Annotated in this window: 98 protein-coding genes, 7 pseudogenes and 1 riboswitch (1 of these 106 running past the window's edge); of the genes and pseudogenes, 43 read left to right on the top strand and 62 right to left on the bottom strand. The window is 59.0% G+C overall.

Annotation, left to right across the window (positions count from 1 at the left end; translation table 11 throughout):
* Window positions 1-216 (bottom strand): annotated as a pseudogene (locus ATY80_RS00540) (Ku protein) (its annotated part extends 342 nt beyond the left edge of the window); the annotation flags it as partial.
* A 211-nt stretch (window positions 217-427) separates the two neighbouring features.
* Here ATY80_RS00540 and ATY80_RS00535 point away from each other — a divergent pair.
* Both ATY80_RS00535 and ATY80_RS00530 read left to right on the top strand, forming a co-directional pair.
* Window positions 428-610: a hypothetical protein gene (locus tag ATY80_RS00535; RefSeq protein ID WP_088690570.1), complete on the top strand. Its 183-nt coding sequence runs from the start codon at window positions 428-430 to the stop codon at window positions 608-610.
* Between the two features lie 9 nt (window positions 611-619).
* Window positions 620-826: a hypothetical protein gene (locus ATY80_RS00530; protein WP_088690569.1), complete on the top strand. Its 207-nt coding sequence runs from the start codon at window positions 620-622 to the stop codon at window positions 824-826.
* 204 nt (window positions 827-1,030) lie between these two features.
* Here ATY80_RS00530 and ATY80_RS00525 read toward each other — a convergent pair whose 3' ends face one another.
* Window positions 1,031-1,543, bottom strand: coding sequence for a DUF6428 family protein (locus tag ATY80_RS00525; protein WP_088690568.1), 513 nt, complete (start codon window positions 1,541-1,543; stop codon window positions 1,031-1,033).
* 42 nt (window positions 1,544-1,585) lie between these two features.
* Between ATY80_RS00525 and ATY80_RS00520 the strand changes: the two genes are divergently transcribed.
* Both ATY80_RS00520 and arsK read left to right on the top strand, forming a co-directional pair.
* Entirely contained in the window at window positions 1,586-1,948 is a 363-nt protein-coding gene (locus tag ATY80_RS00520; RefSeq protein ID WP_088690567.1) for a metalloregulator ArsR/SmtB family transcription factor, read from the top strand.
* Window positions 1,941-3,152, top strand: coding sequence for an arsenite efflux MFS transporter ArsK (arsK, locus tag ATY80_RS00515; RefSeq protein WP_088690566.1), 1,212 nt, complete (start codon window positions 1,941-1,943; stop codon window positions 3,150-3,152). The genes ATY80_RS00520 and arsK overlap by 8 nt, the downstream gene beginning before the upstream one ends.
* On the opposite strand, the pseudogene arsH reads toward arsK, so the two are convergent.
* From arsH to ATY80_RS00495, 4 genes and pseudogenes are all read right to left on the bottom strand, one after another.
* Window positions 3,153-3,666, bottom strand: a pseudogene (arsH, locus tag ATY80_RS00510) (arsenical resistance protein ArsH); the annotation flags it as partial.
* Window positions 3,638-4,093, bottom strand: a complete 456-nt coding sequence (locus ATY80_RS00505) for a YeeE/YedE family protein (RefSeq protein WP_088690565.1) — start codon at window positions 4,091-4,093, stop codon at window positions 3,638-3,640. The pseudogene arsH and the gene ATY80_RS00505, both read right to left, overlap by 29 nt.
* Complete coding sequence (locus ATY80_RS00500) at window positions 4,090-4,521, bottom strand: YeeE/YedE thiosulfate transporter family protein (RefSeq protein ID WP_088690564.1); 432 nt, start codon at window positions 4,519-4,521, stop codon at window positions 4,090-4,092. The genes ATY80_RS00505 and ATY80_RS00500 overlap by 4 nt, the downstream gene beginning before the upstream one ends.
* Before the next feature lie 6 nt (window positions 4,522-4,527).
* Window positions 4,528-4,998: pseudogene (locus tag ATY80_RS00495) on the bottom strand (MBL fold metallo-hydrolase); the annotation flags it as partial.
* A gap of 302 nt (window positions 4,999-5,300) precedes the next feature.
* Between ATY80_RS00495 and ATY80_RS00490 the strand changes: the two are divergent.
* Window positions 5,301-7,166, top strand: coding sequence for a heavy metal translocating P-type ATPase (locus ATY80_RS00490; RefSeq protein WP_088690562.1), 1,866 nt, complete (start codon window positions 5,301-5,303; stop codon window positions 7,164-7,166).
* On the opposite strand, the gene ATY80_RS00485 is transcribed toward ATY80_RS00490, so the two are convergent.
* From ATY80_RS00485 to ATY80_RS00475, 3 genes are all read right to left on the bottom strand, one after another.
* On the bottom strand, window positions 7,163-7,975 hold the full coding sequence (locus ATY80_RS00485) for a universal stress protein (RefSeq protein WP_088691433.1): 813 nt from the start codon (window positions 7,973-7,975) through the stop codon (window positions 7,163-7,165). The two genes, ATY80_RS00490 and ATY80_RS00485, sit on opposite strands and share 4 nt — an antisense overlap.
* A gap of 81 nt (window positions 7,976-8,056) precedes the next feature.
* Complete coding sequence (locus ATY80_RS00480; protein ID WP_088691432.1) at window positions 8,057-8,890, bottom strand: universal stress protein; 834 nt, start codon at window positions 8,888-8,890, stop codon at window positions 8,057-8,059.
* Window positions 8,891-9,240: 350 nt separating this feature from the next.
* Entirely contained in the window at window positions 9,241-9,552 is a 312-nt protein-coding gene (locus ATY80_RS00475) for a hypothetical protein (protein WP_088690561.1), read from the bottom strand.
* A gap of 148 nt (window positions 9,553-9,700) precedes the next feature.
* Between ATY80_RS00475 and ATY80_RS00470 the strand changes: the two genes are divergently transcribed.
* Together ATY80_RS00470 and ATY80_RS00465 are read left to right on the top strand one after the other, a co-directional pair.
* Window positions 9,701-10,684 (top strand): zinc-dependent alcohol dehydrogenase family protein, encoded by a 984-nt coding sequence (locus tag ATY80_RS00470; RefSeq protein WP_088690560.1) that lies wholly within the window; start codon window positions 9,701-9,703, stop codon window positions 10,682-10,684.
* A gap of 213 nt (window positions 10,685-10,897) precedes the next feature.
* Window positions 10,898-11,098: pseudogene (locus tag ATY80_RS00465) on the top strand (hypothetical protein); the annotation flags it as partial.
* 123 nt (window positions 11,099-11,221) lie between these two features.
* On the opposite strand, the gene ATY80_RS00460 reads toward ATY80_RS00465, so the two are convergent.
* Window positions 11,222-12,121, bottom strand: coding sequence for a LysR family transcriptional regulator (locus ATY80_RS00460; RefSeq protein WP_088690558.1), 900 nt, complete (start codon window positions 12,119-12,121; stop codon window positions 11,222-11,224).
* Between the two features lie 127 nt (window positions 12,122-12,248).
* On the opposite strand from ATY80_RS00460, the gene ATY80_RS00455 reads away from it, so the two are divergent.
* The 4 genes from ATY80_RS00455 (at window position 12,249) to ATY80_RS00440 (ending at window position 15,109) form a co-directional block, all read left to right on the top strand.
* On the top strand, window positions 12,249-12,728 hold the full coding sequence (locus ATY80_RS00455) for a carboxymuconolactone decarboxylase family protein (protein WP_088690557.1): 480 nt from the start codon (window positions 12,249-12,251) through the stop codon (window positions 12,726-12,728).
* 59 nt (window positions 12,729-12,787) lie between these two features.
* Window positions 12,788-13,540: an SDR family oxidoreductase gene (locus tag ATY80_RS00450; protein WP_088690556.1), complete on the top strand. Its 753-nt coding sequence runs from the start codon at window positions 12,788-12,790 to the stop codon at window positions 13,538-13,540.
* A gap of 61 nt (window positions 13,541-13,601) precedes the next feature.
* Window positions 13,602-14,021: a cupin domain-containing protein gene (locus ATY80_RS00445; protein WP_088690555.1), complete on the top strand. Its 420-nt coding sequence runs from the start codon at window positions 13,602-13,604 to the stop codon at window positions 14,019-14,021.
* Between the two features lie 77 nt (window positions 14,022-14,098).
* Entirely contained in the window at window positions 14,099-15,109 is a 1,011-nt protein-coding gene (locus ATY80_RS00440; RefSeq protein WP_088690554.1) for a mechanosensitive ion channel family protein, read from the top strand.
* On the opposite strand, the gene ATY80_RS00435 is transcribed toward ATY80_RS00440, so the two are convergent.
* The 10 genes from ATY80_RS00435 to ATY80_RS00385 form a co-directional block, all read right to left on the bottom strand.
* A complete protein-coding gene (locus ATY80_RS00435) occupies window positions 15,092-15,580 on the bottom strand; it encodes an Rrf2 family transcriptional regulator (RefSeq protein WP_088690553.1) in 489 nt (162 codons plus the stop codon). The genes ATY80_RS00440 and ATY80_RS00435 overlap by 18 nt on opposite strands.
* Window positions 15,581-15,943: 363 nt before the next feature.
* Window positions 15,944-17,563, bottom strand: coding sequence for an FGGY-family carbohydrate kinase (locus ATY80_RS00430; protein WP_088690552.1), 1,620 nt, complete (start codon window positions 17,561-17,563; stop codon window positions 15,944-15,946).
* A gap of 2 nt (window positions 17,564-17,565) precedes the next feature.
* Window positions 17,566-18,294: an SDR family oxidoreductase gene (locus ATY80_RS00425; RefSeq protein ID WP_088690551.1), complete on the bottom strand. Its 729-nt coding sequence runs from the start codon at window positions 18,292-18,294 to the stop codon at window positions 17,566-17,568.
* Between the two features lie 26 nt (window positions 18,295-18,320).
* A complete protein-coding gene (locus tag ATY80_RS00420) occupies window positions 18,321-19,580 on the bottom strand; it encodes an ABC transporter permease (protein WP_088690550.1) in 1,260 nt (419 codons plus the stop codon).
* Window positions 19,577-20,398, bottom strand: a complete 822-nt coding sequence (locus ATY80_RS00415; protein WP_088690549.1) for an ATP-binding cassette domain-containing protein — start codon at window positions 20,396-20,398, stop codon at window positions 19,577-19,579. The genes ATY80_RS00420 and ATY80_RS00415 overlap by 4 nt, the downstream gene beginning before the upstream one ends.
* Window positions 20,399-20,483: 85 nt before the next feature.
* Entirely contained in the window at window positions 20,484-21,569 is a 1,086-nt protein-coding gene (locus ATY80_RS00410; protein WP_088690548.1) for a sugar ABC transporter substrate-binding protein, read from the bottom strand.
* Between the two features lie 223 nt (window positions 21,570-21,792).
* Window positions 21,793-22,689, bottom strand: coding sequence for a helix-turn-helix domain-containing protein (locus ATY80_RS00405; RefSeq protein ID WP_088690547.1), 897 nt, complete (start codon window positions 22,687-22,689; stop codon window positions 21,793-21,795).
* Between the two features lie 422 nt (window positions 22,690-23,111).
* Window positions 23,112-24,347 carry an L-2-hydroxyglutarate oxidase gene (lhgO, locus tag ATY80_RS00395; RefSeq protein ID WP_088690545.1) on the bottom strand — a complete coding sequence of 412 codons (1,236 nt, stop codon included), beginning with the start codon at window positions 24,345-24,347 and terminating at the stop codon, window positions 23,112-23,114.
* A gap of 120 nt (window positions 24,348-24,467) precedes the next feature.
* Window positions 24,468-24,920: an Lrp/AsnC family transcriptional regulator gene (locus tag ATY80_RS00390; protein ID WP_088690544.1), complete on the bottom strand. Its 453-nt coding sequence runs from the start codon at window positions 24,918-24,920 to the stop codon at window positions 24,468-24,470.
* 33 nt (window positions 24,921-24,953) lie between these two features.
* A complete protein-coding gene (locus ATY80_RS00385) occupies window positions 24,954-27,812 on the bottom strand; it encodes an FAD-binding and (Fe-S)-binding domain-containing protein (RefSeq protein WP_088691431.1) in 2,859 nt (952 codons plus the stop codon).
* A gap of 72 nt (window positions 27,813-27,884) precedes the next feature.
* On the opposite strand from ATY80_RS00385, the gene ATY80_RS00380 reads away from it, so the two are divergent.
* From ATY80_RS00380 to ATY80_RS00365, 4 genes are all read left to right on the top strand, one after another.
* The gene (locus ATY80_RS00380; protein WP_088690543.1) at window positions 27,885-28,784 is read left to right on the top strand and encodes a LysR family transcriptional regulator; all 900 of its coding nucleotides are present in this window, start codon (window positions 27,885-27,887) and stop codon (window positions 28,782-28,784) included.
* Window positions 28,785-29,193: 409 nt separating this feature from the next.
* Entirely contained in the window at window positions 29,194-30,432 is a 1,239-nt protein-coding gene (locus tag ATY80_RS00375) for a hypothetical protein (RefSeq protein WP_141105528.1), read from the top strand.
* Between the two features lie 135 nt (window positions 30,433-30,567).
* Window positions 30,568-32,298 (top strand): type I secretion system permease/ATPase, encoded by a 1,731-nt coding sequence (locus ATY80_RS00370; protein WP_088690541.1) that lies wholly within the window; start codon window positions 30,568-30,570, stop codon window positions 32,296-32,298.
* Window positions 32,295-33,641, top strand: coding sequence for an HlyD family type I secretion periplasmic adaptor subunit (locus tag ATY80_RS00365; RefSeq protein WP_088690540.1), 1,347 nt, complete (start codon window positions 32,295-32,297; stop codon window positions 33,639-33,641). Before ATY80_RS00370 ends, ATY80_RS00365 begins: the two co-directional genes overlap by 4 nt.
* Window positions 33,642-33,680: 39 nt before the next feature.
* Here ATY80_RS00365 and ATY80_RS29270 read toward each other — a convergent pair.
* Window positions 33,681-33,864, bottom strand: a pseudogene (locus tag ATY80_RS29270) (integrase); the annotation flags it as partial.
* 375 nt (window positions 33,865-34,239) lie between these two features.
* Between ATY80_RS29270 and ATY80_RS00360 the strand changes: the two are divergent.
* The 5 genes from ATY80_RS00360 (at window position 34,240) to ATY80_RS00340 (ending at window position 39,696) form a co-directional block, all read left to right on the top strand.
* Window positions 34,240-35,100, top strand: a complete 861-nt coding sequence (locus ATY80_RS00360; RefSeq protein ID WP_088690539.1) for a DMT family transporter — start codon at window positions 34,240-34,242, stop codon at window positions 35,098-35,100.
* Between the two features lie 174 nt (window positions 35,101-35,274).
* Window positions 35,275-36,189 (top strand): ABC transporter permease, encoded by a 915-nt coding sequence (locus ATY80_RS00355; RefSeq protein ID WP_088690538.1) that lies wholly within the window; start codon window positions 35,275-35,277, stop codon window positions 36,187-36,189.
* 3 nt (window positions 36,190-36,192) lie between these two features.
* Entirely contained in the window at window positions 36,193-37,125 is a 933-nt protein-coding gene (locus ATY80_RS00350) for an ABC transporter permease (protein WP_189637056.1), read from the top strand.
* On the top strand, window positions 37,118-38,752 hold the full coding sequence (locus tag ATY80_RS00345) for an ABC transporter ATP-binding protein (protein WP_088690536.1): 1,635 nt from the start codon (window positions 37,118-37,120) through the stop codon (window positions 38,750-38,752). Before ATY80_RS00350 ends, ATY80_RS00345 begins: the two co-directional genes overlap by 8 nt.
* Window positions 38,749-39,696, top strand: a complete 948-nt coding sequence (locus ATY80_RS00340; protein WP_088690535.1) for a 2-hydroxyacid dehydrogenase — start codon at window positions 38,749-38,751, stop codon at window positions 39,694-39,696. The genes ATY80_RS00345 and ATY80_RS00340 overlap by 4 nt, the downstream gene beginning before the upstream one ends.
* A 6-nt stretch (window positions 39,697-39,702) precedes the next feature.
* Here the strand turns inward: ATY80_RS00340 and ATY80_RS00335 are convergent, their stop codons facing one another.
* Window positions 39,703-40,413: a GntR family transcriptional regulator gene (locus tag ATY80_RS00335; protein ID WP_088690534.1), complete on the bottom strand. Its 711-nt coding sequence runs from the start codon at window positions 40,411-40,413 to the stop codon at window positions 39,703-39,705.
* A gap of 155 nt (window positions 40,414-40,568) precedes the next feature.
* Between ATY80_RS00335 and ATY80_RS00330 the strand changes: the two are divergent.
* The 5 genes and pseudogenes from ATY80_RS00330 to ATY80_RS00310 all read left to right on the top strand — a co-directional run.
* Window positions 40,569-40,871 (top strand): annotated as a pseudogene (locus ATY80_RS00330) (aldehyde dehydrogenase (NADP(+))); the annotation flags it as partial.
* A gap of 13 nt (window positions 40,872-40,884) precedes the next feature.
* On the top strand, window positions 40,885-41,790 hold the full coding sequence (locus tag ATY80_RS00325) for a 5-dehydro-4-deoxyglucarate dehydratase (protein WP_088690533.1): 906 nt from the start codon (window positions 40,885-40,887) through the stop codon (window positions 41,788-41,790).
* Window positions 41,791-42,123: 333 nt separating this feature from the next.
* Window positions 42,124-43,644, top strand: coding sequence for an ABC transporter substrate-binding protein (locus ATY80_RS00320; RefSeq protein WP_088691430.1), 1,521 nt, complete (start codon window positions 42,124-42,126; stop codon window positions 43,642-43,644).
* A gap of 64 nt (window positions 43,645-43,708) precedes the next feature.
* The gene (locus ATY80_RS00315) at window positions 43,709-44,767 is read left to right on the top strand and encodes an Ldh family oxidoreductase (RefSeq protein WP_088690532.1); all 1,059 of its coding nucleotides are present in this window, start codon (window positions 43,709-43,711) and stop codon (window positions 44,765-44,767) included.
* 43 nt (window positions 44,768-44,810) lie between these two features.
* Window positions 44,811-45,551 carry an SDR family NAD(P)-dependent oxidoreductase gene (locus ATY80_RS00310; RefSeq protein ID WP_245306720.1) on the top strand — a complete coding sequence of 247 codons (741 nt, stop codon included), beginning with the start codon at window positions 44,811-44,813 and terminating at the stop codon, window positions 45,549-45,551.
* Between the two features lie 57 nt (window positions 45,552-45,608).
* Here the strand turns inward: ATY80_RS00310 and ATY80_RS00305 are convergent, their stop codons facing one another.
* The 5 genes from ATY80_RS00305 to ATY80_RS00285 form a co-directional block, all read right to left on the bottom strand.
* Window positions 45,609-46,334, bottom strand: coding sequence for a ribonuclease activity regulator RraA (locus ATY80_RS00305; RefSeq protein WP_088690531.1), 726 nt, complete (start codon window positions 46,332-46,334; stop codon window positions 45,609-45,611).
* Between the two features lie 7 nt (window positions 46,335-46,341).
* Window positions 46,342-48,075, bottom strand: coding sequence for an L-arabinonate dehydratase (gene araD, locus ATY80_RS00300; RefSeq protein ID WP_088691428.1), 1,734 nt, complete (start codon window positions 48,073-48,075; stop codon window positions 46,342-46,344).
* A gap of 94 nt (window positions 48,076-48,169) precedes the next feature.
* Window positions 48,170-49,042, bottom strand: a complete 873-nt coding sequence (locus ATY80_RS00295; RefSeq protein WP_088690530.1) for an ABC transporter permease — start codon at window positions 49,040-49,042, stop codon at window positions 48,170-48,172.
* A gap of 4 nt (window positions 49,043-49,046) precedes the next feature.
* Window positions 49,047-49,862, bottom strand: a complete 816-nt coding sequence (locus ATY80_RS00290; protein WP_088690529.1) for an ABC transporter ATP-binding protein — start codon at window positions 49,860-49,862, stop codon at window positions 49,047-49,049.
* Window positions 49,863-49,938: 76 nt separating this feature from the next.
* Window positions 49,939-50,946, bottom strand: a complete 1,008-nt coding sequence (locus tag ATY80_RS00285) for an ABC transporter substrate-binding protein (RefSeq protein WP_088690528.1) — start codon at window positions 50,944-50,946, stop codon at window positions 49,939-49,941.
* Window positions 50,947-51,077: 131 nt separating this feature from the next.
* Between ATY80_RS00285 and ATY80_RS00280 the strand changes: the two genes are divergently transcribed.
* Entirely contained in the window at window positions 51,078-51,809 is a 732-nt protein-coding gene (locus ATY80_RS00280) for a GntR family transcriptional regulator (RefSeq protein ID WP_088690527.1), read from the top strand.
* A gap of 131 nt (window positions 51,810-51,940) precedes the next feature.
* On the opposite strand, the gene ATY80_RS28475 is transcribed toward ATY80_RS00280, so the two are convergent.
* The 8 genes from ATY80_RS28475 to ATY80_RS00235 form a co-directional block, all read right to left on the bottom strand.
* The gene (locus ATY80_RS28475; protein ID WP_141105536.1) at window positions 51,941-52,069 is read right to left on the bottom strand and encodes a formylglycine-generating enzyme family protein; all 129 of its coding nucleotides are present in this window, start codon (window positions 52,067-52,069) and stop codon (window positions 51,941-51,943) included.
* A 279-nt stretch (window positions 52,070-52,348) separates the two neighbouring features.
* Entirely contained in the window at window positions 52,349-53,857 is a 1,509-nt protein-coding gene (locus ATY80_RS00270; RefSeq protein WP_088690525.1) for an arylsulfatase, read from the bottom strand.
* A gap of 470 nt (window positions 53,858-54,327) precedes the next feature.
* Entirely contained in the window at window positions 54,328-56,037 is a 1,710-nt protein-coding gene (locus tag ATY80_RS00260; protein ID WP_088690523.1) for a glycoside hydrolase family 32 protein, read from the bottom strand.
* Between the two features lie 257 nt (window positions 56,038-56,294).
* Complete coding sequence (locus ATY80_RS00255) at window positions 56,295-57,662, bottom strand: NosD domain-containing protein (RefSeq protein ID WP_189637088.1); 1,368 nt, start codon at window positions 57,660-57,662, stop codon at window positions 56,295-56,297.
* A 67-nt stretch (window positions 57,663-57,729) separates the two neighbouring features.
* A complete protein-coding gene (gene ugpC, locus ATY80_RS00250) occupies window positions 57,730-58,872 on the bottom strand; it encodes a sn-glycerol-3-phosphate ABC transporter ATP-binding protein UgpC (protein ID WP_088690521.1) in 1,143 nt (380 codons plus the stop codon).
* Window positions 58,873-58,885: 13 nt separating this feature from the next.
* Complete coding sequence (locus tag ATY80_RS00245) at window positions 58,886-59,722, bottom strand: carbohydrate ABC transporter permease (protein ID WP_088690520.1); 837 nt, start codon at window positions 59,720-59,722, stop codon at window positions 58,886-58,888.
* A complete protein-coding gene (locus ATY80_RS00240; protein WP_088690519.1) occupies window positions 59,715-60,596 on the bottom strand; it encodes a sugar ABC transporter permease in 882 nt (293 codons plus the stop codon). The genes ATY80_RS00245 and ATY80_RS00240 overlap by 8 nt, the downstream gene beginning before the upstream one ends.
* Before the next feature lie 68 nt (window positions 60,597-60,664).
* Window positions 60,665-61,924 (bottom strand): sugar ABC transporter substrate-binding protein, encoded by a 1,260-nt coding sequence (locus ATY80_RS00235; protein ID WP_088691427.1) that lies wholly within the window; start codon window positions 61,922-61,924, stop codon window positions 60,665-60,667.
* A gap of 172 nt (window positions 61,925-62,096) precedes the next feature.
* Here ATY80_RS00235 and ATY80_RS00230 point away from each other — a divergent pair, with 172 nt between their 5' ends.
* Window positions 62,097-63,116, top strand: coding sequence for a LacI family DNA-binding transcriptional regulator (locus ATY80_RS00230; RefSeq protein ID WP_088690518.1), 1,020 nt, complete (start codon window positions 62,097-62,099; stop codon window positions 63,114-63,116).
* A gap of 379 nt (window positions 63,117-63,495) precedes the next feature.
* Here the strand turns inward: ATY80_RS00230 and ATY80_RS00220 are convergent, their stop codons facing one another.
* Entirely contained in the window at window positions 63,496-64,818 is a 1,323-nt protein-coding gene (locus ATY80_RS00220; protein WP_088690517.1) for a mechanosensitive ion channel domain-containing protein, read from the bottom strand.
* Window positions 64,819-65,371: 553 nt separating this feature from the next.
* On the opposite strand from ATY80_RS00220, the gene ATY80_RS00215 reads away from it, so the two are divergent.
* A complete protein-coding gene (locus tag ATY80_RS00215; protein WP_088690516.1) occupies window positions 65,372-66,625 on the top strand; it encodes a D-amino acid dehydrogenase in 1,254 nt (417 codons plus the stop codon).
* Window positions 66,626-66,705: 80 nt separating this feature from the next.
* On the opposite strand, the gene ATY80_RS00210 is transcribed toward ATY80_RS00215, so the two are convergent.
* The 3 genes from ATY80_RS00210 to ATY80_RS00200 are packed head-to-tail and all read right to left on the bottom strand — an operon-like array spanning window position 66,706 to window position 69,699.
* Complete coding sequence (locus ATY80_RS00210; protein WP_088690515.1) at window positions 66,706-67,347, bottom strand: ThuA domain-containing protein; 642 nt, start codon at window positions 67,345-67,347, stop codon at window positions 66,706-66,708.
* A gap of 17 nt (window positions 67,348-67,364) precedes the next feature.
* Window positions 67,365-68,465: a Gfo/Idh/MocA family oxidoreductase gene (locus tag ATY80_RS00205; protein WP_088690514.1), complete on the bottom strand. Its 1,101-nt coding sequence runs from the start codon at window positions 68,463-68,465 to the stop codon at window positions 67,365-67,367.
* Between the two features lie 34 nt (window positions 68,466-68,499).
* On the bottom strand, window positions 68,500-69,699 hold the full coding sequence (locus ATY80_RS00200; protein WP_088690513.1) for an ROK family transcriptional regulator: 1,200 nt from the start codon (window positions 69,697-69,699) through the stop codon (window positions 68,500-68,502).
* 214 nt (window positions 69,700-69,913) lie between these two features.
* Between ATY80_RS00200 and ATY80_RS00195 the strand changes: the two genes are divergently transcribed.
* The 3 genes from ATY80_RS00195 (at window position 69,914) to ATY80_RS00185 (ending at window position 73,071) form a co-directional block, all read left to right on the top strand.
* Window positions 69,914-71,221: an extracellular solute-binding protein gene (locus ATY80_RS00195; protein WP_088690512.1), complete on the top strand. Its 1,308-nt coding sequence runs from the start codon at window positions 69,914-69,916 to the stop codon at window positions 71,219-71,221.
* A gap of 70 nt (window positions 71,222-71,291) precedes the next feature.
* Window positions 71,292-72,230, top strand: a complete 939-nt coding sequence (locus ATY80_RS00190; protein WP_088690511.1) for a sugar ABC transporter permease — start codon at window positions 71,292-71,294, stop codon at window positions 72,228-72,230.
* Window positions 72,223-73,071: a carbohydrate ABC transporter permease gene (locus tag ATY80_RS00185; protein WP_088690510.1), complete on the top strand. Its 849-nt coding sequence runs from the start codon at window positions 72,223-72,225 to the stop codon at window positions 73,069-73,071. Before ATY80_RS00190 ends, ATY80_RS00185 begins: the two co-directional genes overlap by 8 nt.
* 87 nt (window positions 73,072-73,158) lie before the next feature.
* Here ATY80_RS00185 and ATY80_RS00180 read toward each other — a convergent pair whose 3' ends face one another.
* Window positions 73,159-74,031, bottom strand: a complete 873-nt coding sequence (locus ATY80_RS00180; protein WP_088690509.1) for an MBL fold metallo-hydrolase — start codon at window positions 74,029-74,031, stop codon at window positions 73,159-73,161.
* 366 nt (window positions 74,032-74,397) lie between these two features.
* A complete protein-coding gene (locus ATY80_RS00175; RefSeq protein WP_141105527.1) occupies window positions 74,398-74,655 on the bottom strand; it encodes a hypothetical protein in 258 nt (85 codons plus the stop codon).
* A gap of 571 nt (window positions 74,656-75,226) precedes the next feature.
* On the opposite strand from ATY80_RS00175, the gene ATY80_RS00170 reads away from it, so the two are divergent.
* Both ATY80_RS00170 and ATY80_RS00165 read left to right on the top strand, forming a co-directional pair.
* Window positions 75,227-75,892 carry a response regulator gene (locus ATY80_RS00170; RefSeq protein ID WP_088690507.1) on the top strand — a complete coding sequence of 222 codons (666 nt, stop codon included), beginning with the start codon at window positions 75,227-75,229 and terminating at the stop codon, window positions 75,890-75,892.
* 1 nt (window position 75,893) lies between these two features.
* A complete protein-coding gene (locus ATY80_RS00165; RefSeq protein WP_088690506.1) occupies window positions 75,894-77,300 on the top strand; it encodes a sensor histidine kinase in 1,407 nt (468 codons plus the stop codon).
* Window positions 77,301-77,349: 49 nt separating this feature from the next.
* Here the strand turns inward: ATY80_RS00165 and ATY80_RS00160 are convergent, their stop codons facing one another.
* The 6 genes from ATY80_RS00160 to thiM all read right to left on the bottom strand — a co-directional run bounded on the left by ATY80_RS00160 (window position 77,350) and on the right by thiM (window position 82,702).
* Window positions 77,350-78,228, bottom strand: a complete 879-nt coding sequence (locus ATY80_RS00160; protein ID WP_088690505.1) for an ABC transporter permease — start codon at window positions 78,226-78,228, stop codon at window positions 77,350-77,352.
* 14 nt (window positions 78,229-78,242) lie between these two features.
* A complete protein-coding gene (locus ATY80_RS00155) occupies window positions 78,243-79,061 on the bottom strand; it encodes an ABC transporter ATP-binding protein (RefSeq protein ID WP_088690504.1) in 819 nt (272 codons plus the stop codon).
* Window positions 79,062-79,153: 92 nt separating this feature from the next.
* A complete protein-coding gene (locus tag ATY80_RS00150; protein ID WP_245306756.1) occupies window positions 79,154-80,134 on the bottom strand; it encodes an ABC transporter substrate-binding protein in 981 nt (326 codons plus the stop codon).
* 305 nt (window positions 80,135-80,439) lie between these two features.
* On the bottom strand, window positions 80,440-81,270 hold the full coding sequence (thiD, locus tag ATY80_RS00145) for a bifunctional hydroxymethylpyrimidine kinase/phosphomethylpyrimidine kinase (RefSeq protein WP_088690502.1): 831 nt from the start codon (window positions 81,268-81,270) through the stop codon (window positions 80,440-80,442).
* Window positions 81,267-81,902 (bottom strand): thiamine phosphate synthase, encoded by a 636-nt coding sequence (gene thiE, locus ATY80_RS00140; protein WP_088690501.1) that lies wholly within the window; start codon window positions 81,900-81,902, stop codon window positions 81,267-81,269. Before thiE ends, thiD begins: the two co-directional genes overlap by 4 nt.
* Window positions 81,899-82,702, bottom strand: coding sequence for a hydroxyethylthiazole kinase (thiM, locus tag ATY80_RS00135; RefSeq protein ID WP_088690500.1), 804 nt, complete (start codon window positions 82,700-82,702; stop codon window positions 81,899-81,901). The genes thiE and thiM overlap by 4 nt, the downstream gene beginning before the upstream one ends.
* Window positions 82,703-82,753: 51 nt before the next feature.
* Window positions 82,754-82,850, bottom strand: a riboswitch (TPP riboswitch).
* Between the two features lie 1,465 nt (window positions 82,851-84,315).
* On the opposite strand from thiM, the gene ATY80_RS00130 reads away from it, so the two are divergent.
* Window positions 84,316-85,071 (top strand): transporter substrate-binding domain-containing protein, encoded by a 756-nt coding sequence (locus tag ATY80_RS00130; protein ID WP_088690499.1) that lies wholly within the window; start codon window positions 84,316-84,318, stop codon window positions 85,069-85,071.
* A gap of 9 nt (window positions 85,072-85,080) precedes the next feature.
* Window positions 85,081-86,436 (top strand): GGDEF domain-containing protein, encoded by a 1,356-nt coding sequence (locus tag ATY80_RS00125; RefSeq protein ID WP_245306719.1) that lies wholly within the window; start codon window positions 85,081-85,083, stop codon window positions 86,434-86,436.
* Window positions 86,437-86,533: 97 nt separating this feature from the next.
* Here the strand turns inward: ATY80_RS00125 and ATY80_RS00120 are convergent, their stop codons facing one another.
* From ATY80_RS00120 to ATY80_RS00085, 8 genes are all read right to left on the bottom strand, one after another.
* Complete coding sequence (locus ATY80_RS00120) at window positions 86,534-86,779, bottom strand: DUF982 domain-containing protein (RefSeq protein WP_280950651.1); 246 nt, start codon at window positions 86,777-86,779, stop codon at window positions 86,534-86,536.
* A gap of 288 nt (window positions 86,780-87,067) precedes the next feature.
* Window positions 87,068-88,048, bottom strand: coding sequence for a PfkB family carbohydrate kinase (locus ATY80_RS00115; protein ID WP_088690497.1), 981 nt, complete (start codon window positions 88,046-88,048; stop codon window positions 87,068-87,070).
* The gene (locus ATY80_RS00110; RefSeq protein ID WP_088690496.1) at window positions 88,045-88,860 is read right to left on the bottom strand and encodes a carbohydrate ABC transporter permease; all 816 of its coding nucleotides are present in this window, start codon (window positions 88,858-88,860) and stop codon (window positions 88,045-88,047) included. The genes ATY80_RS00115 and ATY80_RS00110 overlap by 4 nt, the downstream gene beginning before the upstream one ends.
* Window positions 88,860-89,795, bottom strand: a complete 936-nt coding sequence (locus ATY80_RS00105; RefSeq protein ID WP_088690495.1) for a sugar ABC transporter permease — start codon at window positions 89,793-89,795, stop codon at window positions 88,860-88,862. Before ATY80_RS00105 ends, ATY80_RS00110 begins: the two co-directional genes overlap by 1 nt.
* Window positions 89,795-91,126, bottom strand: a complete 1,332-nt coding sequence (locus tag ATY80_RS00100) for a sugar ABC transporter substrate-binding protein (protein WP_088690494.1) — start codon at window positions 91,124-91,126, stop codon at window positions 89,795-89,797. Before ATY80_RS00100 ends, ATY80_RS00105 begins: the two co-directional genes overlap by 1 nt.
* Before the next feature lie 51 nt (window positions 91,127-91,177).
* Window positions 91,178-91,855 carry a GntR family transcriptional regulator gene (locus tag ATY80_RS00095; protein ID WP_189637054.1) on the bottom strand — a complete coding sequence of 226 codons (678 nt, stop codon included), beginning with the start codon at window positions 91,853-91,855 and terminating at the stop codon, window positions 91,178-91,180.
* A gap of 5 nt (window positions 91,856-91,860) precedes the next feature.
* The gene (locus ATY80_RS00090) at window positions 91,861-92,745 is read right to left on the bottom strand and encodes a dihydrodipicolinate synthase family protein (RefSeq protein ID WP_088690492.1); all 885 of its coding nucleotides are present in this window, start codon (window positions 92,743-92,745) and stop codon (window positions 91,861-91,863) included.
* A 126-nt stretch (window positions 92,746-92,871) separates the two neighbouring features.
* Window positions 92,872-93,342, bottom strand: coding sequence for an Lrp/AsnC ligand binding domain-containing protein (locus ATY80_RS00085; protein ID WP_245306718.1), 471 nt, complete (start codon window positions 93,340-93,342; stop codon window positions 92,872-92,874).
* Between the two features lie 121 nt (window positions 93,343-93,463).
* Here ATY80_RS00085 and putA point away from each other — a divergent pair, with 121 nt between their 5' ends.
* Window positions 93,464-97,174 (top strand): trifunctional transcriptional regulator/proline dehydrogenase/L-glutamate gamma-semialdehyde dehydrogenase, encoded by a 3,711-nt coding sequence (putA, locus tag ATY80_RS00080; RefSeq protein WP_280950650.1) that lies wholly within the window; start codon window positions 93,464-93,466, stop codon window positions 97,172-97,174.
* Window positions 97,175-97,410: 236 nt separating this feature from the next.
* Here putA and ATY80_RS00075 read toward each other — a convergent pair whose 3' ends face one another.
* The 3 genes from ATY80_RS00075 to ATY80_RS00065 all read right to left on the bottom strand — a co-directional run bounded on the left by ATY80_RS00075 (window position 97,411) and on the right by ATY80_RS00065 (window position 101,665).
* Window positions 97,411-99,114: a Na/Pi symporter gene (locus tag ATY80_RS00075; protein WP_088690490.1), complete on the bottom strand. Its 1,704-nt coding sequence runs from the start codon at window positions 99,112-99,114 to the stop codon at window positions 97,411-97,413.
* Between the two features lie 266 nt (window positions 99,115-99,380).
* Window positions 99,381-100,733 carry a ferric reductase-like transmembrane domain-containing protein gene (locus ATY80_RS00070; protein WP_088690489.1) on the bottom strand — a complete coding sequence of 451 codons (1,353 nt, stop codon included), beginning with the start codon at window positions 100,731-100,733 and terminating at the stop codon, window positions 99,381-99,383.
* Between the two features lie 491 nt (window positions 100,734-101,224).
* Window positions 101,225-101,665 carry a hypothetical protein gene (locus ATY80_RS00065; RefSeq protein ID WP_088690488.1) on the bottom strand — a complete coding sequence of 147 codons (441 nt, stop codon included), beginning with the start codon at window positions 101,663-101,665 and terminating at the stop codon, window positions 101,225-101,227.
* Window positions 101,666-102,415: 750 nt separating this feature from the next.
* Between ATY80_RS00065 and ATY80_RS00060 the strand changes: the two genes are divergently transcribed.
* Window positions 102,416-104,173, top strand: coding sequence for an adenylate/guanylate cyclase domain-containing protein (locus ATY80_RS00060; protein ID WP_088690487.1), 1,758 nt, complete (start codon window positions 102,416-102,418; stop codon window positions 104,171-104,173).
* A gap of 1,163 nt (window positions 104,174-105,336) precedes the next feature.
* Here the strand turns inward: ATY80_RS00060 and ATY80_RS00055 are convergent.
* On the bottom strand, window positions 105,337-106,446 hold the full coding sequence (locus ATY80_RS00055) for a helix-turn-helix domain-containing protein (protein ID WP_245306717.1): 1,110 nt from the start codon (window positions 106,444-106,446) through the stop codon (window positions 105,337-105,339).
* A gap of 749 nt (window positions 106,447-107,195) precedes the next feature.
* Between ATY80_RS00055 and ATY80_RS00050 the strand changes: the two genes are divergently transcribed.
* Complete coding sequence (locus ATY80_RS00050; RefSeq protein WP_088690486.1) at window positions 107,196-107,657, top strand: DUF2231 domain-containing protein; 462 nt, start codon at window positions 107,196-107,198, stop codon at window positions 107,655-107,657.
* Window positions 107,658-107,987: 330 nt separating this feature from the next.
* On the opposite strand, the gene ATY80_RS00045 is transcribed toward ATY80_RS00050, so the two are convergent.
* Window positions 107,988-108,875 carry a sugar phosphate isomerase/epimerase gene (locus ATY80_RS00045; protein ID WP_245306771.1) on the bottom strand — a complete coding sequence of 296 codons (888 nt, stop codon included), beginning with the start codon at window positions 108,873-108,875 and terminating at the stop codon, window positions 107,988-107,990.
* 558 nt (window positions 108,876-109,433) lie between these two features.
* On the opposite strand from ATY80_RS00045, the gene ATY80_RS00040 reads away from it, so the two are divergent.
* The 4 genes from ATY80_RS00040 to ATY80_RS00025 all read left to right on the top strand — a co-directional run bounded on the left by ATY80_RS00040 (window position 109,434) and on the right by ATY80_RS00025 (window position 112,983).
* Window positions 109,434-109,781 (top strand): helix-turn-helix transcriptional regulator, encoded by a 348-nt coding sequence (locus ATY80_RS00040; protein WP_088690485.1) that lies wholly within the window; start codon window positions 109,434-109,436, stop codon window positions 109,779-109,781.
* On the top strand, window positions 109,781-111,070 hold the full coding sequence (locus ATY80_RS00035; RefSeq protein ID WP_088690484.1) for a type II toxin-antitoxin system HipA family toxin: 1,290 nt from the start codon (window positions 109,781-109,783) through the stop codon (window positions 111,068-111,070). Before ATY80_RS00040 ends, ATY80_RS00035 begins: the two co-directional genes overlap by 1 nt.
* 78 nt (window positions 111,071-111,148) lie before the next feature.
* Window positions 111,149-111,490, top strand: a complete 342-nt coding sequence (locus ATY80_RS00030) for a hypothetical protein (RefSeq protein WP_189637053.1) — start codon at window positions 111,149-111,151, stop codon at window positions 111,488-111,490.
* Between the two features lie 329 nt (window positions 111,491-111,819).
* Window positions 111,820-112,983 carry a hypothetical protein gene (locus ATY80_RS00025; protein WP_245306716.1) on the top strand — a complete coding sequence of 388 codons (1,164 nt, stop codon included), beginning with the start codon at window positions 111,820-111,822 and terminating at the stop codon, window positions 112,981-112,983.
* A 359-nt stretch (window positions 112,984-113,342) separates the two neighbouring features.
* Here ATY80_RS00025 and ATY80_RS00015 read toward each other — a convergent pair whose 3' ends face one another.
* Window positions 113,343-114,029: a hypothetical protein gene (locus ATY80_RS00015; RefSeq protein ID WP_088690483.1), complete on the bottom strand. Its 687-nt coding sequence runs from the start codon at window positions 114,027-114,029 to the stop codon at window positions 113,343-113,345.
* A 200-nt stretch (window positions 114,030-114,229) separates the two neighbouring features.
* Here ATY80_RS00015 and ATY80_RS29260 point away from each other — a divergent pair.
* Window positions 114,230-114,476: pseudogene (locus ATY80_RS29260) on the top strand (hypothetical protein); the annotation flags it as partial.
* 281 nt (window positions 114,477-114,757) lie between these two features.
* Here ATY80_RS29260 and ATY80_RS00005 read toward each other — a convergent pair.
* A complete protein-coding gene (locus ATY80_RS00005) occupies window positions 114,758-115,204 on the bottom strand; it encodes a substrate-binding domain-containing protein (RefSeq protein WP_245306715.1) in 447 nt (148 codons plus the stop codon).
* Window positions 115,205-115,343: the final 139 nt, after the last annotated feature.

Raw genomic sequence — 115,343 nt, 5'->3', positions numbered from 1 at the left:
CGTCGTCGATCTCGAAGCCCTTGGTCTGCTTCTCCTTCGGGACAGGATCTTCGGTCTCGCTGTCGATAAAGACGTTGACCCGATTGCCGGATGTCTTGTTGATCGTGTTGAAGGTTATGCGCTCGCTGGTTGAAGTGCCGTGTAAAGAGCGACGCCGCAGCTCACCTCACCAAACTTCAGATAGCACTTCCATTGGGCGCGATGTCCCGTTGCCATGACGCTTACTCCGAATCACTGAGTGCGACTCAAAGACGTGCGAGAGTGATTCGTTCCGACTCGAAACGAATCGTTTTTCAATGACTTAGGCAAGCTTGTTCGGAATCCGATTCCGGCATGCTGCGGCACAGCCGCCGCACCCCGGGGACGGAGAACGCATCTTTTTGGAATCTCATGCGTTCTCCATTCGAGACGATCAGAGGAAAGAGACATGTCCAAGCGAGAGCTCATCGATACCGGTACCGACAAGCGCTATGTCCGTCGGGATGAAAAGGGGCAGTTCGAGGAGAGCGCTGACGTTGGCCGCTCCCTATCCGCCGACAAGCGCCGAAAGGCCAAGCATGACGCGAAGCCCGGTGACGGCGACCGGGGCGATCACCACCCGAAGCACTGAGGGCAAACCGTGTCAGAGGATGTCTCCGGTGAAATCCGGCTTCTGCTCGAACAACTGGTCGATCGCTTCGTCGTGAAGGGAGGAAAGGCCCCCGATGTCATCGAAATCATGCAGCGGGAGCTTGAGGAGATGAAGGTGGCCTACGAGCAGGATCCCGATCCGGCGGATGATTCCGCCGCCATCGAAGAGCCGGCGAACGACTGGCCTGGCGCATAGGCTTCTGCCGACATGTTGCGGACACATTCGTCAGATAGAACCGTCCCATCGGCATTGCTGATGAGCGCTGAGACGATTTCGCCGCTCGCGATGCCGCATCGTCCATAGCTTTTGACCACGGATGTACTGGCACTGGTGATAGGACGATGATCAGGAAGGTCGGTGCGATTTCGCCCCGGCCTTTTTTGTTGTCTTGAAACTAGGTCAGGAACAGCAACTGCTGCTCGAGGATGGCGCACAGCAAGAGCTCTTCGCCTTCTCCTCAGCAAGCCAGCGGTCACGAGGCTTGCAGCTCGATGGCCGGGCGTTCAGCGCCACCTGGAACGATCCGTCCTGCAGTTGCGGGGATCCGGCGCAATAGAGGGCCATGGGCCTCTCCCCATCGCTCACTTCAAAGGTGAGCTTCGCGGACGGCTCAAGCTGCACGTGGTCGCTGACCTTCCGGATGATGGCCGAGAACTTTCCTGCGGGCATGTGCGTCCGCCCACCCTCGTCGATGTCCCAGAGCTGCACGAAGATTTCCGACCACGATTCAGGATTGGCCCCGCAGTCCAGAGCCGAAAACTGTCCGGCCTTCACCTCGGTCACGTGATAGCCCGCCTTCACCGGGCGGCCATCGTAGTGAAAGATCAGGGAGGCGTCAGGCGCGGTCGTCAGGATGTCGAGAAGATGGCCGAGCGTGATATCGGTCGAGAGGGTCTTGTCGATCGCGTCCATGTGCGCTACTCCTTGTTTCGATGATTCAATGAGTATTGAAATATGGATGAACGTCAAGCCCTCATGTCATTCGCGGCACTGTCGCAGGAAACCCGGCTAGCGGTGGTGCGCACCTTGGTCGTCGCAGGCCCGGAGGGGATGGCTGCCGGAGCTATCGCTGAGAAGATGAACGTCTCGCCGTCCAACATCTCCTTCCATCTCAAGGAGCTCGAACGCGCAGGACTGATCGCGCAGCGACGTGAGTCACGCTCGATCCTCTACAGCGCCAACTATCATGCGCTCTCCGGTCTGGTGACGTTCCTCATGCATGACTGCTGCATGGGACATCCACGAGTCCTTGGGACACCCGAGAGCAAGGGTGACTGCTGCTCCACCGAGACACTGGACGCGAACCCGCATGCGTGATGCAAGGAACGCGATTTCGCTCGCAACGATCTCCGCGCTCGGCCTGACACAGATCATCGGCTACGGAACGCTCTACTACTCGTTCTCCATCCTCGCGCCTGGCATGGCGAAGGATCTCGGCATCACGCTCGAGCAAGTCTTTGGTGTCTTCTCGGTCTCGCTCTTTGTCGGCGGCCTCTCGGCTCCGGTGATCGGCGGACAGATGGACAGGGCAGGGGCGGCGACCGTCCTGACCGTTGGTTCGGTCCTCTCCGCAATAACGCTCGCGCTTTGTGCATGGTCGCCATCGGTGGCGGTCTTCGCGCTCGCGATCGTCCTGATGGAGATATCCTCGGGGATGGTTCAATACCAGGCCGCATTCGCGGCGCTCGTCGAGAGCGATCCCAAGACGGCATCCCGGAGCATCACCTACCTGACGCTCGTCGGCGGCTTCGCCTCCACTATCTTCTGGCCGATATCCTCCGCGCTGATGGAATACCTGTCGTGGCGGGAAATCTACCTGGCGTTCGCCGCCCTTAATCTGCTCGTCTGCATGCCCCTGCATTTCTGGATGATGCGGAAGGGAAAGGCTGCAAACGGCAGCGGAACAACCCGCGAGCGTGAACGGGTGATTGGTGCGATCCCGCCGGAAGCGCGGCGCGGCGCGATGATCGTCGTGTCGGGCGCCTTCGCCATCCTCGGGTTCACCCTAACGTCCATCCTCGCGCACATGGTTCCGATGCTCGGGAATCTTGGTCTCGGGACAGCGGCGGTGGTCATCGGGTCGCTGTTCGGACCGGCGCAGGTTCTGAGCCGCCTGATCAACATGCTCTTCGGCACGCGCTTGTCGCCGCCTGTGCTTGCGGTCATCTCGGCGGCGCTCATGGTGGCTGGCATCGTGATCCTCGGCCTGAGCGGAAGCTGGCTGCCTGGCGCTGTCGCGTTCGCGATCTGCCTCGGCCTGGGATCCGGGATCAACTCGATCGCACAGGGCAGCCTGCCGCTCTTTCTGTTCGGGAGCGACGGCTACGGCGCGATCACGGGCAAGATGGCGGCTGCGCGGCTTGCCATGGGAGCGGCCGCGCCTTTCGTCTTCGCCATGGCGATGGAGCAATTCGGCATTGGCCTGTCCCTGTTCGGCACGGCGGCCCTCGGAATGGTCGGCATGGCCGCGTTCGTCAGCGTGTCGATGGCGACGAGGCAAAATCCCGTCACCGTCGGCTGATCAGATCGAGCTCAGCTTCACACGCTGTTCGAGCTTGGTGGCGTCTTCCTTGCGTTCGCTGTATCGGTCAGTGAGGTAGGAAGAGGCATCCCGCGTCAGCAGCGTGAATTTCACCAGCTCCTCGCACACGTCGACGACGCGGTCGTAGAAGGAAGATGGCTTCATGCGTCCATCGGCATCGAACTCCTGAAAGGCCTTGGCAACGCTGCTCTGGTTCGGGATTGTGATCATCCGCATCCAGCGACCGAGGATCCGGAGCTGGCCGACGGCGTTGAAGGACTGCGAACCGCCGGACACCTGCATCACCGCGAGCGTCTTTCCCTGCGTAGGCCTCACCGAACCGACGGCCAGCGGAATCCAGTCGATCTGGGACTTCATGACCCCGGTCATTGCGCCATGCCGCTCGGGGCTGACCCACCTGTCCCTCGGACCATTCGGAAAGCTCCCGGAGTTCCTGCACCTTGGGATGGCTGACAGGGGCTTCGTCAGGCAGGGGGAGACCCTTGGGATCGAAGCGGCGCTCTTTGCCTGGACTTTGCGATGCGGTAGGTAAAAATGCCTAAAATCATGGCCACAGTGAACAGAACGGTTTCCCAACGGCCAGTGACGAGTGATGCGATTGCAGGGCCGGGGCAAAGGCCGACAAAGCCCCACCCGAGGCCGAAGAGAACCGCGCCGAAGACGAGCCTGGCGTCGATGGAGCGGCTGGTCGGAACATGAAATTCCGTATCGAAGACAGGGCGTGAGCGATATTGCTTGATCACATAGGCTGCCGACGACGGGATCAAGGCGCCGCCCATTACGAAGGCGAGAGATGGATCCCAGTCGCCAGCGACGTCGAGGAAAGCGAGCACCCGAGCCGGGTTGACCATGTCCGAAACGACCAGCCCAACGCCGAAGAGAAATCCGCAGAGGATCGAAGCAAGGAAACGGTTGGTCATGATAGGCCTCCGAGCAGATGACGCGTCACGTAGACAGTGGCTGCAGCGACAGCCATGAAAGTCGCCGTGGCAACGAGCGAACGCGGCGACAATCTCGCCAGGCCACAGACGCCGTGACCGCTGGTGCAGCCCGAGCCCAGTTGTGTGCCGAAGCCGACGAGCAAGCCGCCGGCAATCAGAAGCATCGGCTGCGATATGATCGTCAACTCGGCGTGCCTGACATAGCTGAACGCGATTGCTGCGCCACCTGCGATCCCGCCAATGAAGCCGATGCCCAGAAGACTGACGCCTGCACCCGCCCATCCGAAGGCGGAGGCAGTCAGGCCGGAGATGCCTGCGATGCGGCCGTCGAGTAGCAGATAAAGTGCTGCTGATAGGCCGATCAGAAATCCGCCGGCAAGCGGCCAAATGTAGTTCAGGTGAGCCATGTGTACCTACAGTGCGTTGATGGGGATCTTCAGGTAGTGAATGCCATTGACCTCGGCGGGCGGCAGCTTGCCCGCGCGCATGTTCACCTGCACCGAGGGGAGGATAAGCCTTGGCATCGCCAGAGTGGCGTCGCGATCGTTGCGCATCTTGACGAACGCATCTTCGCTGACCCCCTCATACCGATAGGGTGTGCGCGCGTCACCACCCAGAAAGTCGCAGCGCGCCGTGCCGTAATCGGACATGAAGAGCGTGTCGCCGGGAAAGACGGCGTCGCCGATGACGTAGGCCAGGAGGGCGTGTGTATGGCCCGGAACGTGAAGAACCGTTGCATCCAGCTTGCCGAGCTTGAAGCGGTCGCCGTCTTGGAAAAGCTGGTCGAACTGGCTGCCGTCCTTCTGAAATTCCGTGCCGGCATTGAAGATCTTGCCGAAGTCCGCCTGGACGCGAACGATCTCACGCCCGATCGCCAGCTGACCACGCCCGGCCAGATCAGTAGCGCTGATGCAACGCCAGTTCCGGCTGACGTCGAACATGGCCGCCCAGTCCTTTTCGTCGAGGTCGGCGCCACGCTGCAGACAAGGGCGAAAGCCGCAAGCTCGTTATCTCGCCGCAATTGGCCGACGACATAGTCGTGTTGCATGGTGTCCTCCCGATACGGGGAAATCGAACGCTATTTGTCCCGCCGATGACATCCCTGTTCATTGTCATAGATCAATGACGACGACTTGGCTTATGCGACGTTTTCGACCAGCGCTGCTTTCAAGGAAGGAGGAGCGGCATGCAATCACTGGAAGCGGCGCCGACCTACAAGGGGGCTGCGTCCACAGTCCGGGCGAAGTTCCTTGTCGAGCGCTATTGGCCGCTTGTGCTCTTTTGCGCTGCTCTCGCATTCTTGACGAGCGGCCTTATCCTTAAACAGCTGGACGTTCGCTTTGTCGCAAACAGTCTCCTTGTTTCAAGCAATGTCATCGTTCTCTGCAGCCTGCTGTTTGAAATCGTTTCGAAGCTTCGACGTCGAGAGTTTGGACTTGATCTGATCGCTGCCCTGGCCATGGCCACAGCACTGTGGTTCGGCCAATACCTCGCTGGCGCCATCGTTTCGGTCATGTATGCCGGTGGCCATTTTCTCGAATTCTACGCGCATCGGCGCGCTGAAGGTGGTATGACTGACCTTCTTTCCCGAGTGCCCCGCAGCGCGCTTAGGATCAACGATGGTGAGTTCACAGAGGTGCCGATCGATGCGATCGCGCCCGGTGACCGCCTCCTCGTTCGGCGTGGCGATGTCGTGCCCGTTGACGGGACCGTGGATGGACGCACAGCCGTTCTCGACCAGTCCGCACTGACGGGAGAGCCGCTGCCCGTCCGCTTTTTCCAGGGAAAGGTCGTCTCTAGTGGCGCATCCAACGCCGGCGACGCATTCGATCTGATCGCCTCGAAGACCGCCAAGGACAGCACTTATGCGCATGTTCTGCGGCTGGTCGAGCAGGCCAAGCAATCCAAGGCGCCAATTTACAGGCTCGCGGACCGGATGGGGCTTTGGTTTTTAGGGCTCACCCTCCTCGTCGCGGCTGCTGCGGCAGCTTTGTCGGGAGACAGCGTCAGGTTCCTGGCGGTCCTGGTCGTGGCGACGCCCTGTCCCCTCATCCTGGCCGTTCCTGTGGCGCTGGTAGCGGGAATATCGAAGGCGGCCCGCAAAGGAATTCTGATCAAGGGCGCGGGTGTGCTCGAGGCCCTGTCGACGATCGACATAATCGTGTTCGACAAAACGGGAACCTTGACGATCGGGCAGCCGACGGTTTCTGCCGTTCTCGGCACGGACGAACCGGACGCACTGTTGCGGCTGGCCGCATCGGCAGAGCTGGCATCGGCTCACCCCTTGGGCCGGGCGATCGTCAAGGAAGCGCAAGGTCGGCACCTTTCGCTCAGCAGGCCAGAGCAGGCGGCCGAGGTGGCGGGAGAGGGTGTCGAGGCGATGATCGAAGGGCGTCGTGTTCTCGTCGGAGGGCCGGCCTTCGTCAGGTCAAAGGGCATAGAAGTGCAAATGTCGGCCGCCGACGCCTGCGCCAGTACGCTTGTCTGCGTGGATGAACAGGTTTTTGGGACAATATGTTTCGAAGACCCACTGAGAGGGGATGCGGCTCATGCGATCGACGATCTGCGCAAGCTGGGCATAAAGCATATTTCGCTCGCAAGTGGCGATCGGCTCGAGGTCGCAAAGGTCATCGCGGACCGTCTTGGAATGGACGCCGTCGAGGCAGATCTCAGTGCTGCAGACAAGGTCGAAATAGTTGGAAGGACGAAGGAGCTCGGAAGCGTGATGATGGTGGGCGACGGTGTCAATGACGCCCCGGCACTTGCAGCGGCAAATGTCGGGCTGGCGATCGCCCGCGGCAATTTGGCCGCGGCCGCTGAGGCCGCGGATGTCGTACTTTTGCAAAGCGGATTGAACGGTGTCGTGGCCGCGTTGGAAGTCGCCCGTCGCTCAAAGCTGATAGCACTCCAGAGCGTGGCAGTTGGCATTGGCCTTTCTGCCGTCGCGATGGTGTTCGCCGCAGCAGGGCATTTGCCTCCGGTTCAAGGCGCTCTGATACAGGAGGCGATCGATGTCGCTGTCGTCTTGAACGCGCTTCGAGCTCTCACCTAGTGGGATAGCAGGATCGGAATTCGGAGATTGTCGAGTAGACCGCGTGTCACTCCGCCAAAAAGGGTTTCCCGGAGTTTGGCGTGCCCATAGGCACCAGCGACAAGAAGATCTGCATGGTCCTCGATGGCGGCGTCCTGGATGACGCTCGTAACGTCTTCCCCGTCGCTGTGCACAGCCGCCAACGCAACTTCTAGCCCCGAATGCTTCAGCGCCTCTACGTAGCGATCAAGCAGATTGTCGCTGCGCGGTGCCGCATCACGTGCACATATCACCGTCGCTTTCGCAGCCGATTGGATCATCGGATATGCGTTCGACGCGGCGCGAGCGGCCGTTGCACTCCCGTCCCATGCGATTGCGATCTTGTCGATGCGACCGTAGAAGTCCCCAGACGGCAGCAGGAGCAAGGGGCGGCCACTGTCAAAGAAGAGACCCTCGATGAGCGGCCTCGCAAGCTCGGTGTTTTCCAGGATTGTAACATCGTAGGCGCGCGCAAGCTCCGCTGGTCTGAGTGTGGCCGACATCGCCTCGGCGTCGGCCGCGACAAGCCTTACATCAAGACAGACCCGTTCGGCGCGCTCGCGCAAATGTCTTACAAGCTGGGCGGCGATGTCCCGGTCAAAGCGCTCCGCCTGAAACGCGTCGTCGTCTGAATAGGTCTCGCCCGCTTCGTGATCATGGCGCCGCGCGGCATAGAGGTTGGCCACAAGATCGGCACCCTGATGCAACGAAAACTGGATCGCGTTCTCGATTATCGCGAACGAACTTGCTTCCGGATGCGTGGTCAATGGCAGATGGAACTGTGGCTTCATGACGTCCTTCGAAGGCACAAACGCGACACGGTCGTGCTTCCAACGGTCAAGCCGAACGGCGGTGCCGCTGGAAGAATGCATTTACCGCGACAGGAAGAGCGGAACCTGGCTGTCCTTCAGCATCGAACGAGTGACGCCCCCGAACAGGCGTTGCTGTATGCGCGGGTGGTTGTAGGCACCCATGACGACCATGTCGGCTGCCACGTCCGTCGCATGCTGACGCAATGTTTCGTCGACGCGGCGTCCGCCGCTGGCCACCCGATCGACCTCGACCTTCACGCCGTGCCGGGTGAGGAACATGGCGATGTCGGATCCGGGCTCTTCGCCGTTCTCCCAACTTCTGGCGACAGGGTCCACAATCGTGACATGCACGCAATCGCAGCCCTTCAGGAATTCTATCGACTGTCGGGTGGCCCGCGCTGCCTCGTCACTCGAATCCCAGGCGAGCAGGATAGATTTTGGAAACGGGCTGACGGTCTGCGTTTGCGGGTTGATCAGGATCGGCGTCGGAGATTGGAACAGCGCGCCATCGACGATACGTCGCTGAAGATCCTCGTTGCCAGCGGCTTGCGCTCCTACAAGGACGATATCGGCGTAGAGCGCATGCTGAGCGATGTCTTCCTCGGCCCATGCGAACTCGGTATAGATCTCCTGGACGTCGAAGGAGAGCTCCGTCCTTTCCAGGATCTCTTGTACTGCCTTCGTCGCCTCGGCAAGGCGGTCGATTTCCCTTTGTTGGCCTTCGAGCCAGGTGGTGGAAATCGCTTCGTAGGTGGCGATGGCTGGAACCGCCCCCATACAGATCACGAGCGCGGTCATATGGGCGCCCTTTGTTTGGCAAAACTCTATTGCCGACTTGACGTCCTGGTCCCAGCGCTCGACGTCAAAGACGCACATGACCGTTTTGATGCTCATCGCACTGCCCTCCTTGGTGATGGCTGCGATCGTATCCGCGTTCATGAAAGGTCTCTTTGATGTTCGTCAAAGTCGGACCCGATCATTCGAATTGATCAGTGCCCGCACGGCGTTCCCAAACAGGCGCTAGAACCCGCGGCTTGAGGCAGCAAGCAGCATCGCGTGAAGGACTATCGTATCCTGCAGCGAGGCAGTGCACTATCTCGAATGGTTGCGGATGTGTGCAGACTGTCCGACGAGGGCGATCAGCAAGCGCCGACCCCGGGTGGGCATGGGATGCACGAACTCGGACGGCCGAACCTGCCGCAGCTCTTGGTGAAGTACCGAGCATGCCCGAGCGCGGTCAGGCGCTAAAAGACGTCCATCCCGCCAAGACCGGCGAACTCCGTCCTGAACCCCTGGGCGCGAGCCTGCTTTAACAGCCGGTCGGCGCTCATGATGTCGAGCCGCATGCTTCCGGCGAAGCAGGAACGAAGCGGACAGCAGAGCTCTCTTGTTGCCCAGTCGAGAGCCCGCGGCGACATCATCGTGACGACCCAATGGTCGTTATCCACGCGTTCGAGAAGAACGTCGCTTTCGTTCCTGCCGGCGGGAGGAAAGAATGCGCATGTTGCGAACGGCGATCCGTTCTTGTCCTTGGCGCTGGTGACTATATGGCTCATCCTGCTACCCTCCTCGTTATTGCGGCCATCATGGCGTGGGAACCGAGCTGAGCTTATCCGACGAGGTGGTCAAGGTTGTTGATCTAGGTCAAGGCGGCAGGCTTTGTCTTGCGGATTGATCGGGCGATCCGGGTGTCTGGAGGTGGGCATGAAGGCGATGGTCCTGGAAAGGGTTGGCGCCCCACTGCGTCTTGTGGAGAGCCCTGACCCGTGCCCTTTCGCGGGGCGTGTCTTGATAGAGGTGGAAGCCTGCGGCGTCTGCCGCACGGACCTTCACGTGTTCGATGGCGAGCTTCCAAATCCAAAGCTGCCTCTGGTACTCGGACACGAGGTCGTCGGTCGCGTGGTTGCCGTCGGCCCCGGCGTCTCCAAAAGTCTTAAAGGCTGGAGGGTGGGCGTGCCATGGCTTGGCCACACGTGCGGGTGCTGCTCGTTTTGTCTGGCCGGAAGCGAGAACCTTTGCGACGCTCCCGGCTTCACTGGATATACGCTCGACGGTGGATTTGCCACGCACGTCGTGGCGGACGCCAATTATGCCTTCACTTTGCCACAGGATTTGGACCCGGTCGCAGCCGCGCCTCTTCTTTGCGCCGGTCTAATTGGGTGGCGCTCGCTAAAGGCGGCGGGAGAGGGAAAGACGATCGGTCTTTATGGCTTTGGCGCAGCGGCGCACATTCTCGCGCAGGTATGCGGGTGGCGAAAGCAGGATGTTTATGCATTTGTCCGTCCGGGGGATGAAGCGGCAAAAGATTTCGCACGGGAATTGGGTGCCAGCTGGGCCGGATTTTCAGACGAACCTCCCCCTGTGCAACTGGATGCGGCCATCATCTTTGCACCGGCAGGAGAGCTTGTCCCCAAAGCTCTGGCCGCAGTCCGCAAAGGTGGCACCGTCGTTTGCGGGGGCATCCACATGAGCGATATACCCAAGATGCCCTATCGACTCCTGTGGGGAGAGCGCCGCATCGTATCGGTCGCCAATCTGACACGCGAGGATGCTCGGGAATTCTTCCAATTCGTGGAGCAGGCGAGCATTCGAACAGTCACCACCGCGTATCCATTGCAGCGTGCCAACGACGCCTTGGCCGACTTGCGCGCAGGCCGGATCAATGGGGCAGCCGTCCTGGTGCCGTGATCACTCGTGCCTTGAGGGCTGCCCCGCGAGCCAGCAGCAGATCGCGTGGACCCGGGTATGTTCAGGTTCGCGCCTGATGGGTCACATCTCTACCCGACACGGATAGCGAGCTTGCGCCATCTCTGACTGCTTTGTGTCGGTGATCGGATCGCCCGCCAGAATCCAGTTGCCATTTGAGCAGGGTCGATGTGGGCGCCGACGATGGGGTCGGATATGATGAAGCCGGGAATGATGGGGGACGGCATGCGAGGACAGATGATGAAGATCATGTTCGCTATCGCCGATACCGATGGAGATTGTGCGCTGTCTTTCGAGGAAGTAACGACCATCCATAGGCGGATCTTCGACCGCGTCGATGCAAACAAGGACTCCAAGGTCGCGCTCGAGGAGATGCAGGCCTTCCGGGAGCGGTAAAGTCATAGACGATTATCGGTGCCGCCATAGGTCCGGGACGACGAAAGGCGCAGGAGAGGATGTTAAGAACACTCTTCGATCTGGTCTTGAGGCCTCAACCGAGGCGCCCAGGTGAGTCTTGCTCTAGGACGCCATCAACGGGTCGTCCCTGACCGTCTCGGCCAGGAAATCGAGGACCGTGCGAACCCGCAATGGCAGGTTCTTGCGCGAGGGGTAAACGACATTGATCGGCAGGCGCGCGGGGGGGAATTCCGGCATCAGCTTGACGAGCCTGCCAGCCTCGATGTCGGCGCAGGCAAGGAGATGCGAGAGCACCGCAAGACCGACGCCGGAAAGGACCGCGCGGTGGACCGCCACTGCATTGTTGGCGATCAGGCGCGGTGCGATGCGCACGGAAATCTCATCGGAGCCATTGGAAAACGACCATGTCCGGCCATCTCCGGCGCGGCTATAGCAGACGCATTCATGACTGGTGATTTCATCCGGCGTCTTGGGGCCACCATGTTGTTCCAGATAGCGGGGCGCTGCGACGAGGAAAGCCGTTGTCCAGCCAATCCGCCGGCACATCAAGCTACTGTCTGACACTGGACCGAGCCGCACTTCGAGATCGATGCCCTCGCCAATCAGATCGGACGGCTCCTCGCGAAAGATCAGTTCGATCGACAGTCTCGAATGGTGCTCAAGCAGTCCCGCAAGACGATCGCTGAGATAGAGGCCCAGAGGTGCCGGAAGAGCAAGCCGCACCCGCCCGGATCCCATGGCTGTCTCGCCGCAGGAAGCTTCGGCAAGCGCGTCCACTGCCTCTACCACCCGCAGCGCCATGGCGATCATATGTTCGCCTTCCACGGTCAGGGCAAGTGCATTCGTGGTACGATGTAGCAGGCGCGTGTTGAGGTGGTCTTCAAGTGCCGAAACCTGCCTGGAGACGGCTGGCTGGGTGAGATCGAGGTCGATCGCCGCTGCAGAAAACGAGCCTGTCTCTGCCACTCGCAGAAAGGCTCTGAGCGCGGATACGATGTCCATGCTGTCCCCCATACATTTCGACATAGGCCTTATGTCGTCACCTTAGGCCGAAAGGACTTTACTGTCCAGATATTACGGATATCTTGTATCCATAAGGATATCAAATATCCGCAATAAGGAGAAAGAGATGACGCAGCGCATCAACTACGCACAGCAATCACCCGAGTTCTTCAAGAAGCTGTCAGAGCTGAGCATGGGCCTGAAGGACAGCGTCATCGAACAGAAGATCCGTGACCTCGTGAATATCCGTGCGTCACAGATCAATGGCTGCGGCTTCTGCCTTGACATGCATGTCAAGGAAGCCAAGATCCATGGGGAAAGCGAACTGCGGCTCTATCATGTCGCGATCTGGCGTGAATCGAACCTCTTTGTACCGCGCGAGCGGGCAGCCCTTGCGTGGACCGAGGCAGTCACGAAGCTTTCCGAAGGCGGAATTCCCGACGAACTCTACGAGCGCGTACGCGGCCAGCTCTCAGAAAAAGAAGTCTCCGATCTGACCTTTTCGATCATGGTGATCAATGCCTGGAACCGCGCCAGCATCGCCTTTAGAGCAGTCCCGGGTTCTGCAGACAAGCTCTACGGCCTCGACAAAGCGGGTCTCAACTAAGCCTACGACCTCAAGCCATCAACACCGCGACCCCTGGCCGCCCTGAAGGGAGAAGTCCTATGAAGATCGTCATTATCGGCGGGACCGGTCTTATCGGCTCCAAGACAGTCGACCGCTTGCGCAAGCAAGGACATGAGGTGATTGCAGCCTCTCCGAACACCGGCGTCAACACGATCACGGGGGAGGGGCTGGCTGCGGCACTTAACGGTGCTTCGGTTGTCGTCGATCTCGCCAACTCGCCCTCCTTCGAAGACAAGGCAGTGCTGGAATTCTTCGAGACCTCAGGCCGCAATCTTTTTGCTGCTGAAAAAGCTGCTGGTGTCAAACACCATATAGCGCTTTCGGTCGTCGGCACCGAGCGACTGCTCGAAAGCGGCTACTTTCGCGGCAAGCTCGCCCAGGAAAAGCTCGTCAAGGCCTCCGGCGTTCCCTACACGATCGTCCATTCCACCCAGTTCATGGAGTTTGTGGCGGCCATTGCGCAATCCGGCACCGTCGGCGACGAAGTTCATTTGTCACCGGCCTATGTGCAGCCGATTGCCTCCGATGATGTCGCTGACGTCATGGCAGATGTGAGCCTTGCTGACCCGGTCAATGCAACGATCGAAATTGCTGGCCCCGAGCGCTTCCGGCTCAATGAACTCGTTGCCCGCTACCTCGAGGCGACGGGTGATGCCCGCAAGGTCGAAACGGATCCCGACGCGCGCTATTTCGGCGTTCGGCTAAAGGATGGTTCGCTGGTCTCGGACAACAACCCGCGCCTGGGGCGGATCACGTTCGAGCAATGGTTCACGGTATCCGCACGCAAATGACAGGCTGCCCGGTGGCCCCAGCTCCTGGGCTAAGCGCCCAACTCATGAAAGGAATCCTGATATGATGAAGTCGATTTTTGTCGCAGCTGCCCTTGTGGCGATGTCGTTTACCCCAGCCCTGGCTGCCGACGCCGGCGGCAAGGCCGCCAAGGTAACGCTCGTTTACGAGCATGAATTGCCAAACGTTCCTGGCAAGAGCATTAAGGGCGTCCTGGTCGAGTATGGTCCAGGGGGCTCTTCTGAGGGCCACACCCATCCGAACTCCGCCTTCATCTATGCAACGGTCCTCGAGGGCTCCATCCGCAGCCAGGTCAATGACGGGCCGGAGAAAACCTACAAAGCCGGAGAGAGCTTTTCGGAGATGCCCGGCGACCGTCATGGTGTCAGCGCAAACGGCAGCAAGACAAAGCCCGCAAAGCTGCTCGCGGTCTTCGTCGTTGACACCAATCAAAAGGAACTGACTTTTCCTCTGAAGAAGTAAGTGAGCGGCGGGGCCGGGTGCTGACGCACAGGGTCCCGCCTACCGCACATAGTCGCAACATCGCGCTGGATCCCGCCATGTCGAATGACCAACTCTCGTTGCCGCTTGCGTTGATCAATCTTCTGGGTGTTGCCGGGATAATCGTATGGCATCTCCAGGGTCGCAATCGCCCGACTGCTCGCCTGATCGTTCAGATCCTGTTTTTCTCAAGCATGACCGCCGTCCTAATCCTTGCAGGCATCCTGCCCCATCGCGCAGACGAGACATCCTTTTCGGGCTTCATGGACGTTCTGTCGATCTCAGCGCGAGTGCTGTGGTGGACACATCTGGCATGGACCCTGATCGGCTTCGTTCGCATCTACATTGTTCTGGAGCGAAGGCCGCGCGAGGCGCGTTTGCTGCAGGATCTGATCGTTGCCGTTGTCTATCTCGGAGTGGCCCTGTCCATCCTGGGTTTCGTCTTCAAAGCGCCGATAGGCACATTGGTCGCAACCTCCGGCGTCGTCGCCATCATCTTCGGCCTTGCGCTGCAAAATACGCTCGGCGACGTATTTTCGGGCATCGCACTGACATTGGGTCGGCCCTTCGCCATCGGCGATTGGCTCGTGTTGAGCGACGGAACCGAGGGACGTGTCATCGAGAACAACTGGCGCTCCACGTTTTTGCTCACCGGAGCGCACAACGTCGTCGTTCTGCCCAATAGCGTTCTGGCCAAGGTCGGGATCACGAATCTCAGCCGCCCCGATGAAACGCACCAGATCACACTGCCGGTCCGGATCGACGCAAGCCATCGCCCACAGCAGGTCGAAGAGGCGATGCGGACCGCCTTGCGAGGCAGCACGCTGATCGTCCAGGACCCATCACCGATCGTCGCCATGCAAGGGATCGATGCCATCGCCATCGAGATCGAATTGCAATTTCGCGTGACCAATGCAGCAAACAGGACGCAAGCAAGGAACGACGTCATCAATCTTGTCCACACCCACTGCCGGAAAAGCGGCCTTTCCCTTGCTATGCCGCCGCAGAGCTACCTCTACGCGCTGCCTGAAACAGACAAAGTCAAGCTGCGTTCATCCGGCGCGCTCTAGGACCCATTCGAAACTGCTCTTCCAAAGCTCCGCCGGGACATCCCTGGACAGCGCCTCGATCAGGTCGGACAGCCTGACACTGCGCAGCTTGTCGCGCCACGCTTCGTCGGCTTCCCACATGATGCGCGCCACCGCGCATGGATCGTTTTCGCAGTAGCCTTTCGGCCGGCAAGGATTGTTGCCCCTGATATTGTTGCAGACAAAGGTCCGCGCCTTGCCTTCGACCGCCTCGACGATATCCAAGAATGTCAATTCGGCAGGCGCCTTTGCCAATCGATAGCCGCCTGCCGGGCCGAGCGTCGTATGAACAAGACCGGCTTGCGAAAGGCTCTGCAAGGCCTTTGAAAGATACTCCTTTGGAAGTCCGTGGAACTCGGCCAGCGCCTTGGTGGACAGATAACGGCCTGCGGGCAGACCGGCGAGTATGGCACAACAATGTAGCGCCCATTCGACTTGGCTTTTCAGGATCATCAATTCAGTCCGGATCGATGCTGAATCGCATCTATTAAGGACATAAGGTATCCCTATTTCCCCATCATGTAAACGGAAGCCAACGCGGCGGCTATGTCGAGAAAATCCCCAGCTTTTCACAAGATTGAGGACCCGAGGCTGGATCCGGTGGTTTGCCTGGCCTTCCGCCATACTCATAGCCCGAGTTCGGCCAGCATTTCGCCAATCGATCTCGCCAGTTCGAAAGACCCGCGCTCGCCCTTAAAGCTATGGCTGATCTCGACGACGGTTTTTTGGTGGCCGATCAGTCATCAGACCTCTAAAAGCCGGTCAGCTTGCGATCAATATCTGGCAATCCCAGCGGAAAGCTGGGCATTGCCTTTGTCAGATCACGTCGCGTAGCTTTCGGCCGGTCTGCTGAAGCAGCTGGAAGGCCTGATAGTGCCGATCGTGTCTTTCGCGCGCAGCACCTAATGCAGGGCAATAAACTTTTTCAATCTGCGACATAACGGTCATCGCTTTTGCGATGTCGGGGTAAAAGCCAGCAGCGACCGCTCCGAGCATGGCAGCCCCAAGGAGCACCGGCTCGGGGCTAGTTACGCTGGCAACCGCGGTCGACGTCGTATCGGCGATCATCTGCAAAACGAGGGGGCTGTTTGCCGCACCGCCACTTGCCATGATCAGGTCGACATCGATCGCCTTGTCGGCCAAAGCGTCAAGCAGTTGTCGCAACCCGTAGCCGAGCCCGGCAAGGCCAGCGACATAAAGCGCAACCAGCGATGTCTCGTCGTCATCAAGCGTTAGCCCCGCGATCAATGCGCGCGCATCTGGATCGGCAAAAGGCGCGCGGTTGCCGAGGAATTCGGGCACGACGATAATGCTCCCGGCCAGATCGGCAGCATTATCACCAGCGCGAGCGGCTGCCCGCTCCAGATAGCCAACGAGCGAAAGACCCTCGGCATTGGCGCGCGCCTTAATTTCAGCGGCTGCCGGATGCATGGTGACCAGGTGGTCGATTGCGGCTCCTGCCGCCGACTGTCCACCCTCGTTCAGCCATAGGCCGGGCACCATCGCTGAAAAATACGGACCCCAGACGCCGTCGACAAAGGTCGGTTGCTCTGTGGTCGCCATCGAGCATGCCGACGTGCCGAAGATATAGGCCAGGCGGCGGCCGATGGAGATTGCGTCGGACGCTCCGTCTTCGACCGCGCCAAGGGTCCCGATGCCGCCGGCGTGAGCATCAATGAGGGCTGCGCCAACCGGTGTGCCAACCAGCAGACCGAAATCGGCTGCCGCCTGGCTGCTAAGACCCGTGCCAAGTGCCGCGCCCGGGATGACAATATCGGTCCCAATCCGCTTCAAACCACCGGCAACCAGATCCTCAAGGCCAATGGAGCGAAAATAGTCAACGTCCCAGCGCCCCTGATGTGCCAGATAGGTCCATTTGCATGTCACCGTGCAGACCGATCGCGAAAGACTGCCGGTCGCACGCCAGGTCAAAAAGTCGGACAGGTCGAAGAAGTGGGTCGCTGCATGGTATTGCTCCGGAAGGTGCCGCTTCAGCCACAGGAGCTTCGGCGTTTGCATTTCCGGCGAGATGCGGCCGCCGACATAGTTGAGCACGCCGTGCCCGCCGGCATTGATCTCGTCGGCTTCCGCAACGGCCCTGTGGTCCATCCAGACAATGACGTTCCTGCTGGCGTTTCCAGACGTGCTGACACTGACCGGACGTGCGTCCTCCAAGACGGCAACCAGCGAGCAGGTAGCGGTACAGCCGATTCCGGCGATGGAGGCTGGATCAATGCCCGCATCCTTGACTGCCTGGCGAACGCTTCGCGATACTGCCTGCCAAATATCCTCACTGGACTGCTCGACGACGCCGCCGGCCTCATGCCAGATCGCGATCGGGTGCTTCGCCGATGACAGCAAATCACCGGTCTCGCTGAACACTCCGGTCCTCGCGCTGCCGGTGCCGACGTCTATTCCGAGAAAGTGGCGTGCCATGATTAGAGATCCGTGCTGTGTGGCAGAATGACGAGGTCGCGGATTGTCACATTACGTGGCCGCGACAACATGAATATCACGGCCTCTGCCACTTCACTCGCCTCCATGAGGCCTCCCGCAGCGATTGTCTCTTCAAGCTTTGCCTTCGGCCAGTCGCTGATCAGGGCAGTCACGACCGGCCCCGGCGCAACAGCGCCCACGCGAATGCCATGTTTCATTACCTGTCGGCGAACCGTGTGCACAAATGCCTGTACCGCGAATTTGGAGGCAGTGTAGATCGGCTCCCAGGCGACCGGAACCAGACCGGCAATCGAACTCGTCATGATGATGTCGCCGCTCTGACGCTCGACCATATGCGGCAACACGGCGTGAACCGAACGGAAGGCAGCATTGACATTGAGGTTCAGCATGCGGTCCCACGCATCGGGATCTCCCTCGACCACGTCTCCGCCGATATAGGCGCCCGCATTGGCGTGAAAGATGTCGAGCTTGCCGAACGTTTTGAGGATCTGCGGCATCATCGTCGCAACACTTTCAGTGTTGGTGAGGTCGACAACCAGCGGGAATGCCTGGGGTCCCAGTTCCGCACAGATCCGCGTCAATGAATCTGCTGCCCGGTCGATGAGGGCGACCTCGGCGCCTTCACTGATCAATGCTCTTGCGCATTCAAGGCCAATTCCCGAGGCCGCACCAGTGATTGCAGCGACCTTTCCAGCAAGTTCCTGTTTCATAGCATTCCTAACCTTTTGCCTGGGTTTTAGGCGCGCCCGTGGGACACGCGAGAACGGCGTGCGAGGGAATCAACGATGACGGCGATGGCAAGAACGGCCCCGGTGATCATGTAGCGAAGCGACGAGGATAGATCGAGCAGCGTCAGGCCGTTGGCGATCGATTGAATGACGATGATGCCGAGCAGTGCCGAATAGGCGCTGCCGCGACCACCGAAAAGGCTGGTTCCGCCAATGACGGCAGCTGCGATGGCATTAAGGTTGACATCGCCTGTTCCAGCCTGCTGGCTTGCCGATGCAAGGCGCGCGGCAGACAATACGCCGCCCAAGGCAGCCAGCACCGAGCAGAGCATGAAGGCGCTTGTATAGATCATGCGAACATTGATGCCGGCCCGGCGCGCGGCCTCGCGATTGCCACCGATCGCTGTCATCGAGCGGCCCCATTTGGTGCGGGTCAACGCATAGCTCATCGCAACGACCAGGCCGACAAATAGACCAAACATCCATGGAATGCCGCGGTCCTGGTTGAGATAAAAGACGATCGCCTCCAGCACCGCGGTAATTAAAATCGCGCGGAAAATGAGACCGCCAAGCGACTGCGAGGACAGGTTGGCCTTTCGGCGGCGCAAGACAGTCCGGTAACCGGTCACGAACAGCACGATCCCGGGAATGGCAGCAAGACCATAGGAAACCGGATCCGGCATGACGAGCAGCTGCCCGAAGTTCACGAGCGCCGAACCGTATGGCAGGTTGATCGAACCGGTCGCGCCGAGCAGGTAGAGTTGCATGCCGAGGACCGCGAGAAGGCCAGCCAGTGTCGAAACGAAACTTGGCATCCCCAGGCGGTTAAAGAGCAGCGCATAGAGTGCGCCGATGGTCCCACCGGCGACAAGTGCAGCGACGATCGCCAGCGCCACCGGCCACCCTTCATTGACCCACAGCATCCCGACCAGCGCCGAAGCAAAGCCGCTGATCGAGCCGACGGACAGGTCGATCTCACCAACCATCAGGATGCAGACGATGCCAAGCGAAATGACGCCCACAGTCGATGCATCGAAAAGCAGATTGACGAGATTGTTGGCCGAGAGGAACACCGGATTGAGCGACGCAAACACCGTCCAGATAAGAACCAGACCGACGACGACTGGCAGGGACCCGAGATCGCCTGATTTCACCCGATCTGCAAAGGCCCGGATAGCGCCGGTAGCACCTGTTTCGTGCTTGACGCGGACATCGTTTCTATCCAGCAACGGTGCTGATTGGGCATTCTGATTGGCGTTACCGCTCATGGGTTCTTTTCCTCTGTGATCGCGCGCGGCCCCTGGCGTCGGCTTGCCCTTCGCGAAACGGAGTTGTCGGCAGCCCCGGTGATGGCGCTGACCAGTTCCTGGTTGGTCGCGTCGGGATAAAATATTCCGTTGTTGCGGCCGAGACGCAGCACCACGATGCGGTCTGCCACCGCCCGGACGTCTTCCATATTGTGGCTTATCATGATTACTCCGAGACCGCGGTCGCGGACCCGTTCGATAAGGTTCAAGACCTCCGCCGTTTGCGCCACGCCGAGGGCGGCCGTCGGCTCGTCAAGCATGATGAGCTTCGGCTCCAACAACAGTGATCTCGCAATCGCCACTGTCTGACGCTGACCGCCGGAAAGCGAGGCAATCGCAATGCGGACGCTGGGGATGCGTGCCGACAGCTCGTTCAGGAGCTTCCAGGAGCGTACTTCCATCGATACTTCGTCGAGCTTCAAGGGACTGGTTTCCCGGCCGAGGAAGATGTTGGCCACCACGTCGAGATTTTCACAAAGCGCAAGGTCTTGAAAAACCGTCGCGATGCCGAGATTAAGGGCGCTACTGGGATCAGCAAGGGTGACCGTTTTTCCGGCGAACATGATCGTACCCGACGTTGGCTGATGGACGCCGGCAAGGATCTTGACGAGCGTCGACTTGCCCGCGCCGTTGTCGCCGACCAAGGCCACGACTTCGCCCGCATGGACGTCGAGATCGATATCCGTCAGGGCCGATACGGCGCCGAAATTCTTGGAGACACCACGCAGGCTGAGCACCAGCTCGCCGATTGGGGCCGCATCCTGTTGTTTGTCCGTCATCGAGGCAGGCCTTTCCGCATTGACTTATTGCGACTTGCAATGAGCCCCCCGACGACACGCGCCGGAGGGCCCTCGGGAGGAGTTCTTAGCTGCCGATGCCGAGCTTCTTGCAACCTTCGGCGTAGCGATCCCCGCACAGCTGCTCAGGCGTCTGGATCGGCTTGCCGTTGACACTCTTGTCGATAATCTCGGCCTTGAGATTGTCCGCCGTCACCAGAGCCGGCTTGAAGAGCTGGGTCGGGGTGTCGAAGAGCTTCGTGTCCGCTTTCGGTGTCTCGCCGGAAAGCAGCTGGATTGCGACGTTGGCAGCCGCGGCAGCAACGATCTCGCTCGGCTTGGAAATCGTGTTGTACTGATCGCCAGCAATGATCAGCTGCAGGCCGGCAATGGTCGCATCATTGCCCGTCACCGGCGGGACCGGGTCTACGCCGGCAGCCTTGAAGGCTGCGATGGCACCGCCACCGGTACCGTCATTGGCCGCCACGACACCAATGATCTTCTTGCCGAACCTCGTGATCTGCCCACTTGCCCACTGCTGCGCTTTCGGCGGCGCCCATTCCGGTGTGTCGTATTCGGCCAGCACCTGATAGCCTCCTTCCGCGATGCCGGCATGGATACCCTTCTTGATCAGGCCAGCGGCCGCATCGGTCGGCGAGCCGTTGATCTCGAGCAAACCACCATCCCCTGGCTTGACGTTGTTCTTCTTCAGATGTTCGACAAGTGATGCGGCAATCATCTTGGCGATCTCCTCGTTGTTGAAGGAGACATAATAGTCGGCTGCTGCGGACGGAATTGGGCGATCATAGGCGATGATCTTGACACCTTGGCTTTGGGCCATCTTGACCAGCGAGGCCGCAGCAGTCGAGTCGACGGGATCGAGAATGATTGCCTTGGCACCCTGCGAAATCGCCGAGTTGAATTGCTGCTGTTGACGTGATGCGTCCCCATTGGCGTTCTGATAGATGACCTTGCAGCCGGCGCACAGTTTTGCCATTTCGGCCTGGAAGCCTGGGAAGTCATGCTCTTCGTAACGCGTCGAGCTCTGGTCAGGCATGAGGAAAGCGACGGTTGCATCCGTCACTTTGGCCGACTGTGCAAAAACGCAGCTTGCGCTGAGAAGGCCAAGGGCCAGGATTGCAGGGCCTGCGAATTTCATTGAAAGTTGCGTCATTTCGGTTTCTCCATTGAAGAGATCGATTGTTGCGGTTACCGTCTCATGTGTGGCGAGCCTGAGTTAACGCGCACAAAGCCGTCACCGAACCCGGTCCAAGACCATCGCCGGTCGTGCTGCTGGCGCACCTGAATTTGAAGACAAGCGTTCCCCTCCGAAGGCCGCCACGGTCTCCGTTCGAAGGCGTCATCAATGTGTGTTTTCTCCTCCCTGTCCTCCCTGGTTAGGCGGCCTCCACCGCTTTTTCGTTTTCTGCCCGCAAGGCTCTGAACCTTGAGGGCGGCATCCCTTTTTGCGCAAGAAAGTGTCTGTTGAAATTCGAAAGGTTGTTGAACCCGGATGCGTAGCAGATATCGATCACTGGCATGTCCTCGCTGCTCATCAACAGCTGGCAGGCGAGATTGATGCGCAAGCGGTTCACATATTGAACCACCGAGAAGCCGGTATGTTTCCTGAACGACCTCGAGAACGCACTCGGCGTCTGACCGGCGATCGCTGCCAGGTCGGTTTCGCAAAACGGCTCCGTCAGTCGTTCGCGGATGAATGCCAATGCCTTGTTGGTGCCGATCGACATGTAACCGGACGGATCAGGCTGGTAATCGGACGTCGTCAGCGCGACACGATCGTTCACAGATGTCAGACGTTCGACGAGCTGCATGAAAAGCGCGATCCGGTGCGCACCGGTCGCATCCATCATCTCCTGCATGATAGGTCTTGCGAGTGCGGCAGTCTCAACAGAAAAGAGGACGCCGCGACGGCTGTCGGCCAACACCGAGCGAAACCCTTTGAGTTCCGGCAGGATGGCAAGCAGGCCATCGATGAATTGCTCGGAAAACTGCAAGACAAGACAGCGTTGCTCGATGCGTCTGTTATCTGGAACCTCGCTCACCCAATTGTGTGGCAGGTTCGGCCCGGTCATGACAAAGTTCCCCGGCTGGAAATCACCGATGAAATCGCCCACGAAATAGCAGCCGGAAGTTTCGGTGATGAGGTGGATTTCATACTCGGGGTGAAAGTGCCACCGCACCGTATGATAGGGATAGCCGTGCGACCACATCTTGAAGGACTCGCCCGAACGTATCTGGACGACTTCCAGATCGGGCTCGGATGCATCTTTCATGACGACGACCCTCCCAGGTCTTACGCGCTTATCAGGTCCAGGCGGGTGAAGCTCTTCCGGTTTCATCCCGCGACCCTAAAAGAAGTTTAGCCGGACATGACAGACCGCTCCACCACATTTGCTCCTGCATACCGATACTTTTTTGTCTTCCGATTCATTGTTGCTTGATGCTCGGCCCATGCATTTCCATCTAATCTGCCCCCAAGGACGTCAATGTTGGGGTTCAAGACAGCCATGGGCTTGCGGGGGAAGCGATTTGCGTCAGCGGCGCGGGCCGCAAGGGGGTTGGAGACGTTTTCAATCATCCAGGCAAAGCAAACGCTGCGGATCCGACCCACGATCGGAAAAGTCTCGAGGTCGCAAGCTAAGGTCGCGTGGATCACCTCACCGGTTGACCTCACCTGGCCATACGACCCTAAAGCCTAAGGTCGGGCCTCCTTGCTGGCGGGGGAGGCCCTGATCGTCGCGGTGCTGCCTTCGAGGAGCCGATCGACGATCATGCGGCCGATCGGGATGGCCGAGGTCGCTGCGGGCGAGGGGGCGTTGCACACATGCAGCATGCGTTCGGTTTCACTGAAGAGGAAGTCGTGCACCAAGCTTCCGTCGGCCATCACCGCCTGCGCGCGTATGCCAGCCTGTGGCTTTTGCAGGTCGTCGATCGTCAGCGAAGGGCAATATTTCCGGCATTCCTCCAGATAACGAGCCCGTGATGCGGAGTTGGCAAATTCGGACATCGCCGAACGCCAGTTCTTCCGCGCCATTTTCCAGAAGCCGGGAAACGATGCCATGCCGGCGACGTCCTTGAGTACAAAACTGCCTTTGCCGTAGCCTTCGCGCGCAAAGCCAAGTACGGCGTTCGGTCCAACTGTCATGCCGCCATCGATCGTTCGCGTCAGGTGGATGCCAAGGAACGGCAGGTCCGGGTCGGGAATCGGATAGATCAGGCGCTGCGTCACCTTCGCTTTGGAAGCCGGCAATGTGTAATATTCGCCGCGGAACGGCACGATCCGATGCTCGATCTTCACGCCGGCCATCAAGGCAATGCGGTCGGACTGGAGACCGGCGCAGGCAACCAGTCTGTGCGCTTCCACCGTTCCGGAGGCGCTTTCGATGCGCACGTTTTTTTCTCGCTCGTCAATCGTCCTGACAGCCACACCGCGCCTGATTTCACCGCCTCCTTCCTCGAATTTTCGCGCCATGGCGCGGCAGACAACCGCATAGTCGACAATGCCCGTGGAGTGAACGAGGAGGGCGCCGAGACCGGCGATATTGGGCTCGTCGGCTCGCAGCTTTGCCGTCGACAATCTGGTATGGTCGATGGCATTGTTGCGCGCTCTTTCCTCGAGCGTCTCCATCCGCTGCGTTTGCCTGTCGTCGGTCGCAACCAACAATTTCCCGCAGGTTTCAAAGGGAATGCGATTTTCGCTGCAGAAGCGCTTGGTCGCTTCCGCCCCCTCGCGGCAGAGTTTCGCCTTCAGTGAGCCCGGTGCATAATAGATGCCGGCATGGATGACGCCACTGTTGTGACCCGTCTGGTGTCTTGCAAGTTCCGTCTCTTTTTCGAGGACGACGATCCTGGCGCCAGGTATTTTTTGCTGAAGCGCCATGGCAACCGCCAAGCCGACGATGCCACCTCCAATGATGCAATAGTCATACATGCTTTTACCCAAATCCGACTGACCCGTTGCCAGGCTAGCATTGACGCGCCGCGCCGTCTTGCGATCCTTATGGCGTAAGGTGCGACGACAGCCCAAATCGCCGCCTCGGAGCTCAACTATCTACTTTTGACGCGCCGACAGTACATTGCGGATGGAGAAACTGGAATTGATGCGCAGTACACCGGGCAGGACCGAAAGGATCTCCTTGTGGATCCTTTCAAAAGCGCCGGCACTTTCGACGTCGATGCGCAAGAGGTAGTCCGAGCCGCCCGTCATCAGGAAGCACTCGCGTATTTCCGGGTATTTGCGGACGGCCGCTTCAAAGCGGTTCAGATATTCTTCTGTCTGACGCTCCAGCGTGATTTGGATGATCACGGCAATGGCTTCCTCACCAAGCACATCAATAAGCGTTGTATATCCCTTTATAATTCCAGCTTTTTCCATGAGCGCAATCCGGCGCAGGCAAGCCGAGGCGGACAGGCCGACCTCCTTGCCGAGATCGACATTGGATATACGGGAGTTCAACCGCAACTGCCGGATGATTTTGCGGTCGAGGGCATCAATCTCATACATTATCGCCTCATCTATTCGCGCCGCAGGCTGGCGTCACTCGGCACAGATCGCATCGGCCATCCATCGCATAGGATGTGCCCCCCGAATAGAAGAGAATCGCTTCGTCTGGCAACGGCATGAGAAGCCGGAAATCATTGCCTCCTCTTCGCCCTGCAGCTGTCCTTTCCAGGAAAGGTCGAACGTGGCTCTGCTGAGGGCTTGGTGCCGCTCTTGATGGCCGAACAACCCGGCCATACCGCAGCATCCGGTAGCGGCAATTTCAACCGGTGCGCCGAATGCGGCAAAGACCGACTTCCAGGCCGTCGCTCCGGCGTCGGCATTTTCGCTGCAGTGAAGGAACAGTTTGCGCGGCAGCCGTGCCGTGGCCAGTTTCGGCAGGGCGCGCCCCCGTGCGATTTCCTTGTCCAGGAACTCCTGAATCAACATCACCGGCTGGCCCGTCAGGCCGGCCTTTGGACATTCCTGCCGGATCATCATGACGAAGGCCGGATCGACGCCCACCATCGGTCGTCCGGATGCTCCAACCGTGTCGATTGCCAATCGAAGCTTCCGCGCCTGCCTGACGAAGCGGGCTCTGTCGCCAAGAACATGGGCTGCCTTGCCGCCCGGGCGCATGGCCACGAAGGCCGGGCGATAGCCGAAGCCACGAAGCCCGTCTGCGAGTGCCAATGCGGCCTTGGTGTCAAAAAGGCTCGTAAACGGATCCTGCCAGATAAAGACCGTGTTCTCATGCCATTGACGTTTGGCGATCGCCTTGGCGCCAAACGTCCGATACCCACCCTTGCCCACGTCATCAAAGGCCAGGTGGGGCAGGTCGCGCAGTCCGGCGAATTTTTCCATCAACGGGTTGACGAGCCTTGCAAATGCCGCCGCGGACTTTCGCAAACGGACGACGATGGGGGAGTATTCCTCCAGCAGCAGCGCTGCCTTGTCGGCAAGCGCACGCCGGCGCTTGAAATGGAGCCGATCGAGGAAATGCGATTTCATCTCCGGTATGTCGACCTGTACCGGACAGCTTGTGGCGCAGGCCTTGCAGCCAAGGCATCCGTCGAGCGCGGACAGGACATCGCCCTCCAGCTCTTCGGTCACGCAAGCTTGCCGATGCGCCTGATGCCAGTGCCTGAGAGCGTCGGCACGGCCCTTTGGAGAGTGGCGCAGATCCCGTGTCACCTTGAACGACGGGCACATGACGTTGCTGCGCTGGTAGCTCAGGCACTGAGCATTGCCGTTGCACTTGAAGGCAAGGCTGAGAGGATCGTTCTCCTCGGTATTGACGCTGCGAAACGGAGTTGTCTCGATGCCCAGAAGAGACCCCGGATCACCGACGAGCTTGCCGGGATTGAAACGATGTTGTGGGTCGAATGCCCGTTTGACACGGCAAAACGCATCATATGCGACAGCGCCGACGAACTCCGCCAGATAGGCGCCACGCACGCCCTTGCCGTGCTCTCCCCAGAAAATACCGCCGTGCCGGCGCGTCAATTCGAAGACGCCGTCCGAAATCGACTTCATGATTGCCCGGTCTTCCTCGCGATCGATATTGAGCGCGGGTCGGATATGCAGACAGCCGACGTCGACGTGCCCGTACATGCCATAGGTCAGGCCATTGCCGCTCAACAGCGCCGTGAAGTCCTTTACGAAGGGTGCAAGGTGTTCGACAGGCACGACGCAGTCCTCGACAAAAGCGATCGGTCGGCGAGTGCCACTGATCTTGCCGAGCAAGCCAACGCTTGCCGCCCTGACCTGCCAGAGTGCTGCCATTTCGATATCGTCAATGGCGACGTGGCTTGCGATTGCACCGGCAAGCGTCAGTGCGCTCTTTCGCAGCGCTTCGACCCGCCGCATCAGCTCTGCCTCGTCGTCTGCGACGAACTCGACGAAATTGTAGGCGATCGGCTGGCCATCACGAGCACGCAGGCTGGCAGGCAGAGCTTGCAGAATTCCGGCCTTGTCGGCAAGGGCCTGTACCCATTCGTCCATGACCTCGATTGCCAGGGGATCATGCGCGAGGAGGGCGCTTCCGGCATCCAGCGCCGCGGCGAATGTCTGAAAGCCAATGACGACCAGTCGCTTGAATTTCGGCTTGCGCAACAGGCGCAGACGCACCCGCGTGACCAGTCCGAGCGTGCCCTCCGCACCGATCGGCAGGCGCCACCATTGGAGATCGCGTTCCGGTTGTTTTGCGCGCTCAAGGTCATATCCGGTAAACCTTCGCGAAAGCGCCGGGACCCGGTCGAGCAGGGCATCACGGCCAGACGTGCAAGCCTCTTCGATCTCAGACAGCATGGCCGTCGCCCAATCAGGTGCCGGCGTCGTACTATCCAGTGTTCGGCCGCCATCAAGGACGATCTCCATTCCAAGCACGTTGTCGCCGGTCTTGCCGTAGTGCCTCGATCCTTTTCCGGATGCATCCGTGCTGACCATGCCGCCGATCGTACAGCGGCTTGCCGTCGAGGTCGTCGGCGCGAAGAACAGGCCGGTCGCCGCCAGTTGCGCGTTCAACTCGTCAAGAACGATGCCGGGCTCAACCTCCACCCATTGCTCCTCGACGTTCACGTTCAGGAGACGGTTCATGTGCTTTTGAAAATCGACGATGATGCCGGTGTTCAGGCTCTGGCCATTCGTACCCGTGCCGCCGCCGCGCGCTGTCACGGGAACGCCCCGCAGATCCTCCGCATCGAGGACGCGCATCAGCCGTCGAACGTCGTCGCCGTCACGTGGAGCAACAACGATATCCGGCATGATGGTGTAAATGCTGTTGTCCGTCGACATGGCCGCCTTCAGTGCGGCATCGGCTGCGATGTCGCCTCGAAATCCCGCGTCTGTCAGCAGGGGGCGAAGCCGTTCAAGAGCAACATGATAGGATTTTGTGTTGACAGTTTGGTGTAGCATCGCGGTCGATCCGGATAAATGTGGAAAGCCGGTATTGAACCACAATTGGAGAGTTCATATAATTAGAAACATATGAAAGTGTTTTCAGAAAATACGAACATAGGCCTCCGCCATCTTCGCGCGGCGCTCACTGTCATGGAGGAAGGATCCTTCAGCCGGGCGGCGCGGCGGCTTGGCGTCGTGCCGTCTGCCCTGACCGAGACGATCCGGATACTCGAAGTCGAGTGCCAAACAGCGCTCTTCGATCGAAAGACGCGTCCGGTAACCGCGACAGAAGCCGGCGAAGCGTTCCTCGAGGGGGCTCGCGACCTTCTCGATCGTTTCGAGCTTTCGCTGACAAACCTTAGACAAGTCGGCGGCCTCAAACGCGGCCGCGTGGCGATTGGTGCAGCGCCCTCAGCCGTCCTGACCCCGCTCTCGGAGGCGATTGCGAAGTTTCGCGCCGAGCACCCGGGAATTGACATTGTCGTCCATGATGACGTGGCCGAGCGCTTGGCCGGCATGGTGATCAACAAAACGCTCGATTTCGCCCTTGCCGGGCCAGGCTTTGAATCGGGCGAATTGGAGGGACGAAAGATCAGCGAGGATCCGTTTGGCCTCGTTTGCCATCGGGATCATCATCTTGCGCGGTCATCACGTCGGATTGTCCTGGCCGATATCAATCCACAGGATGTGATCGCGCTCGATCGACAGGCCGGCATTGCAAGGATGCTTGCCGATTGCCCTGGATTGCCATCGAGCCTCACGGTCGGTCGCATACAGACTTTCAGCACCATCGCGCAACTGACCTTGATCAGTCGCAATGCCGGTGTCGCATTGCTGCCCCTGCACGCAGCAAAAGTCATCCAAAGCGACGATATCGTCTTTCGCCCAATTGCCGATTTCAGCCTCGTGCGCTCCCTCTACCTGCTGACGCGCAGCCGCTCAACTCTTCCTCCGGCTGCGGAACGTTTCATCAGCTATCTCTCATGAAGACTTACTCACAAGCTCGCATCTATGCTCTCTCGCATCGATGTAACGATGTGGTCTGCCATCGCAGCGCCAGAAGCCACCCCGTGGATGAGGAACGATCGGATCTTGCGGCAGGTTATGCATCGCGTACGAGCATTATCCGCCACGTGGCCGCGTAACAATGTTCAACCATAAAACGCTCGCAATGGTCAGAACCGTTCCGGACCCTGGAGCCCGAAGGTCGACCTCGGGCATTTTGGTGGTGCTTTGTAGAATATAGTCGTGTCCGAGGGTTTCTTGATGCGATCCTGTATAATTAAGTATGCCCAAATAAAGCTGTTGACGGTAAAGTTCTGAAAAATATAGTTGCCGGGTGATTAACGTGGTCGCGCGAAGATATTGGGGAGCGTGGCCCATCTGGGGGCAGTAAATGGATTTTTTTACTACAGATTTTGCACATAACGGGTACAACGCTAATAATACTGCGTCGTTCCAGGGGCAACTCTCATCGAGCTATGAGGCCGCTCTGTCAGCCGAAGTGAAGGCGCTGGCGGACTACGTGGGCTTCATCTATTCAAAACAGCCTGGCGTCTCCCTTGACGCAGCAAAGGCCGTCGTCGACGCGATCTCTTCGGGCAATTTCCAACTCGCCGACCTGCAAGGCTCTGCGCAGAGCAAGACGGGTGCCGTTCTTGGCAGTGCGATCAAAGACCCCGACCCGACGGTCCTCGTCAATGGCGTATCCATTTCGATCAAGGACATGCTCGGCGGTCTCGACACCGAAACCTGGAAGGATTCTGGGAAAAACGGACAGTACCATACGCGGGAGTTCTACACCTCGACGCACGCGCCTGAAGATTACCACGCCGACTGGGCGAACCCGCCCAAGCCGAACGAGGCACCGACCGTTTCCGAAATCCATGTGACGGCGACTGAGACGCAGTCGACCTACGACGCGGGCCATGTCCTCAGCAACGGCACCGTCGAAGACCACAAGGTCGTAAATCTGCTGGAAGGCGCATCCGATCCTGACGGAGACACGCTGACGACGGGCAGCTATCATTTCTTCGACAAGGATCACATCGAAATCACCCAGCCGAGCTACATCTCGATCGTCGACGGCAATCTCGTCATCGATCAGAACCACCGTGATCTGGACGGGCTGAAGGCAGGCGACCATCTGGGACTGTCTGTCACCTACGATATCAATGACGGCAACGGTCATACGGTCTCCAATACCGCCTACATCGACATCGAGGGCACTGCCGACATTTATCAGGCCAGCGGGACGGGCCATGTCGAGCAGACTTATCTTCGGTCGGATTCGACGGCCGGTGGCGGTAACCTCAACGGCAACGTCCTGACCCCGACCTTCGCCGAACAGCAAGACGGATTCGATTTCACCATCACTTCGGCCAAACTGACCGCGACGGAAAGCGGGTTGACGGGGAATGAGAAGGTCACCGTCTCCGACGGCAACACGGTGGAATTTGTGGGTGGCGCTGTCAATCTCGACGAAACCGCCACCACGGAGAGCCGCACTTTGCTCGACGGTGCCCTGAACGACAACAAGGTTGACTACAACATCGGCTTCAACGGTCAGACTGAGCCCACCGATGGCGTGAAGGTTGCCCTCGATTACAATTACGACTACTGGCACTGGGCCTGATCATCACATCGAACAGGCGGAGGACGCCAACGCGCCCTCCGCTCCCCGAGGGCAACGTGTCATCAAGCAATGACACGGCCCCTTTCTGTATGTGGCCGATCTTCAAAAGGAGCATCGGCTCGAGCGTTGCGGGCGATGATGATCAGGAATCCGGAATTAAGGGCGATCGCCCACCAGTTGCGACGGTACTACCACGTCGCTGGCTTTTTCAGCTTGGCGGTCAACCTGCTGTATCTGGCCGGGCCGATCTACATGCTGCAGGTCTACGACCGCGTCATGTCGAGCGGCAGCGTCACCACGCTGGTCATGCTGAGCCTGATACTTCTTGTCGCCTATGTCTGCCTGGTCGGTCTGGATATGGTGCGCGGTCGCATTCTCAGCCGTGCGGGCATCCGAATGGACGCACTTCTGTCGCAGCGGCTCCTGCTAGCATCATTGGAGCGCCCGGAGTCGCGCAGCCAACCATTGCGGGATCTCGACACGATCCGGCAATTCGCGACAGGCGGCGGCGTCACCGCCCTTTTCGACCTTCCGTGGGTGCCGATTTACCTCGTCGTCCTTTTTCTCCTTCATCCCCTGCTTGGCGCGTTCGCGCTTTGCGGAGGGGTGGTGATCGGCTCGCTCGCGGTCATGAACGAGCTGGTCCTGCGCAAGTCCCTCAGCGAGGCAGGAGACGCCTCGAACCGGAACTACGCGTTCACCGACATAAGTTTGCGCAACGCCGAAGCCGTCAACGCCATGGGAATGGCGACCAACCTGATCGTCCGTTGGTCCGACGACCGCAATCTCATGCTTCATCGTCAGTTGCAGGCGAGTGATCGAGGCGGTTTCATCGGCGGCATCATCAAGTTCGTCAGGATGTCGATGCAGTCGCTGGTGCTTGGGCTGGGTGCCTTCCTCGTCATCGAGCGCATGGCGACCGCGGGCATCATGTTTGCAGGCTCCATGCTTTTGGGACGCGCGCTCCAACCGATCGAGCAGGTCGTGGCGCATTGGCGCAGCTTCGTTTCCGCCCGCGACGCGTATGCCCGCATCGACCGGCTGCTGGCCGCCGTGCCGCCCGAACGGCAGGGACTTTCGCTGCCAAGACCCAAAGGAACGTTGAGCGTCGAAAACGCGATTTTTGCCGCAGGGAGCCAGAAGCCAATCCTCAAGGGTCTGTCCTTCCGCCTCGAAGCCGGTGAGTCGCTTGGCGTTATAGGGCCCTCTGGGGCGGGAAAATCGACACTCGCCCGGCTCCTCATCGGTGTCATGCCGCCCTCGGCCGGATCGGTAAGGCTGGACGGAGCCGATATCGCGCAGTGGCCAAAATCGCAACTCGGCCGCTATCTCGGCTACATGCCGCAGGACGTAGAGCTCTTTCCTGACACAATCGCGGCAAACATCTGTCGCTTCGAGGCAGGCGATGACCATTTGATCGTCGAAGCGGCCATGATGGCGGGTGTGCACGAACTGATCCTTCGGCTTCCGCAGGGCTATGACACGCGCCTCGGTCCCGGTGGGGCTATGCTGTCGGGCGGAACACGTCAGCGCATTGGTCTTGCGCGCGCGGTGTATGGATTGCCGAACCTTGTGGTGCTCGACGAACCAAGCTCGAACCTCGATACGGCAGGCGATCAGGCGCTGAAGGAGTGCATGCTTCGCCTCAAGGAGCACGGTCGCACCGTCGTCGTTATTTCTCACAGAAGTGCGACGATCGCCGCAGTGGACAAGCTCCTGGTCGTCAAAGATGGCCTCGTCGAGGCGTTCGGAGATCGGGATGAGCTGATGCGGCGCTTCCTGGCGCCGCCGGCGTCCAGCCGCCCGAACATCAAGGTCATCCATGCCAGCCAGCACCCGCTTCCAGCAATAACAGGTGCAGAATGATAAGTACCGCTCTCACCCCCTCCGCCTCGCGGGGAGCGCCGAAGCCGAAAACGCAACGACCAGACGACGATTTTTGGCCGGCGGCCCGGGTCGGGTGGTTCATCATACTTGGCTTCTTCGGCTGCCTCGGCACGTGGGCTGCATTCGCGCCGCTGAATGCCGCAGTCATGGGCGACGGGCTGGTCAAGGTTCAGGGCAATCGAAAGAGTATCCAGCATCAAGACGGCGGCACGATCCGGCGGCTCGGTATTCGCGAGGGGAGCCATGTTCGCCAAGCGGACCTGCTGGCCGTGTTCGACGACACGCAGGCGAGAGCGCAGGTCGAGATACTGGAAAAGCAGCAGATACAGTATCTCGCCGTGGAGGCACGGCTTGTCGCGGAGGCGACGAATGCGCCATCGGTGGTCCTGCCGGCCAGCCTGTCGGGATCGCGGAACCCGACCGTGGCCGACATCCTTCAGGAGCAGGTCAACGAATTCAACGTCAGGCGCTCTGCATTGGCTGGCGAAGGCGAGGTACTGACGAAGAAGATGCTTCAGTTCCAGATGCAGCTCGACGGCGTCGAAGCGCAGAAACGCGCCGTAAACGAGCGCCTGCAAAGCTATGCTGCGGACCGCGAGATACAGGAACGTCTCGTCAAGAAGGGTATTGCGACAAGGACCCGCCTCAACGAGTTGGAGCGGGCCGAAAGCGGACTGCGCGGCGATCTGGACGCGCAACTGACCGCCGCCGCGGTGTCGCGCCAATCCATCGCCGAGGTGACGGCTCAGATTGAGAACCTTTCCAACGAGCGCAAGGGAGACATTGCAAAAGAGCTGCGGGACGTGCGCACGCGCCTCGCCGAAATCACGCCTCGTCTCGAAGCTGCACGAGCGACGCTGGAACACACGCAGATCCGCTCTCCCGCCGATGGAACGGTCGTCGACCTCAAGTTTTTCAACGAAGGCCAGGTCGTACGCCCCGGCGAGACGCTGCTCGAAATCGTTCCGGACAACTCTCCTCTCACCATCGAGGCACGCATCAGGGTGGAGGACGTGGCGGACGTGAAACCCGACATGGACACGGAAGTCCACTTCACGTCCTACAAGCAGAAGACCCTCCCCATCATCCATGGGAAGGTCGCGGGCATCTCCGCGGACCGCCTCACGGACGAACGGAGCCAGGTACCCTACTACGCGGTATCGGTAGACGTTGATCCAAAGGAGCTGTTGGCGGCTCCGAACGTCCAGCTCTATCCCGGCATGCCGGCAAGCGTGATGATCGCGACAGAAGGGCGCTCGGCACTCCAATATCTCCTCGGACCATTGCTGTCGAACCTTCATACCTCGTTCCGAGAGCGGTAGAGTGCCTAAGGCTGATAGGCGATACGGTCCTCGAATGGCCAGCAATTTCGCCAGAATATCGCCGATCGCTGCTTTTTGATCTTGCGGCAGTGTAGCCGCTGTGCGGCCCGGGCGGCCAGCCGCGATGCCGTCTTCAGCGATGGCGCCAAAAACTCTCCGGCCCACTCGCGCCAGCGCGTGAGGATCGACCAGGAGGTCAGGCGACGCGAATTATATCTGGCGCATCTTGACGTCGACGCGCAACAGCCTTCGCATGCAATCTGTCCTCGACCTCCTACGGTTTGCTGGGGTGGCCCGCGGCGCCATTCCTCGGCCTCCCGCCAGAGCTGACGACACCATGCCCTTCTCGATGAATGGTTGTTAGCTTCCAGGTTTTGGCAACATTGGTTTGTCCTCTGATATTGCGGTTCCCGGCGTCAGGTCGCTACGCTCGTACGCGTGTGCGCGGATCGCGGGAAATGCTGCCAAAGCGAAATTTATAGCGATGCCGCGCGAATTCTTGCTGTCCCCAACGAGCAATTGAGGCGCTTGCCGTGCAATCGAAAAAGACACTGCCCAACGACGTCGCGCCACAGAGAATGACTGGGATCACGAGTTAATGATATCGCGAGAACGCACCCTTCTTGCGGCCTCGCTGATGGTCCTGGCAGCGGTTCTGAACAGCCTGGACGCGGTTGTCGTGAGGTCGCTTGCCGGCGAAGTCCACCCGCTCATGATAGGCTTTTTCAGGTCGTTTTTCGGACTACTGGTCATTCTTCCCTGGATGGTTTCCCGCGTCACCCTCAGGGCTTCGCCCTATCGGTTTTGGCATGTCGTGCGTGCCAGTCTGAAGCTCGCGTCGCTCATCAGCCTCTTCATTGCTTTCGCACACGCCCCGCTCGCAGACGCGACTGCGATCAACTTCACGATGCCGGTATTCCTCGTGTTGGGCGCGTGGCTGTTTCTCAAAGAGAGGGTAGGTCTTGCCACCATCACCAGCATCGTCGCAGGATTCATCGGCATCGTCCTGATCATCAAGCCTGGCTCGGCAAGCTTCGACCCCTGGCTTCTGTTCGCGCTTGCGGGCGCAATCCTTACCGCGGCGAGCCAGTTGATCCTGAGACGAATGGCACTCAGCGATTCGACGGATCAGCTGGTTGCATGGAATCTTCTCGTCACGGTTCCTCTCGCCTTTCTGGCAATGTTGCCGGTCTTGGCCGTGCCGACCATGCCCCTGATCGGTCTGTTGGCCCTTCAGGGAGCAATTGGGGCCGTGAACATGTCGATCATCACGAGAGCGTTCGGTCGTGCGAGCGCCTCGTTCCTGGCGCCGTTCGATTTCTTGAGGCTGCCCATCGTGGCAGCGCTGGCCTTTGTTTTCTTTGGAGAACAGGCCACGGTGGCGACCTGGACGGGTGGCGCGGTGATCTTCGGAGCGACCCTTGTCGCGACAGGAGGAGCGCGCTTCCTTCGCCGATAAACCCCAGTTGGACTCTCGGTTTGTTAAAAAAATGGTTCACAAAAATTTCAGACGCACTAATATTTCACTTGCTCGGGGCCGAATGGCTGGCCGGGTTTGGTGTTAACGGCTTCTTCTGGGTGGGTGGAGACGCCGACGTCGACGTCCAAAACGCGCCCCCGGGAGGAGTTGCATTTGAAAACGTTCCTAGGCAAACGAGCGATCGCGAGCGCAGTCTCGCTGCTCGGTCTGGTCATCCTCGTGTTTTTTCTTTCGCGGCTGACCGGAGATCCTACAAATCTCTACTTGCCGCTCGATGCGTCGGCCGAAGTGCGGAATGAGTTCCGGGAACTTCACGGTTTCAACGATCCTTTGATCATCCAATTTGGTCGATATGCCTCCGACCTTCTCCATTTGAACTTTGGCGGTTCCCTGCGACAGGCGAGGCCGGCCATGGACGTGGTTCTCGACGCCTTCGGCTGGACGCTCTGGCTCGCGTTCATCACGATGACGATCGTGACATTGGCCGCCATCGTTATCGGATCGCTTGCCGCGTTCCGCATCGGCGGCCTGTTCGATCGGATGGCCACGTTCTTCTCGCTGGTGGGAGCATCGGCGCCGGACTTCTGGCTGGCGATCGTCGCGATCGTCATATTCGCGGTCAACCTGCATTGGCTTCCGACGTCCGGCACCGGTTCGGCGGCCCACTGGATCCTACCGGTCAGTGTCCTGTTCGTGCGGCCCTTCGGCCTGATCCTGCAGGTCGTGCGCGGATCGATGATCAACGTGCTTTCATCCGCCTATGTGAAAACGGCGCGCGCGAAGGGTGTCCGATCCAAAAAGATCATCTTCGTTCACGGATTGCGCAACGCGATGCTGCCCGTGATTACCGTGATAGGGGACCAGGCGGCGTCGATCCTGAACGGGGCGGTTGTGGTCGAAACGGTGTTCGGGTTTCCCGGCATCGGAAAGTTGATGATCGACTCGATTCTTCTTCGCGACTTTAGCGTCGTTCTCGCAGCCATCATGGTTTCCGCGTTGGCAATCTTCTTCATGAACCTGCTGATCGACCTAGCCTACGCGCTCCTCGATCCGCGAATTCGGTATTGAGCGATGACCATGACAGACACACAAGTACTCAGCGAGCCGAAGCAACGTGGCGCCGGCGTGTTTTCAAAATGGCTCGCCATGCTGTGGGCCGACAAATTCGCTTTCTTCGCGACCGTATTTCTCGTGCTGGTCATTCTTTGCGCGATCTTCGGGCCGTATGCACTTGCAGATGTTGCAAACAAGATGAACCTGCGCGGGCGCAACGCGCCTCCCTTCGAACTCAGCCGCGGGTTAATCTACATCCTAGGGGCAGACGCTCTGGGACGGCCGCTACTTGCAAGAGTGATCGTCGCCGCCCAGAACACGGTGGCGGTCGCCGCCGCGGCCGTTCTCGCTTCCGCCGTCATCGGCAGCACGCTAGGCCTTGTCGCGGGCTACAGCCGCAACAGCGCCGCACAATGGATCATGCGATTAGGTGACGTGATCATGTCGTTCCCCTCGTTGCTACTGGCGGTCATCGTCCTCTACATGCTCGAGCCTTCGGTCGCCAACATCGTACTCGTCCTCGCGATTACGCGCATACCGGTCTATCTCCGTACGTCGCGGGCCGAAGCCTTGGAGATCCGGGAGCGCATGTTCGTGCAGGCGGCGAAGGTGATGGGAGCGTCGAACATGCGCATCGTGTTCCGTCATGTCCTTCCCGTAATGTTGCCGACCCTCATAACGATCGCGACGCTGGATTTCGCCTTCATCATGCTGGCGGAGTCGTCGCTGTCGTTCCTGGGAATAGGGATACAGGCGCCGGAAATCACCTGGGGGCTGATGGTCAGCCAAGGGCGTCCGTATCTGACCAATGCATGGTGGCTGTCCTTCTGGCCAGGACTAGCGATCATCCTCACGACGCTCTCGCTCAATCTGGTTTCCAACTGGTTCCGCATCGCGCTCGATCCGACGCAGCGCTGGCGGTTTGAAATGAAGGGGCGCACCAATGGCTGATCATCTTCTTGAAGTGAAGGACCTTTCGATCGAGTTCCATACGGCGACGGGGACCGTCAAGGCGGTGCAGAACGTAAGCTGGCATCTCGATCGTGGAGAAACGCTGGCGATCCTTGGCGAGAGCGGCTCAGGCAAATCCGTCTCCGCGTCAGCAATCATGAACCTGATCGACATGCCGCCCGGAAAGATCACCTCAGGGGTCATCCTTCTGGAAGGGCAGGACATGCTGACGATGCGTCAGGAACAGCGCCGGCAGATCAACGGCTCGAAGATTGCGATGATCTTCCAGGATCCTCTGGCCCATCTCAACCCCGTCTATCAGATCGGCTGGCAGATCGCTGAAATGATGACGACCCATGGCGAGACCGAACAGCGGGCGAAGCGACGAAGTCGCGATCTTCTCGAACGGGTGGGAATACGCGATCCGGACCGCGCCATGAAGAAATATCCATTTCAGTTTTCGGGCGGACAGCGTCAGAGGCTGATGATCGCTATGGCGCTTGCATGTAAACCCGACATCCTCATTGCGGACGAGCCCACGACAGCACTCGACGTCACGATCCAGGCTCAGGTCCTGGCGCTCTTGAACGAGTTGCAGCAGGAGACCGGCATGGGTATGCTCTTGATCACTCACGACCTGGGCGTCGTCGCCGAGATCGCCGACCGCGTGGTGGTCATGAACGCAGGCGAGATCGTTGAGACGGGGCGGACGGGCGAGATATATCGCAATCCTCAGCATCCCTACACGAAAAAGCTGATCGCCGCAGCACCCGGCAAGGGCGAAATGCCAGGCGAGTTGGAACGTCGTGGCGAACCGCTTTTCCGCGCAACCGGACTTAGCAAGAGCTACGGCACCTTTGAGGCGCTGAAGGACGTCGAGCTGACGATCATGCCTGGAGAGACGGTCGCGGTGGTCGGCGAAAGCGGCTCTGGCAAGTCGACCCTCGCGCGCGCAGTTCTTCGCCTTGACGATCCCGACGAAGGAGAACTGCTCTATCGCGGCAAAGATCTTCTCAAAATGTCTGCCGGAGAACTTTTCAAGCTGCGGCGAGACCTGCAGATGGTCTTTCAGGATCCGACCCAGTCGCTCAACCCCCGGATGACCGTCTATCAGCTGATTTCCGAGGCGTGGGCGATCCATCCGTCGATACTGCCGAAACCCCGATGGAAGGAACGGGTAGCCGAGCTTTTGTCGAAAGTCGGCCTCAGGGCCGAGATGGCTTCTCGCTATCCGCATCAATTTTCGGGTGGCCAGCGGCAGCGCATCGCGATTGCGAGAGCGCTGGCGATGGAGCCGAAGCTCATCGTCTGCGACGAGGCCGTTTCCGCCCTGGACGTGTCGATCCAGGCGCAGGTGATCGAACTATTGGCCTCCTTGCGCCGGGAGCTCGGCCTCTCCTACCTCTTCATCGCCCATGACCTGCCTGTGGTGCGCGACTTCGCCGATCGCGTGATAGTCATGAAGTCCGGCAGGATCGTGGAAGAGGGGCCTGTCAGGAAGATCTTCGAGACCCCTTGCGATCCTTACACCCGGTCGCTTCTTGCAGCGAGCCTGGATCCCGATCCGGAGGTGCAAGCGGCAAAGCGTGCGACCCGATACCATGAAACAGGACTTGCTCTCACATGAAACCAAACGTTCTCGTTGCATATCCCCTCCGCCCGCAGCAGATGGCGACGCTGGAGGAACTGTACACCGTGCATCGCCTTGATCTGGTAGACGGAGAGGCGCGCGAGGCCATGCTCGCCGACGCAGGCTCCAAGTGCACGGCAATGGTCATCAACGGACATGTCGCCGTCGACGCTGATCTCCTGGCAAAGCTTCCCGCCCTGAAGCTCGCGGCCTGTTCGTCTGCTGGCTACGACAAGATGGACGTCGCGGAAATGACGCGTCGGGGCGTCAAGCTGACCAACACGTCCGACGTTCTCCTTGACGACGTCGCCGACATGGCATTGCTCCTGATGCTGGCGGCCCGCCGCAAGCTCGTGGATGGAGATCGTTACGTCCGATCGGGAGATTGGGGTCGGAAAGGAATGATGCCCCTGACGACGTCAACGGCTGGCAAGAAGGCGGGCATCGTAGGGCTTGGTCAGATCGGGCAGGCGATCGCCAAGCGGTTTGCAGCTGTCGGTCTGACCATCGGGTACTACGGGCGAACGGAAAAGTTGGGCGTCGACTTCGCGTACTTCCAGGATCTCATCGAGCTCGCCCGCTGGGCGGACGTGCTCGTCGTTTCCACGCCGGGCGGCCCTAAGACCGAAGGTTTGATTTCGGCTGAGGTCCTGGACGCCCTCGGACCGACGGGGAGCTTCGTCAACATTGCTCGCGGAAGCGTCGTGGATGAGCCGGCGTTGATCAGTGCGCTGCGCGAACGGCGCATTGCGTCTGCCGGTCTCGACGTCTATCTCCACGAGCCCCAGCCCGATGTGGCGTTCGCCAATCTGGACAACGTCGTTTTATATCCGCACCACGCAAGCGGCACCCATGAGACCCGCGAACGGATGGCGCAGCTTACTCTGGACAACCTCGCGGCCTATTTCGCGGGGAAACCGCTACTGACGCCGGTGAACTGATGCCGGTTAGACGAAATAGTCGGGGAAGGCCTGGCGCAGCTCCTCTACGCGGGAGACGGTGCGGCTCAGGTGGTCACGGATTGCTTCCACCGCACCATTTTCGTCCCGGGCCGCGATCGCTTCGATGATGGCGCGATGGCCCGCGAGAATGCTGAGGATCTTCCCGTTCTCGGGCAGATGAAGGCGACGAATGCGTTCGAGATGGCCGGAGCGCTCGCGCACCAGTTGGTGCAGCCCGGTCCGCTTGATGCCTGCGAAGAGGGTCTGATGGAAAAGTTCGTCCAGCTCCTGGAAGATCGCAAGCTGATCAGGGTCTTCGGCGATTGCTTCCTGCATCTTTATGATCGAGCGTGCTCGAGTGATCGTTCCCGCATCTGGATCGGCGGCAAGTCTGCGACATACTTCCGTCTCAAGTGCCACCCGCAGAAAATGAGCCTCGTGCACCTGCGGGATGTCGATACGCGTCACGACGGTGCGCGATTGCGGGTAGATCCTGACCAGTCCTTCCTGCTTGAGTAGCTGCATGGCCTCGCGGATTGGCGTCTGACTCACCTCGTAGGTTTCGGTGAGATCGGCGCGCGACAGCATCGTGTCGGGCGGGAGCTGAATCGTAATGATTCGCTTCCGAAGGTCGTCGTAGATTCGTTGCACCGTGCTTCCCGTCATCGCGGGGAATCCAGGCGCCGAAAGGCCGAGGGCCGCTACCGGCGAACTCATGTCGATCTCCTTAACCAATGCTTTCAGAACTTTATCAGCACCAAACTGCTGCACAAGAATGCCACTGAAAAAAGCCGAAACTGCGATTGAAATAAATGACAAACTGAAATATTAGTGTAAATCAGCTAGCGGCACCTCGAAGGAGAGCGGATCGGGAAATGAAGGACTTGGTGCAGGCCTTTCAGGGCCGCTTAACGGCGACTATTCATATGGAGGACGGCGACCTTTGCGTCGCCAAGGCACTGCTGCCCATCCTTGAGCAGAAAGCCGGCACGGCCCCGGTGAATGGGCTCCCCACTGCCGTGGAGGTCGTGGATCCAATGGTTCACGGCGGATCTTACCCGGCTTCAACCAAATTCGGCGCCACCAGCGTCGCAACCTTGTCGACACGACGCTTCCATCCGGTCTCCTACCAGAATTTCCCCACCGAACTCCTCCCACCAGACCTGTGCAACTGATCAGGAGAGCGCCATGATCGCCCCCATTGAACTTCGTGAACTCATCCGCAGCGGGCTTCTATCGTTTCCGGTGACCCCGTTCGACGCCGAGGACCGCTTTGCCGCGCGACCATTCGCCGAACACCTGGAATGGCTGTCGTCCTATCCCGTAGCGGGTCTGATCGTCGCCGGTGGCACGGGGGAATTGTTTTCGCTAGCGCCAACCGAGGTGGCGCAGATCGTCAGGACCGCCCGGAGCGTGGTGGGGACCGAACCCGTCATCGCAGGATGCGGCTACGGAACACGCATGGCATGCGACATGGCTCGCGAAATCGAAGCCGCCGGAGGCGATGGAATTCTACTTCTGCCTCACTACCTGACGGAGGCTCCCGCCGAAGGGATCGCAGCTCGAATTCGGGCTGTCTGCAACTCCACGAAGATGGGCGTCATCGTCTACAACAGGGGGCAGGCGCGCGTCTGCGCCGATCAGCTCGCACGACTGGCCGAAGAATGCCCGAACCTAATAGGGTTCAAGGACGGTACAGGCGACATCGATACCGTCCGCCGGGTGACGATCGCTCTTGGCGACCGGCTGTCATACATCGGCGGCATGCCGACCCACGAGCTCTTCGCCCAGGCCTATCGCGGCGCAGGCATGCCGACCTATTCCTCGGCCGTCTTCAATTTTGTGCCGGAAACCGCCCTGGCGTTTCACGCGGCTTTCCTTGCTGGAGACGACGAGACCTGCGAGCGGATGCTGCGCGAGTTCTATTACCCCTTCGCCAAGATTCGCGACCGAAAGAGCGGGTACGCGGTCTCGGCAATCAAGGCGGGAGTTCGGCTTCGAGGCTTCGACGCCGGACCAGTACGCGCCCCCCTGACCGATCTCACCGAGGAGGAAGTCGACATGATGCGTTCGCTGATCGAGTCCGTCAGATGACAGCAGGTGGCAGAGCATCGGGGATTCTTGTCACGACCTTCGATCGCGATGAGGAAATCGCTCCTGCATTCCCCCGGGGCGATCGATGGCGATGCACGCCGCACTCGAGGCTGCGACGCCCGCCCGCGGCATGGCCACTTGATTGCGGCCAACAGGCAAAGCTTCGGCAATTTCTCGAGAAGAACGACCAATCACAGGAGGATGACCGTCTAGTTTGAAAAAGTCACGAACCTCGTCCGCGGCAATGACGGAGGATCGCGTTTCCGGCCCATGCAGGCCGTTTTCATGTTGACAAAGACGCACCGCCTGGCGGTGCATGGGAGGAGCCTGAAAATGAAATTGCATTTGACAGCATTCAATCTTTCCGTGGCATTCGCAGTTCTTGCCTGTTCGCAAGCGATTGCGCAAAGCGAGAAGCGCGACGTCACAATCGTGCTGGCCGAGACCGTCGACGTTGTCGAGCCGTGCATGGCAGCGCGCCAGGACGTGGGACGTGTGCTTTCCGAGAACGTAAACGAGATGCTCGTGGAGTTCGACTACACGAACGGCGGACTGAAGCCGCGGCTGGCGACGGAATGGAAGCAGATCAGCCCCGAGACATGGGAATTCAAGCTGCGGCCGGGCGTTAAGTGGCACGACGGAAGCGAGTTCACTGCCAAGGACGTCCAGTTCACGGTCGAACGCAACAAGAACAAGAAACTGAGCTGCGAAGTCGGCGGCAAGTATTTCGGTGGCACCCAGTTCAAATTCGAAAGCCCCGATCCGCATACGATCCGGATCACGACGAATCCCCCGCAGCCGATCCTTCCTCTCCTGATGAGCATCATGCCTGTTGAATCAGCGGCGGCGACGCCGGCCGGCGAATTCACGCGCAAGCCCATTGGTACCGGCCCATATGTTTTTGATAGATTTGATGTCGGCCAGTCGATCGTCTTGAAACGCAACCCGGACTACTGGGGTGACAAGCCACAGGTCGAGCAGGCGAAATACCTGTTCAGATCCGATAGTGCAGTGGCGGCGGCGATGGTGGATGCCGGTGAAGCTGACATCGTTCCCGCCGTGTCCGTCCAGGACGCCACGAACAAGGAGGCCGATTTCGCCTATCCGAATTCCGAAACGACGTCGCTGCGTATCGACACGCGCGTCGCGCCTCTCAACGATCGACGCATACGTGAGGCGATGAATCTGGCCATCGACCGTCAGGGCATGCTGGGAACGCTGTTTCCAGAACAGGCCAAGATCGCCACGCAGCTTGTTGTTCCCACTACCCTGGGTTACAACGCCGACATCAAGCCTTGGCCTTACGATCCTGAGAAGGCTAAGAAATTGATCGAGGAGGCCAAGGCAGACGGAGTTCCCGTCGACAAGGAAATCCGCATCATCGGACGTAACGGACAGTATCCTAACGCAACCGAAGCGATGGAAGCAATTATGGCGATGCTTCAGGAAGTGGGTCTCAACGTCAAACTGGACATGTATGACGTGTCTGTCTGGAACAACTACTTTGTTGCGCCCTTCGTCGCCGACGCCGGTCCGACCCTCACGCAGTCGCAGCATGACAACGCTACCGGCGATCCGGTTTTCACCGCCTACGTGAAATACGCCTCGGACGGATCCCACTCGATGGTTCGCGATCCCGCGGTCGATACGCTGATTGCTCAGGCGACTGAAGTAACAGGCGACGAACGGACCAAGCTCTGGAAGGAGCTGTTCGTAAAGGTCAATGATGAGATCATCGCGGATATTCCCATGTTCCACATGGTCGGGTTCACTCGGGTTTCGCCAAAACTTGACTTCAAGCCAACGATTGCAGCGAATTCGGAGCTGCAGTTGGCCCAGATCCGCTTCAAGTAGCAACATAAAGAGGAGGCACGCCCACAAGCTTGCCTCGTCCTTCTGATTGAAGGTGGAGCATTTCATGCCCTTGATTGACCGGAACCATCTTGTCTCCTTTGCTGAACGACTTCTTGGCGGCGCGGGAATGGAGCAGGACAAGGCGGCAGCGACCGCATCCATTCTCGTCGAAGGCGATATGATTGGTCATGAGACTCATGGGGTCAGCCTGCTGCACTGGTATGTTGAGGCGCTGGAAGACGGATCCCTCTCAGGGACGGGTTCCTATGATGTGGTCAGTGACCGAGGGGCCGCGTTCGTCTGGGATGGAAATCTCCTGCCAGGGGCATGGCTTTTGACGAAGGCGCTTGATCAGGCATCCGAGCGCGTGCGTCAGTACGGCATCGTCTCTGGCGCGATCGGCAATTGTCACCATACTTGTGCGCTGTCGGCCTTCATGCGGCAGGTCACCGAGAAGGGACTGATCGTCCAGCTCTCGGTATCCAACCCGGCTGCAAGCCGTGTCGCTCCTTATGGAGGGACGCGGCCGCTTCTTACCCCGAACCCGATGGCCGCAGGGTTCCCAACGTCGGCAGATCCAATCCTGATCGATGTTTCCTGCTCGATCACGACGACGACCATGACGCAGAGCCTGGCGAAGGCGGGCCAGGCCTTTCCAGAACAATGGGGCCTGACCGCGTCTGGCGAACCAACGGCCGATCCGAGGGAAATTACCGAGCGGGGCGGATCCATGATGCCCCTTGGTGGGCGGTTGAAAGGTCATAAGGGTTTCGCTCTAGCCTTGATGGTCGAGCTGTTGGGGCAGGGTTTGTCCGGCAAGGGGCGCGCAAATACGAAGCCTGGCGCCCTTGCTCAAAGCGCCTTTCTCCAGGTGATGGATCCCGAGTTCTTCGCGGGCGTCGATGCTTTCACCGAGCAGTCGAACTGGTTGGCGACGGCATGTCGCTCGAATCCTCCCGCAGCATGGAATCGAGACGGTGTTCGCATGCCGGGCGACAGCGCCGCTCGCAAGCGCCGCGAAGCCGTTGACAACGGCGTGCCCGTCTCGGCAGCGACGTGGGAGAAGCTCTGCCGCGACGCCGACCGCCGAGGCGTTGCCGTGCCGACAGTCCTATCGGCCTGAGTTCACAAATCGAGGTGCTCAGTTTAGGCCAGGAGATGCTATTGTGCAGCGCGTAGCGATCATAACTGGAGCCGGTTCCGGTATAGGCCGGGCGGCCGCGGTTGCCTTGTCACGACGTGGGTTCAGCCTCGGCCTAGCCGGGCGGCGGCTGTCAGATCTCAATGAGACGGCCGGTATGTGTGACGGCGAAGCATGGTGCGAGGCTGTCGACGTCCGGCATGCCGATGAGATCGCGCGCTTCTTCTCGACCGCCGCGCAGCGCTGGAGCCGCCTCGATCTGCTCTTCAACAATGCGGGCACGAATATCGCGGCCAAACCGATACATGAGCAATCGACCGGCGATCTGTCCGACGTGATCACGACGAACTTGCTGGGTGCGATCTTCTGCGCGAGGGAGGCGTTCTCCTGGATGTCGCGGCAGTCTCCCCAAGGGGGGCGTATCATCAACAATGGTTCTGTCTCGGCATACGCTCCGCGCCCATTCAGTCCGGCCTACACGGCAGCAAAGCACGGCGTCACAGGGCTGACAAAAAGCCTGAACTTGGACGGTTGGAAGTTTGGTGTGACTTGTTGCCAGATCGACATCGGCAACGCTGCGGTTGCAAGAACAGAGCAAATAGCAAAGGGGGTGCTTCAGGCAAACGGGACCGTCGCGTCCGAACCACGGATAGACGTCGAACTTGTTGCAAGACAGGTTGCCGACCTTGCCGATCTCCCGTCCGATGCTGTCATTCCGTTCCTGACGATCATGCCGAATGGAATGCCGCTATACGGCCGTGGCTGAAATGGCGGTGATCAGGTAGAAGCCGAGGAGAAGGTGTCCCCCTCGGCTTCGTCCTTGTTACCTGTTGGCGCGGGCGCGCCAGTCCGCGTAACGCTGCTCGTATTCTTCCTTCGTTCGCGGATACAGACCGATGATCGGCTCGCCGCTCCTTACCTGTTCCAGAACAAAGTCTTCGTAGCACTCCATTTCGGAGCATTCGTCCGCCAGCTCGTCGGCGAGATCGGCCGGAACAACCATGACGCCATCTCGATCACCTACGAGGACGTCTCCGGGAAACACCGCGACGTCGCCGCATGAAATCGGGACATTGATGTCGAGCGCCTCGTGGAGCGTCAGGTTCGTCGGCGCCGAGGGCTTGGCGTAATAGGCCGGCATGTCCAGGGCCCCGATCCCTTCTGCATCGCGGAAACCGCCGTCCGACACGACCCCCGCCGCTCCGCGCAGCGCAAGTCGCGTGATAAGAATGGAGCCGGCAGTCGCCGCCCGAGCGTCCTTGCGCGCATCCATAACAAGCACATGACCGGCCGGGCACGTCTCAATCGCTACGCGCTGCGGATGGTCGGCGTTACGGAAAACGGTAATCGGATTGCGGTCCTCGCGGGCAGGAATGTATCGCAGCGTGAATGCCTGGCCTACCATGGTTTCGGCTTTCGGCGAGACGGGGACCACATTTTGGATGAACTGGTTGCGCAGCCCGCGTTTGTAGAGGGCGGTGGCGATGGACGCCGTCGAGATCTTCTTGAACTTCGCGCGGGTTTCGTCGGAGAGTGCGTAGTCGGTCATGGTCACCTCAAAAGATGTCAGGTTCGCCCGCTGCGCGGCCGAAATCAGTCTGGAGGAAATCGAAATCGCAGCCCTTGTCGGCCTGCGTCACGTGGCGAGAGAACATCCAGCCCCAGCCGCGCTGGAACCTTGGCTCGGGCGCTTGCCAGGCCGCTTTACGGCGTGAAAGCTCCTCTTCGTCGACAAGCATGTCGAGGCTGCGGTTCGGCAGGTCGAGGCGAACGGTGTCCCCGGTCCTTAACAGCGCCAGGGGACCGCCGATGAAGCTCTCCGGCGAGACGTGAAGGACGCAAGCGCCGTAAGAGGTGCCGGACATGCGCGCGTCGGAGATACGAAGCATGTCGCGGTGACCCTTTTTGATCAGCGCTTTCGGAATCGGCAGCATGCCCCACTCCGGAAAGCCAGGGCCGCCCTGCGGGCCTGCGTTGCGCAGCACCAGCACATGGTCGGGCGTGACGTCGAGATTTTCGTCGTCGATGGCCTTCTTCATCTCGGCATAGCTGTCGAAGACGAGCGCGGGTCCCTGATGGACATGATATTTGGGGTCGCAAGCCGCCGGCTTGATGACCGCGCCGTCCGGGCACAGATTGCCACGAAGAACGGCAAGCGACCCTTCTTGGTAGACGGGGTTGCTCAACGGGCGGATGACGTCGTCGTTGAAGACTTGCGCGCCTTCCAGATTCTCGCCCATCGTCTTTCCGGTCACGGTTAGTGCCGAGAGGTCAAGGCGGTCGTCCAACTGCTTCATCAGGGCCCGAAGACCTCCTGCATAGAAGAAGTCCTCCATCAGGTAGTCCTTCCCCGACGGGCGGACGTTTGCGATAAGCGGTGTTACGCGCCCCAGTTCATCGAGATGCTCGAGCGTCAGGTCGACGCCGGCGCGCCGTGCCATTGCGATCAGGTGCACGACAGCGTTCGTCGAGCAGCCGGTGGCCATCGCCACGATCGCGGCGTTCCGGCAAGACGCTTTTGTGACGATCTTGTCCGGTGTGAGATCGTCCCAGACCATCTCCACGATCCGCCGTCCGCAAGCGGCGGACATACGCTGGTGGTTCGCGTCGACGGCAGGGATGGAGGAAGCGCCGGGCAGGGTGAGGCCCATCGCGTCGGCGATAGCCGTCATCGTGCTTGCAGTTCCCATCGTCATGCATGTCCCTGCCGAGCGAGCGATGCCACCCTGGATGCCGAGCCATTCATCATCGGAGATGTTGCCGGCGCGACGTTCGTCCCAGTACTTCCAGGCGTCCGAACCCGAGCCCAGGATTTTGCCGGCATAATTGCCACGCAGCATCGGCCCCGCAGGCAGGTAGATCATAGGGACCCCTGCGGAAAGCGCGCCCATGACCAGGCCGGGCGTGGTCTTGTCGCAGCCTCCCATCAGGACGACACCGTCCAGGGGATGGGAGCGGATCAATTCCTCCGCCTCCATCGCCAGCATGTTTCGATAAAGCATCGAGGTCGGCTTGGTGAAGCTTTCGTCGACGGACAGAGAGGGCATCTCGACGGCGAAGCCACCAGCCTGCGCGACGCCGCGCTTGACGTCCTGAACGCGTTCCTTGAAGTGGGAGTGGCAGGAGTTCAATTCCGACCACGTGTTCAGGATGCCGATTATTGGCTTGTTGCGGAACTCTTCCTCCGCGTAACCGAGCTGCATCAGTCGAGAACGGTGGCCGAAGCTTCGCAAGTCGTCCGGCGAGAACCATCGCGCCGATCGCAATTCATCAGGTGTCTTCTTCGTCATGAGTTCATTCCACATGTCGTGCTTGCTGAGGCATGCGTCGCAAACACCACGCATGCGTTTGGAGATGTCATGGCCCGCCGCCAGCGGGCCGCGATTATTCCTTCATTCCCCACTTCTGGATCGTGTGGCGCTCGAGCGTCTGGAAGACGAGGTTTTCGACGATGAGACCGATCACGATGACCGTCAGCAGGCCAGCGAATACTGCGGGGATGTCGAGCAGGTTTCGGTTCTCGAAGATGAACCAGCCGAGGCCGCCCTGTCCGGAAGAGACGCCGAACACCAGTTCGGCGGCGATCAGGGTTCGCCAGGCGAACGCCCAACCGATCTTCAGGCCGGTCAGGATAGAAGGGAAGGCAGCCGGGATCAGGATCCGGCTCACATACGAGAAGCCGGTGAGACCATAGTTCGCGCCCACCATACGCAGTGTACGCGATACGCCAAGGAAGCCGGAATGCGTGTTCAGGGCAACCGCCCACAGCACGGAATGGATGAGCACGAACACCAGGCTCGATGCGCCGAGGCCGAACCAGATCAGAGCGAGCGGCAGCAGTGAGATCGCTGGAAGCGGGTTGAACATCGCTGTCATCGTCTCGAGAAAATCGGTGCCGATGCGGGTGTTGATCGCGAGAACCGTGAGAATGGCGGCGAGTACCGTACCGGCAGCATAGCCCATCAGCAGGATCTTCAAGGTCGTCCAGATGCGCGACGGCAGCGTGCCGTCCGCGAACCGATCGACCAGCGTGTGAAACGTGTCGGTCAGCGTCGGGAAGAGCAGCGGATTGTCGAGGTGAACGGCGTAAACTTGCCATAGCACCGCCAAAACGACGATGATCAGGGCCTTTCGCAACGCTCCGATACCCCATACGACCTCGAAAGGCGAAAGCTTCTGTTCGACAGCAGCGATATTGCCATGCGGGGCGCCGGCGCCTGCATTGCCCTCGGCAAGTAGGATCTGTGGCTTGGTCATGTCTCTACTCCCGGTGACCTGGCTCTGAGAAGAGCAGATCGTGGATTTCCTTCTCCAGCGCGGCGGCACTGCCATCCTCGTTGGATGCGGCGTCGGCGTTGACAACCTCGGCCTTGACGCGGCCCGGATGCGGGGAGAGGAGAAGAATCCGATTGGAAATCTTGATCGCCTCGGCGATCGAGTGGGTGACGAAGATCACCGTGAACTTGGTGTCCTCCCAGAGCTGCAGAAGTTCATCCTGCATCTGGCGGCGGGTGAGGGCGTCGAGCGCCGCAAATGGTTCGTCCATCAGCAGGATGTCCGGCTGCATCGCCATGCCGCGGGCGATCGCCACGCGCTGCTTCATGCCGCCCGAAAGGGTGTGCGGGAAGCTGTCAACTGCGCGGGTGAGCTTGACCTTGTCGATATACGACCTGGCTATCTCTTCGGCTTCCTTCTGCGGAAGCTTCCGTGCCACAAGCAGTGGGAACATTACGTTCTGCAGAACCGTCTTCCACGGCATCAACTGGTCAAACTCCTGGAAGACCATCATCCGGTCCGGGCCGGGCTTGCTCACCTGCCTACCGTTGATCGTGATCGTTCCAGCCGCCGGCTTCATATAACCGCCGACGGCCTTCAGAAGCGTGGACTTGCCGCATCCCGACGGCCCGAGCAGGACGAAGCGGTCGGACTGACAGACATCGAAACTGACGCCTTCCGTTGCCGTGACCAGCAGGCTCGGCGTCTTGTATCGCAAGGTGACCTTGTCGACGCTGAGAAGCGGCGGCCGTGCTGGCGTTTCGGCTAGGCTTTGCCCGGCCGTGACGGTCACTTGTAGCATTGCAAGAATTCCTTATGTCCTTGATGTCCTTGCGCCGGGCACCAGCGCGACGAGCGCGCTGGTGCGTTCCAGCGCCTCAGTTGCCGTTTAGATCAGCCGATTCCGGAAGGTAGTAGTCCGTCCAGGCAGCGGGCATCGTCTTGAGCGTGCCGATCTTGTGCAGATGGGTTGCGAACTTCATCGTGCCCTGGGGATCGGTGCGATAGTCGTCGATGAAGCCGGGCTCGTTGAGGATCGACATCAGATCGTCGATCGAGGTCTTGTCCCCGGACACCTTCTTATAGGATAAGAGCGCGGCCTTTGGATCTGCCTTGATGGACTGGATGGCCTTCTTGGTCGCTTCGCGAACAGCCTTTACGAGCGTCGGGTTCTTTTCAGCAAACCCGGTGGTCGTGAAGAACGTAGCCTGCGTGAGCCCGCCGCCAAGGATCTCCCGGGAATCGGTCACGCGGTGAACGCCCTTCTGCTTCAGTTCGATGTACTGGAAGGGCGGTGCGGAAAAGTGGTTCTTTACTTCGTGATTGGGATTGGCGATCGCCGCGAGCGCATCGGGATGGCCAAGCTGCACCGTGTTGGCATCGAACTTCTTGACCTGGTCGTCACCGTATTTTGCAGCAGCGGCGATCTGCAAAAGGATGGCCTGCGTCGAGACGCCGACCGTCGGGACCGCGATCTTGTCCTGGGGCGTGATGTCGTCGAGCGACTTGATGCGGGGATCGTTCGAAACCATGATGACGGGTTGGGCGGAGCTTGTGATGATACCCTTCACCTTGCCCTTGGTGCGATCCCAAAGAAGAAGTAGGTTGCCGGTACCGGTGTTGACGATGTCGACATTGCCAGCGAGCAGCGCGTCGGTCTGGGCACCGCCACCGCTGAACGTCCGCCATTCGACGGTAACGCCCTTGACGCCGAGAGCATCGGCCTCCTTCTCGATGAGCTTCTGCGTCTCCATGACGTGGCTGGCGAGATAAAGAATGCCAGGCTGCCTGGTGATCGCAATCGACGTCTTTTCCTGCGCGACGGCAGGAAGCGCCATCCCCACGACTGCAGCAATCGCGGCAAGACCGCGAGCGAACTTGGACATGACTGTCCTCCCAAAATGATTAGCTCGAATCCGCGCCTCCTTGCGCGGTCGAGTTATTAGTACACTAAAACATCAGTGCATCAACACAAAATATGCGCTATGTAATGTCCTGACTGAATCGGAGACGGCTTATGGCGACGAAAACAGGGTTCCTCTTGCTCGACCGATCGAGGCAAGTTGCGGTGCAAGTACATGAAATTCTTAGGGAGAGGATCCTGACCGTCGCGCTCGAACCGGGAACCGTTCTCTCCCGCGCAACTCTCATGGAAGAATTTGGGGTGAGCCAGACCCCCGTGCGAGACGCGCTCCTTCGGCTCCAGGAGGATGGTCTTGTCGACATCTTTCCCCAGTACGCAACGCGTGTCTCCCGCATCGACGTCGATCACGCCAGACAGGCGCAGTTTCTTCGGCTTTCCGTCGAAGTCGAGGCGGTTCGGCGATTGTCGAGGAGCTCTCCGAAAAAAACCGCTGATGCGATGGATCGCGTTCTTGGGCAGCAGCAGGCGGTCGCTGATCCCTCGACATACGACACGTTCGACGCCCTGGATCGAGAATTTCATCGGGTGCTCTATGAGCAGAGCGGAAACACTCTTCTGTGGAGGGTCATCCGTCAGCAGAGCGTCCATCTCGACCGGCTCCGCCGGCTGAATCTTCCAATGGAAGGCAAGATCCAATCGCTTCTGCAGGAACATCGCGCAATAGTCGATGCAATCCGAGAAGGGGACGAGGAGGAGGCTGTCTCGGCTCTTCGTAGACATTTGTCAGGAACGCTTTCCATCATCGATGCGATCCGAGCGAAGTTCCCGACGTTCATGTACGATCCGGCGTCGCCGGAAACGCAGTCTAACGTACGGGCGGGATAGGCATGGGCGCCGTAAAATGGTGGCGCATAGCCGTTGGATGGAAATTCGCCCACCGGTGAAGTCCACTTGTCGCCCGCGTTGTCGTCTCGGTGATACATGCCCGCAACGACGTTTTGGCCATCTGCTGGCCCTCAGGGGTCGTCACCCCAGACGAACTCGGTACGATCCAGCCCGCCGCGGCCGGCGAGCTCCTGCTGGCCTTCACAGGGTTCCTTTCCGGCCCATTCCGCATAGGCGACGACCGCGTCCTGAAAGGCGATACCGGGTGATCAGGCAGCCAGCCACTCGCCGGTCCATTCAAATCGGCCGGATACGCGGTTTCTTGAAAACACACGAGGCGGGCGCAAGCATATCTGCCGAGCAAGGCATGCCGAATGCCCCTTTGGTCGGATGGGATGCCGGAAACCGGCGCCCATGCCGCGAGGGTGTCAGTCATGTCTCAGACCGATTGGGCGGGTACAACGTGTTCACACACCGCCCCCGAGGGAACGAAACGGTCCCAGCACGCCGCTCGCCCTTTGAATGAACCGCCCAATCACTCAATCTCCGACATTGAACATTTCGGCCGCGTCGGGCAGCACGGTGTCCGAGTGCAAGAGCAACCGCACGGCGTCCTGCAGGATGAGGGGAGGAGACATCTCAGAGGCGAGCTCGATGACCCGCGCCTGCAGTTTCTGCACCATGTCGGGGTTCTGATCGGCAAGGTTTGTGGTCTCCGACGTATCCTTCGAAAGATCGAAGAGTTCGACTTTCGGGGGCAACGTCGTCTTCCACACCAGCTTCCAATCGCCCTGGCGCACGGCGGCCGTCATTGGTTCGATGTTGTAGACGATCTCGGTGCGTGGCGATGGCTTTCCTTCGCCAAGCATCGGCCACATGTCCATCCCGTCCAGCGGCTTGTTCTTGCCGAGCTCAGCGCCGGCCAGAGACGCCAAGGTCGGGTACATGTCAACCACATGCATCATTCCGTCGGCCGTGCCAGGCTCGATCTTTCCCGGCCAGTTGACCAGGCCAACGACACGCGTACCTCCTTCATAGGTCGTCCCCTTGCCCTCGCGGTAAGGACCGTTGTCGGCCGGAAGCTTGCCCTTGACGTCGCTTTCCCCCGCAAAGAAAGCATTGACCACACCGCCGTTGTCGCTGTGAAAGACAATGAGCGTATTGTCGCGCATGCCACGCGTTTCGAGAGCATCGACGACCCTGCCGATGCCGTCATCCATCACCGAGATCATCGCTGCATAGTTTCGCCGGCTCTCGTCGGCGATATGGCTGTTGCGTTCAAGATATTCCTTCGGCGCCTGGAAGGGCGTATGCGGCGACGTGAAGGCCAGATAGAGGAACAAAGGTTTTGACTGACCGTGCCCGTTGATCACTCGCACGGCTTCGCTAGCGAAGAGGATGTTGTCGAACCCTTCCTCCTCGATGGCGTCGTTGTTCCGGTACCAGTCCGCATTACCGTTTGCCGACTTGTGCGTGAAGTGATCGATCTCGCCAAGCAGAGCACCATAAAATGAATCGAATCCGCGTTGGCGCGGCCAGAACGCCGTTTTCGCGTGACCGAGGTGCCACTTGCCGCTCGCGGCGGTGGCATAGCCTGCCTCCTTCAGTATTTCCGGCAAGAGATAGTCGTCGAGCGCCAGACCGTAGGTACCCCCTTGGGGGATGACGGCGGTCTGCAGGCCGTAGCGGAACGGGTAGCGGCCCGTCATGAACGCCGCCCGGGTGGGCGTGCACATTGGCTGGGCATAGTATTGCTCGAGCCGGGCGCCTTTCTCCGCCAGTTCGTCGATGTTTGGCGTCTTTATGTCAGAGCCGTGAAATCCGACATCCTTCCAGCCCAAATCGTCGGCCAGGATGAAAACAATATTGGGCCTGGCCGACTGTGCCAACGCGGCCGTTCCGGAAGCAAGCACGGCGGCCAATCCGCGCACACCAACCCTGCCGGCAAGTTGAACCGCCGCCAGCGAGCTGCCAGTCGTGAGCATTGCCCGGCGCGTAAGCCTTTTTTGGCCGATATGACCGCCCTTGTTATCAGCGTTCTTGTCCATCAGTTCTGTCTCCCCCTTGCACAGCGGTTTGTCCGGCATTTCGCGCAAGCACAGTTTGATGATTGTCACCCCTCAAGGTATGGCTGTCCTGAGACCCAAGTAAAAATTCCGGGCTGGCGAGCTTTAAAAATGCCCCTCGCTCCTATCTCTGTATCAAAGCCCCTGTGCCACCCGGCACATGCGCGCCGACCTTCGCAGGCTAGCATATTGCGGCGGCGCCCGAAATGAAGGCGAGGGCCGGCAAACTTTCCTCAGTACTTGTTCAATCCGAGAGTTCCCGCGACGGTCATGGAAAGCGAAATGGTGTTACCCGGGTTGATCCCGTCGTGCCTCGCTGCTGGGCCGGGTCGGCCGGCGCTTGGCATTGCCATCAACTTCGCTCACCGTCTCGCTCGGCCTTGCTGGCGAATAGGTGGCGTTGACATTGCCGAGCTGCCCTGGCCCCATTCTCTGGGAGATTTGCAGAACCTTCAGCGCGCCGCAGCACAGAGCCATTTCGACCGCCTTTCAAAAACCTGCACCAATGCAGAAGATGAGATTTCGAGCTGATCCGGTTCGATATTGGCGTAACCTCGGCGGGTTCCACAAACCGCTCCGTCGTCAGCGAAAATCTCGACGATGCCGCGGTCATGAAATAGACGAAGGTCATCCCCGCCACCAAGCTCCGCCACATATCGGATCGAGCCATCGTCCTGGGCGAGCCGGATCGAAAGGATACCGTCGGCGACGATCACCTCGAAGGCAAGTTCGCCGCTTTTCGTCGCGATCAGCTTGCTGCCCTGCAGCGGTCCGCAAAGCCGGATCTCGATTGGACCGCTCGGCAGTGGGTAATCACCGCTTTGCTCCTCGGCGACAGGGATGGCGACAAAGTGCTCGTCGACTTCGATCGCTGGCCGCATGCATATCTTCTTCTTGTCCTCACTGAGACTTAGAACACGGGGCAGGGACATCTCACCGGAATAGGCTGAGCCGGCTGGCTTGCGGTCTTCCCAGTTGAAAAGCCATGCAAATGCGATCTGACGCCCTTCTGCTTCGAAACTCTGCATTGCGTAATAGTCAGTCCCGAAATCCAGCAATTGCAGCTCGGGCCTGTCAGGCACGAACTGGTCGTCGGTAAACTCACCGATCAGGGCATAGAGGAGATTGTGACGCCGCGTCATTGGTTCGATATGGCCCACGAAGCCCATGATCAAAACCCACTTGTCCTGCAGCCGAAAGAAGTCCGGGCATTCCACGGCGCGGGCGCCTTCTTTGCGGAAATTGACGGGCGCGCGATAAAGCGGGCCCAGATATTGCCAATCGAGTTCATCGTCGGAGCCATAAAGCAGCACCGCCGGATCGCCATCAATCGATGCCCCAAGGATCATCCGATAGGCGTTGGCTGCTTCGTCCCACCAGACTTTCGGATCGCGGAAATCATGCTTCACGCCTTCCGGACGGATCTCCAGCACCGTCGTGATCCGCTCGGCCTTGATGAGGTCGCGGCCGGGTTCGGCGATCTTCTGGACTTCGCGGTAACCGGTAAAGAGATCGTAGGCGGGCAAGCGCTCCGTGTAAAAGAACTTTATCGTCCCGTCCCGATCCCTGAACGCGCTCCCCGAAAACGCCCCGCCGGTCGCACCAAGACGGGGAAGGTTCTGTTCCGGTCGCAAGAAGACCGGCATGTGAAGCCACGCACATAGGTCGCGGCTGGTGGCATGCCCCCAATGCATGGGGCCCCAATCCGTGCCGCCTGGATGGAACTGGTAGAACAGATGCCACACATCGCCAATCTTGCACAACCCGTTAGGATCATTCATCCAGTTTTTCACGGGCGAGAAGTGCAGGCATGGCCGTTGCGGGTCGGCCTTACACCAGTCGTCGATTTCGGGTCCGGTGCGCTCGACCAGTTGTTCCCCGAATTCTAGAACCGTGATACCGGTGTTTGAGACCGACCGCGGATTATAAGCATAGGCCCAGGTGAATTCTGTTCCGCTTTCATCCCATTCGAACTCAACCGCCCCCGCCTCGCGATGATGGTAGCTGTAAAATTCCGAAAACTCCGAGAAGCGTTTTACCGCCCACAACACCTGGTCACCCTGCAAAATGCGAAATTGGAATTCGTCCAAGCCCGGTTTCTTCGATCTTGCCCAGAATTCAATCCGTGTCCCGAGCTCCAGTCGCATGTCTTGCCTTCGCATAGTCTTCTCCCGAAAGCGGATATTGTCTAAGAATGGCGCAGCTCAGGCCTTGGTCCGAACCGGGCGGCTCCACGACGTTGACGGTGCGGTGATCCCGGCCGATTTCGGTTAGCGGCTGCGTCGAAGCGAAAAAGCCGTCGCCCGCGGCTTCAAAGTCCAAGCGACACCGAAGGGCGGGAACAGCTTTGCTTCGTCAGTCTTCCACTTGATGCCTCATGAACAAGCTCCGGTCATCATTTGAATTGTCGACAGACGATCTAGCTACGACGGTCTTGCCCAAGAGCCGGCGTGGCCCTGAATGCATTCATCGTTCTGTCCATCTCAACCTCTTCGTCGCTGCCTGAATCCAGGACCGTATTCTTTACCGATCCCTCTTGTACCCGGACTGCCGTTACTTCGAGTGCCTTCAGATTGGTCGTTGAAAGCAATGCGCCCACTTGTGTAGAAAAGCAGGCGCTGTTTGGTGCGACATTGATTTGCGATGTTTCAGTTGTCGCCACAATGTGATTATTGGCTATGTAATTGCCGCTACCGGAAACCACATTGATAATTACAGGCTTTACGGCGAGAGGCTTGATATGCTGGGTATCTATTGTTTCGGAGATGTGGTTCGCAATGACCGAGTTGTTGCTGCCGTCAATATGCAAAAGTCCAAACAGATCGTCCAAGCCGTTATCGTACTTCTGCATCGGCGCCCATGGCTCGCGATCTCGCAAAAAGTGGTTTGAAGAAACCAAATTCTCGCAGCAGTTATCAGCAAAAACCAACATTCCGGGATAAAAGGAATGGAACCTGTTTCCTGTGACCGAGGAACGAACGACGCCGGAAAAAGAGACGCTGCTGGCGCCTCGCGGAAAGACGTTGTTTGAGGAGACCAGGATGCCACCGTAATTTTCCGCATAAATGGAATGTCCCTGATAGCCGGCTCCGACGAAATTATTCGCTATTCTTGACGCCTGGCCCATCCCTTTCAATTCGATACAGCTGCCGCACTCTGCAATGAAGTTGTTATCTATCGCTAGCGCGTCTGCGTCGTGGACAGTGATTCCATGCTCCAAATAGATGAGGCCCATCCCCGTGATGCGAAATGAGTCGTTGGCGCTGTCGACATAGATGCCCGTCTTGCCATTCTTGTATGTATTTTCTGCATCATTTTGCCCCGAACCATCGTCAATGAAGTGCAAGCCGTCGATGCAAAAGTCGGCAAACTCCACCGAGCTGATACGAGGATTTCCGCTCCGCCTGACGTAGAACGCGGCTCCGGCAGACCCACCAAGGGCGGCTTCTGGAGAAATCCCGGCAAGTATGCGACTGCCGCCCGGCCATACTTCGCGCCACTGTGCCAGCTCGCTAGCGGGCGTGTTGAAACGGATGCTCGAAGACGTAAAACCGTGTCCAGAGCCGACAATTTTCAGATAGCTCACGTCTATGACGACCTGAGTGACAAGATGATAATCGCCTGGCGGTATATAGATGACGGCTCCGGGTTTTCCGCCATCATTCAGATCGGAAACCGGCTGCCTCATTTTGATGTCGGCAATTATGCCATTGATGACCGCGCCAATATCCTCATACGGGTTTCCGTCGGGATACTTCGTTACGTCGTAATAGTTTTCGCTAACCATTGTTGGTTGCGGGCGATTGGTGGCGACAGATCGGCTGGTCATTCTTGTTTTTCTCCTGGCTGTACCATCACCAGATGCTGGTGCGGATGTCCGGTTCAAAGAAGTGAAGTTCCTCGGCATCGACAGCAATGCGTGCGATGTCACCTGCACGTACCGTGCTCTTCGGAGAAAAACGGGCGACAGCAGCTTTATCGGCGCCGATGTCGGCTGCGGCATCCGGGTCGCCCGCATCCACCCAAGGTGCGTCGATATTCAGGTGCACCATTGATTCAGAACCAAGCGCCTCGACGAGAGTGACCGTGGCCGAAATCTCGGCCGAAGAAGGCCGGATTGCCGCGTCGTTCATGTGCTCGGGCCGGATGCCGACAATGAGGTGACGGTCAGACGCGCCGTTCAGCGAAGGGCGGCATTCGAAAACCCGGTCAGGGATCTCGAACCTGTTATTGCCGAGCGTCAGTGTCCTTCCATTCAGAACGGCCTCGTACAAGTTCATCGAGGGTGATCCGATAAAGGCGGCAACAAAGACGTTGTCGGGGCGATTGTAGAGGTTTTGCGGCGTGTCGACTTGCTGCAGCACGCCGCCTTTCATGACAGCTACCCGGTCCCCCATCGTCATCGCCTCGACCTGATCGTGGGTCACGTAAATTGTCGTGACATTCAGTTTTCTTTGCAGGCTGGCGATCTCGGCGCGCATCTGCACGCGCAGTTTTGCGTCGAGATTGGAAAGCGGTTCGTCCATCAGGAATGCCGCCGGCTTGCGAACGATCGCCCGTCCCATAGCGACGCGCTGCCGCTGGCCGCCCGACAGCAGGGCCGGTTTGCGGTTCAGCAGAGCGGTCAGTTCGAGTATGCGTGCAGCCTCGGCAACGCGACTGTCGATTTCGGTCTTCGGCAGTCTCGCCATCTGGAGGGGAAAGGCTATGTTGTCACGGACCGTCTTGTGGGGATAAAGCGCGTAGGACTGGAACACCATGGCGATGTCACGATCCTTGGGATCGACATGGTTCACAAGCCTGTCGCCGATCCAGAGTTCGCCGCTGGAGATCCCTTCCAGGCCGGCGATCATGCGGAGCGCCGTCGACTTTCCGCACCCCGATGGGCCCACAAACACCATAAACTCGCCATCCCTGATATCGAAGTCGAGGTCGTGGAGGGCGTGAAACTTGTTGCCGTAGACCTTGTTGATATTGCGCAGCTCTATGCCGGCCATGCTTTTATCTCCCTCATCCTTTGACAGCGCCAAATGTCAGGCCGCCGACGATCTGTTTTTGAAGTGCGAGCGTTACGACGATGACGGGAAGCGAGTAGAGCACCGCGGCCGCGGTCATCGCGCCCCAGGCAAGCCCGTAGACCGAGTTGTATTCGGCGATGACGATAGGTGCTGTTTTTGTGGCCTCTGATGTCAGCAGCAACGCGTAGAGGAACTCGTTCCAGCTCGTGATGAATGTGAAGAGGGCGGTGACCGCAATCCCACCCGTCATGACGGGCAGAACGATCTTTCGAAAGGCCTGGAAACGCGTGCAGCCATCCATACGGGCTGCTTCTTCGAGCTCCCTCGGCATGCCTTCGAAGAAGGCGGACATGAGCAACAGGGCCAGGGGCACGGCGGCTGAAGTGTGTGCCAGCACCAGGCCCGGCATCGTATCAAGCAGCCCTAGAGACTTTAGAAGCTGGAACAATGGCACACCCAGTGACACAGACGGCACCATGCGCGTGACCAGCGCGAAAAGGAGGAAAACTGTCGTGATCCGCCGCCGATACTTCGTGGCGACATAAGCAGCGGGAACGGCCGCCAACAGCGAAAGTGCGGTCGTCAGCACGGCAATGGAGAGGGAACTGACGAACGCTCTCGGCAAGGTCGAGGATTGCAGTACCTCGCGAAAGTTCTCGAACGACAAAACGGAGGGAAAGAAGCTCGGAGGGATCTGCTGGACATCGGCGGCCGGTTTGAGGGCTGTCATCAACAAATAGATGTAGGGCACCGCATAGGACAGCACGAGCACAAGGGCTGCGGCGTTGATCAGGACTCCACTGATGTGAAACCGGGGAGCTTTACGCATGGGCCGGCCTCCAAATCTTCCAATAGGCAGCCGCTGCCAGCAGCATCATAACAATAAGGAACAGCGTACCTGACGCGGACGCCTCGCCGAGATCGCCGAAACGCACCATGCGCTGGTAGATGTTCATCGAGAACACTTCCGAGGCGTGGCGGGGGCCACCCTGTGTCTGTATCCAGATCAGGTCGAACGTCTTGGCGGCATCTACGCCGCGGACAATGACGATGACGGCGATAACCGGCCGCATCAGTGGCAAGGTGACATGCCAGAACCGCTTTAAGGCATTCGCGCCGTCGATGCGTGCAGCCTCAAGCAAGTCTTTCGGAACATTCGTCAACCCAGCATAGGATACGAGAGCGACAAAAGAGGTGGTCAGCCAGATGTCGGCAAAGGAAACGGAGTAGATGACGATATCTTCGCTCGACAGCCATGCGATCGCGTTCGGGTCGCTGATGACACCCAAGCGAGCCAGGCCATAATTCAAGATGCCGATATTGCCGACCAGAAGAAATCGCCATAGCAGGCCAGCGACAATAGGTGGCACCATCAGCGGCAGAGCAAAAATCGTGCGATGCCAACGCGAGTCCCCGGCCATGGCCGCAAACAATAGTGCGGCGCAAAAACCGAAGGCGAACTCGAAGAACAGCGCGAATATCGAATATTGAACGGTCCTTAGAGCGCTCTGCGCAACACGTTTCGACGTCAATGCCTCGACATAATTCTGCAGCCCGACCCATTCGCGTATTTGAGGCGTGATCGTATCGACCTTGAAAAAGGAGTCGAATATCAGCAGCCCAACCGGGTAAGCGACCAACAGGCCGAGGATCACAACTGCTGGCGCAAGCATGCAGAGCACAAATCGGTCTTCACCCGACATGTCCGTCTCCGAGAGTTGATGGCGCGGGTGGCATAAGATCCGCCCGCGACGTTGAGGAAAGTGCCGGATTAGTTGAGAATGTCCTCAATTGTTTCCTTGGCTTCCTTCAGTACGTCCCCGACGTCTGCCTTGCAGGTCAGCGCTGCCTGGACGGCGGGCAGGACCGCTTCGTCGACAATTTCCTGGTATTTCGCGTTCATCGGCCGACCTTGGGTGGCAGGCGCTCCCAGCGTCTCAAGCAACGGCGTGAAATGTTCGTAGCCCGGCTTGCTGGCATAACTGCTATAGGCCGAGTTCGTCGCAGCAAGGCCGAGCGGAGCCTCGATACCCAATGCATTGTTGGCGATCGAAAAAGCAATGAATTTCTTCGCCGCGTCCTTGTGCTGGGAAGTCGAGGGGACAACGTTGTACCAGGGGCCCGGGATTGCCGCGATCCCTGCATCACCGGCGAGCATGGGCGCGACGCCGACCTTGCCGCTGACTTTGGAGTCGGCAGGCGTCATCTTGTAGGCGTGCGCCCAGAATTTCATCATCGCAGTCTTGCCCTGATAGAACAAATTCTGCGCTTCGCCCCAGCCGATTTCGTTGACGTTTTCGGGGACGGAATGATCGGTGCAGTGGGGTGCGATGTAGAATTCAAGCGCCTTCCTGTGCGCCTCGTTGTCGATGATCACATGGTTATCATGATCGAGGATTACGCCGGGCGAACCCGCTTGCAGCACGTGCGCCATCCACTCCTCCGAAAAGGTGCCGATGGTATCGGTGCCCCAGAAGTCTGCCTTGCCGTCTCCGTCAAGGTCGCGCGTGAAGAATTTTGCGATATCGCGCCACTGCTGCCAGGTCCTGGGCGGGGCAAGCGGATAGCCGTATTTCGCTTGGAAGGCCTCTTTTTCCTCTGGCTTGTCGAAGAGGTCCTTGCGATAGAAAACGATCTCCGCATTGGCCCATGTGGGCACGCCGATCATCTTGCCGCCGACCGTCGCGTCGGCAAGCAACGTCGGCGGCAGGTCCTTGCGCACCGCGTCTGTGAAAAGGGTGGAGAGGTCGTCGACATGGTCTGCGAACTTCGCGTTCCAGACCACGTCGATCGTCACTACATCGAAGGCCGACGAGCCGGACGCGATCTCGGCCGAGAATTTGTCGAAGACGCCCTGATAGGGTACGACCGTGAACTTCACCTCGACGCCGGTTTCGGCGGTAAACTTCTCGGCCACCGCCTTCTGCAGCATTTCGCCGCCACCTTCGACCAGGACATTGATGGTTTCGGCCTGTGCGGAGGCCGCAATGCAAATGAGCGCGAGCGCGCTGGCGCCAAAAAGTTTCTTCATCAGTTCCTCCCACATTTTGCCCGAAGCACAGGCGGGTCAAGCTCTCCACTGCAGGACCATAATCGCGATATGACGACGTTGTCAACATTGCTTGTCGACGTTGTCATAGAAAAATGTCGACGTTGTCATATAACTCGTTTAAAACGCTTGCCAACAAGGAGATTGGCGAGACATGGTCAGCATTATCAGCGTGGCGAAAGCGGCCGGGGTGTCCAACAAAACAGTTTCACGGGTCATTAACGGTGAGCCTTATGTGACTGAAGAGACCCGCGAGAGAGTAGAAAAGGCTATCCGGGACCTCGGCTATATTCCAAACATGGCGGCGCGCCTCATACGCTCGAGCCGATCCAACACCTTCGGCATCATCACGGATTATGTGTCTACCACACCCTATTCCGTCGACATTGTGCGCGGAATACAGGATTGGGCAAATGCGAACGGGAAGACCATCCTCATGGCAAATACTGGCGGTTCGTCCAAGAGAGAGGCTGATATCTGGAAAATGTTCCAGTCCCATCGGATTGACGGGGTACTTTATGTGACAATGTATCGTCGCACTGTGGATCCTGAGGCAGGCGATGTCCGGATTCCGACGGTGATGATCAACTGCAGGCCTCAGACGAACGAACTGTTCCCGTCGATTGAGCCGGATGACTACCAGGGCGCGCAAGATCTTACTCGTTATCTGCTTGACAGGGGTCATCGAAAGATCGGCTACATCCGGCTCAATCCGATCCTGTTGGGTGCACAACTGCGCCTCGATGCTTTCCGTAAAACCGCTGGAGACTTTGGCCTTCATGAGAGCGACCTGAGTATCCGTCTTGGCATGGAAGGACCAGTTGGAGCAGAGAAGAACTATGTCTTTGCCGTTGCGACAGAGATGCTACAGCAAAAGGATCGACCGACTGCAATCATGAGCGGCAATGACGAAATGACGATTCAAGTCTACATCGCGGCAATGGCATTGGGTCTCCGCATCCCTGAGGATGTCAGTATCGTCGGCTTTGACGATTTCCGAACGGTGTCCCTGGCACTGAAGCCGGAACTGACCACCGCGGCCTTGCCCTATTACGATTTAGGTCTGGAAGGAGCGGACTTGTTGAACAGCGTGGTGGCGGGAAACAAGGCTCGTCCGAGCAATCGCGTCCTGCGCTGTAAACTGGTCGAGCGAACTTCGGTGCAATCCTTGTAGTCTGGCCTCAAGAAGGGGAGCGCTTAGATCAGAGATTTGCGGAGATATCGATGACCATCAGTTGGGAATTCCATCATAGCCGATGATCTTTTCATCGCTGCAGTTGTCCAGTTCGGGTAGTCTGCCCACCCGCTCCCGGATTGCACGCAGTTCACCGAGCAGACGCTCCTGGCCCGCATCGCCGTATCCCAGGCGACTAGGGGCGAGAGATGCCGAGAATAGCCGCCACCTCGGTCGGACTCAGTTCCTGGTCTTCGGCCAACATTGCGCAGCGATGCCGCATGTTGCGCAAGGCAAGTGTCACCGGCTGCCGAACTATCCGCGCGAAGTCCGCATGGCCTTCGCTAGGAAGCCCCGGAGCTTGAATGCGATGTGATCCTCACACATTGCTGCCACCTTGCCGTTGCCGAAAAGATGCGCGGGCAAGCTCGACAGGTGTCTTCATGATGATTTCGCGATGAGGAAACGGGATCGAAATGCCGGCTGCCTTGAACGCATCCCACAATGCCATGAGGACTTCACCGCGCACGTTGGTAAGGCCGTTGTTCGGGTCCAGGATCCAGAATCTCAGCTTGAAATCGAGCGACGATGCCCCGAATGCCGTCATCCAGCAGACCGGCTGGGCGTAAGTGCTGGCGACCCGCGGAATGGTGTTGGCAGCCTCGATCGCGATGCGGGCGACCTCGTGCGGATCGCTGTCATAAGACGTTCCGAAATCCACCTCGATGCGGACATAATTGCTGGAAAACGACCAGTTGACGACTTGCTCGGAAATGAAGTCTTCGTTCGGAATGAGGTACTCCTTGCCATCTCTTGTTATTACGGAGACGAAGCGGGAGCGCAGGTCGCGGATGGAGCCGAAGGTCTCCCCCAGCGTAATCGTGTCGCCCGGTTTGATGGATTTGTCGAGCAGGATGATGATGCCGGATATGAAGTTGGAGACGACCTTCTGCAGGCCAAAACCAATGCCGACGCCAATAGCACCTGAAAAGACCGTGAGTGCCGTCAGGTCGATCCCTGTTGCAGACAACGCAACTGCGCCCGCAAAGACGATGAGCCCTATCTTGATCAGTTTGCTGATCAGAACCTTCAAGGAGGGCGTGAGATCCGCTGACTTCTGGATCCAGTTCGACGACATGTTGCCGATCAGAACTGCAAGCCAGATCAGAGCGACGGAAAGGATGATGGCCTTCAAGACGAGCAGCATTGAAAGGCGAACGGCCCCGAGATTGACGGCCATACCATCGAGTGCTGCCAAAAGAGCGTTATCCAGCCCAAGCGCATAAAGTGCAAAGTAGAGCCAGCCGATAGCGGCGACGACACGCGCCAGCATCAGGTTTCGGATGATACGCGTGAGGACCGAGATTAAGAACCACGCCACCACCAGGGTGAGGGCTGTTGCCACCAGCCACCGATGCGATGGCCACGCAAATTGCAACAGCACCGCATCAGCGATCGCCAGTAGCACAATCAGAAAGAGCCAGCGTGTTCGCCGCATGAAAGCGATGATGACGCGAAGCAGATCCGGATTTCCCTTGATGGTGCGAGCGCGCGATTCCAGTGCCGGCTCGATCCTTTTTTCCAGCAAGCCCGAAACCAGGTAAGCAGCGACAATCAGGGCGCACTGATAGAGCGTCCATTCATTGAGAAGGAAAACCTGAAGCCAGGATCCGGCAGCGTTGACCGCCTCTAGGAAATCCATCGTCGTCTTCTCGCGATTTTGCAAGAATAACCAGCGGAGGCGGGGTTTTGTTCAAATCCGAGTTGCAAGGGCCGTTTGTCCAGCCTGAAAGTGGATGCGAGGTGGAATTCTTCTGCGCCCCAACTCAAGCAGGCAAAATCGACAGACTGCGGAAGGGCGGCCGCGCTGGTCGGCCTGTCCTGGGCTTCGTTTCAACAGATTGTGACTCACCCGGTTGCCATAATGCGGGGTGGATTCACATCCTCTCGCAAGAGCAGCGACGACTAATCCGTCATTTGCACGAAACTCTCAACGAGGTAATGAAAATTGCAAAGACTTGAGACTAATTACTGGATTCCATGACGAATTGCGTGAAACGTTCGTTGGGCGAGCGATATCCTCGCCTTAGGTAAGGTTGGGTCAATCATGGACAGCAGCATCGGCGGAAACGGCGTGCGAAAACTGCCGCGCTTCGGCTGCAGACGCCAACACCGTCTCTTGCGAAGTTCTATTGGGTCATCGCCTTCAATGCCGTTACATCTGACCTGACGTCTTTCTGTTTTCGGGGTGCATAATGAAGATCACTGTCTTGGGCGCTGGCGTTATCGGCGTCACCACGGCCTACTATCTGGCGAAATCGGGACATGAAGTAACGGTGCTGGAGCGCCAGAGCGGGCCGGCGCTGGAAACCAGCTACGCCAATGCCGGCGAGATCTCGCCCGGTTATGCATCCCCTTGGGCCGCACCCGGGATTCCCCAAAAGGCCATCAAATGGCTGTTCATGAAGCACGCGCCCTTGATCATACGTCCGACATTCGACCCGGCCACCTGGGCCTGGATGTCGGCGATGCTGCGCAACTGCACTTCGGCGCGTTACGCGATCAACAAGAGCCGTATGGTCCGCCTTGCAGAATACAGCCGCGACTGCCTGATTGAACTGCGTGACGAGACCGGCATCGCCTACGACGAGCGGACCCAGGGGACCCTGCAGCTTTTTCGCACGCAAAGGCAGCTCGACTCGATTACAAAAGACATCGAGGTCCTCGTAAAAGACGGTGTGCCGTTCGAGGTACTCGACACGGCAGGATGTGTCGCGGCCGAACCGGGACTGGCGCCCGTCAAGCATAAGATCGTCGGCGGTTTGCGCCTGCCCAACGACGAAACGGGCGATTGCTTCAAATTTACAAACGAACTCGCAAAGCGGGCGCAGGCATTGGGTGTGCGGTTCGTCTACGGGGCAGAGGTCCACAGGCTGCTTATCGAAAACAACCGCATCAAGGCGGTTGTAACCTCACACGGTGCTTTTGCCAGCGACGTCTTCGTCGCTGCGTTCGGCAGCTACACGCCAATTCTGTTGAAACCGCTCGGACTGAAGGTCCCGATATATCCGGTCAAGGGATACTCGATCACGGTTCCGGTCGTCGACGAGAGCCGGGCACCGGTCTCGACGATCATGGATGAAACCTTCAAGATCGCCATCACCCGTCTTGGCGATCGCATCCGCGTCGGGGGTATGGCCGAAATCGCGCGTTTCAACAAGGACTTGCCTGGCAATCGTAAGGCAACACTTGCGCATTCGGTCGAGGATCTGTTCGGCGGAGCAGGGGACCAGAGCAAGGCGCAGTTCTGGTGCGGACTGCGACCGATGACGCCCGACGGAACGCCAATTATCGGCAAGACGGTCTATGACAACCTCTACCTCAACTCTGGCCATGGCACGCTTGGCTGGACGATGGCCTGCGGCTCCGGCCGCGTACTGACCGACCTTGTCAACAAGGCGAAACCGCAAATATCGACCGAGGGCTTGGATCTCGGCCGCTACGGCTGACATACGCAGGGGTAATTCCTACGCTATCTTGACAAAATACCGGCTCCAAACGGCAGTGCCGGTATTTTCTGAACTGGCGCTCAGCGCGCTGCCCAGTTCGCACCGCGACGGAAAATCGTCTTCATCTGCGGCACCGAGAATTCCTTGGCCTGATGGCCAAGTGAAGAATAAAAAACACGTCCCTTGCCATATTTGCGCTTCCAGGCGACAGGCATCTCGACGCCGTCGATCCAATAGGCGTGTTCGCCGTTGAAGCGCGTCGTCGCCAGCACCTCGTTCGAGGGGTCGACATGCATGTAATATTGCTCGGAGGTGTATGGAAAGTCGCTAATGCCCTCCATGACGGGATCGTCGGGCCGGGTGATATTGACCGTGTAGTCGATGATGTTGCCTGGATGGGCGACCCACTGGCCGCCGACGATGAACTGATACTCCACGCACTCGCGAAAGCTGTCGCCCGCCCCGCCATGGTAGCCCGCAAGGCCGACGCCACCCTCGATCGCAGCCGCAAGGTTCTTGATCTCTTCCTTTTCGATTTTCGACATCGTTACGATCGGTACGACGAGGCTGAGATCATGGACCGATGGGTCTGCAAAGGCTTCGGTCGTGTGTTCGACGTAGACCTTGAACCCATCTTCCTCCAGCATGTCCTTGATGATTGCTGCGCATTCCTGCGGCTCGTGGCCACTCCATCCGCCCCAGACGATCAGTGCTTCACGCATACTCTTCCTCCTGATGGTTACTTGGCCAGACGCCCGTCAACGAGCGACTGGGACAGCGGCATCGGCCGCTCGGTTTGCGTTATAATGGCGACCGTGCGGCCGCTCCTCGAGGCCGTGTCGAAGGCTTCCATGACTTCAAGGACATGCAGAGCCAGATCGCCGTTGGCGCGATGCGGTCGGTTGTTGCGAACGGCATAAGCGAGGTCCGCGACACCGATCGAGCGGTAATTGCCGTCGGCATAAGGTGCTGTCAGTTGCTGCTGCTCGAACGTTCCCCCCTTCTTCAGGAGTTCCACGTCACCGCCAAAATGGTTCGGATCGGGCACAATCAGTGTGCCTTCGGTCCCGTAAATCTCAAGCGGCACGTGCTTGTGGCCGGCGACGTCGAAGCTCATGCCGATCTGAACGACTGCGCCATTAGCAAAGGCCATGAGACCTGCCACATGGGTTGGCACATGTACCGGAATATGCTCGCCGTTTCTCGGTTCGCTGGTAATGACGCGCTCCTTGCGCGGCGTGACCGCAAAGCTCGCGACCTGTGCAACGGGTCCAAAAAGGTTGACGAGATCGGTGATGTAATAGGGACCCATATCGAGCATCGGTCCGCCGCCAACGTCGTAATAAAAGGCGGGATTGGGATGCCAGCGCTCATGACCTGGGCACATGAAGGTCGCGGTTCCACCGACCGGTTGGCCAATCACGCCCTGATCGAGGAGTGCGCGCGCGCTCTGATGCCCGCCGCCGAGAAAGGTGTCGGGCGCAGCACCGATACGCAAGTCCTTGGCTTTTGCTGCCTGCGCAAGTCGCTTGCCTTCCGCAAAATTGATCCCAAGCGGCTTTTCCGAATAAGTGTGCTTGCCTGCCTCAAGCGCCTGCAGACCAACGGCGACATGCGCCTTGGGCACCGTCAGGTTGACGATGATCTCGACGCTGGGATCGGCAAACAGTTCATCGATCTTTCTTGCCGGCACGTTAAACTCGGCCGCTTTAGCCAAGGCCATGTCATGGTTGAGGTCAGCAACACCCTTGACGGCAAGGATCGGAAACGATGCCATCGCCTTCAGATAGGCGCCGGAGATGTTGCCGCAGCCAATGATGCCGATACCGACTGGTTCCATGATTTCCTCCCGTTGAATGTCGTGATTTTGCCTTCTAGATCGCCGGACCGGTGGTGTTCCACGGCGACTCGTAGAGTTCGTAAAGCGCCACCGCGGCCGCCCCTTGCGCCCAGAAGTCATCGGTCGAGTCGTCGAAGACGAGTTCGGCAACGCCCTTCAGGGACGGCGGCACGGCGAGCGCATAGGCCTTTCGCAGGCTGTTAAGAAACGGCTCGCCGAGCGCAAGACTGGAGCCCACAAGGATCACCCTTGGTGGTGCAAACAGGGTGACGATATTGGCGATCGCCACGCCGACGGCTTCTCCGGCACGGATTGCAGCGCTGATCAATGTGTCGTCTTCGGCCTTGATAAGCGCCTGGGCGTGCGTCATTCCCCGTCCAAGCCGGATGGCTTCGGCAAACCGGCCGCTGGCCGGCTGCTCGCCGAGGATCTCGCTTTCGCCAGCCTGGCTCGACAGTCGCACGATGCCGCGCGGTCCCATCCCGAGCACCAGGTCGCCAAGATTGTGGCTGAGGCCGCCGGCGCCGCGAAACAGCTGATTGTCATGGAGCACGCCCAGTCCAAGGGTCTGCTCGAGCGAGATCAGGACCATGTCCTCCAGATCACGCGCCTGGCCGAACCAGTGATGGGCAAGCGTAATGGCATGCGCATCGCTTTCGACGATGGTCGCAGTGTTGAGCCTGGCCGTCATCTCGCTGGCAAAGTCGACATTCGTGTCGCGAAAGATCGGGCTGCTGCGGATATGGCCGGTGCGATGTTCGATGACGCCCGGGAGGCCAAGGCAAACACTATCGACATCTTCGAGCGAGAGCCCGGCATCGACCACACAGCGGCGCACGCCATCCTCGACGAGATCGGCGATAACGCCGATCGGTTGGCGATCGATGCGAATGGGAAGCGTGAGTTTCGATAGCACGTCACCGCGAAAATCGGTGACCACGAAAACGAGACGGTTGGCCGCGATCTTGGCGCCAACCACGCGCGCAGCATCCGGGTTGAGCTCGAGCATGACGCGCGGTCGACCGCGGGACGCCTCGTTGCGAATATCGCCTTCATGGCGCGGCAGGATCAGGCCATCGTCGAGCAGCGAGGCGGTGATCGCTGAAACCGTGGTCGTCGACAATTGTGTCCGCTCGCTGATCTCGACACGCGATATGGGGCCGTGACGGCGGATCGTATCCAGCACGTTCAAGCGGTTGATCGCGCGCATCAATTCCGGATCTGCGGTCTTCATGAGGTGTTGCGGGCTCTTCGATATCCCCGCAAGGTCGCGGGGTCAGATTTTAAACGGTATGCGAATTAAATAGCGCTTGGGCGACCCCACCTGTCAAGCCAAATTTGCCAATTTCGGGGAGGGGAGTTGACATTCGCCAAAACCTCCCGATGATTTAATCCGCATAAGGGAAAAATTGAAGAGGACGATTTTTGCCCTTTCTGGAGGAGAAATCATGTTTGATCATATCAAGGCAAGGACCTCGCTTCGCAGCCGTTTCGTTGCGCGCGCCGCCGCCACCGGGCTGGCGCTTTTGATTGCTGCGGGAAGTGCCGCAGCAACCACCATCAAGTGGCTGCATCTTGAAATCGACCCGAACTATCTGGCGGTGTGGAAGAAGATCGCGGACAAGTACGAGGCTGAGCACCCCGGGGTGAAGATCCAAATGCAGTTTCTGGAAAACGAAGCCTTCAAGGCGAAGCTTCCGACGCTGCTGCAATCGAGCGATGCCCCGGACCTGTTCTTCTCCTGGGGCGGCGGCGTCCTGAAGCAGCAGCTTGCCACCGGCACGCTGCTGGACTTGAGCGAAGCCATGAAGGCCAAGGATGGCGCCTGGCTGAAGAGCTATAATCCGGCCTCCATCAACGGCCTGACTTTCGACGGCAAGATCGGTGCGGTTCCCTACAAGATGGGTACGGTTTCCTTCTTCTATAACAAGCAGATGTTTGCAAAAGCCGGTGTCGATGCAGCGTCAATCAAATCCTGGGACGACTATCTTGCCGTCGTCAAGAAGCTGAAGGATGCCGGCATCGTTCCGATCGCGGGCGGTGGTGGCGAAAAATGGCCGATCCATTTCTACTGGAGCTACCTCGTCATGCGCGACGGCGGCCAGAAGGTTTTCGATGCGGCCAAGAACGGACAGGGCGAGGGATTTAACGATCCGGCCATCATCAAGGCCGGCGAACAACTGGCCGAACTCGGCAAGCTCGAACCGTTCCAGCCTGGCTACCTCGGAGCCACCTGGCCCCAGGCTCTCGGTGTCTTCGGTGACGGCAAGGCCGCGATGATCCTTGGTTTCGAAAACACTGCTGCCAACCAACGCACCAATTCCGGCGACGGCAAAGGGCTCGATCCCGACAATATCGGCCGTTTTGCGTTCCCAGCTGTCGGCGGCGGCGCGGGGGCCGTAACCGACACGCTTGGTGGCCTGAATGGCTGGGCCGTGACCAAGAAGGCCCCACCCGAAACGCTTGATTTCCTGGCCTATCTGACGAGCGCGGAAAACGAGCGCGCGATGGCCAAGGCCGGCATGCTCATTCCGGTTGCGGTCGGCGCACAAGACGGCGTGACCAATCCCTTGATGCATCAGGCCGCTGAACAGCTTGCGCATTCGACGTGGCACCAGAACTTCTTCGATCAGGATCTCGGCCCGTCTGTTGGTCGCGTGGTCAACGATGTCTCCGTTGCCATCGTATCGGGTCAGATGAGCCCTGCCGACGGCGCTCAGCAGATCCAGGACGCCTTCGAGCAGGATCAGCTCTGATCAAGACCGCCGCGGCGCGGAGCAGGTTTTCGCGCCGCCCTCAATCTGGGTAAAGGGGGGATCGGCCCTAATGACCACCATCAGCGCGACAAGCCTCGTGCGTGCGCGCCCGACTGTCAGATCGTCGGTGCGCAGCAAGGATCCTAGTCTGGCGCGGCGCCTGCCGGTCCTTATTCTGTTTTTGCCGCCAGCACTGCTGCTGTTTTCCGTTTTCGTCATCCTGCCGATGGGGGAGGCGGCCTGGTACAGCCTCTACAAATGGGATGGGTACGGTCTGCCGACGCAGTTCGTCGGAATGCGGAATTTCGAAGTGCTGTTCAAGAACAGTGCCTTCCTGACGGCGTTGAAAAACAACGCCCTGATCATCGTCATTTCGATCCTGATCCAGATACCGCTTGCCATCTGGCTGGCGATGATGCTCGCTCACCGGATTGCCGGTGTCGTCCTCTTCCGTCTGATCTTCTTCCTGCCCTACGTTCTGGCGGAGGTCGCGGCCGGCCTCATCTGGCGCTTCGTCTATGATGGCGACTATGGTTTGTTTGCCTCGGCTGCCCACCTCATCGGCGTTGAGACCCCTTATGTCCTGGCGGACAAGGACCTGGCAATCTATGCGGTCCTGGCTGTTGTCGTCTGGAAGTATTTCGGCTTTCACATGATGCTGTTCATCGCCGGACTACAGTCGCTCGACAAGAGCGTGCTGGAGGCGGCCGAAATCGACGGTGCAAATGGCTGGCAACGCTTCCGCTATATCACCCTGCCGCTTCTTGGCTCGACCGTGCGCCTGTCCGTCTTTTTCGCAGTCGTTGGCTCATTGCAACTGTTCGACCTCATCATGCCGCTGACTGGCGGCGGGCCATTCAACGCGACACAGACCATGGTCACCTTCCTGTTCAACTTTGGTGTCACGCGCATGCAGGTCGGTCTTGGCAGCGCCGTCGGCGTCGTCCTGTTCGTCATCTGTGTGACATTGGCCTTCGGCTACAAACGGATATTCATGCGCAATGACTGATATGGCCTCAACTGCCCGGATCGCTGCCGGCACAAAGATCTACCTCTACGTTTCGCTGACGATCATTGCCGCAATCGTGCTGGTGCCGCTCCTGACGACAGCGCTTGGCGGCTTCAAGGACCTCGGCGATCTGCGCACCAACCCCTTCGGACTGCCAGTTGCATGGCACCCTGAAAATTATACCGACATTCTCTTCGGAGACCGCTACTGGCGGCAGATGATGAACTCGCTGATCATTGCAACGTTGACGGTCTGCCTGACCGTTTCCGTCTCGGCCATGGCCGCCTTCACCTTCGCGCATGTGAAATTCTTCGGTGCCGGCTTCATGCTCAACTATTTTCTGATCGGCCTGATGTTTCCGGCCGCAACCGCCATCCTGCCTTTGTTTATCCGGATCCGCGACCTGGGCTTGTTGAATTCCTACTGGGGCGTGGTCTTGCCCCAGGTCGCCTTTGGCCTCGGCATGAGCATTCTCTTGTTCCGAAACTATTTTCGCAACCTCCCGGAAGAATTGTTCCAGGCCGCAATCGTCGACGGCTGTGGCTACATCCGGTTCTTCTGGCATATCTCGCTGCCGCTCTCGCGGCCGATCATCGCAACCGTCAGCATCATTTCCTTCGTCGGCAGCTGGAACAGCTATATTCTACCGTTGATCATGCTGAACTCTGAGACAATGTATCCGTGGCCGCTCGGTATCATGGTCTATCGCGGTGAGTTCGGCACCGCCTGGCAGCTGGTGCTTGCGTTCATCACGTTGACGATCATGCCGACGATCATCGTCTTCTTCCTGGCACAGAAGCATATCATCGCAGGCTTGACTGCCGGCGCGGTCAAATCTTGACGCGCCGGCAGAAGATGACGCCGAGCATCAGCCGAAGGCGAAGTGGCCTTCAGCAATGAGGGAAGCCGGTGACAGCATATGCCAAGCTTACGATGCGGGAACCCACTTGAAGTGATCCCCATCGGACTGAATATGGCCGACACCGGGGAACGGAAAGTGAGGGGCAAAGATGAGTTCCTTCGATGTGGCAAGCTTTTTCAGGGTTTTAATACGGGTTTCCTCGCCGACAGCAGCGTCGTTGTCGAACCCGAGCGGCCAATCTGGTCTCGCAAGCGATATGATCGAGCTGTGCACGGTATCGCCGATGTCGAACAGTTTCTCCTTGCCGGAAACCATCTCGTAGCCGACATGGCCGGGCGTGTGTCCTTTCAAACCGACGGAGGTAATGCCGGAGACGACCTCGGCGCCCGGCTTGAAGGTCTTGACGTGCCCGTCGATTGCCTTGACGACCTCAGCGAGCTGATCGTTCTTCTGGGCGAAGGCCCACTCGGGCGACGACATGCGGATGGTCGCCTTGGGAAAGGCCAGATTGCCGCCCTTGACGAGACCGCCCATGTGGTCGGGATGGGAGTGGGTGATCAGAACGTCGGTCACGTCTTCCGGCTTGAAGCCTGCCTGAAGCAGTGACTGTTGAAGCGCTCCGCCGACGCCCGTGTCGATGAGGATCAGCCGCTTTGGCTGCTTCACCAGCAATGCGTCGACGCTGAGGGTAATGGTGTCCGTTGGCGCACCTGCGGCCCTTAGCACGTCTGCGACTTCTTCAGCGCTACGATCGACACCGAATATCGTATTGTCGTTCGGCCTGACGAACTGCGCATCATGCAATGCCACAATGTCGAATGAGCCGAGCTTGAAGGATTTCGAATCGGGCTGCTGCTGCGGCATCTGAGCGGACGCGGGCGTAGCCAGTGCAGTGGCAAGGGCGAAGCAGGCTAAGAGGGACGTTTTGGAGCCGAGCATGATTGCAATCCTTTCATGACGTGCAGACGATCTAACGTCTTATGCCCTATCTCCTGAACGATCACATCGAATTCTCGTGAGCGAGGGCTTTGCCAACACCCGTTGTGGTTTTGTCGTCGGCTGATGCCGCGTGCTCAATCGTCACCAAACCGCCTGCGCGCACGAAACGACGCATTTCATGGTCGAGACATCTTCAGTCTCATCGGCTTGAAGAGCACACCCAATCACGCTGGCCGAGGATAGGTGCCCGGTCGCCTTTCGACGCATGCCGTGGCGCCAGCTTGCGCAATCCGGTGCGGGCCGTGCCTTGCTGGCAGTCATCACGCGACAAGGCAGCGGTCGAACGGACAGCCCTTGGCAAGAAGTCTAACGACGCGCCACTTTGATGACCTGAATGGGCCCGCCCTTGGACCCAAGCATGAGGTCCTGAACGCTGGTGACAGCGGCGATCCTTGCTCCAACGGACAGAACGCCCTCCAGCACTCCTTCGATCCAGTCGGCGTTCTCCTCCTCGTCATCGAAATCATATTGGTGGCGCTGAACCTCTCCGCCGAGCCTGCCTGCGCGCACGCCTTGCTTCTTGCCCACCTCGTACCAACTTTGGACAGTTTGGTCTTTGTGCATCGCACCGATCCTTCTGCTGAAGGGGAGAACCGCGCGTAACTGGGCCGGTCCGGCAACGGCGATGGCCCAACAGGTCGCGTCATTCATGGTGAGCTGCCTTAAACATTGAAGCAAGACAGGAAAAGGGAGAATAAGCGGTAGGCAAAGGGTCGGGGTAGGCTGGTGCAGTTGGCAGTCACGTGGAATGTTTCGACAAATCTGCCAGGATCGTGGCTCGCGTGCGAAACCTAAAATCCGCGCCGATAACCGCACAAGCAATCTACGCAATTATGTAGGACCTCGCCGCCAGAAGGCCACTCCATGACCAGATAGTCTGATAGCCTTGCTTTAAAAGGGCGTTGCGGGTTGCATGGGGTAGAAGAGGAGAAGAACAAGCGGGAAGCTGGAATCCGCGCCTCAGTTCCTGGCAGGATCCCTTTGGTGAGGAGGCCAATACAACAGGCGTTTTCCTGCGATAATCTGCTGATCCATCAGCTGGAATTCCATATGGATCGCTGTCTCTGTCGACCCCAACAAATTGCATTTGCAAGACTTTTTTCCTAATCTTCGTGGGTACGAAGGACGACGGCAAATGAGACTGTTAATCGTTGAGGACAATCACGAGCTGGCAGGTTGGCTGGCGAGGGCGCTTGAGCAGGCGCACTACACTGTCGATGCAGCGCATGATGGCGAGGAGGCCGAGCATTTGCTCGCCATCGCAAATTACGCGGCTGTCGTCCTCGATCTTTCCCTGCCGAAAGTCGATGGTATGACGCTGCTCAAACGCATCCGCCGTGCCGGCAACAAGACGCCCGTGATCATTTTGACGGCCAATGCCTCGCTTGACGGACGCGTGGCAGGCCTCGATACGGGAGCCGATGATTATCTTGCCAAACCTTTCGAGCTTGCCGAACTGGAAGCGCGACTACGCGCGCTGATCCGGCGAGGGCACGACCAGGCGAATCCGGCAATAGCCGTCGGCGATCTCGTGCTCAACAGCGCCACCCGGCAGTTCAGCCTGAAGGGCGAGCCTTTGCAGCTAACTCCGCGCGAACATTCCGTATTGGAATATTTGATCCTGAAAGCCGGAACCACGGTGACCAAGACCCAACTTCTGGAGAGTGTCTTCGGTTTCGACGCCGAGACGGATCCGAGCGCGATCGAAATCTATGTCCATCGTGTGCGCAAGAAGCTCGAAGGCGGAACGGTTCAGATCGCCACGCTCAGAGGCCTCGGATACATGCTGAGGGCGCCTTGAGATGACGGTTCTTCAGCTGCGTTCGCACATTGCCAATCCATTTGCGCGCCTTCGCCACAGTCTGCGTGCCCAGCTTTTCGCCTGGGTGACGGTGACGCTTGTCTGCGTGCTCTGTCTTAACCTCTATGTCAGTCAGCGTCGCGCCCTTTTCACCGCAAATATCGTCACCGACAATATGCTGCTAGGTTCCGCGCGCATGATCGCCGAAGCAGTGCGCGTCGATCCAGAGGGAACCATCACGGTTGACATCCCCCCGGCTGCCCTGGAGATCTTCGGCACCGGCTATGGTGACCGCGTCTATTATCGGGTGACGACCCCATGGGGAAATCTCGTGGCGGGAGATGCAGCGCTTGTGCAGCCTGAAAAGCTCGTCACCGGACAGAATATGCGGTTTCGCGACCTTGATATAAGGGCGATGGCCATCGATCATCCGGTCGTCGGCCTTGGCAATGACGGCGTTGCGACCGTCACTGTGGCTGTAACGCTGAACAGTGAAAGCGCGCTGCGGCGGAGCCTCTGGATGTCCGACTTCACCAATCAGGTGGCCCTGGTCGTGGCCGCCGGGCTTGTCACCGTACTTGGTCTGCGCCGATTGCTTGGCCCCGTGCTGCGGCTGCGCGACGCGGTTCTGGCGAGTCGGCGCGAACGACTTGAACCCTTCGATCCGGCAAGCGTCCAGACCGAGCTGCGACCGCTTGTGAACGCGCTCAATGATTACATGGACCGGGTCCAGAAGCAGATGGGTGCCCAGCGCCGTTTCGTCGCCAATGCCGCGCATCAGCTCAGGACACCGTTGACGCTGCTTGCGACGCAAGCCAGTGTCGCCGCGCGTGAAACCAACCCCGCCCGCCGTCACGAGGCGCTCCAGGCGCTCACGCGCAGCACCCGGCAGGTATCTCGCCTTGCCGAACAGCTTCTCACCCTGACGCGCGCCGAGCCGGGCAGTCGCGCGCCGCGCGCCGAATGCATCGATATGGCGCAGGTGGCACGCAAAGTGCTCGAGGCCCATGCGGAGGATGCCCTGCGACGCGGCATCGACATCGGTCTTGAGGCGGATCGCCAGGCCCCCGTGGTGGGTGACGAAACGATGCTGCGCGAGATGGTCGTCAATCTGGTCGACAATGCCTTGCGCTACACACCGGCGCCCGGTGAAATCACCGTCAGCGTCGCGCGTGATGCAGCGCATGTGGTGCTAACAGTCGACGATTCCGGTCCCGGCATCCCCGAAAACGAACGCGATCAGGTGTTCGAACGCTTCTATCGCATTATCGGAACCCAAGCCGAGGGCAGTGGGCTCGGTCTTGCCATCGTTCACGAGGTCGTGGACGGTGCCGGCGGTTCGATCGATCTCGGGACCTCGCCAAGTGGTGGGCTTGCCGTGACGGTCCGATTGCCTTTGGCGTCATAGCAAGGAGGGGGCTTTCGGCCCCCTCGATGGTCGGTTGATTGCGATCGGTTCAATGTGTCTCGAGGCTTTGTTGCGGTCGCCACTTGGCAAGCCGGTTCTCGACCAGGGTCATCACATATTCGGCCGCAAGGGTCACGACCATCACCAGAACGATGGCGGCGAACATGCCGGCGGCGTCGAAGGTACCCTTGGCGATCGAGATCAGCTGACCAATGCCGAAGCGGGCGCCGACGAACTCGCCGACGATCGCGCCAATGATGGCGAAGCCGAAGGAGACATGCAGGCTGGCGAAAATCCAGCTCATCGCCGAGGGGATGACGACGGTGCGAGTGACCTGCCAGTCAGACGCGCCAAGGATGCGGGCATTGGCGATCATGTCGCGGTCGGCCTCACGCACGCCCTGAAAGGCGTTGGCGAAGACCACGAAAAACACCATCACGAAGGCGAGCGCCACCTTGGAGGCAAGGCCAAGACCCATGATCATGATGAAGATCGGAGCGAGAACGACCCGCGGGATCGAGTTGATCGCCTTGATGTAGACCGAAAAGATATCCGAGAGCATCGGATTGCGTCCAAGTCCGACACCGACGACGACACCGGCGATCGAGCCGCTGAAGAAGCCGATCAGAGCCTCTTCCATCGTTACCCCTAGATGATACCAGAGCGAGCCTTCCGTGGTGCCTTCTGTCGCCCATTCATACAGGCGTTGCACGACTCCGGAAGGACTTGAGTAGAAGAAGGGGTCGATCCATCCGAAATCGGAGGAGAGTTCCCATAGCCCCAGAGCTGCGACAAGGATCGTGATCTGCCAGAAAAAGACCGTCTGCTTGCGGCGCCTGATCGCCTTCAGCGCTGCGGCCTCGATCTCCTTGTCCGATGTGCCCGGACGGAAAGACGTTGTGGCAGTCTCCATGGTCATGTCGGTCATGGTGTTATCCTTTCTCACGCCGCTTCGCTGGCGCGGCGATAGCTGGTCTCGACCTCCTGGCGCAGGTCGTCCCAGATGGTCTTGCAGTAATCGATGAAAGCGTGCTCGTAGCGGATTTCCGAAACCACGCGGGGACGCGGCAGATCGATATGGTAGACGGATTTGACCGTCGCCGGGCCTGCTGTCAGCACATAGACCTTGTCGGCGAGCGCCACCGCCTCTTCGAGGTCATGGGTGACGAAAACCACCGACGCCTTGCGTTCCGCCCAGAGTTTCAGAAGTTCCTCATGCATGACGGTACGGGTCTGTACGTCGAGGGCCGAAAAGGGCTCGTCCATCAGCAAAATTTCCGGCTCGTTGATGAATGTCTGGGCGAGTGCCACGCGCTTGCGCATGCCTCCGGAAAGCTGGTGCGGGTAGTGATGCAAGAATTTCGACAGCCCAACGCGGGCGAGCCAGTCCTTGGCGGCCGCTTCCGCCACTGCCGGCGACCGGCCGCGGAAGAGGGGCCCGGCCATGACATTGTCGATGACGTTCTTCCAGGGAAAGAGGGCATCTTTCTGGAAGGCGAAGCCGACGCGCGGATCGATGCCCTTCACCGGGCCGCCCATGAGCCGGACTTCGCCGGCCGAAGGCTTGGCCAGACCAGTGACAAGGTTCAAGGTGGTGGATTTGCCACAACCGGTCGGACCGACCACCGCGACGAATTCGCCCCGTTCCACCGTCATGTTGAAGTCCCTGAGTGCCGTCAGCGTCTTGCCGGTAGGGGAGACGAAACGACGCGTGACATTGATGAGTTCTATGGCCGCGTTCTGGCCCTGATTTCTGGACATGGGTGATCCTTTCGGCGGTGCGGTTGCACTCGCAGGCAATATCTCCGAAGAACCCGCCCCCGCCCGAAGGCGGGAGCGGTCGGGAGGATTGGCTATTTCGCGTTCTTCACGAATTCGCTCGTATAGGTCTTGGAGAGGTCGATCTGCTTGCCCTTGACGTTCTTGGAAAACTCAGAGAGCACGGCAAGGACCGTCTTCGGACCGTCTTGTGGCATTATGCCGTCAGCCGTGAACATTCCCTTGCCCGCTTCGAGCGCCTTCACATATCCATCCTTGTCACCGACATAGAAATCCTTCGGCATCTTGTCGGCGATCTCGGCGGCGGAATGGGTATTGATGAATTTCAGGGTCTTGACGAAGGCGTTGGCAAGCTTCTGCACCTCTTCCTTGTGCTCATCCACCCAGGCCGTCTCCATGTACAGCGACGCGGCGGGATAGGTGCCTCCGAGAGCTGCGCGCGTCGTATCGACGGTGCGCAAATCGACGAGGACGCGGGCGTCGCCAGTCTTCACGAGACGCGAAATGGTGGGCTCGGTTGTCATCCCAGCCTGGATCTGGTCCTGCTGCATGGCGGCGATGAAGGTTGCCCCGGCGCCGGCCGGGACGGTGACGATGTCGCCGCCGGAAAGGCCAGCCTTGGACGCCATGTAGAGTGTCAGGAAGTTGGTCGAGGAGCCAAGCCCTGTCACGCCGAGGTTTTTGCCCTTGAGCTCGGCAAGGCTTTTCACGTCGGGATATTTGTTGGAAACGACTTCGACTTCGCCCGGCGCCTGGCTGAACTGGACAACAGACTGGACGAACTTGCCCTTGGCCTGAAGGTCGACGCAGTGGTCATAGAAGCCGACCACACCCTGGACCGCTCCGGCCAGAAGCTGGTTTTCGGCGTCAACGCCAGCGGCCTCGTTGAGCAATTCGACATCGAGCCCTTCATCCTTGAAGTAGCCCAGTGCTTCGGTCAACTTGGCCGGCAGATAGATCTGCTTTTCATAGCCGCCGACCATGATGGTGATCTTTTCGGATGCGCCAGCAAGCGAAGTAGTGGCGAAAAGCCCGGCAATGGCCAGAGCAGACATTGAAAAAGCGCGCACGAAACTGCGATGAAAACGCATGAATTCCTCCCTATTTGCGTATGGCACCGGCGCAACGCTCTCCAAACGCATATTCCCCGGTGCGTGGGAAAAGGATTTAGCAGCCCGAGCTTTCAGTCAGCTTTCAACGCGGCAATATCTTTGGAGCAGGCTTGATCAAGAGGTTCAGTGTCCGTAAAAAGCGCGACTGTGCAGACGCATCATCGGCTCTGCAACGGGGGGCCGATCAAAGTTTCTGAAAAGCCCGATCCGGCGGCGGGCGGCGACATACAGCGCCCCTCCGTTGATTGTTACTCCCGTTTCCCGGTTTCGCGCGGTGCCATGCGCCAAAATTCATGAAAATGCTGGACGGGACCATGACCGGAGCCGACATTCAGCGTGCTGGCCTGTTTCACGGCCTCGGCAAGGTAGGCCTTCGCATCCGCCACAGCCTTGGCCAGCGCGGCGCCCTTTGCAAGTTCGGCGGCAATCGCGCTTGACAGTGTGCAGCCGGTGCCATGCGTGTTCGCCGTTGGTATCCGCGTCCCCTCGAACCAGGTCAACCCTGCCGCTGTCGCCAGGACATCCGGGCTTTCATCGCCGGGCAGATGGCCACCTTTGACCAGCACGGCATCCGGCCCGAGGCCATGCAGGCTTTGCGCCTGATCAGCCATTTCCGCGCGCGTCTCAGCCGCCGTTCCATAAAGGAGTGCCGCGGCTTCTGGCAGGTTCGGCGTGACGAGTGTCGAAAGTGGCAGCAGGCGCCGGACAAGGACCTCGACCGCGGACGGATCGAGGAGGGCAGCTCCACCCTTGGCAATCATCACGGGATCAAGGACGATCGGTATACCCTTGTGAGGTTCGATCGTATCGGCCACGGCATCGGCAATCTGCGCGTTGGCGATCATGCCGATTTTGATCGCATCAACGCGCACATCGGCAAAGACCGCTCTGATCTGGTCGGCAACGAAGGCGGCGTCAAGCAGATGGACACTGGACACACCCTGCGTGTTTTGAGCCGTTAGCGCCGTTAGCACCGCCATGCCATAGACGCCGCGGGCGGAGAACGTCTTCAAGTCAGCCTGGATTCCGGCGCCACCCGAGGGATCGGAACCGGCAATGGAAAGAACATTGCGGATCATCGGTAAAACTCTTTGATTTTCTTTGCGATGTCGCGGGTGGCAGCCTCAGGATCAGGCGTGCCGCAGATCGCCGAGGCGACGGCAAGACCGTCAGCGCCGGCCGCCAAAACATCGCCGACATGGGCCGCCTTCAGGCCGCCAATGGCAACTGCGGCAACAGGACAGATCCGCACCAGGCGAGCAAGCCCGGCAAAACCGATCGGCGTCTTGTGGTCTGCCTTTGTCGGCGTCGCAAATACCGGACCGATCCCGGCATAGTCTACGATTTCAGGATCGACCGCCGAGGCCAGCGCCTCGGTCTCGACCGAGAGCCCGAGGATCATGTCCGACCCAATCCGTAACCGGGCAGTCGGAGCATCGATGTCGTCCTGTCCGACATGCAGGCCGTCGGCACCGATTGCGATCGCCGCCTCGACGTCGTCGTTGACGATAAGTTGCACGCCGCTGCCAGACAAAGTCGCCTTAAGCGCCCGTCCAGTCTCGATCATTCGGACGGTATCCGCACGCTTGTCGCGCAACTGCACTATTTTCGCCCCGGCGGCGACCGCTGCACGTGCGGTCTCCACCATCCCGAAGGCGGCGCAAAGATCGGGATCGAGGATAAGATAGAGAGATAGATCGAGATGCTTCATGCGGCATACACCCTGGCATCGCGATCGAGACGCGAGGCGTCGAGCGCTGTCAGCGCGTCGAGGAAAGCTGGTGAAAACGAGCCCGGGCCGTGCGCCCTGTTGGCTGCCAACTCGCCGGCAACGGCAAAGGTCGCAAGGGCCGCAACCGCCGCCTCGAAAGGCGCGCGCGGGCTAATCGCGGCAAAAGCTCCCACCAGGCAGGTCAGCGAGCAGCCGAGCGCGGTCACCTGGGGCATCAATGCCGAGCCGCCCTCGATGCGTGCCGCCCGTTCGCCGTCAGTGACGAAATCAACGATGCCGGTCACTGCGACCGTCGTTCGATGTGCCCGAGCGAGCAGCCGAGCGGATTCCTCGGCCTGGTCGACACCATCACGGCTGTCGACGCCCTGACCGCGGCTTGCACCACCGGCAAGCGCAATGATCTCCGAGGCATTGCCGCGGATGACGGCAGGACCAAGCTCCAACAGCCGATCCACGGCTGTACGACGAAAGCCGGTAGCATAGTGGGCCACTGGATCGAGAACCCATGGCTTGCCAGACTGAGCGGCTGCAATGGCAGCCGCCTCCATACCCCGCAGCCAGCCCGATGACAGCGTACCGATGTTGATCGTCAGGGCGCCGGCGAGCGCGGCGGATTCGCCAGCCTCTTCTTCGGCATGCACCATGGCGGGAGAAGCCCCAGTCGCCAGAAGCACGTTGGCTGCGATGTTCATGGCAACGAAGTTGGTGATGCAGTGGACGAGCGGCGGTTGCTTGCGCAATTCGCAAAGCAACATTCCCGGTGAGGCTTGGTCAAGCATCGTGCGCCTTTCGATCGGGGAGAAAGGGCGCGGGGGACGAACGCAGGAAGCGAAAAGTCCCGAGCGACTCCCTCCGCCGGCATTATCCGGTTCAGGTTCAAAGGGTGCTTCTCAGCCGACCGTTAGGAAGGCGCCCCTGTCTCTCGTCGGCTCTTGTCGCAGAGAAGCGCGCGGCTGTCATCCATAAAATGAACATCGCAGCGCAGGAGCTCGCGACTGATGTCAAAGGGATCTTTCGGCTGATGCGAGGGATCACTCAGTACAGTGTCGGCGGGGCAGAAGGGTTGAGGACATCATTCGACGACACTGTCGAGGGGACATCGCCAGTAACGAGTTCAGTCCCTACATGCGTTGCAAAAAAGGGCACCGGCAACACAAGGAAGGCGAACGCGAGCTTGGCACGGTGTCCATTGATGCTGCGTAGCCGCCAAGCTGGTGCGCGCTCTTCGCGTGCGTTTTCTTTTCAACAATCTAGAGCGTACGGACCTGCCTTGCATCGCGCGAAGCCGCTTGTCGCCTCTGGCAGCCCGCGTAAAAAGCCCCCGCAGTCGCGGTTGCGGGGCAAAGAGCATTGGCCTTGAGGGTTTCGGCTCCCAAGGCACTGGATAAATGATCGATGGCGTTATTTTGTTCCGTTCTCGGCCCAAGGTACTTCGCAGGGGGGGGAGCGCGCGGTAGAGTAAATTCGCCATAGCCCCCAACCGCACGCCCCCATTGACCCACGGAGGGGCTGGGGTTCGGCTCCGGGGTCAACCCGTCAAAATTAAAGGAGAATGGTGGCAGGTTTGAACCACAGCTTTTGACGTGGTTTCGTCGTTTGTTCTTGCCACCAAGATCACCTAAACGGATAAGTAGACGGAAGCGCTATACGCCTTCATTCTTCGCTTTAGGGTTGATTTTATTTCGCGTTTTATTTCGCGTAGTGCTCCTTTCCATCATGAATGCCTCCAATCCAACATCGCGTGGACCTGGCCTTTGAGATCGGCAACGTTCTCATCCGCGGTGCTTTCTCGAAACTGTTATGCGAGCCCAACTGCAGGGTGCGGGAATGCAGGAGAGCATAACGAGAGGTCCGATCAATTCTCATTGGTGGAGGCAAACGCGTGTGTGGCGCGCCGCTCAAGCTGATCATCGCCACCCATCGCGACGCGGTGGAAAAGGTCTCGGAATCTTCTTGCCCTGACATTCATTCTGCCTCCCAGACCCCTGGGAAGCAGATAGCGCGGTTGTGGTCTGCAAGGCGGCTGACGGTTCAGTGCACGAGCTCACGATCGAGATGTCCGTCGCTTGTCAGAAGAGATAGACTGGGTAAGGCGCCTGATCGTCTGCCGCAATTGCCACGACAGGCGCTGCTTCACCATCGGCCGAGCGCCCTTGTATCCGCATTTCTAGTGCATCAGCCCTGCAGGTCTGACGAGCGCCAATCCCTTCGCAGGACGGCCCTGGTTGCCATTCCCAAGCGGCGAGGGGGACCTTGTCACGAATCCGCGAAGGCAGATGATCTCAGGAGCGCATCCTCAGCTTTGTCACGGCTTCATCCGGTCGAGTTTGAGCGGCCATTTCAGGATTTCCTTAGTCTTTTCAGACTATAGTCGCTGCAAATGGAGATCCATATGATGCGAATCGCGGTTCTGGCCCTCGGTCTTCTGCTTGCTGGCATTTCGTGCGCCTACCCTGCCGAGCGCCTCCGGATCGCTACGGAAGGCGCCTACCCACCATTCAATTTTGTTGATGGAAACGGTGTCCTGAAAGGCTTTGACGTCGACATCGCAAAAGCACTTTGCAAGCAACTGGATGCTGACTGCAGTTTCCAGGCCGTGGAGTGGTCCAGGATTATCGATGGCTTGGAATCCAACCAGTATGATCTGATCATCGCCAGCATGGCATATACCAAGGAGCGTGCCGCCCGCGTCGAATTCTCCGCGCCATACTACCGCTCGCACTCGGTCTTGATCGGTGACGCTGAGAAATTCACGGACAGTTCACCCGCCGCTCTTGCAGGTGCCCGGATTGCTGCTGCGGACGGAACGGTTCAGGCCGACTATGCAAAGAAGGCCTACAAAGACAGCACCACAGTCCTGGCAAAGGATCAGCCGTCGGCACAGAAACTGCTTGAAGAAAACAAAGCCGACTTGTTGATCGGTGACGCCATCGAGCTGTTGAGCTTTATGGAAACCCCCACGGGTTCCACATATGGCTATATCGGAGATCCGATTTCCAGCGAATTCCTGCAGAGCTCCGCTCATATCACCGCGCAAAAAGGCAATATTGCACTCATCGCTCGCGTGAACGAGGCGCTAAAGCAAATCAAACTGAATGGCGTCTATGACAGGATCAACGATCAATATTTTCCTTTTAACATCTATTAGGGCGGCCAATTGACCGATACTCGATCACCGACAGTTCGTGGGGTTCCGCTCCGATTTGTCGGGCGCATCTTCCTCCTGATTGCGGTCGTTTACTCGGTGCTTGCGGCGGCGGCCGCAGGCCTGTTTTTGACCCGCATCGAGCAAGACGCTATTGCAACCCGCGAGACGCAGATCCCTTTGATCCTGTCGCAGACGCGAAATGCCGTCAAAGTTGAACGGATGTCGTCTCTTGTGCGCGCCGTTTTCCTCGCCAACGACCGTCGGCTGGAACGCCAGCTTCAATTGCAAATCCAGGCACTTGCCCAGGGTTTCGGTTTCGATGGTTCAAGCACCCTGACCATTGGATCCCGCAAAGTGGCCTCACTGGCGAAGACCATAGCCGCAACGCGTCAGAAAGACCGCGACGAAGCCGACGCCCAAGCCGGTGTTAGTGCATTGGAAGGGTCAGGGAAATCGACCGCAGGTCTCGTCGCATATGAAGAGGCGATGCGCATTCTTGAAACGATGAGCAAGGAGGTCAGTGGGAACTCCGCTCTTGTGGCAGACGACATCGCCGGAGGCATTCAACGGAGTGCCGTGGCTGTTCGCTATCTTGTGATCATCGTGCTCATCATTCCCGCCTTGTTCGTACCGGTTTTCCTGTTACTGGCGCGCCGACACCTTGCAGAACCAATCGGGGCGGCCATCCGCAACCTTCACCGGATCGAAAAGGACGAAGCCCTTGAACCGCCACAGAGCAAGCCAAGGCTTAAGGAGTTGGCACTCATTGGGGATGCAATCGTCTCCTACGGGAAGACCGCCAGCGAATTGCGTCGCACGAATATGGTATTGCAGGCTCTCGCCGAGAAGGACCCCTTAACGGGACTGGCCAATCGCCGGATGTTCGAGAAATTCCTGGCCGCGGCGATCCAGAGATCATCGGCCGAATGGGGAACAGCCGTTCTGCTGATCGATATCGACCATTTCAAATCGATCAACGACCAGCACGGACATCCAACCGGCGATCGCTGTCTCAAATCGCTTGCCGGTCTCCTTGAGAACATCCCTGACCTGTCGAACGCCTTGGCATCCAGATTTGGAGGCGAGGAATTCGTTGTTGTCTACGACGCGCCTTCGTCCGATCACGCATTTGAGTATGCTCGCTTCCTTTGCCGGAAGATAGAGTTGCTCGAAACGCAAAGCATTGACGGTACCATTTTGCGCTTTACCGCCAGCGTCGGCGTCTCCTTTACCACCTCACCGACATGCAATTCCGGCGACCTCCTCGAAAAGGCCGACCGCGCACTTTATGTCGCAAAACGATCCGGCCGCAATCGGGCCGAGGTCGACCGCCCGATGATGGGTGTGGGCAGGGCGACTGGGTAATGACAATCCGGCGTGCTGCTACGTCCTTCTTGCGGTCGAGACGCTGGCAATTCAATCCGGCATTGTCCGACCGAAAGTCGCAGTGGCCCATCTCCTACTACAGGAAATCGAAGGCGATCTCAGAATCCGACAGGACGGCGAGAAAGGCCTCTTGAGCGGCTGCGGTCTCCTTCTGGTCGGCAATCGAACGACCGCAGACGTAGATAGCGGTTTGGTAGGCAAGGCTTAATTTGCCCGGGCAGCGCATCAACAGGAAGTCCATCGCCGCCCGGCTGTCGGTGATTGTCAACATGACAGCGCTTCCTGTGCCGATGATAATGACCGGCGGCTTCCATATCTCCATGGCAAGTCGCATCCCCAAAACCAAGCTGACGAGAATATTCGCGCATTGGTAATATTTTTGCAATACACAATCGCAAGTATCTGCCGCTGCTGATGGCGGGACGACATTCCACTCCTTTGGCGGACATGCACGGCGCTGGCCCACAATCGCGAGGAGGCAACAAAATCGCCAAAACTGCCGCTTCGCGCCGCAGCGGTCCTTTGCATTTCATTCAGGCACAAGCAGATGATGAAAAACGGGGAAGCCTGTTTTCATTCTATTCTATGCAATATCAATGCGATGTGGCTGCTATTTCGAGCAGCATGTAATGTCGACGGCTCGGGCCGGCCAATTCCTAAGAGCATCATCAAGCTCGGCTCCATCAGGCGCCCCCATGCGCCCACCAAATGTCAGGCACTTAATGGCCGCTGCCATCGAGGCCGAGCGCATCACATCTTCAATCGCCATACCTTCGCAAAGCATAAGTGCGAAGGTTCCGTGAAAGATATCGCCTGCGGCGAGGGTGTCGATCGCCGCAATCCGTGGTGCTTCGAGGTGGCAGACGCAGGCACGCTCGTCATTGAACCAGTAACAGCCTCTATTCCCGAACGTTGCGCTGACAAAGGCGTGGCTGAAGCGTTGCTTGAGTCGGCGAACGATTAATACCGGGTCTGGTGTGCCGGCAAGACATTCGGCGGCCGGCTGGGAAAAAACAATGTGGGTTGCGGCCGGCGCCAGCCTTTCGATCACCCCGTCGGACGCCACGTCACCATCGAGGACGGCGGGTATACCGGCTTTGTTGGCGGCAAGCAGCGCCTGTAATGCAAGCTCCGGCCAACGAACGTCAACCAGAACAGCATCGAACGCCGCAACATCGTCAGCCGTAACCGGATAGACAGCCTGATGCAGGCGTGGATCGTAAAAGGGGATGATCAGGCGCTCGCCGTCGTCGTCGATCAGGATGGTCGACACGGCCGAGCGGGCACCGGCCACGCGGTGTACGCCAAGGATGTCGATGCCGCTTCCAGCGAGATCAGCGACAATGCGCTCCCCGGTCTCATCGTCTCCGACAGCACCCCAGAGGCTCGCCTTGCCGCCAAGCCTTGCAACCGCAAAGGCGGCGCTTGCGGCCATGCCTTCGGCAATCTGCTGCATATCGTACGGAAGGACTTTGCCTTGCCCGGTTGGCATCACACGGACCCTGAAGAGGGTGTCGAAGACGGCAGCTCCGACACACAGCACGTGCCTGGCCCGCGTCGGCGGCGCTTGCGTCGAGATTGCAGATATCACTTCACTGCACCTGCCGTCAGGCCGGCGACAATCTGCCTTTGTGCAAAGACGGTCAGGATCAACACTGGCAGCGTGACGATCAGGGCTGCTGCGGCAAGCGGCCCCCAACTGACCTGTTCGAACGACAGCATGTTATAGACCGCAACAGGAAGTGTACGCGTCTCACGGCTTGCAAGGACGATGCCGAAGACGAAGTTGTTCCAGGAAAAAATGACCGAGAGGATGAAGGCAACGACGATGCCGGGCCTGGCAATCGGCAGGGCCACCAGACGGAACACTTGCCAGGGCGTTGCACCATCGATGCTTGCCGCCTCCTCCAGCTCCATCGGCGTCGTTTCGAAATAACCGATCATGATCCAGACAACGATCGGGACCGTGACAACCAGATGGATGATGATCTGCGGCCATAACGTGCCGAGCAGGTTCAACCACTGGAACAGAAGGAAGAGCGGAATGAGGAATGAAAGGCCAGGCGTCATGCGCGCGATCATGATCACGACGGCGGATTTTTCAGCCTTCAGACGGGCGATGCCGTAACCGGCCGGTACACCGATCACAAGCGCCAGAAGCGTCGCCGCACCAGTGACCAGAACCGAATTCCAGAGATAAAGGAAAAAATTGTTCTCCTCGAACACCTTGACGTAATTCGACCAGGCTAGGCGTTCGGGGATGAAAATCGGAGGAAACGCGCCATTGTCGATCTCGTATTTCAAAGACAATGAGATCATCCAAAGGAAGAACAGGACCACCGGCGATACCATCACCAGCGCCACAAACAGAAGTCCGATACGATCAATTGCCTTGCGCTTCATCAGTGTATCTCCCCATCGGACCAGTTGGCGCGCTGCTTGACCATGAGGAGAATGAAGCAAAGCGCCACGATCAAAACGAAGAAGACAACAGCCATCGCCGATCCATAGCCGATATCGTAGTAGGAGAAGGCCGTGTTATAGAGGTAGATATTGATCGTTTCGGACGCAGTGCCTGGTCCGCCCTGCGTCATCGCATAGATGATGTCGAAGCTCTTGACCGCATCGATGCTGCGAATGATGACGGCGATCATCAGGAACGGCGCGATCATCGGCAGCGTCAGGTACCTGAACTTCTGCCAGACGTTGGCACCATCGATTTCCGCGCTCTCATAGGGTTCGCGCGGCACTGCCGCCAGGCCGCCAAGCACGATCAGCATGACAAGCGGCGTCCACTGCCAGGTTTCGACCAGGACCAGCGATGGAATGACGCTGGTCTGGTTATAGATCCATTCCTGCGGACCGACCCCGACAAACGAAAGGAGGTAGTTCAAAACCCCGAGCTGTGGATGGAACATCATCGTCCAGACGAGCGCGATGGCGACTGGCGTTGCCATCATCGGCATCACGAATACACCGCGAAGAATGCCGCGTAGCGGAAACTGGGCATCGAAGATGAGGGCGGCCAGCGTTCCGAGGAAAAGGGGAGCGAGGACTGACAGCGTCGTGTAGAGCACAGTATGCCACAACGAGTCCCAAAAGCGCAGGTCAGCGGTCAGGCGCAAGTAGTTGTCCAGCCCGGCAAAGACCTGCGCCTGGCCGAGTGTCCAGCTGTTGACGCTCATCCATAGGGTGAAGACCCATGGAAAAACGATGACAGCCGCCACAACGACCAGGGCGGGAACAATGAAAGGCCAATAGTTGGGAGCAAACCGGCCCGGTTTGCTCCCCTGCGTGGTCTTGACCGCATCTGCGGTTTCCATGCTCACCGATGCCATTATCCCTCGCTTCGTGCCAGGACCGGCTCGAACTGAGCTGTGGCAGTCTTCAATTCCGTGGCCGGATCGGCGCCGCCGATCATGTTGGTGAGGCCGACGCCGTAGATGTCGCGGAACTCCGTGACGGGTATGATGATCGGCAGGGCCAGCTGCGACACCTTCGCGGAACTGGCAACAGCATCCAGCCACGCTGCCGGCATCTTCACACCTTCACGCACCTTCTGATCCTCGAGGACCGACTGGCGGAACGGAACGCCGGCCCCAGCCTGAAGCAGGCGTGCTCCCATGTCATGGGAAATGGCCCACTGGCAGAAGAGATATGAAGCTTCCTTTTTCTGGCTGGCGGCGACAACCCCGAGGCCGTCTCCGGTGGTCGCCGCTGCCTGTGCCTTCGGCCCCTTTGGCATGACGCCGTATCCAACCTGGCCAACGACACGTGACTTTTCCGGGTTTTCGATCGGCGGCGCAAAGCCGACGCCGTCGAGCCACATGCCGATCTTACCCTGCAGGAAGGCCGATTGGGCTTCGGCCCAGTTGAAGCCGGAGACACCGGGAGGAGCCGCCTTGGTCATCAGCCGCTGGTAGAGCTTGGCTGCCTCGACGGCCTCTTCAGAATTGGTGCGCAGCTTGCCATCAGGTCCGAGCGGGCTCGATCCATAGCCGAGCAACAGCGTTGTCCAGACCGGCGTGTTGGCGTTCTTGAGCCCACGGGCGACGAAGCCGTAGGTGCTGCTCGACGGATCGGTCAGCGCCTCGGCAGCATGTCCCATCTCGTCAAACGTGGTCGGGTAGGCAAGTCCCTTCTTTTCGAAGAGCGCCTTGTTCCAGTAAACGATCCAGTAGTCGACCGAAAAGGGCAGGGAGCGCAGGACGCCATCGGGATCCTTGGCGAAGGTCATGCCGGCCTCGGCAAAGTCGCTCTCAACAAGCGACGGGTCGGTGAGCGAAGGATCCTTGAGGAAGCCGCTAATATCGGCAAGCCATCCACCCTTTTCAAACTGTCGCTTCTGGACGTGATAGCTCATGTGGACAACGTCAAAGCTCGGCTTGCCGGAGCTCAGTTCGATCGTAGTCTTTTGGCGTTGCTGCTGTTCTGGCGTCGCTTCGGCATTGACCTTGATGCCCGTCAACTCTTCAAACTCGGGAAGATACTTGATGAGCGTTTCGCTGCGTGGGCTCTTGACAAGATTGACCTCAAGCGTCGTCCCGGCAAAGCGTTTCCAGTCGACTGCCGCCGAGGCCGAGCGAACGCCGATAAGGCTGCTGGCGCCGAGCGCCGCGGTGCCGGCGAGAAAGCTGCGCCGCGTAGGATTTAGGAATGATGATGGCATGTAACTCCTCCTTTTTTGCCGTCGGTCTCCTCACCGTAGGCGTGTTGTCAACTAGATCCTTAAGGCGCGGTCCCTCGCGTGATTGATGTGGGCGGCGAGGCTATTCACTGCATCCTCGGCCGAGCGCCGTTCGATCGCCTCAAGAACCTTCAGATGCTCGCCCATGACCGGGCCAACGCGCCCATCGATGCGGAAGCGCTCCTGGCTGATCAGGCGCATCTTGATCGAATTAACCCGGTAGGCATTGGAAATGATCGTGTTGCCCAGAGCATCGATAAAGGCATCATGCATACCCCAGTCGACAGCTTGAGCACGCACTTCCAGCTCATGTGAGGCATCGCCATTGGCAATGGCGTCGGCGATGTCGCGATGCTGCTTCAAAAGGCCGGCGATTGCCTCATCGGACGCAGAGCGCGTGAACAGCGCCACCGCCTCCTTCTCCAGGAACAGTCGAAGCTGGAACGCCTCGCGAATGAGGTTAAGGTCGATATGAGCGATCTGCAGGCCCCGCTGAGGGACGGTCTTGATCAACCCTTCGGCCTCAAGCCGCGGAATAAGTTCGCGGATCGCGGCAAGCGTCAGTCCGGTCAGCTCGACAAGACGTCGCTGGGAGACGAATTGACCCGGACGTACGTCGCGCGCCAAAAGGTGGCGGGTGAAGCTTTCATATGCCTTTTCTCGCAGCGTCGGCTGCTCGTCCGTTCCGTCCATTGCCTCCCTCTCGTACATCGCGTTCACGCTGCTTTGGAGCGGAACAGCGCATCGAAGGCCTGAGCAAGCTGTGCCTGTCCCTCGCTGGAAATCGAGACGAGCGGTGGGCGAACCGCAAGCCACATCTCCTTCCCGGTCAGGCGGGCGATCATGACCTTGACGGCCGGCGTCACAGAGTATTTCAGAAGCTCGGCAACCAAATTCTCTACGCGGGCATCGTCCCGGCCTTCGGTCGCCATCAGCTTCACCTCGGCAGGAAGGAAGTTCGCCATGCCGGAGATCGCGCCCTGGCCGCCGAGGCGCACGCCTTTTGCAAGGTGGCGCTCATCGCCGATCAGAATAATGAGATCGCCGTGGGCTTTCAGCAGGCTTTCAGTAAATGGCCAGTCGCCGGACGAATCCTTCACGCCCCTGATGACTGTCGGAAAAGCTGTCCGCAAACGCCCGATCAGCGACACGGTCAGCGGCACCAGGGTGACCGATGGAATATTGTAGACAATGACGTCGCGCGCTTTGTCGCCGAGGCTCGCAAACACAGCAGAAAACCACTTGAAGAGGCCGTCGTCGCTGACATTCTTGAAGTAGGAGGGTGGGGCCAGCAGGACGTTGCGCGCACCGCGCAACAGAGCGTTTCCGGCCTGAGCTGCGGCGTCCTCGGCAGCATCGACCAGCACGCCGACGACAATCTGCTCAGGCGCAATACCGGCATCGAGAAAAGCCGTGAGGATGTCCTGGCGCTCATGCGTCCCTATCGAGCATCCCTCACCAGTGGTGCCAAATAGCGTAACGCTTTCACAACCAGCCGCAAGGCACTGTTGAGCCTGCTCAATCATTACATTGACGGCGATCCCGCCCGTTTCGTCAAAGGGCGTGGCAAGGGCAACGGAAAGCCCGAATTTTTTAGTCACGTCATGTTCTCCCAGTCGATGTGTTAGACGTAGCAGACTGACATGTTAGTTGTAAACAGGTAATATTGGTGTCGGTACGAAGGTGATAACGAACAGAAAGAGGGTGCTCGCAGAACGGGCGGAGCTTTAAGCGCCGCTTTCCTTCACGGCTTCCATCGCCACGAAGGTCGATGTGCTGGCAACGAAAGGAAGGCTCGATATCTTCTCACCGAGGACAAGACGGTAGTTGGTAATATCGGAGGTGCGGATCTTCAAAAGATAATCGAAGGCGCCGGCGATCATATGGCACTCTTCGACCTCCTGAAGCTTGCGGGCGGCGACATTGAACGCCGTCAAAGCGTGCTCGCGCGTGTCGGAGAGTTTTACCTCGGTGAATGCGACGTGATTCTTGCCGAGTTTCTTGACGTCGACGATGGCGCGAAATCCAAGAATGTAGCCATCTTCGATCAATCGCTTTAATCTGACCTGGCAGGGCGTGTTGGACAGCCCCACTTTCTTGGCAAGGTCGGTAATCGATATACGGCCGTCGGCGACAAGGGTCTCGATGATCCTATGGTCGAACTGGTCGATTTCCCTGCCATTTGGGGCGATGTTCACGGTATTCCCTCTAGTTTGCATCTAAAACAGGTAAATATAGTTCATCTCACCCCATATCAAGTGAAATCAACTATCGGGGAACTGCTATGGATCTTCCACCAATCCGACCTGGAGCAAAGAGATGACGATCACCAACGATAAGGTGGCGAACAAACCCGGTGACATGCAGCCAAGCGGCGCCAATCCATTCGAGGATTTTGCCCCGGCAGTGCGACCGCAAAGCGATCTGCGCCGTGCGATTACGGCCGCTTACCGTACACTGGAGACCGTTTGCGTCCCGCGGCTCGTTGAGGCCGCCACGCTTGCGCAGAACGTCAGGCAGGGCGCCGCCACGACAGCCCGCGCGCTCATTGAGGCGCTGCGCGCCAAGCACAAGGGCACCGGCGTCGAAGGTCTCGTCCACGAATATTCGCTGTCGAGCCAGGAAGGCGTCGCGCTTATGTGTCTGGCGGAAGCCTTGCTGCGCATCCCCGATACCCCAACGCGCGATGCACTGATCCGAGACAAGATCGCCGAAGGCGATTGGAAATCACATCTCGGGGGCGGTCGTTCGCTCTTCGTCAACGCCGCAACCTGGGGATTGGTGGTAACCGGTAAGCTTACCGCGACAGTCAACGATCGCAACCTCTCTGCAGCGCTCACCCGGCTTATTGCGCGCTGCGGCGAGCCTGTCATCCGGCGAGGCGTCGACATGGCAATGCGGATGATGGGAGAGCAGTTCGTCACCGGTGAGACGATCGATGAAGCGCTCCAGCGCGCAAAACCGCTGGAACAGCGAGGCTTTCGCTACTCCTACGACATGCTTGGCGAGGCGGCGACCACAGGCGCCGACGCCGAGCGCTATTACAAGGACTACGAAAGAGCGATCCACGCCATTGGCAAAGCCTCCGACCGCCGCGGCATCTATGAAGGCCCCGGCATTTCGATCAAGCTTTCCGCCCTGCATCCGCGCTATTCAAGAGCCCAAAGCGGCCGCGTCATGGGCGAATTGTTGCCGAAGGTCAAGGCGCTGGCAGTGATCGCCAAATCCTATGACATCGGCCTCAACATCGATGCCGAGGAGGCCGATCGACTGGAGCTGTCCCTGGACATTCTCGAAACGCTATGCCTCGATGAGGACCTTTCCGGCTGGAACGGCATGGGCTTTGTCGTCCAGGCCTACGGCAAGCGTTGCCCCTTCGTCCTCGACTTCATCATCGACCTTGCTCGCCGCGCCAGCCGCCGCATCATGGTTCGCCTTGTCAAGGGTGCTTATTGGGATGCCGAAATCAAGCGCGCCCAGCAAGATGGCCTGGAAGATTTTCCGGTCTTTACTCGCAAGATTTATACCGATGTTTCCTACATCGCCTGCGCCAAGAAGCTGCTTGCCGCAACCGAGGCGGTTTTCCCGCAATTTGCCACCCACAATGCCCAGACACTTGCCACCATCTATCACATGGCAGGCTCGGACTATTATGTCGGCAAATACGAGTTCCAGTGCCTGCACGGGATGGGCGAGCCACTATATGACGAGGTTGTCGGTCGGCAGAACCTCAACCGTCCGTGCCGCATCTACGCCCCCGTCGGAACCCATGAAACTCTGCTTGCCTACCTCGTGCGGCGTCTGCTCGAAAATGGTGCCAACTCCTCCTTCGTAAATCGCATCGCCGATCCCAATGTCTCGATCGATGAGCTTATTGCCGATCCAGTCGAGATCGTCGCCAAAATGTCCACGCCTGGCCAAAAGCACGACAAGATCGCGCTTCCCTGCGATCTATACGGCCAGCGCCGCAACTCCGCCGGCCTCGATATCTCCAGCGAAACCGCTCTGCAGGCGCTGACCGAAGCACTAAAGGCGAGCGCCAGTCTTACCTGGACGGCAGCGCCAACGCGCCAGTGCGACGCGGCGCCAGCGGCCCGCGACGTTCTAAATCCAGCCGACAGCCGGGACCGCGTCGGCACCGTGCGCGAAGCGACTGCGCAGGAGGCCGCTCATGCAGCCGAAATTGCATTGAGAGCTGCCCCGAGCTTTGCATCCATATCGCCCGTTGAACGAGCGGCACTGCTTGATCGAGCTGCCGACATCATGCAGGCAAAGATGGAGACCCTTTTGGGTCTCATCATTCGTGAAGCTGGAAAATCTCTGCTAAACGCGGTCGCCGAAGTGCGCGAGGCGATCGACTTCCTGCGCTACTATGCGGAGCAAGCCCGCCGCACCCTTGGCCCGTCGCACACGCCGCTCGGACCGGTCGTGTGCATCAGCCCCTGGAACTTTCCACTTGCTATCTTCACCGGGCAGGTCGCTGCCGCTCTGGTCGCCGGCAATCCGGTCCTTGCCAAACCCGCAGAAGAAACACCGCTGATTGCAGCCGAGGCCGTTCGGATCTTGCACGAAGCGGGTATTGCGGCCGATGTCCTCCAACTGGTTCCCGGGGACGGAAGGGTAGGGGCAGCCCTGGTCGCAGCACCACAGGCCGCAGCTGTTATGTTTACCGGCTCGACCGAGGTTGCCCGCATCATTCAGACGGAACTTGCCAAACGTCTCTCAAGGAACGGCAAGCCGATCCCGCTGATCGCCGAGACCGGCGGTCAAAACGCCATGATCGTCGACTCCTCGGCGCTCGCTGAACAGGTCGTTGGCGACGTGATCGCCTCGGCCTTTGACAGCGCCGGGCAGCGCTGCTCGGCGCTCCGCATCCTTTGCCTGCAGGAGGACGTCGCCGATCGTACGCTGACCATGCTGAAGGGGGCGCTGCGCGAGCTTTCTATCGCCAACACCAACCGCCTCGCCTCCGACATCGGTCCAGTGATCACCGCCGAAGCCAGGGATATTATTGAGGCGCATGTCGCTGCCATGGGCAGTGCCGGCTGCGCTGTCGAGCGCGTCGACTTGCCGGATGCGACCAAGAACGGAACCTTCGTTGCGCCAACGATCATCGAGATCGACAAGATCTCACAGCTGAAGCGCGAGGTCTTTGGCCCGGTTCTGCACGTCATTCGGTGGCGGCGCCAGGATCTCGCTCGCCTGATCGACGAGATCAATGGTACCGGCTACGGCCTGACGTTCGGCCTCCACACGCGCCTCGACGAAACGATCGCGACCGTCACGTCACAGGTAAAGGCCGGCAATCTCTATGTAAACCGCAATGTCATCGGTGCCGTTGTCGGCGTCCAGCCTTTCGGTGGCCGCGGCTTATCGGGCACCGGTCCCAAAGCAGGCGGTCCGCTGTATCTCGGGCGGTTGGTCACGACGCCGCCGATCCCCCCGCAACACAGCTCTGTCTATAGCGACCCCGCTCTTTCCGATTTTGCCAAATGGCTAGACCAGAAAGGCCTTTTTGATGACGCAGAAACGGCGCGTCATCTTGGTAGCCAATCGGCCCTGGGGCTCGAAGCCGAACTTTCCGGTCCCGTGGGCGAACGCAATCTTTATGCGCTTCACCCGCGCGGCGCAATCCTCTGCGCTGCGGCCTCACGGACCGGCCTCATTCGCCAGATCTCGGCGGTTCTAGCCACCGGCAACAGTGCCGTCATCGACGCTGACGACAGCCTCCGCTCGACCCTGAGCGGTGTTCCCACCAGCGTCGCTCAACGGATTTCCTGGCAGACGGCATCGGCCCATTCCAGCACAATGGCCGGCGCTCTAATCGAAGGCGACGCGGGCCGGGTCTCGGCCATGCTCGCAAGGCTCGCCGCGATGCCCGGTCCTCTGCTTTTGACTCAGTCAGCCTCGAGCGAGCAGCTTGAACGTGATGCGGACGCTTACTGCCTCAACTGGCTTTTGGAAGAGGTGTCCACCTCAATCAATACCGCCGCAGCCGGCGGCAACGCGAGCCTGATGGCAATTGGATAGGCGATTGGTGCGGCAGCGCCATGTCGATGCTGCCCACCTGTCCAACCTCCACAACGCTCATTACCGGTGAGCGCAACCAGCGCAGAACTTTGCTGCCTGGGCCGCGCAACCCTTTTTGGCTTGCTCACATCCCGGCGATTGACCGGTCTGAAAGCTGTATCGGATATTGCCTTCATCAAGGGCGGCACCATGTCCTCGACCCCGTCTATTGGATAAGACGCGAGCCGCAAACGAAATCAGGATGCGGACTGAGTTTCATCCGCAAAATTCATGTCATGGCCTGACTGATCGGCAATCGCACCTCGGCCGAGGAGATGGGCAGCCGAACGCCAGGCGTGATGGGCGAGTTGATCAAGCCGTCTGGCAGTGTCGATGCGCGTAAGGGCCTCCACTGCGGTCGTTTCCCCTTGCCCAACGGAGGCGAGGGTCGCTGCGCGGTGGTTGCGCTGCAGGGCCTCAAGCTCGCTTGATGCTGCGCCTGCGTCATCGAGCGCCGCGGCGATCTCGGTCGAAACGATCCAGCCGATGGAGACGGCTTTTTTGCTGAGAGCAGATTCCGAGGCGATGGAGCTACCTATTGCCTGTGCCGCACGCATGGCCCGAGCGCACAGCTCTGCAGCCCGCAGATTAGCGGTGGTTTGCGCCGTGTGTCCTGCCGAATTGCCCTCGGTCAAGATTTCGACGAGACGCAAGCTATGGTCGAGTGCGTGCAGCGTAGCCGTCAAGCGCAGGCGCTCGGCATCTGTCTCGGGTCCTTCTCTTAACTCGGACAGGAAAGCCCGCACCTCCAAGAGGGCACCAGCTGCTTCACTGTGCTGTACCGACGAAAGAGTTCCTCCAGAAAGCATCGCGCAAACGGAAGCCGTTGTCTTGCAAAGGACGCGCGCTATCACACGTCGCGCGGTTTCGATCGCAATCACCGGACTGGCAAGCGCGCTTGGATCGAGAGCGCGCTGAAGCGCCGTCTGCCTTGAGGGCAGGAGCTGCTCCACGATACGGGTAAACCACCGGGTCGCAGGGAGCAGCACGGCGACACCCACCACGTTATAGGCCGTGTGGTAGGCGGCAAGGAGCGTCATGCCATCGAGTGAGGGGGTGACGGCCTGCATCAGCCGGGCCGTGACCGGAAACGCGACGATTGCGATAAGTGCTGCAATCAGCTTGAACAACACGTAGGCGACAGCCAGGCGCTTGGCCGTTGTGCTGGCGCCTATGGCTGCGAGTGCCGAGCTCGTCGCTGTTCCGATATTCTGACCGATGATCAGGGCTGCACCCTGTTCGAGGCCCAACGCACCAGCGTAAAAAGCCGAAATGGTGACGGCAATCGAAGCTGACGAGGACTGCATGACTGCGGTCATCGCCACGCCGACGACAACCAAGCTCATGAGGCCAATCGAGCCATCGATCCTGCCGACACCCGGCGTGCCGAGAACGGCGGGCAGGTCCGACGGGTGCAGAGTTTCGGCAAGGCCTCCCATCCCTTGTTGCAAGGTGGTCAGCCCGTAGAGTACCAACGCAAATCCAGCGAGCGCGCCGCCCGCCGCCGCGATTCGCCGCCCCCCAAGCAACTTGGCCAGCGCGCCAAGAAAGATGATCGGCAGCGCGTAGGTTGACAAGGAGACGCGCACACCAATCAGCGCCACGAGCCAGGCCGTTCCCGTGGTGCCCACATTTGCGCCGAAAACGAGGCCAAGCCCCTGCGGAAACGTTAGGAGTCCAGCGCTGACGAGGCCAATTGTCGTCATCGTCACGGCGCTCGACGACTGTACGAGCAGTGTCACGATTGCGCCCCAGAACACCCCCGAGAGCGGTGTCGCTGCGGCCTTGCCGAGAACAGTGCGCAGTGCAGATCCCGCCAGGGCCTTCAAACCGTCGGTCATGACCGTCATGCCAAGCAGGAAAAGCCCGATACCCCCAAGAATAGCAACTGCTGTAGACATGCGCGTTCAACCCCGTCTGCGCTGCGCCTCTATTCGCGATTGGGTCATAGTATCTGGATCGTCCAGGTTCGCCCGTCGCAGGTTGGTCGTTTCACGACACGACACCGGTTAATCTCGCGCCAGCTCCCGGCCATTCAAAACCCAGCCGGACATAATTCGGCTGGGATGGGCAAGCTTTGATCCGCCAATTGGCAGCAAAAGATGCGCCTAAAAACCGGCATGCCGGAATGAAGCTTCGTTTGAACGTTCGGTAACGTCAATGACCTCTATCGCATCTGGAAGAGCTCCTGGTGGAAGTGCGGAGTGACAGGAAAGCCTTGCGCAGCAAAGTCGCGTTTTAACGCTTCGCCAAAACCCATCGGGCCACAAAACCAAATGCTTGCCTCGCGCCATTCGCAAACAGCGGCTCGAATGCGCTCGCCCGTCAGGCGGCCGTCGCGCGCATCGATCCACAAATGCAGTCGGACTTCAGCGGTTTTGGCATCGGCAGCGAGCTTTGCAAGTGCCTCTTCATCGACATCAGCGGTGCTGTGGAACAGATCCGCAGTTTGCCCGTCGGGCCAGTCTGGTGCTGCCTTTTGCAGCGCCATGTGCTTCATACGCGCGACAAAGGGCGTGATGCCGATTCCGCCGCCGATCCAGATTTGATGTTTACACTCGTCATCAAAGGTAAAGCAACCATAGGGCCCTTCGATCTTTACCGCTTGCCCGACTCCAAGCTTTTCGCGCAGGCGGCCGGTATGGTCGCCCAGTTCCTTGGTGATGAAGGAGATTTTGGGATTTTCACGATGCCACGCCGAGGCGATAGTGTAGGGATGAGCGCCCTCGGTGACGTCCGATGTGGCGAAGGCAAACTGACCTGGCTTGTGCCCCGGCCAGCCTTGCGGTACCTCGATCTCGGATTCTAGCGTGCGCACTCCTGGATAATAGTGAAGTGAAACGATCCTGCCATGCACTTGCCGGTTCGCGCCTACACGACGGAGAATGACGATAATCGCTGCCCAGGTGCCATAGCCGAGGAGCACAGCTGTCAGCCAACCAACGGGTGACGCCCAATAACTGAACTTGGTGAGGACCAGGGCGTGGAAGGCCAGAGCCAGATAGGCGACGGCCAGAAGGCGGTGCGTCTTATAGAAGAGTCGATAGGGGAAATAATGGACAAGGGCCAACACGATAAGGAGCACGGTGGCATAAAAGGCCCATTCACCCACAGTCTCTGCAAAACCGCGCACGCTTCCAAGGAACGCCTGGACAGGGCTCTCGATAGGAAGTCTCCTGCCGGCAGCTGGACGCTCGAGCCACCCCCAGGCTGTCGCCCATTTCGGTCCCTGGGCCCAGAGCCAATGCAAGATGGCGACGACAAGGGCCATGATGCCCAGCCACTGGTGCAGCCGATACATCTTGTCGAGACCACCAAACCATGGTTCCGGCCAACGCGGTCGCAACGCCAGAGCCATCGCGAGGCTCATGCAACCGATCGAGATGATGCCTGTAAACTGGATCAACAATGCACGAAGACCAAAGAAGGTCGCTGGCTGAAAGACCGCTGGTTCGGCAGTCAACCACAATAGGGTCAAGAGCGCGAGCATGCCCCAGAATGCATGCTTTAGATTCTGCATAGGCGTCCCTCCAAGATGATCCGTGCTAGCCCAGGAGACTTCTGGCGCCGACGGTTCACATGGATCCCGAGCTCGTGGCGGCTGCGACGGAACAAGTCGGGCGGAAAGGACGCGAGCTGACCTATCCGAGCTGGATATCATCCACCTGCGTCGATGATTGCCCTTGTCACCAGTTGACGGCCCACCACAGGAGTGCGCCGGCCACGCCGACGACCACTACGACATAGAAAAACCGCGACGCCATCCTACCTCCAGAAGTTATGGTGTCGAATTAGACAATCTTAGGTGGGCAACGTCAAGCGCGAGGACAACAATATGTCTGGATGCGCAGATGCACTCTACGCGCTCGCGCAGGACGGCGGCGTGTTACACCTGCCCCTTAGCAGTTCATGGGGGCATGATCGGGTTCAAACTGACACGCCAACAATGGCTAAACCCGCCAATTCAAGCTTGGCCCGAAGACCGAACCTCTAGGAAGCCGAACGATGCCCTTACCTCACGGTAATGCTCATGCCGCTGAGATCGGCGTTGATTTGCAGGCCTACCTGCCTGCCCGAGAGTTCGAGCTGGGCGCCCTTGTCATTGGTCATGACGATCACCTGGGCTCCTTCGCCGAGCGCGCCCCCACCGCCTGCTGCGCCATATACCCCCGTGACATCTTGGGCGCGGCGTATATGGCGCACGGTACCGTGGAAATAGGTCTTGGAAGCACCGAAGGCGAGACCGCCCGAAATGCCGCCGACCGAGACGGGATATCGGCGGCCATGGAAGGTCAGCGTGCCGTCGCCTCCGGCACCTCCGACGAAGAAAGCCGCCTTGTAGATGGCGAAGCGGATCGTGCCGCTGTCTGCATTCGCGGCGTTGGCAAAGCTCACTCCTGCGATGGCAATGACGGCAACCGCAACCGAACGAAATCTGGACGATATTTTCATGTGAGGGACTCCTCATGACCGCCGCTTGCCCTTCGCAGGGGCAGTCAGCGTCGTGTCAAAGTGATAGTTGAACAGTCTCGCACGTCATTAGTTCCAAACACACACTGAATCCCGCCGCAAGACGACGGCCAAGCAACGAGACGGCTTGGCAAGCCCAAAGTGCGGAAAATCGTTGCAGTTATTCGGCATTTTGGAGCAGGTGCCACAGGATTCTAATGAGCGCTGATGCTATCTCCTGAGGGTCCGGGAGTGTCACGTATGGTGGAAGTCGTAGACGAATTGAAAGCCAAGCTGGTCGAGATCCACGGCAAGGTGGAAGCGCATCGGCGCGAGCTCTCGAAGCTCAGAAATCCGCATTCGAACCGGTGATCATGGTTTGCGACCCCCCAGTTTCCAACAGGCTGCGCCGCCTTCGAAGACGCGCCTCCTCTCATCTCGAGAAACGGCAAGCGGGAGCGTGACCGAGCGTCCCAAGGGCAATAATTGCACATCGTCTCGACATCCTACGCCGTTCCGAACGCGCGACGATGGCAGGGGAGATCACCGAGACGTTCGCAAGCGAGCGGCCTTTGAAGTGACCACTTCGCGGATCCTGTTCCTGTTGAAGGCGGCACTCTCGTAAACGTCGCCTTATGACCGTCTTTGTAGTATCATGAAGCCGCACGGTTTCGGTGTTGGGCAGCCGGATGGTGCATGTCGCGTCAATCGCCGGGGCTTCATCCGGTGGATCTCCTGAGGGGAGACAGTGCGATGGCGACTGCAAGGGCAGAGCGGCGGCTGGCCGCTATCCTGGCCGCTGACGTCGTTGGCTATTCCCACCTCGTCGAACATGACGAGGCTGGGACGGTGTCGGCCCTCAAGGTTCTGCGCCGGGAGGTGATCGATCCGCTGTTGGCCGAGCATCAGGGCCGTATTGTCAAGCTGATGGGCGACGGTGCGCTCGTTGAGTTCGGCTCGGTCGTCGATGCCGTCGCGTGCGCGGTTGCCATCCAAAACGGCGTTGCCGAGGACCAGGCTGATATCCCCACGGAGCGACGCATCATCTTCCGAATCGGCATCAATCTCGGTGATGTGATCCACGAGGTTGATGGGGATCTCTACGGCGATGGCGTCAACATCGCGGCCCGCCTCCAGACCTTGGCGGATCCAGGCGGCATTTGCATTTCCGGCACGGCATACGATCACCTCCAGGGTAAGCTTAACTGCGACTACGAGTACCTCGGCGAACGAGCGCTCAAGAACATGGAGCGACCGGTGCGACTATACCGCCCCTTCCTGGAAAGGACGACCGCACGAACCGCATCGCCCAGGCCCGCACTTCCTGACCGACCATCCATTGCTGTGCTGCCGTTCAACGCCATGAGCGCCGACCCGGAGCAGGATTTCTTCAGCGATGGGCTCACCGAGGATATCACCACCGCCCTATCCAAGCTCAAGGGCTTCTTCGTGATCGCCCGCAACACGATGTTCACCTACAAGGGAAAGCCCGTGGATGTGCGCGCCATCGGACGCGAACTCGGGATCCGCTATGTTCTCGAGGGGAGTGTCCGCAAGTCCGGCAACCGGGTGAGAGTGACCGCGCAGCTCATCGATGCGGCCTCCGATGTCCATCTCTGGGCTGAGAGGTACGACGGCGACCTCGGCGACATCTTCGTCATTCAGGACGAAATCACCGCAAGTGTCGTCGGCCGCATCGGGCCGGAACTCCTGGCCGCAGAGCATGCCCGCGAAAGCCCCAAGCCGCACCATAGCCTTGATGTCTGGGAATGTGTCGTGCGTGCGGTGTTCCTATGTTCCCAGTTGTCTGAGGAGAGCAGCCGGAAGATGCTCCCCCTACTCGATCGAGCAATCGCACTGGCTCCCGATTACGCCCAGGCGCTCGCGATGAAAGGTTGGATTACGATGTGGCGCGCGTTCCAGGGCTGGGAGGACATGGGATACGCCCTGGCCTTTGCCAGGGATATCGTCCAACAAGCCATTGCCGCGGACGATAAGGAACCGTGGGCTTACCTTGCACAGGCGATGATAGCCTTTGCGACGCGTGACAATGTCCTGGCGATGGCAGCGATCAGCCAGGCCGTCGCGATTAACCCTAACTCCGCGTTTGCACACGGCCAGTTGGGACTTGCGCATGCCAACGGGGGCCGTGCGGCGGACGCAATTCCTTGCATCGATTACGCCCTCAGACTGAGCCCTCGCGAGGCTTTTCTCGGCGACTTTCAGTTCTATTACGCCATGGCTTATTTCCAAGGCGCGAATTACAAGCTTGGATTGAGTTATGCACGGGAGGCGCATCGCTTGCGGTCCGGCCACGCGGTTCCGCTGATCATCGGCACGGCCTGTGCCGGACTTTTGAACAACCACGAGGCTGCCACAGACTTGCTTGGACGGCTCAGGTCGCTCGTCCCTGACATCTCACTGGACGCGGTCGGAGCAACATCTTCCTTCGTCCGCGCTGAGGATCGGGCGCGCCTGATCGAGGGACTTACCCGTGCCGGCCTGAATTGACGGGTTGGATTGACCTCAAGAACCGATCGCTTACCGGTGAGGAGTTTTCCTGGCAGCATGTCGCGACGACTTGCGGAAATTGTGCTATGTTGAAACTCATCTCGCGGCCGTTGCAGCAAAGTTGCCAACACCAAGGTCGCGTCAGCAATCGCCGGAACGCTCCCGCTATTTGCTCATCGCGGGTAAGGACGTCCACAGGCTGGAAGGCGTGGTCGTCTTCCATCAATGAATTCCACGACGCATGACGCTCTCTGAGATGACATCAGTCCCATCAGAACCTTGTGGCAAGTGCTCCATAATGCCGCAGTTATCTACCCGGCCCAGCTTTAGAATAACTTGAAACCGCACAAACGGCCCTAGCGCGAATACCGAATTGCGTCACGCGAACGCGTTAGTTGTTTGTCGAACTGGGACTTTGGTCGCACTTCCCAAGCTTACGATCCGCTCCAGTTTTTCAATTGTCCAACCGGTAGGACGCTGGAGGGCTCCGAGCGAGAGTTCTCGCAAATCAACCCGTCGGAGCCTTCCGGATCTCCAGACAAGCGCGCGATGATTACAATATCGCGTGATCTTTCAATGTCGTTGATTGCCCCGCTTGTGCCCATGCGGGGCCCTTTTTTCGAAACCAAGCGGAACAAAAGCGAATATGGATCGTTCGGGGACCGCTTTGGAGATCGAAACCCCCAAAGCCAACTTTCGACTCAACCCCTGTAACCGCGACTGCGGGGGTGCTTTTTTCGACATGCTCGTGCCCGGGTGAGCATCAGGTGTCACGTGAATCGGAGTACGGAAACTCAGATTGCACTGTTAACGTTGCTTTTAAAGCGACGAAAAGAAGTCTTCCTGCTTTGCGACTTAGGGAAGCCTTTGCTAGCCCAGGGGTTTACCGAAGCAGAGATCATGGATGTGCTGATCAAGCTGGCCCATGAGAAAGTGGTCGAGCTTCTCCCCGGCAATCAGTTGCGTGTGCTTAGGCGCAGCGGCTAGATACTTGCGCTATTATGCAGGAGACACCATCAATTGCCCATGAGCTAGGGAAATCACGATTAGATAATTTAGGCAGCCAAACTATACCGACGATCAATTACCCGAGTGTAGTAGAGGCCTGATTTCCAGTGTCGCAACGCTCGACTGCCGCTCTTCGGCTCGCCGCGAGCGGGCGCTTAGGCAGTGTCGGCTGACTGGGACAGGGGAAGGGCCATCAGCCGCCTGTGCTCGGCTTCCGGAATGCCATAGGCCTCGCCGGCGTATTCGACCAGGCGCGGACGATCGCGAATCTCCAAACGGCCGCGCATCGATACGACGAACCGCTCGCCCTCCAGCACGTGAAGCGCTTCGGTCACTGAGGGACGCCGGACGCCAAGCATCACGGCAAGGTAGTCGTGCGTGAGATCGAAGGATTTCCTGCAAGCACGGTCGTCCACCATCAGGAGCCATCGGGCAAGGCGCCGGCGGACGTCGAAGGCGCCGTTGACGAGAGCGGTGTGACTGACCTGGACGCCGAGCGATCTGGCGAACCGACATGCAAGAAGATAGAGATCCGGTGCAAGGGCCAGAGCGTCACGGAAGTCTCCGACAGCGATGGCGAGCGTGTGGCCGTCAATCTGGTTCACGAGCTCATGCGGCGTCCGTTCGTCCCCGATGGCGACGCCGGCTCCCGTCATCCCCTCGTTGCCGATAAGCCCCGTCTCAATCCTCGTTCCACCGGCCCCAACCGCGATGAGCGAAACGACGCAGTCAATTGGAAAGTACACCTGGCTGACGGTCTGGTTCGCGACCTCAATGACTGCGCCTCGGGGCAGATGAAGCTGTCTCAGGAAAGGAAGCAAACCGGCGAGCTGATTACGAGGCAAGGCCTTCAATATCGTGTTCGCCGAAGTGTCCTCGATTGACACGTTGCGTGAGTGGGAGCTGTGTGACAACGCTGCCGCTAGCGCATCGTTCTCCAGCGGCTTTCGAAGAACGATCTTATCGGCGTGCCGCGCCGGAACGACGTCGGGATCGTAGGCAGTGGCAAAGACGAATGGCAGGCCGAGCCGCTCGAGTTCGTCGGCGACGGGAAAGACCATTTCACCACCAAGATTGATGTCAAGCACCGCGCCGTCGAGACCGGACGTCGCGCCGATCTTCGCAAAGGCGTCCTCGACATTGGGACAAGGGCCAACCACGTCGACACCAACCGCCAACAGGCGGGATGCCAGTTCAGTGGCCGCATAATAGTCGTCCTCGACCAGAAGAATCCGCTTTCCGAAAATCGTTTGCTGCAAGGTCATCTCGGGGACTCATACGTTCGCTGATCCGCCAAGCAACATCGCGGAAGCGAGCCCGCCGCAGCTGGTCGTCAACGAAGTTCAAGACGGAATTCAGTTTATCGGATGCTTCCATTCCGATCAGTCAAGGTAATCTTTCCCTCAAATGAAGTGAACAGTTCTTTTTTCAGGCTTGTCAACGCCGCCCTTAGCGGTCGAAACATATGAAGAATATAAGCTGCAGACCACAGCGAGTCCTCAATTGCGAGATGTCGTTGGCTCCATAATCGCGGATATCTGTGCACCTTCGGATAACCGCGACGGCGGCAAATTTGACCGGCCGCAGACACTATCGAAATCACTTGTCAGGCTTCTACGAGAACGCTCCGGTGCGCCCGAGTTTGCCGATTTGCCTCCAGTCGCGTCTATTATGACCGGAATTCACGGCATGCGGGCGCATTCGTGTCCATCGCCGCGCCCGTCTTCTTGTGCTCACGGCAAAAGCCTGGAACCGAATGGCCGTCCGGTTGTTAGATGGCTCACCGGCTCTCAATCAGGGCCGCGCGAGACGAAGAAAATCGCGAAGCATGGCCACGTCATGACCTTGAGCATTAAGAGCGCTCACATGTCGGGCCATATCTCCAAATCCACACGAGCCTCTTCGATCGCAAAGGCACGGGGTTCCTGCGCTGCGGTGGGGTCACTTCAATGAGAGCGACGACAACTCGCAATATTGCCGCTCACCGAGTTGATGAAGGTTGGAGGAAAAAATGATGAACCCGAAGAGCACGTTGAGCATTGCTGGTCATCCAATCCACCCGATGTTGATCCCGTTCCCGGTCGCGTTTTTCGTTTCGACGCTGGTCAGCGACATCGCCTACAGCATAACCACAAACCCGTTCTGGTCCGCCGCGTCGAACTGGATGCTGGGGGTTGGCCTTGTCATGGCAGCGCTGGCCGCGCTCGCCGGATTGACAGACTTTCTTGGCGACGACCGTATTCGCAGCCTGCGAGATGCGTGGCTTCATATGACTGGCAACATTATCCTCGTCCTAATCGAGGCGTTCAATCTGTGGCGTCGAACGATTGACGGACCTGATTTCATCGTGCCGACTGGATTGGTTTTGTCTTTCATTGCCGCTGCAGTTCTTGTGTTTAATGGCTGGAAGGGCTGGAAATTGGTCTATCAGCATCGGGTCGGCATCAAAGAAGAGCCTGGCAATACTCCAAGGTGATGCCGTCCGCAAACCGTGCCATTCGAGTAATTCGTCGCGGAGTAATTTGTAGCGAGGGTCGTTTAGTATTGGAGACGTAGCCAATTGCAGCAGCCGTCGTTCAGAGTAGGTCGCCCCGTGACAATGACAATCAAACAGGACGTGACGCCTCCGAGCACGGATGATCTCTCCCCGAATTTTGCCTCCCAAGACATATGTTCAACCAGCATCTAAGGCGATCTTCAGCTGGTTCTATGTGTCTCGTCTCCCCAACGGGTAATCGCCCAAAAACCTAAGACGCCGTGATTGCGGCGGCGCGAGGCCGCGTGCGACGAGAGCAGGTGACGGGGGTCACGAAGCCAGGAAGCGACTGAGATAATCGAAGCTGCGCCTTGCAAATTCCGAGGGATTCTTCGGATTATCGTGCTCCACGACGAGTGTTTTCGCCCCGCAACGGATCGCTTCTCGCCAGAGGCTCGGCCAAATCAAAACTCCTGCGCCGACGTCTGCCCATCCGCCTTGATCGGCATTTGCTCCTTCTGGAGCTCTGTCCTTGATGTGAGCGGAATCAAGAAGGCGTTGATAACGTCGCAGCCATTCTGACGGGCTGGCCCCCGCGCTATGGATCCAACCGATATCCGCTTGCCACCGCAGCCGACTTTCCCGTGCAGCTTCGAAGAGAACGTCGATCCCACAGCGTGCACCAGCCATTGCGACGAAGCCCGCGGATGTGTTGTGGTATCCAAATGCGATGCACTGATCTCCCAGTCGCTCGGCAACCGCGGCAAGATCGACGCCCAATTTCCTCCAGGCGATCTCGCCCCGTCCGTTGAACGTGGGCCAGGGGTGGGGTGAGAAGACGGTTTCGACGCCGCACTCTTTGCATGCATCGATAAGTCCTTTGGACTTCACCTGAAGGGAATCGAGACCGACGTGGGCAGTTGGCGCTTTGAGCCCGTAACGGCGCAAGCCGCTTGCTAGCTCGGCGGCATCTTGCAGGTGGCTCTCGAGCGGCTCCACGAATTGAAACCTGCGGATGCGGCAGCGCGGAGTTGCAGATCGAGCGTACCGAGCTCCCTCATCGAGTACAGCTGCAAGGATAGCTTTGGGTGCATCATATCGGCCTCGTGGTTTATATCTTTTATCGAAAGCCGATGGCGTATGCGAGAAGTCAAATGGATAAATTATGCGGCTACTGGCAAGTAACCACCGAGCGGATCGACCTCTCTCGATAGCCATTTGCGTGCTCGTCTGTTCGTGTTTTCGACGGTGCCTTTTTGCCACGGAGATTGCGGACCGCAGAACCAGGCACCGATGCTCGCTTGCAGATAGGGCCACCACCGCACGCGGCGTAGAGTACATCGTGAAATCGATCGGAGTAGAGGTCGCGCTATTTTGGCGGCTGGCTGGTCGCCTGGTTGATCAAACTTGAGTATTGAGGGGCGGATGACAGCCGCATTCAGCCTAAAAGACCTCGGCGCGGCGGCATTGCCCCGTATGGATGGCGTTAGTCATGTCGATCGAAGTTCGTCGCGCGATGGTCGAAAGGGCATTTGGCCGAGCCCGAAAAGTGGGGCTTCCCATCGGAAGATCCAAAGAGTTTGAGGGCAGGGTCGGTGAGGGGACAAGAGGCGAGATCAATATCATCACGCTTCACCGAGAGCGGGCTCGTCGTCAGCGGCGAAAAGGTGCGCTATTCCGCTCGTTATGGGTCACTGTTGCGGAATTACGCATTCTAGTCTATCTTAAGGCAGGACGAAATTCCGTACACCCACCTATAGATGAGCGATATTCCGCATGAGTACCACGATCTTCAACACTCTCGGCGAGCAACTGTTGGCCGCCCGTAAGCGACGCGGTCTCAGCCAGCCTGCACTTGCGACCAGGCTCGGCCGGGACCGGGCGCGAATATCGGAACTCGAAAGGGACCTTGCAACCGATCGACGGGGTAGGGATCGACTGACGCTGTTTGCCGAAATCTGCGATGCCCTCGACCTTGTGCCGGTCCTGCTGCCGAAGTCCCGGATGGGGGAAGTGAGGCAGTTGATTGGCGATGCTAGAGAACACCAGAATAAAGGTACGGCGGCCAGCGCATTTGACGAACTTTTCGTCGATCTCGATGAAGACGACAATGGGGAACAGTAATGGCGAAATCATCGGCGATTCTCGGCGTCCATCTTCTGGATCAGACACTCGGGAAGGTTAGGGTAGGGACCCTAACGCGCGACAGTGATGGCGCCGTCGCGTTTGTCGTTGCGGAAACGTTCCTGCGGGATCCAACCCGGCCAATTTTAAGCCTGGGTTGGTTCGATCCTGACGATGACGAGGGCACACGCAATCGTCTGGCGCGACGTGGCGACAAAATTGGGCTTCACGGCACATTGCCCCCATGGTTTTCAGGGCTGCTTCCGGAGGGCGCCCTCAGGGACCTCGTGTTGAGCGAAATGGGGCCGGGCGATCACGACGAGTTCGACGTCCTGACCCGCCTCGGGGCCGATCTCCCCGGCGCAGTCCTCGTCGTACCGGAAACCGCGATCCCAGCGTCAGCCGGGCCACTCACCATCGAAAAGGTACATGGCGTAGATGTCCCGCTGCCCGACGGCGCGGTTAAATTCTCGCTCGCAGGCGTCCAGCTCAAGTTCACCGCCAACGTCGAGGGCGACAGATTGACGGTTCCTGGTCGCGGTAACACTGGCCGTTGCATCATCAAGGTGGCAAGCGAGCGATACCCAGGGCTGCCGGAAGCTGAACACGCGGCCATGCAGATGGCAAGAATAATCGGCGTGCGAACAGCAAACTGCCGGCTTGTCAACAGCACCGCGATCAGTGGCATCCCTGCGGAACTGTTGGCTCATGGTGAGCGCGTTCTCGTCGTCGATCGCTTCGACCGTGCCGACGATGATCGTCGCATTCACATCGAAGACGCAGCCCAAGTTCTGGGAGCGATAGGCGATCGAAAATATACGATGGCGACGACCGAGACCATCATTAACATGGTGCGCCGCTTCAGCACCGACCATCGTGATGACATATTGGAAGCCGTCCGCAGGGTAGTTGCAGACGTGCTTTTAGGCAATGGCGACAGCCATCTCAAGAACTGGTCTTTCCGTTTCCCGGCACCCGGCGAAATCCGATTGTCACCTGCCTACGATCTCGTCCCGACCGTTCTTTACATGCCGTCCGACACTATGGCGTTGAGGTTCGTCAAAACTCACAGCTTCGAAAGCGTGAACCTTCATCGTTTCGAGCGGGTCGCAAGTTTTCTTCGGCTGGACGGGAAGCTAATCACCCGCGAGGTCGTGTCGACAGTCAGACGTGCGCTGGAGTATTGGCCGACATTGGCACCTGAACTGCTCGGAGAAAAGAACGCAAAGCAGCTACTCGATCGCCTTGGGACGCTGACCCTGGTGGACGAAGTGCACCGTCAACCGTAGTCGTCGGCCGTGTCGGATCGGCTTGAACCATCGAGAACAAGCGTACGCGCTGCGGCGATTTCAGCAACCGAGATTTTGGTGCAAAGGACAGCATTGGATCTCGACATCGCACCCGAAGAGTTCGACGCCCTCGCGCCGAACATCATGGTGACCTCGAGGGGTGAACGGCTTCCATATCTTCAGATCTCGGAAGCTCTGCCGAACGGCTCTGGCTTCTGTCGCCATCTGCTCGGCGACAGCACTATTCCGGTTGCAGGTCTCATCAAGAGCATTCTGGACGAGGTGGAGGAGTGGCCGCGGCGAGCCGTTGCCGATCCGTCCTACGACGCCGGGTTCGACGGCAACTACGATTGCTTCGAGGTGTCGGACTGGGCTGCATCGGCAGTAGACCGATCTCTCGATGAGATCAACGGCCGTTAGCGCCGTCGAATGGCAGAACGCGACCTGGCGAAGAAGAGTCACTGATGGGTCCGGCAGGGCTTGAGCGGAGCGCGAAACCATACGTTGGATAAGGCGGCGTGACTTCGACGAGCTATTCTGCCAATTCTGGCGGATCGACGACAGCTGGTTGTTTCCGGACCAAGCAAAGCGCGCCTTGGAGATATTCAATGATCCGCTTGCCATCGCGATGAGGAAAACAGTCGCCGTTCGGCTCCATCCGCACTAGCCGCATCTAGCCGGGTGAGGGATCATAGCCAAGCCCAACAGCGCCCTTTGGATCGTGCTTTCCATAGTGGCGCTGGTTAGATATGCCACTGGGCGACCGCCACTGGAAGGTCCGAAAGAAGACCCGCGCCATTCCCAAGTGCGAGGCCGAGTTGGCTTGCAGCGAGGGCGGAAAGTACGCCTCAGTCGGGTTCAAAGGTGAGCACATGATTGTCACTCCTCGACGTATCACGCGACGGCGGCCGCATTTCATCGCGATGACGCTGGTGACGTTCGTTCTTGGTTGCGGATTGCCAAAGGCTGCAATCGCAGATCCTGTTACCGATGATGGTCGCGCCTTGATGGCTGCGATAGGGCAGAACGATTTTGTTAGCGCTCGCACTATCTTACGTCGCGGGAATGTCGACGGAAATGGATATGCCGATGGGCGGTTCAAGCGGAGCTTTGTGAAGGAAGCGCTGCTGGCGCAGGCTGATGATCGTTTGATCGACCTGCTGATGGACAACGGCGCTGATCAAGAGGGATGGGACTATTTCGCTGGTCGCTCCTCGAGTGCTTACGCTGTCACCGTCGGCGGAGTAAAAAAACGCGGTGCTGAATCTACAGTTCGGATCATAAGAGCGCTAAGGAGTAAGAACTTCGAACATATCCGTGGGGTGAAAGAGAACATAAGTCTCCTTTCCGTTAACGGGCTTCCATACCCAGATTTTCGTTCCATCGTTGACGAGTTGGTCGCCGATGGGATTGACCTGAAGGGAGAGTTTCGCAACGGGACGCTCAAGATGGTTCGAGTTTTCGATACGGGCTTGGAGGCCACTTGGCCGGATCTTCTTAAAATCATTGATGTCAATGAGGCCGATGCATGGGGAAATACCATTACGAGCGTATACGCCGGGGCCAATTGCACCGTGGAGAGCTGGCAGGAAGACAATCCAATCTGGTTTTGCAACGAGGATCCTGCGAGGTTGCGGAAGATTGAAACCGCCGTCCTTTCGCCAGCGTTTAAGGGAGACACCCTTCTCCAAAAGGCCGTAGGCTGGACCACGTTTGACCATCTGGGATTCACATCTGGTCAAATTGGGAGGAGTTGCTTCAGCATCCCACGCGACGTCAGTCCTGTTCAGGATGAAATTCGGGACTTCCTGAAAGCCACCTTCACTGGAGAATTATCGCAGTGGACACCTGTGAAAGACCCGTCCTGTTCGGTGCGCGGTTCGACTGTCATTTGCAAATGCTTGAGGCCGTAAGGCGGGCTTGCGAAGGATACTCACCGCGACACAACGCCGCCATCAAACTAAGCCGCGCTACGAACCCCGCGCAGTTCTTGCTTAGCATAGCGTTCTGAATGGCCTGCACCTTACCCTTGGCGACGGTTACTTGACCTTCCTTGTCGCCCATCGAAGGTGCTCCGAAATCGCGGCGCCAATCAGGAAAACACCGACAGCATCGCCCGTTGCTGCGAAAGGCAGTGGTCAGCCATCGATTGATTGGGGCTTGCTTTCGGCGCGCCACCGCGAGCCCGCGCTGCGCAATTCTTTTCGTCGCCCTTCTCCTCCTCACCTGTCGGGTCGTGACGGAAGCGTCGGGCTGACACACCGCCTCGAAGTCATCTTCCCCCTGGAAAGCTCTGCTTCTGTCTCAGATCATCAATTGACTGGCTCTGAGACAGTCCGCCTTCCGCACGACGGTCGCCTTCCGACACGTCGCGCTGATGACCGGTCGGCACAATGTCGTCGACAACGTCGTCAGGCAGATCCCTGGTCAGGTCGTAAGAGCGTACGCGCGGGGACGGAGATCCGAGATTTCGCGTATAGCGACCAACTCCGGTTGCGGCCCCTGCGGCCACATTCGCCTGGAAGACCTCGTCGCGAGACGCGATAGTCGTCTGGTCAGGGGAACCCCAGCCTTCCGCCCTCCAGAGGTCAGCACGCTCGTCCATGTCGATTGCTCCTTCCTCATCCAGGATGCCGTGCGCGGTATCGTAGGTGGCATCGTCAACGGAAGCGGAGACAAGCAAGCCGCCGCGGCGAAGACCTTCCGCGTAGACATTCCGGTCATCGTCCGGGAAGAGCCAATCTTCGAGGCCGGCCCAGAAGGTTGCGTGTTCAGGGGCAGGTGCTCCATCGGTATCTGCCTCGTACCCCGGCATCAGGCGGACGTCGGCGACGCCTGCGGCCCTCAGCTTGTCGATCGCCGCTTCAGCTTTGCTTCGGCTGTCATAGAAAGCGGTAAGCGTGCTTTTTGCGCGATTTCCCGAGAATACCGGAGCGCGGTCGTTATCAGAGCTGTTCATTGAATTCTCCTCCACGTTCGTATTGCTTTGCGAACGATCGGATGAGACGAAGGTTCCGGGGCTTGGCCAAGGCTCGTGGCGAAGCATTCGGACGGAAACTCAGGTTTCGGGAAGCGACACTTGCGGTCGCGATGGTCGCCTCCCGGCTCCGAGCGATCCGCCGCGGGATGGTTCGGGCGCTCCCCATGGGTCGAGCGCCGCTGGTATCGCTTGTCTCTACGAGTCTTGACATCGGCTTTGCGCCGGAATGAACGCTCGATCTTCCCAATCGCGCCTTTGAACTGAAGAAGGTGAGGGGGATCGACTTCAGGATCGCGCTTGGCATTGCCTGGAACAAGGGAAGACCCGACCGCTTGCCGCAATGACATTGTCGATATCGCGAGATCGCTGGCACCGCAGCGCGGCGAGCGGGCCGAGTGTGTCGACCGCCCTAACATCAACTCGTAAGCTCGCACCACGGGGCAACGTTGTTGCCTGGGCTTCGTCGATGGTGATTCCGCGCCACTACGCGACTGTGGCGAACCGTCGGCACAGCGGACCTCCAGCTGACCAATGATCGTGATGATTTGCGGTAGACGGCTAAGCCGATCGACTTCACACATAAGACCTCGGGATTAAAACGCTCAAGAGCCTCAATCTTGACCCTCTTGGAGATATCCGTCCCTGCCGCGGCCGCAATCGCCTTAGGTTGCGAGGTGGATGACGCGAGCTTTAGGAGAGGTTCATCCTCACATAAAACCACCGATGTGAACATTGGCATGGAAAGCTCGCGGCAAGCGACATTTTCGAAGCGTACAATGGCTTACACGCTTCCTCGAAGTTTGACGTGCGGTTCGATCAACAGATGCTGTGCTTCCTGGCCCGTCGATGCGCGCCATCAGGACTTCGGACGCCGTTAACCCAAGCTGCTGCGCATTTTGGTCCACGCTCGTTAGTCCCACGAGCGGAATAGCGGCCATCGGCGAGTTGTCGTAACCGATGATGGCGAGATCCTCCGGAACCCGGATCCCGCTGGTTCTGGCAGCGTTGATCAATGGCACGGCGTCGAGATCCGACCAGACGAAGACCGCTTTCGGGCGATCGGCCGCCGTGAGAAACTGTCTAATCGCAGCTTCGCGGTTTTCGGCAACGGGCGGCAATCGGATAATTCCGCTCTCCAGCCCAGCCTGTTTCATGGCCTCCAGGTATGTGAGTTCATGCTGAACCGCGACTTGCGGGCTTGGTCAAGCTAACCTGCATACCGCATCTGGGCGAGCAGTTTCTTGCGGAAGACCTCTGCGGGCGTTCGATAGCCAAGACATTTGCGTGGCGTAT

This window comes from Rhizobium sp. R711 (assembly GCF_002211365.1).
GTDB lineage: Bacteria > Pseudomonadota > Alphaproteobacteria > Rhizobiales > Rhizobiaceae > Rhizobium.
The sequence above is the reverse complement of the archived record's forward strand: the minus strand, read 5'-3'. Positions and strand labels throughout refer to the sequence as shown.

Excerpts from the sequence above, each read along its gene's own strand:
- ATY80_RS00535 (WP_088690570.1), top strand. The coding sequence starts at position 428 with ATGTCCAAGCGAGAGCTCATCGATACCGGTACCGACAAGCGCTATGTC.
- ATY80_RS00525 (WP_088690568.1), bottom strand. The coding sequence starts at position 1,543 with ATGGACGCGATCGACAAGACCCTCTCGACCGATATCACGCTCGGCCAT.
- ATY80_RS00520 (WP_088690567.1), top strand. The coding sequence starts at position 1,586 with ATGGATGAACGTCAAGCCCTCATGTCATTCGCGGCACTGTCGCAGGAA.
- arsK (WP_088690566.1), top strand. The coding sequence starts at position 1,941 with ATGCGTGATGCAAGGAACGCGATTTCGCTCGCAACGATCTCCGCGCTC.
- ATY80_RS00505 (WP_088690565.1), bottom strand. The coding sequence starts at position 4,093 with ATGACCAACCGTTTCCTTGCTTCGATCCTCTGCGGATTTCTCTTCGGC.
- ATY80_RS00500 (WP_088690564.1), bottom strand. The coding sequence starts at position 4,521 with ATGGCTCACCTGAACTACATTTGGCCGCTTGCCGGCGGATTTCTGATC.
- ATY80_RS00490 (WP_088690562.1), top strand. The coding sequence starts at position 5,301 with ATGCAATCACTGGAAGCGGCGCCGACCTACAAGGGGGCTGCGTCCACA.
- ATY80_RS00485 (WP_088691433.1), bottom strand. The coding sequence starts at position 7,975 with ATGAAGCCACAGTTCCATCTGCCATTGACCACGCATCCGGAAGCAAGT.
- ATY80_RS00480 (WP_088691432.1), bottom strand. The coding sequence starts at position 8,890 with ATGAGCATCAAAACGGTCATGTGCGTCTTTGACGTCGAGCGCTGGGAC.
- ATY80_RS00475 (WP_088690561.1), bottom strand. The coding sequence starts at position 9,552 with ATGAGCCATATAGTCACCAGCGCCAAGGACAAGAACGGATCGCCGTTC.
- ATY80_RS00470 (WP_088690560.1), top strand. The coding sequence starts at position 9,701 with ATGAAGGCGATGGTCCTGGAAAGGGTTGGCGCCCCACTGCGTCTTGTG.
- ATY80_RS00460 (WP_088690558.1), bottom strand. The coding sequence starts at position 12,121 with ATGGACATCGTATCCGCGCTCAGAGCCTTTCTGCGAGTGGCAGAGACA.
- ATY80_RS00455 (WP_088690557.1), top strand. The coding sequence starts at position 12,249 with ATGACGCAGCGCATCAACTACGCACAGCAATCACCCGAGTTCTTCAAG.
- ATY80_RS00450 (WP_088690556.1), top strand. The coding sequence starts at position 12,788 with ATGAAGATCGTCATTATCGGCGGGACCGGTCTTATCGGCTCCAAGACA.
- ATY80_RS00445 (WP_088690555.1), top strand. The coding sequence starts at position 13,602 with ATGATGAAGTCGATTTTTGTCGCAGCTGCCCTTGTGGCGATGTCGTTT.
- ATY80_RS00440 (WP_088690554.1), top strand. The coding sequence starts at position 14,099 with ATGTCGAATGACCAACTCTCGTTGCCGCTTGCGTTGATCAATCTTCTG.
- ATY80_RS00435 (WP_088690553.1), bottom strand. The coding sequence starts at position 15,580 with ATGATCCTGAAAAGCCAAGTCGAATGGGCGCTACATTGTTGTGCCATA.
- ATY80_RS00430 (WP_088690552.1), bottom strand. The coding sequence starts at position 17,563 with ATGGCACGCCACTTTCTCGGAATAGACGTCGGCACCGGCAGCGCGAGG.
- ATY80_RS00425 (WP_088690551.1), bottom strand. The coding sequence starts at position 18,294 with ATGAAACAGGAACTTGCTGGAAAGGTCGCTGCAATCACTGGTGCGGCC.
- ATY80_RS00420 (WP_088690550.1), bottom strand. The coding sequence starts at position 19,580 with ATGAGCGGTAACGCCAATCAGAATGCCCAATCAGCACCGTTGCTGGAT.
- ATY80_RS00415 (WP_088690549.1), bottom strand. The coding sequence starts at position 20,398 with ATGACGGACAAACAACAGGATGCGGCCCCAATCGGCGAGCTGGTGCTC.
- ATY80_RS00410 (WP_088690548.1), bottom strand. The coding sequence starts at position 21,569 with ATGACGCAACTTTCAATGAAATTCGCAGGCCCTGCAATCCTGGCCCTT.
- ATY80_RS00405 (WP_088690547.1), bottom strand. The coding sequence starts at position 22,689 with ATGAAAGATGCATCCGAGCCCGATCTGGAAGTCGTCCAGATACGTTCG.
- lhgO (WP_088690545.1), bottom strand. The coding sequence starts at position 24,347 with ATGTATGACTATTGCATCATTGGAGGTGGCATCGTCGGCTTGGCGGTT.
- ATY80_RS00390 (WP_088690544.1), bottom strand. The coding sequence starts at position 24,920 with ATGTATGAGATTGATGCCCTCGACCGCAAAATCATCCGGCAGTTGCGG.
- ATY80_RS00385 (WP_088691431.1), bottom strand. The coding sequence starts at position 27,812 with ATGCTACACCAAACTGTCAACACAAAATCCTATCATGTTGCTCTTGAA.
- ATY80_RS00380 (WP_088690543.1), top strand. The coding sequence starts at position 27,885 with ATGAAAGTGTTTTCAGAAAATACGAACATAGGCCTCCGCCATCTTCGC.
- ATY80_RS00375 (WP_141105528.1), top strand. The coding sequence starts at position 29,194 with ATGGATTTTTTTACTACAGATTTTGCACATAACGGGTACAACGCTAAT.
- ATY80_RS00370 (WP_088690541.1), top strand. The coding sequence starts at position 30,568 with ATGATGATCAGGAATCCGGAATTAAGGGCGATCGCCCACCAGTTGCGA.
- ATY80_RS00365 (WP_088690540.1), top strand. The coding sequence starts at position 32,295 with ATGATAAGTACCGCTCTCACCCCCTCCGCCTCGCGGGGAGCGCCGAAG.
- ATY80_RS00360 (WP_088690539.1), top strand. The coding sequence starts at position 34,240 with ATGATATCGCGAGAACGCACCCTTCTTGCGGCCTCGCTGATGGTCCTG.
- ATY80_RS00350 (WP_189637056.1), top strand. The coding sequence starts at position 36,193 with ATGACCATGACAGACACACAAGTACTCAGCGAGCCGAAGCAACGTGGC.
- ATY80_RS00345 (WP_088690536.1), top strand. The coding sequence starts at position 37,118 with ATGGCTGATCATCTTCTTGAAGTGAAGGACCTTTCGATCGAGTTCCAT.
- ATY80_RS00340 (WP_088690535.1), top strand. The coding sequence starts at position 38,749 with ATGAAACCAAACGTTCTCGTTGCATATCCCCTCCGCCCGCAGCAGATG.
- ATY80_RS00335 (WP_088690534.1), bottom strand. The coding sequence starts at position 40,413 with ATGAGTTCGCCGGTAGCGGCCCTCGGCCTTTCGGCGCCTGGATTCCCC.
- ATY80_RS00325 (WP_088690533.1), top strand. The coding sequence starts at position 40,885 with ATGATCGCCCCCATTGAACTTCGTGAACTCATCCGCAGCGGGCTTCTA.
- ATY80_RS00320 (WP_088691430.1), top strand. The coding sequence starts at position 42,124 with ATGAAATTGCATTTGACAGCATTCAATCTTTCCGTGGCATTCGCAGTT.
- ATY80_RS00315 (WP_088690532.1), top strand. The coding sequence starts at position 43,709 with ATGCCCTTGATTGACCGGAACCATCTTGTCTCCTTTGCTGAACGACTT.
- ATY80_RS00305 (WP_088690531.1), bottom strand. The coding sequence starts at position 46,334 with ATGACCGACTACGCACTCTCCGACGAAACCCGCGCGAAGTTCAAGAAG.
- araD (WP_088691428.1), bottom strand. The coding sequence starts at position 48,075 with ATGACGAAGAAGACACCTGATGAATTGCGATCGGCGCGATGGTTCTCG.
- ATY80_RS00295 (WP_088690530.1), bottom strand. The coding sequence starts at position 49,042 with ATGACCAAGCCACAGATCCTACTTGCCGAGGGCAATGCAGGCGCCGGC.
- ATY80_RS00290 (WP_088690529.1), bottom strand. The coding sequence starts at position 49,862 with ATGCTACAAGTGACCGTCACGGCCGGGCAAAGCCTAGCCGAAACGCCA.
- ATY80_RS00285 (WP_088690528.1), bottom strand. The coding sequence starts at position 50,946 with ATGTCCAAGTTCGCTCGCGGTCTTGCCGCGATTGCTGCAGTCGTGGGG.
- ATY80_RS00280 (WP_088690527.1), top strand. The coding sequence starts at position 51,078 with ATGGCGACGAAAACAGGGTTCCTCTTGCTCGACCGATCGAGGCAAGTT.
- ATY80_RS00270 (WP_088690525.1), bottom strand. The coding sequence starts at position 53,857 with ATGGACAAGAACGCTGATAACAAGGGCGGTCATATCGGCCAAAAAAGG.
- ATY80_RS00260 (WP_088690523.1), bottom strand. The coding sequence starts at position 56,037 with ATGCGAAGGCAAGACATGCGACTGGAGCTCGGGACACGGATTGAATTC.
- ATY80_RS00255 (WP_189637088.1), bottom strand. The coding sequence starts at position 57,662 with ATGGTTAGCGAAAACTATTACGACGTAACGAAGTATCCCGACGGAAAC.
- ugpC (WP_088690521.1), bottom strand. The coding sequence starts at position 58,872 with ATGGCCGGCATAGAGCTGCGCAATATCAACAAGGTCTACGGCAACAAG.
- ATY80_RS00245 (WP_088690520.1), bottom strand. The coding sequence starts at position 59,722 with ATGCGTAAAGCTCCCCGGTTTCACATCAGTGGAGTCCTGATCAACGCC.
- ATY80_RS00240 (WP_088690519.1), bottom strand. The coding sequence starts at position 60,596 with ATGTCGGGTGAAGACCGATTTGTGCTCTGCATGCTTGCGCCAGCAGTT.
- ATY80_RS00235 (WP_088691427.1), bottom strand. The coding sequence starts at position 61,924 with ATGAAGAAACTTTTTGGCGCCAGCGCGCTCGCGCTCATTTGCATTGCG.
- ATY80_RS00230 (WP_088690518.1), top strand. The coding sequence starts at position 62,097 with ATGGTCAGCATTATCAGCGTGGCGAAAGCGGCCGGGGTGTCCAACAAA.
- ATY80_RS00220 (WP_088690517.1), bottom strand. The coding sequence starts at position 64,818 with ATGGATTTCCTAGAGGCGGTCAACGCTGCCGGATCCTGGCTTCAGGTT.
- ATY80_RS00215 (WP_088690516.1), top strand. The coding sequence starts at position 65,372 with ATGAAGATCACTGTCTTGGGCGCTGGCGTTATCGGCGTCACCACGGCC.
- ATY80_RS00210 (WP_088690515.1), bottom strand. The coding sequence starts at position 67,347 with ATGCGTGAAGCACTGATCGTCTGGGGCGGATGGAGTGGCCACGAGCCG.
- ATY80_RS00205 (WP_088690514.1), bottom strand. The coding sequence starts at position 68,465 with ATGGAACCAGTCGGTATCGGCATCATTGGCTGCGGCAACATCTCCGGC.
- ATY80_RS00200 (WP_088690513.1), bottom strand. The coding sequence starts at position 69,699 with ATGAAGACCGCAGATCCGGAATTGATGCGCGCGATCAACCGCTTGAAC.
- ATY80_RS00195 (WP_088690512.1), top strand. The coding sequence starts at position 69,914 with ATGTTTGATCATATCAAGGCAAGGACCTCGCTTCGCAGCCGTTTCGTT.
- ATY80_RS00190 (WP_088690511.1), top strand. The coding sequence starts at position 71,292 with ATGACCACCATCAGCGCGACAAGCCTCGTGCGTGCGCGCCCGACTGTC.
- ATY80_RS00185 (WP_088690510.1), top strand. The coding sequence starts at position 72,223 with ATGACTGATATGGCCTCAACTGCCCGGATCGCTGCCGGCACAAAGATC.
- ATY80_RS00180 (WP_088690509.1), bottom strand. The coding sequence starts at position 74,031 with ATGCTCGGCTCCAAAACGTCCCTCTTAGCCTGCTTCGCCCTTGCCACT.
- ATY80_RS00175 (WP_141105527.1), bottom strand. The coding sequence starts at position 74,655 with ATGCACAAAGACCAAACTGTCCAAAGTTGGTACGAGGTGGGCAAGAAG.
- ATY80_RS00170 (WP_088690507.1), top strand. The coding sequence starts at position 75,227 with ATGAGACTGTTAATCGTTGAGGACAATCACGAGCTGGCAGGTTGGCTG.
- ATY80_RS00165 (WP_088690506.1), top strand. The coding sequence starts at position 75,894 with ATGACGGTTCTTCAGCTGCGTTCGCACATTGCCAATCCATTTGCGCGC.
- ATY80_RS00160 (WP_088690505.1), bottom strand. The coding sequence starts at position 78,228 with ATGACCGACATGACCATGGAGACTGCCACAACGTCTTTCCGTCCGGGC.
- ATY80_RS00155 (WP_088690504.1), bottom strand. The coding sequence starts at position 79,061 with ATGTCCAGAAATCAGGGCCAGAACGCGGCCATAGAACTCATCAATGTC.
- ATY80_RS00150 (WP_245306756.1), bottom strand. The coding sequence starts at position 80,134 with ATGTCTGCTCTGGCCATTGCCGGGCTTTTCGCCACTACTTCGCTTGCT.
- thiD (WP_088690502.1), bottom strand. The coding sequence starts at position 81,270 with ATGATCCGCAATGTTCTTTCCATTGCCGGTTCCGATCCCTCGGGTGGC.
- thiE (WP_088690501.1), bottom strand. The coding sequence starts at position 81,902 with ATGAAGCATCTCGATCTATCTCTCTATCTTATCCTCGATCCCGATCTT.
- thiM (WP_088690500.1), bottom strand. The coding sequence starts at position 82,702 with ATGCTTGACCAAGCCTCACCGGGAATGTTGCTTTGCGAATTGCGCAAG.
- ATY80_RS00130 (WP_088690499.1), top strand. The coding sequence starts at position 84,316 with ATGATGCGAATCGCGGTTCTGGCCCTCGGTCTTCTGCTTGCTGGCATT.
- ATY80_RS00120 (WP_280950651.1), bottom strand. The coding sequence starts at position 86,779 with ATGGAGATATGGAAGCCGCCGGTCATTATCATCGGCACAGGAAGCGCT.
- ATY80_RS00110 (WP_088690496.1), bottom strand. The coding sequence starts at position 88,860 with ATGAAGCGCAAGGCAATTGATCGTATCGGACTTCTGTTTGTGGCGCTG.
- ATY80_RS00105 (WP_088690495.1), bottom strand. The coding sequence starts at position 89,795 with ATGGCATCGGTGAGCATGGAAACCGCAGATGCGGTCAAGACCACGCAG.
- ATY80_RS00100 (WP_088690494.1), bottom strand. The coding sequence starts at position 91,126 with ATGCCATCATCATTCCTAAATCCTACGCGGCGCAGCTTTCTCGCCGGC.
- ATY80_RS00095 (WP_189637054.1), bottom strand. The coding sequence starts at position 91,855 with ATGTACGAGAGGGAGGCAATGGACGGAACGGACGAGCAGCCGACGCTG.
- putA (WP_280950650.1), top strand. The coding sequence starts at position 93,464 with ATGACGATCACCAACGATAAGGTGGCGAACAAACCCGGTGACATGCAG.
- ATY80_RS00075 (WP_088690490.1), bottom strand. The coding sequence starts at position 99,114 with ATGTCTACAGCAGTTGCTATTCTTGGGGGTATCGGGCTTTTCCTGCTT.
- ATY80_RS00070 (WP_088690489.1), bottom strand. The coding sequence starts at position 100,733 with ATGCAGAATCTAAAGCATGCATTCTGGGGCATGCTCGCGCTCTTGACC.
- ATY80_RS00065 (WP_088690488.1), bottom strand. The coding sequence starts at position 101,665 with ATGAAAATATCGTCCAGATTTCGTTCGGTTGCGGTTGCCGTCATTGCC.
- ATY80_RS00060 (WP_088690487.1), top strand. The coding sequence starts at position 102,416 with ATGGCGACTGCAAGGGCAGAGCGGCGGCTGGCCGCTATCCTGGCCGCT.
- ATY80_RS00055 (WP_245306717.1), bottom strand. The coding sequence starts at position 106,446 with ATGACCTTGCAGCAAACGATTTTCGGAAAGCGGATTCTTCTGGTCGAG.
- ATY80_RS00050 (WP_088690486.1), top strand. The coding sequence starts at position 107,196 with ATGAACCCGAAGAGCACGTTGAGCATTGCTGGTCATCCAATCCACCCG.
- ATY80_RS00045 (WP_245306771.1), bottom strand. The coding sequence starts at position 108,875 with ATGGCTATCGAGAGAGGTCGATCCGCTCGGTGGTTACTTGCCAGTAGC.
- ATY80_RS00040 (WP_088690485.1), top strand. The coding sequence starts at position 109,434 with ATGAGTACCACGATCTTCAACACTCTCGGCGAGCAACTGTTGGCCGCC.
- ATY80_RS00035 (WP_088690484.1), top strand. The coding sequence starts at position 109,781 with ATGGCGAAATCATCGGCGATTCTCGGCGTCCATCTTCTGGATCAGACA.
- ATY80_RS00025 (WP_245306716.1), top strand. The coding sequence starts at position 111,820 with ATGCCACTGGGCGACCGCCACTGGAAGGTCCGAAAGAAGACCCGCGCC.
- ATY80_RS00015 (WP_088690483.1), bottom strand. The coding sequence starts at position 114,029 with ATGAACAGCTCTGATAACGACCGCGCTCCGGTATTCTCGGGAAATCGC.
- ATY80_RS00005 (WP_245306715.1), bottom strand. The coding sequence starts at position 115,204 with ATGAAACAGGCTGGGCTGGAGAGCGGAATTATCCGATTGCCGCCCGTT.